This window comes from Streptomyces sp. WMMB 322, assembly GCF_900090145.1.
Taxonomy (GTDB): Bacteria; Actinomycetota; Actinomycetes; order Streptomycetales; family Streptomycetaceae; genus Streptomyces.
The window spans coordinates 1-112465 of record NZ_FMHI01000017.1 but is presented as its reverse complement, the minus strand read 5'-3'; the positions used below and the strand labels follow the sequence as shown (position 1 = coordinate 112465).

General features: G+C 70.7%; 105 protein-coding genes and 2 pseudogenes (1 of these 107 cut by a window edge). 60 read left to right on the top strand and 47 right to left on the bottom strand.

Going from position 1 to position 112465, the window contains the following annotated elements:
• A protein-coding gene (ccsB, locus tag H180DRAFT_RS23170; RefSeq protein WP_055488054.1) for a c-type cytochrome biogenesis protein CcsB crosses the window boundary here: on the top strand, positions 1-1020 show its 3' portion. 150 nt of this gene lie to the left of the window's left edge; 1020 of the gene's 1170 nt are visible here — the last part of the coding sequence; the start codon falls outside the window, past its left edge; its stop codon occupies positions 1018-1020.
• A gap of 163 nt (positions 1021-1183) precedes the next feature.
• On the opposite strand, the gene H180DRAFT_RS23165 is transcribed toward ccsB, so the two are convergent.
• On the bottom strand, positions 1184-1735 hold the full coding sequence (locus H180DRAFT_RS23165) for a PLD nuclease N-terminal domain-containing protein (RefSeq protein WP_074466948.1): 552 nt from the start codon (positions 1733-1735) through the stop codon (positions 1184-1186).
• Between the two features lie 248 nt (positions 1736-1983).
• Between H180DRAFT_RS23165 and H180DRAFT_RS23160 the strand changes: the two genes are divergently transcribed.
• Complete coding sequence (locus tag H180DRAFT_RS23160; RefSeq protein WP_055488053.1) at positions 1984-3435, top strand: menaquinone biosynthesis decarboxylase; 1452 nt, start codon at positions 1984-1986, stop codon at positions 3433-3435.
• Positions 3436-3473: 38 nt separating this feature from the next.
• Positions 3474-4358, top strand: a complete 885-nt coding sequence (gene mqnP / locus H180DRAFT_RS23155; protein ID WP_055488104.1) for a menaquinone biosynthesis prenyltransferase MqnP — start codon at positions 3474-3476, stop codon at positions 4356-4358.
• A gap of 109 nt (positions 4359-4467) precedes the next feature.
• Here the strand turns inward: mqnP and H180DRAFT_RS23150 are convergent, their stop codons facing one another.
• The 3 genes from H180DRAFT_RS23150 to H180DRAFT_RS23140 all read right to left on the bottom strand — a co-directional run bounded on the left by H180DRAFT_RS23150 (position 4468) and on the right by H180DRAFT_RS23140 (position 7186).
• Positions 4468-5100 (bottom strand): rhomboid family intramembrane serine protease, encoded by a 633-nt coding sequence (locus tag H180DRAFT_RS23150; protein WP_079100336.1) that lies wholly within the window; start codon positions 5098-5100, stop codon positions 4468-4470.
• A gap of 117 nt (positions 5101-5217) precedes the next feature.
• Positions 5218-6453: a hypothetical protein gene (locus tag H180DRAFT_RS23145; RefSeq protein ID WP_079100335.1), complete on the bottom strand. Its 1236-nt coding sequence runs from the start codon at positions 6451-6453 to the stop codon at positions 5218-5220.
• 49 nt (positions 6454-6502) lie between these two features.
• Complete coding sequence (locus tag H180DRAFT_RS23140; protein WP_055488052.1) at positions 6503-7186, bottom strand: UbiX family flavin prenyltransferase; 684 nt, start codon at positions 7184-7186, stop codon at positions 6503-6505.
• Positions 7187-7426: 240 nt separating this feature from the next.
• Here H180DRAFT_RS23140 and H180DRAFT_RS23135 point away from each other — a divergent pair, with 240 nt between their 5' ends.
• Both H180DRAFT_RS23135 and mqnE read left to right on the top strand, forming a co-directional pair.
• The gene (locus H180DRAFT_RS23135; RefSeq protein ID WP_055488051.1) at positions 7427-7882 is read left to right on the top strand and encodes an Lrp/AsnC family transcriptional regulator; all 456 of its coding nucleotides are present in this window, start codon (positions 7427-7429) and stop codon (positions 7880-7882) included.
• Between the two features lie 116 nt (positions 7883-7998).
• Positions 7999-9165, top strand: coding sequence for an aminofutalosine synthase MqnE (gene mqnE, locus H180DRAFT_RS23130; RefSeq protein WP_055488050.1), 1167 nt, complete (start codon positions 7999-8001; stop codon positions 9163-9165).
• A gap of 175 nt (positions 9166-9340) precedes the next feature.
• Here mqnE and H180DRAFT_RS23125 read toward each other — a convergent pair whose 3' ends face one another.
• Positions 9341-10693: an NAD(P)-binding domain-containing protein gene (locus H180DRAFT_RS23125; protein WP_074466947.1), complete on the bottom strand. Its 1353-nt coding sequence runs from the start codon at positions 10691-10693 to the stop codon at positions 9341-9343.
• Entirely contained in the window at positions 10678-12099 is a 1422-nt protein-coding gene (locus H180DRAFT_RS23120; protein ID WP_074466946.1) for a carboxylate--amine ligase, read from the bottom strand. Before H180DRAFT_RS23120 ends, H180DRAFT_RS23125 begins: the two co-directional genes overlap by 16 nt.
• 143 nt (positions 12100-12242) lie before the next feature.
• Between H180DRAFT_RS23120 and H180DRAFT_RS23115 the strand changes: the two genes are divergently transcribed.
• Entirely contained in the window at positions 12243-13568 is a 1326-nt protein-coding gene (locus H180DRAFT_RS23115) for a glycoside hydrolase family 26 protein (protein ID WP_055488049.1), read from the top strand.
• A gap of 82 nt (positions 13569-13650) precedes the next feature.
• Here the strand turns inward: H180DRAFT_RS23115 and H180DRAFT_RS23110 are convergent, their stop codons facing one another.
• The 9 genes from H180DRAFT_RS23110 to H180DRAFT_RS23065 form a co-directional block, all read right to left on the bottom strand.
• A complete protein-coding gene (locus tag H180DRAFT_RS23110) occupies positions 13651-14808 on the bottom strand; it encodes a GNAT family N-acetyltransferase (protein WP_055488048.1) in 1158 nt (385 codons plus the stop codon).
• Complete coding sequence (locus tag H180DRAFT_RS23105; RefSeq protein ID WP_055488047.1) at positions 14805-16400, bottom strand: YveK family protein; 1596 nt, start codon at positions 16398-16400, stop codon at positions 14805-14807. The genes H180DRAFT_RS23110 and H180DRAFT_RS23105 overlap by 4 nt, the downstream gene beginning before the upstream one ends.
• A gap of 8 nt (positions 16401-16408) precedes the next feature.
• On the bottom strand, positions 16409-17602 hold the full coding sequence (locus H180DRAFT_RS23100) for a glycosyltransferase (protein ID WP_055488046.1): 1194 nt from the start codon (positions 17600-17602) through the stop codon (positions 16409-16411).
• A complete protein-coding gene (locus H180DRAFT_RS23095) occupies positions 17599-18372 on the bottom strand; it encodes a polysaccharide deacetylase family protein (RefSeq protein ID WP_079100348.1) in 774 nt (257 codons plus the stop codon). The genes H180DRAFT_RS23100 and H180DRAFT_RS23095 overlap by 4 nt, the downstream gene beginning before the upstream one ends.
• 139 nt (positions 18373-18511) lie before the next feature.
• Positions 18512-20407 carry a lipid II flippase MurJ gene (locus H180DRAFT_RS28745; protein ID WP_055488045.1) on the bottom strand — a complete coding sequence of 632 codons (1896 nt, stop codon included), beginning with the start codon at positions 20405-20407 and terminating at the stop codon, positions 18512-18514.
• Positions 20404-21750, bottom strand: coding sequence for an O-antigen ligase family protein (locus tag H180DRAFT_RS23080; protein ID WP_368073144.1), 1347 nt, complete (start codon positions 21748-21750; stop codon positions 20404-20406). Before H180DRAFT_RS23080 ends, H180DRAFT_RS28745 begins: the two co-directional genes overlap by 4 nt.
• A 224-nt stretch (positions 21751-21974) precedes the next feature.
• Positions 21975-23519: an exopolysaccharide biosynthesis polyprenyl glycosylphosphotransferase gene (locus H180DRAFT_RS23075; protein WP_079100346.1), complete on the bottom strand. Its 1545-nt coding sequence runs from the start codon at positions 23517-23519 to the stop codon at positions 21975-21977.
• Positions 23516-24634: a glycosyltransferase gene (locus tag H180DRAFT_RS23070; RefSeq protein WP_302622455.1), complete on the bottom strand. Its 1119-nt coding sequence runs from the start codon at positions 24632-24634 to the stop codon at positions 23516-23518. Before H180DRAFT_RS23070 ends, H180DRAFT_RS23075 begins: the two co-directional genes overlap by 4 nt.
• A 113-nt stretch (positions 24635-24747) precedes the next feature.
• Positions 24748-25572, bottom strand: coding sequence for a DUF3344 domain-containing protein (locus H180DRAFT_RS23065; protein WP_368073143.1), 825 nt, complete (start codon positions 25570-25572; stop codon positions 24748-24750).
• Between H180DRAFT_RS23065 and H180DRAFT_RS30980 the strand changes: the two genes are divergently transcribed.
• The 5 genes and pseudogenes from H180DRAFT_RS30980 to H180DRAFT_RS30605 form a co-directional block, all read left to right on the top strand.
• On the top strand, positions 25571-25702 hold the full coding sequence (locus H180DRAFT_RS30980) for a hypothetical protein (RefSeq protein WP_368073142.1): 132 nt from the start codon (positions 25571-25573) through the stop codon (positions 25700-25702). The two genes, H180DRAFT_RS23065 and H180DRAFT_RS30980, sit on opposite strands and share 2 nt — an antisense overlap.
• Before the next feature lie 310 nt (positions 25703-26012).
• The gene (locus H180DRAFT_RS23060; RefSeq protein WP_055488043.1) at positions 26013-26537 is read left to right on the top strand and encodes a GNAT family N-acetyltransferase; all 525 of its coding nucleotides are present in this window, start codon (positions 26013-26015) and stop codon (positions 26535-26537) included.
• Between the two features lie 212 nt (positions 26538-26749).
• Positions 26750-27040, top strand: coding sequence for a DUF4229 domain-containing protein (locus H180DRAFT_RS23055; RefSeq protein ID WP_254666154.1), 291 nt, complete (start codon positions 26750-26752; stop codon positions 27038-27040).
• A 314-nt stretch (positions 27041-27354) separates the two neighbouring features.
• Positions 27355-28635: a dicarboxylate/amino acid:cation symporter gene (locus H180DRAFT_RS23050; protein ID WP_055488097.1), complete on the top strand. Its 1281-nt coding sequence runs from the start codon at positions 27355-27357 to the stop codon at positions 28633-28635.
• Positions 28636-28770: 135 nt separating this feature from the next.
• Positions 28771-28931 (top strand): annotated as a pseudogene (locus H180DRAFT_RS30605) (transposase); the annotation flags it as partial.
• Positions 28932-29038: 107 nt separating this feature from the next.
• Here H180DRAFT_RS30605 and H180DRAFT_RS23045 read toward each other — a convergent pair.
• Positions 29039-29419, bottom strand: a complete 381-nt coding sequence (locus tag H180DRAFT_RS23045; RefSeq protein WP_055488042.1) for a winged helix-turn-helix transcriptional regulator — start codon at positions 29417-29419, stop codon at positions 29039-29041.
• 123 nt (positions 29420-29542) lie between these two features.
• On the opposite strand from H180DRAFT_RS23045, the gene H180DRAFT_RS23040 reads away from it, so the two are divergent.
• From H180DRAFT_RS23040 to H180DRAFT_RS30600, 4 genes and pseudogenes are all read left to right on the top strand, one after another.
• On the top strand, positions 29543-29950 hold the full coding sequence (locus H180DRAFT_RS23040; protein WP_055488041.1) for a RidA family protein: 408 nt from the start codon (positions 29543-29545) through the stop codon (positions 29948-29950).
• Positions 29951-30102: 152 nt separating this feature from the next.
• Positions 30103-30669, top strand: coding sequence for a hypothetical protein (locus tag H180DRAFT_RS29950; RefSeq protein WP_159033599.1), 567 nt, complete (start codon positions 30103-30105; stop codon positions 30667-30669).
• 215 nt (positions 30670-30884) lie between these two features.
• On the top strand, positions 30885-31247 hold the full coding sequence (locus H180DRAFT_RS23025) for a hypothetical protein (protein WP_055488038.1): 363 nt from the start codon (positions 30885-30887) through the stop codon (positions 31245-31247).
• A gap of 96 nt (positions 31248-31343) precedes the next feature.
• Positions 31344-31490, top strand: a pseudogene (locus H180DRAFT_RS30600) (dicarboxylate/amino acid:cation symporter); the annotation flags it as partial.
• A gap of 105 nt (positions 31491-31595) precedes the next feature.
• On the opposite strand, the gene H180DRAFT_RS23020 reads toward H180DRAFT_RS30600, so the two are convergent.
• Positions 31596-31850: a hypothetical protein gene (locus H180DRAFT_RS23020; protein ID WP_055488037.1), complete on the bottom strand. Its 255-nt coding sequence runs from the start codon at positions 31848-31850 to the stop codon at positions 31596-31598.
• Between the two features lie 985 nt (positions 31851-32835).
• On the opposite strand from H180DRAFT_RS23020, the gene H180DRAFT_RS23015 reads away from it, so the two are divergent.
• The gene (locus H180DRAFT_RS23015; RefSeq protein ID WP_079100345.1) at positions 32836-33060 is read left to right on the top strand and encodes an EF-hand domain-containing protein; all 225 of its coding nucleotides are present in this window, start codon (positions 32836-32838) and stop codon (positions 33058-33060) included.
• Positions 33061-33257: 197 nt separating this feature from the next.
• Here the strand turns inward: H180DRAFT_RS23015 and H180DRAFT_RS23010 are convergent, their stop codons facing one another.
• Entirely contained in the window at positions 33258-34238 is a 981-nt protein-coding gene (locus tag H180DRAFT_RS23010; RefSeq protein WP_055488036.1) for an alpha/beta fold hydrolase, read from the bottom strand.
• Positions 34239-34712: 474 nt separating this feature from the next.
• Positions 34713-35159 (bottom strand): SRPBCC family protein, encoded by a 447-nt coding sequence (locus tag H180DRAFT_RS23005; RefSeq protein ID WP_055488095.1) that lies wholly within the window; start codon positions 35157-35159, stop codon positions 34713-34715.
• 465 nt (positions 35160-35624) lie between these two features.
• Here H180DRAFT_RS23005 and H180DRAFT_RS23000 point away from each other — a divergent pair, with 465 nt between their 5' ends.
• The 5 genes from H180DRAFT_RS23000 to H180DRAFT_RS22980 all read left to right on the top strand — a co-directional run bounded on the left by H180DRAFT_RS23000 (position 35625) and on the right by H180DRAFT_RS22980 (position 40276).
• Positions 35625-36377, top strand: a complete 753-nt coding sequence (locus tag H180DRAFT_RS23000; RefSeq protein ID WP_055488035.1) for an alpha/beta fold hydrolase — start codon at positions 35625-35627, stop codon at positions 36375-36377.
• 74 nt (positions 36378-36451) lie between these two features.
• A complete protein-coding gene (locus H180DRAFT_RS22995) occupies positions 36452-37720 on the top strand; it encodes a cytochrome P450 (RefSeq protein WP_368073141.1) in 1269 nt (422 codons plus the stop codon).
• A gap of 53 nt (positions 37721-37773) precedes the next feature.
• On the top strand, positions 37774-39003 hold the full coding sequence (locus H180DRAFT_RS22990) for a Tm-1-like ATP-binding domain-containing protein (protein ID WP_055488033.1): 1230 nt from the start codon (positions 37774-37776) through the stop codon (positions 39001-39003).
• Entirely contained in the window at positions 38993-39823 is an 831-nt protein-coding gene (locus tag H180DRAFT_RS22985) for a phosphoenolpyruvate hydrolase family protein (protein WP_055488032.1), read from the top strand. Before H180DRAFT_RS22990 ends, H180DRAFT_RS22985 begins: the two co-directional genes overlap by 11 nt.
• A gap of 36 nt (positions 39824-39859) precedes the next feature.
• A complete protein-coding gene (locus H180DRAFT_RS22980) occupies positions 39860-40276 on the top strand; it encodes a cupin domain-containing protein (protein WP_055488031.1) in 417 nt (138 codons plus the stop codon).
• Positions 40277-40440: 164 nt separating this feature from the next.
• On the opposite strand, the gene H180DRAFT_RS22975 is transcribed toward H180DRAFT_RS22980, so the two are convergent.
• Entirely contained in the window at positions 40441-40788 is a 348-nt protein-coding gene (locus H180DRAFT_RS22975) for a putative quinol monooxygenase (protein ID WP_055488030.1), read from the bottom strand.
• Between the two features lie 229 nt (positions 40789-41017).
• Between H180DRAFT_RS22975 and H180DRAFT_RS22970 the strand changes: the two genes are divergently transcribed.
• The 3 genes from H180DRAFT_RS22970 (at position 41018) to H180DRAFT_RS22960 (ending at position 43073) form a co-directional block, all read left to right on the top strand.
• Positions 41018-41212 (top strand): hypothetical protein, encoded by a 195-nt coding sequence (locus H180DRAFT_RS22970; RefSeq protein WP_055488029.1) that lies wholly within the window; start codon positions 41018-41020, stop codon positions 41210-41212.
• A 331-nt stretch (positions 41213-41543) separates the two neighbouring features.
• Positions 41544-42182, top strand: a complete 639-nt coding sequence (locus H180DRAFT_RS22965; RefSeq protein WP_055488028.1) for a DUF4142 domain-containing protein — start codon at positions 41544-41546, stop codon at positions 42180-42182.
• 201 nt (positions 42183-42383) lie between these two features.
• Complete coding sequence (locus H180DRAFT_RS22960; protein ID WP_055488094.1) at positions 42384-43073, top strand: class I SAM-dependent methyltransferase; 690 nt, start codon at positions 42384-42386, stop codon at positions 43071-43073.
• 386 nt (positions 43074-43459) lie between these two features.
• Here H180DRAFT_RS22960 and H180DRAFT_RS22955 read toward each other — a convergent pair whose 3' ends face one another.
• Both H180DRAFT_RS22955 and H180DRAFT_RS22950 read right to left on the bottom strand, forming a co-directional pair.
• Complete coding sequence (locus tag H180DRAFT_RS22955) at positions 43460-43744, bottom strand: hypothetical protein (RefSeq protein WP_139151431.1); 285 nt, start codon at positions 43742-43744, stop codon at positions 43460-43462.
• A 10-nt stretch (positions 43745-43754) separates the two neighbouring features.
• Positions 43755-44840, bottom strand: coding sequence for a hypothetical protein (locus H180DRAFT_RS22950; RefSeq protein ID WP_139151430.1), 1086 nt, complete (start codon positions 44838-44840; stop codon positions 43755-43757).
• A gap of 633 nt (positions 44841-45473) precedes the next feature.
• Here H180DRAFT_RS22950 and H180DRAFT_RS22945 point away from each other — a divergent pair.
• Positions 45474-46970 carry an MFS transporter gene (locus H180DRAFT_RS22945; RefSeq protein WP_055488025.1) on the top strand — a complete coding sequence of 499 codons (1497 nt, stop codon included), beginning with the start codon at positions 45474-45476 and terminating at the stop codon, positions 46968-46970.
• Between the two features lie 111 nt (positions 46971-47081).
• Here the strand turns inward: H180DRAFT_RS22945 and H180DRAFT_RS22940 are convergent, their stop codons facing one another.
• On the bottom strand, positions 47082-47978 hold the full coding sequence (locus tag H180DRAFT_RS22940) for an MIP/aquaporin family protein (protein WP_055488024.1): 897 nt from the start codon (positions 47976-47978) through the stop codon (positions 47082-47084).
• Between the two features lie 103 nt (positions 47979-48081).
• Entirely contained in the window at positions 48082-48717 is a 636-nt protein-coding gene (locus tag H180DRAFT_RS22935) for a TMEM175 family protein (protein WP_074466943.1), read from the bottom strand.
• A gap of 331 nt (positions 48718-49048) precedes the next feature.
• On the opposite strand from H180DRAFT_RS22935, the gene H180DRAFT_RS22930 reads away from it, so the two are divergent.
• Positions 49049-49681, top strand: a complete 633-nt coding sequence (locus tag H180DRAFT_RS22930; RefSeq protein WP_055488023.1) for a TetR/AcrR family transcriptional regulator — start codon at positions 49049-49051, stop codon at positions 49679-49681.
• Here the strand turns inward: H180DRAFT_RS22930 and H180DRAFT_RS22925 are convergent.
• Positions 49650-50702: a MaoC family dehydratase gene (locus tag H180DRAFT_RS22925; protein WP_055488092.1), complete on the bottom strand. Its 1053-nt coding sequence runs from the start codon at positions 50700-50702 to the stop codon at positions 49650-49652. The genes H180DRAFT_RS22930 and H180DRAFT_RS22925 overlap by 32 nt on opposite strands.
• A 5-nt stretch (positions 50703-50707) precedes the next feature.
• On the bottom strand, positions 50708-52141 hold the full coding sequence (locus H180DRAFT_RS22920) for a 3-oxoacyl-ACP reductase (protein WP_055488022.1): 1434 nt from the start codon (positions 52139-52141) through the stop codon (positions 50708-50710).
• Positions 52142-52213: 72 nt separating this feature from the next.
• On the opposite strand from H180DRAFT_RS22920, the gene H180DRAFT_RS22915 reads away from it, so the two are divergent.
• From H180DRAFT_RS22915 to H180DRAFT_RS22905, 3 genes are all read left to right on the top strand, one after another.
• A complete protein-coding gene (locus tag H180DRAFT_RS22915; protein WP_055488021.1) occupies positions 52214-53518 on the top strand; it encodes an acetyl-CoA C-acetyltransferase in 1305 nt (434 codons plus the stop codon).
• 84 nt (positions 53519-53602) lie between these two features.
• The gene (locus H180DRAFT_RS22910; protein ID WP_055488020.1) at positions 53603-55525 is read left to right on the top strand and encodes an AMP-dependent synthetase/ligase; all 1923 of its coding nucleotides are present in this window, start codon (positions 53603-53605) and stop codon (positions 55523-55525) included.
• Between the two features lie 215 nt (positions 55526-55740).
• Entirely contained in the window at positions 55741-56208 is a 468-nt protein-coding gene (locus tag H180DRAFT_RS22905; RefSeq protein ID WP_055488019.1) for an ASCH domain-containing protein, read from the top strand.
• Between the two features lie 94 nt (positions 56209-56302).
• Here the strand turns inward: H180DRAFT_RS22905 and H180DRAFT_RS22900 are convergent, their stop codons facing one another.
• The 6 genes from H180DRAFT_RS22900 to H180DRAFT_RS22875 form a co-directional block, all read right to left on the bottom strand.
• A complete protein-coding gene (locus H180DRAFT_RS22900) occupies positions 56303-57547 on the bottom strand; it encodes a lipase family protein (protein WP_079100332.1) in 1245 nt (414 codons plus the stop codon).
• A gap of 211 nt (positions 57548-57758) precedes the next feature.
• Complete coding sequence (locus H180DRAFT_RS22895; RefSeq protein ID WP_055488018.1) at positions 57759-58694, bottom strand: TauD/TfdA dioxygenase family protein; 936 nt, start codon at positions 58692-58694, stop codon at positions 57759-57761.
• Between the two features lie 349 nt (positions 58695-59043).
• Complete coding sequence (locus H180DRAFT_RS29310) at positions 59044-59532, bottom strand: thioesterase family protein (RefSeq protein WP_055488090.1); 489 nt, start codon at positions 59530-59532, stop codon at positions 59044-59046.
• A 236-nt stretch (positions 59533-59768) separates the two neighbouring features.
• Entirely contained in the window at positions 59769-60758 is a 990-nt protein-coding gene (locus H180DRAFT_RS22885) for a 3-hydroxyacyl-CoA dehydrogenase NAD-binding domain-containing protein (RefSeq protein WP_055488017.1), read from the bottom strand.
• 244 nt (positions 60759-61002) lie between these two features.
• Entirely contained in the window at positions 61003-61890 is an 888-nt protein-coding gene (locus H180DRAFT_RS22880; protein WP_055488016.1) for a beta-keto acid cleavage family enzyme, read from the bottom strand.
• A gap of 139 nt (positions 61891-62029) precedes the next feature.
• The gene (locus H180DRAFT_RS22875; RefSeq protein WP_055488015.1) at positions 62030-62974 is read right to left on the bottom strand and encodes a TetR/AcrR family transcriptional regulator; all 945 of its coding nucleotides are present in this window, start codon (positions 62972-62974) and stop codon (positions 62030-62032) included.
• Positions 62975-63340: 366 nt separating this feature from the next.
• Here H180DRAFT_RS22875 and H180DRAFT_RS22870 point away from each other — a divergent pair, with 366 nt between their 5' ends.
• Positions 63341-63844: a hypothetical protein gene (locus H180DRAFT_RS22870; protein ID WP_055488014.1), complete on the top strand. Its 504-nt coding sequence runs from the start codon at positions 63341-63343 to the stop codon at positions 63842-63844.
• Between the two features lie 252 nt (positions 63845-64096).
• Here the strand turns inward: H180DRAFT_RS22870 and H180DRAFT_RS22865 are convergent, their stop codons facing one another.
• The gene (locus H180DRAFT_RS22865) at positions 64097-64801 is read right to left on the bottom strand and encodes a hypothetical protein (protein WP_055488013.1); all 705 of its coding nucleotides are present in this window, start codon (positions 64799-64801) and stop codon (positions 64097-64099) included.
• 644 nt (positions 64802-65445) lie between these two features.
• Positions 65446-65649 (bottom strand): cold-shock protein, encoded by a 204-nt coding sequence (locus tag H180DRAFT_RS22860; protein WP_028432886.1) that lies wholly within the window; start codon positions 65647-65649, stop codon positions 65446-65448.
• A 286-nt stretch (positions 65650-65935) separates the two neighbouring features.
• Here H180DRAFT_RS22860 and H180DRAFT_RS22855 point away from each other — a divergent pair, with 286 nt between their 5' ends.
• The 3 genes from H180DRAFT_RS22855 to H180DRAFT_RS22845 all read left to right on the top strand — a co-directional run bounded on the left by H180DRAFT_RS22855 (position 65936) and on the right by H180DRAFT_RS22845 (position 68870).
• The gene (locus H180DRAFT_RS22855) at positions 65936-66808 is read left to right on the top strand and encodes a menaquinone biosynthetic enzyme MqnA/MqnD family protein (RefSeq protein ID WP_055488012.1); all 873 of its coding nucleotides are present in this window, start codon (positions 65936-65938) and stop codon (positions 66806-66808) included.
• A gap of 93 nt (positions 66809-66901) precedes the next feature.
• Positions 66902-68098 (top strand): cyclic dehypoxanthinyl futalosine synthase, encoded by a 1197-nt coding sequence (gene mqnC / locus H180DRAFT_RS22850; protein ID WP_055488011.1) that lies wholly within the window; start codon positions 66902-66904, stop codon positions 68096-68098.
• Positions 68099-68177: 79 nt separating this feature from the next.
• Positions 68178-68870, top strand: coding sequence for a demethylmenaquinone methyltransferase (locus tag H180DRAFT_RS22845; protein ID WP_055488010.1), 693 nt, complete (start codon positions 68178-68180; stop codon positions 68868-68870).
• 85 nt (positions 68871-68955) lie between these two features.
• On the opposite strand, the gene H180DRAFT_RS22840 is transcribed toward H180DRAFT_RS22845, so the two are convergent.
• Positions 68956-69501, bottom strand: coding sequence for a putative immunity protein (locus H180DRAFT_RS22840; protein WP_175437812.1), 546 nt, complete (start codon positions 69499-69501; stop codon positions 68956-68958).
• Between the two features lie 218 nt (positions 69502-69719).
• Between H180DRAFT_RS22840 and H180DRAFT_RS22835 the strand changes: the two genes are divergently transcribed.
• Positions 69720-71003 carry a geranylgeranyl reductase family protein gene (locus H180DRAFT_RS22835; protein WP_055488008.1) on the top strand — a complete coding sequence of 428 codons (1284 nt, stop codon included), beginning with the start codon at positions 69720-69722 and terminating at the stop codon, positions 71001-71003.
• A gap of 299 nt (positions 71004-71302) precedes the next feature.
• On the opposite strand, the gene H180DRAFT_RS22830 is transcribed toward H180DRAFT_RS22835, so the two are convergent.
• A complete protein-coding gene (locus H180DRAFT_RS22830) occupies positions 71303-72070 on the bottom strand; it encodes a C40 family peptidase (protein WP_055488007.1) in 768 nt (255 codons plus the stop codon).
• Between the two features lie 880 nt (positions 72071-72950).
• Here H180DRAFT_RS22830 and H180DRAFT_RS22825 point away from each other — a divergent pair.
• The 14 genes from H180DRAFT_RS22825 (at position 72951) to nuoN (ending at position 89821) form a co-directional block, all read left to right on the top strand.
• Positions 72951-73310, top strand: a complete 360-nt coding sequence (locus tag H180DRAFT_RS22825) for an NADH-quinone oxidoreductase subunit A (RefSeq protein ID WP_055488006.1) — start codon at positions 72951-72953, stop codon at positions 73308-73310.
• A gap of 13 nt (positions 73311-73323) precedes the next feature.
• On the top strand, positions 73324-73878 hold the full coding sequence (locus H180DRAFT_RS22820) for a NuoB/complex I 20 kDa subunit family protein (RefSeq protein WP_055488005.1): 555 nt from the start codon (positions 73324-73326) through the stop codon (positions 73876-73878).
• Entirely contained in the window at positions 73875-74663 is a 789-nt protein-coding gene (locus H180DRAFT_RS22815; protein WP_055488004.1) for an NADH-quinone oxidoreductase subunit C, read from the top strand. Before H180DRAFT_RS22820 ends, H180DRAFT_RS22815 begins: the two co-directional genes overlap by 4 nt.
• The gene (locus H180DRAFT_RS22810; protein ID WP_055488003.1) at positions 74663-76000 is read left to right on the top strand and encodes an NADH-quinone oxidoreductase subunit D; all 1338 of its coding nucleotides are present in this window, start codon (positions 74663-74665) and stop codon (positions 75998-76000) included. Before H180DRAFT_RS22815 ends, H180DRAFT_RS22810 begins: the two co-directional genes overlap by 1 nt.
• Positions 75997-76893, top strand: coding sequence for an NADH-quinone oxidoreductase subunit NuoE (gene nuoE, locus H180DRAFT_RS22805; protein ID WP_055488002.1), 897 nt, complete (start codon positions 75997-75999; stop codon positions 76891-76893). Before H180DRAFT_RS22810 ends, nuoE begins: the two co-directional genes overlap by 4 nt.
• A complete protein-coding gene (gene nuoF / locus H180DRAFT_RS22800) occupies positions 76893-78242 on the top strand; it encodes an NADH-quinone oxidoreductase subunit NuoF (protein WP_055488001.1) in 1350 nt (449 codons plus the stop codon). Before nuoE ends, nuoF begins: the two co-directional genes overlap by 1 nt.
• On the top strand, positions 78239-80800 hold the full coding sequence (locus tag H180DRAFT_RS22795) for an NADH-quinone oxidoreductase subunit G (protein WP_055488000.1): 2562 nt from the start codon (positions 78239-78241) through the stop codon (positions 80798-80800). Before nuoF ends, H180DRAFT_RS22795 begins: the two co-directional genes overlap by 4 nt.
• 319 nt (positions 80801-81119) lie before the next feature.
• Positions 81120-82514 carry an NADH-quinone oxidoreductase subunit NuoH gene (gene nuoH, locus H180DRAFT_RS22790; RefSeq protein WP_055488089.1) on the top strand — a complete coding sequence of 465 codons (1395 nt, stop codon included), beginning with the start codon at positions 81120-81122 and terminating at the stop codon, positions 82512-82514.
• Positions 82507-83289: an NADH-quinone oxidoreductase subunit NuoI gene (nuoI, locus tag H180DRAFT_RS22785; RefSeq protein ID WP_302622454.1), complete on the top strand. Its 783-nt coding sequence runs from the start codon at positions 82507-82509 to the stop codon at positions 83287-83289. The genes nuoH and nuoI overlap by 8 nt, the downstream gene beginning before the upstream one ends.
• A gap of 2 nt (positions 83290-83291) precedes the next feature.
• Positions 83292-84251 (top strand): NADH-quinone oxidoreductase subunit J, encoded by a 960-nt coding sequence (locus H180DRAFT_RS22780; protein WP_055487999.1) that lies wholly within the window; start codon positions 83292-83294, stop codon positions 84249-84251.
• A complete protein-coding gene (gene nuoK / locus H180DRAFT_RS22775; RefSeq protein WP_028437880.1) occupies positions 84248-84547 on the top strand; it encodes an NADH-quinone oxidoreductase subunit NuoK in 300 nt (99 codons plus the stop codon). Before H180DRAFT_RS22780 ends, nuoK begins: the two co-directional genes overlap by 4 nt.
• A gap of 13 nt (positions 84548-84560) precedes the next feature.
• Positions 84561-86504 (top strand): NADH-quinone oxidoreductase subunit L, encoded by a 1944-nt coding sequence (gene nuoL, locus H180DRAFT_RS22770; protein WP_055487998.1) that lies wholly within the window; start codon positions 84561-84563, stop codon positions 86502-86504.
• 3 nt (positions 86505-86507) lie between these two features.
• Complete coding sequence (locus H180DRAFT_RS22765; protein ID WP_055487997.1) at positions 86508-88157, top strand: NADH-quinone oxidoreductase subunit M; 1650 nt, start codon at positions 86508-86510, stop codon at positions 88155-88157.
• Positions 88154-89821 carry an NADH-quinone oxidoreductase subunit NuoN gene (nuoN, locus tag H180DRAFT_RS22760; protein WP_055487996.1) on the top strand — a complete coding sequence of 556 codons (1668 nt, stop codon included), beginning with the start codon at positions 88154-88156 and terminating at the stop codon, positions 89819-89821. The genes H180DRAFT_RS22765 and nuoN overlap by 4 nt, the downstream gene beginning before the upstream one ends.
• A 79-nt stretch (positions 89822-89900) precedes the next feature.
• Here the strand turns inward: nuoN and H180DRAFT_RS22755 are convergent, their stop codons facing one another.
• Positions 89901-90191: a helix-turn-helix domain-containing protein gene (locus tag H180DRAFT_RS22755; protein WP_254666153.1), complete on the bottom strand. Its 291-nt coding sequence runs from the start codon at positions 90189-90191 to the stop codon at positions 89901-89903.
• Between the two features lie 13 nt (positions 90192-90204).
• A complete protein-coding gene (locus H180DRAFT_RS22750) occupies positions 90205-90603 on the bottom strand; it encodes a type II toxin-antitoxin system RelE/ParE family toxin (RefSeq protein ID WP_055487995.1) in 399 nt (132 codons plus the stop codon).
• 179 nt (positions 90604-90782) lie between these two features.
• Here H180DRAFT_RS22750 and H180DRAFT_RS22745 point away from each other — a divergent pair, with 179 nt between their 5' ends.
• The gene (locus H180DRAFT_RS22745) at positions 90783-91346 is read left to right on the top strand and encodes a hypothetical protein (RefSeq protein WP_139151429.1); all 564 of its coding nucleotides are present in this window, start codon (positions 90783-90785) and stop codon (positions 91344-91346) included.
• A 54-nt stretch (positions 91347-91400) separates the two neighbouring features.
• Here the strand turns inward: H180DRAFT_RS22745 and H180DRAFT_RS22740 are convergent, their stop codons facing one another.
• Positions 91401-91622, bottom strand: coding sequence for a DUF397 domain-containing protein (locus H180DRAFT_RS22740; RefSeq protein WP_055487993.1), 222 nt, complete (start codon positions 91620-91622; stop codon positions 91401-91403).
• A complete protein-coding gene (locus tag H180DRAFT_RS22735) occupies positions 91619-92449 on the bottom strand; it encodes a helix-turn-helix domain-containing protein (protein ID WP_055487992.1) in 831 nt (276 codons plus the stop codon). Before H180DRAFT_RS22735 ends, H180DRAFT_RS22740 begins: the two co-directional genes overlap by 4 nt.
• Before the next feature lie 138 nt (positions 92450-92587).
• Between H180DRAFT_RS22735 and H180DRAFT_RS22730 the strand changes: the two genes are divergently transcribed.
• The 3 genes from H180DRAFT_RS22730 to H180DRAFT_RS22720 are packed head-to-tail and all read left to right on the top strand — an operon-like array spanning position 92588 to position 93395.
• Positions 92588-92830, top strand: coding sequence for a hypothetical protein (locus H180DRAFT_RS22730; protein ID WP_055487991.1), 243 nt, complete (start codon positions 92588-92590; stop codon positions 92828-92830).
• The gene (locus tag H180DRAFT_RS22725) at positions 92827-93096 is read left to right on the top strand and encodes a DUF7848 domain-containing protein (protein WP_055487990.1); all 270 of its coding nucleotides are present in this window, start codon (positions 92827-92829) and stop codon (positions 93094-93096) included. The genes H180DRAFT_RS22730 and H180DRAFT_RS22725 overlap by 4 nt, the downstream gene beginning before the upstream one ends.
• Positions 93093-93395, top strand: a complete 303-nt coding sequence (locus tag H180DRAFT_RS22720) for a hypothetical protein (RefSeq protein ID WP_055487989.1) — start codon at positions 93093-93095, stop codon at positions 93393-93395. The genes H180DRAFT_RS22725 and H180DRAFT_RS22720 overlap by 4 nt, the downstream gene beginning before the upstream one ends.
• Before the next feature lie 177 nt (positions 93396-93572).
• Here the strand turns inward: H180DRAFT_RS22720 and H180DRAFT_RS22715 are convergent, their stop codons facing one another.
• Positions 93573-94034 (bottom strand): NUDIX hydrolase, encoded by a 462-nt coding sequence (locus tag H180DRAFT_RS22715; RefSeq protein WP_055487988.1) that lies wholly within the window; start codon positions 94032-94034, stop codon positions 93573-93575.
• Between the two features lie 98 nt (positions 94035-94132).
• On the opposite strand from H180DRAFT_RS22715, the gene H180DRAFT_RS22710 reads away from it, so the two are divergent.
• Together H180DRAFT_RS22710 and H180DRAFT_RS22705 are read left to right on the top strand one after the other, a co-directional pair.
• Positions 94133-95566 (top strand): hypothetical protein, encoded by a 1434-nt coding sequence (locus H180DRAFT_RS22710; protein WP_055487987.1) that lies wholly within the window; start codon positions 94133-94135, stop codon positions 95564-95566.
• Between the two features lie 279 nt (positions 95567-95845).
• Positions 95846-96532 (top strand): cytidylate kinase family protein, encoded by a 687-nt coding sequence (locus H180DRAFT_RS22705; protein WP_055487986.1) that lies wholly within the window; start codon positions 95846-95848, stop codon positions 96530-96532.
• Between the two features lie 60 nt (positions 96533-96592).
• Here the strand turns inward: H180DRAFT_RS22705 and H180DRAFT_RS22700 are convergent, their stop codons facing one another.
• A complete protein-coding gene (locus H180DRAFT_RS22700; protein ID WP_055487985.1) occupies positions 96593-97519 on the bottom strand; it encodes a fumarylacetoacetate hydrolase family protein in 927 nt (308 codons plus the stop codon).
• Positions 97520-97850: 331 nt separating this feature from the next.
• Here H180DRAFT_RS22700 and H180DRAFT_RS22695 point away from each other — a divergent pair, with 331 nt between their 5' ends.
• Positions 97851-99200: an enolase C-terminal domain-like protein gene (locus tag H180DRAFT_RS22695; RefSeq protein WP_055487984.1), complete on the top strand. Its 1350-nt coding sequence runs from the start codon at positions 97851-97853 to the stop codon at positions 99198-99200.
• Positions 99201-99205: 5 nt separating this feature from the next.
• Positions 99206-99982 (top strand): FadR/GntR family transcriptional regulator, encoded by a 777-nt coding sequence (locus H180DRAFT_RS22690; RefSeq protein WP_079100343.1) that lies wholly within the window; start codon positions 99206-99208, stop codon positions 99980-99982.
• 478 nt (positions 99983-100460) lie between these two features.
• Here the strand turns inward: H180DRAFT_RS22690 and fahA are convergent, their stop codons facing one another.
• Positions 100461-101687, bottom strand: coding sequence for a fumarylacetoacetase (gene fahA / locus H180DRAFT_RS22685; protein WP_055487983.1), 1227 nt, complete (start codon positions 101685-101687; stop codon positions 100461-100463).
• A gap of 332 nt (positions 101688-102019) precedes the next feature.
• Here fahA and H180DRAFT_RS22680 point away from each other — a divergent pair, with 332 nt between their 5' ends.
• The 4 genes from H180DRAFT_RS22680 (at position 102020) to H180DRAFT_RS22665 (ending at position 106846) form a co-directional block, all read left to right on the top strand.
• Positions 102020-103033 carry a polyprenyl synthetase family protein gene (locus H180DRAFT_RS22680; RefSeq protein ID WP_055487982.1) on the top strand — a complete coding sequence of 338 codons (1014 nt, stop codon included), beginning with the start codon at positions 102020-102022 and terminating at the stop codon, positions 103031-103033.
• A 428-nt stretch (positions 103034-103461) separates the two neighbouring features.
• A complete protein-coding gene (locus H180DRAFT_RS22675) occupies positions 103462-104835 on the top strand; it encodes a LolA family protein (protein WP_055487981.1) in 1374 nt (457 codons plus the stop codon).
• A 108-nt stretch (positions 104836-104943) separates the two neighbouring features.
• The gene (locus tag H180DRAFT_RS22670; protein WP_055487980.1) at positions 104944-105936 is read left to right on the top strand and encodes an ABC transporter ATP-binding protein; all 993 of its coding nucleotides are present in this window, start codon (positions 104944-104946) and stop codon (positions 105934-105936) included.
• Entirely contained in the window at positions 105923-106846 is a 924-nt protein-coding gene (locus H180DRAFT_RS22665; RefSeq protein WP_055487979.1) for an ABC transporter permease, read from the top strand. The genes H180DRAFT_RS22670 and H180DRAFT_RS22665 overlap by 14 nt, the downstream gene beginning before the upstream one ends.
• On the opposite strand, the gene rarD is transcribed toward H180DRAFT_RS22665, so the two are convergent.
• The 4 genes from rarD to H180DRAFT_RS22645 all read right to left on the bottom strand — a co-directional run bounded on the left by rarD (position 106836) and on the right by H180DRAFT_RS22645 (position 112104).
• The gene (rarD, locus tag H180DRAFT_RS22660; protein WP_079100328.1) at positions 106836-107918 is read right to left on the bottom strand and encodes an EamA family transporter RarD; all 1083 of its coding nucleotides are present in this window, start codon (positions 107916-107918) and stop codon (positions 106836-106838) included. The two genes, H180DRAFT_RS22665 and rarD, sit on opposite strands and share 11 nt — an antisense overlap.
• Before the next feature lie 212 nt (positions 107919-108130).
• Positions 108131-109222 carry a 2-oxoacid:ferredoxin oxidoreductase subunit beta gene (locus H180DRAFT_RS22655; RefSeq protein WP_055487977.1) on the bottom strand — a complete coding sequence of 364 codons (1092 nt, stop codon included), beginning with the start codon at positions 109220-109222 and terminating at the stop codon, positions 108131-108133.
• On the bottom strand, positions 109215-111209 hold the full coding sequence (locus H180DRAFT_RS22650) for a 2-oxoacid:acceptor oxidoreductase subunit alpha (protein WP_055487976.1): 1995 nt from the start codon (positions 111207-111209) through the stop codon (positions 109215-109217). Before H180DRAFT_RS22650 ends, H180DRAFT_RS22655 begins: the two co-directional genes overlap by 8 nt.
• A 235-nt stretch (positions 111210-111444) precedes the next feature.
• Positions 111445-112104: a response regulator transcription factor gene (locus tag H180DRAFT_RS22645; protein ID WP_055488086.1), complete on the bottom strand. Its 660-nt coding sequence runs from the start codon at positions 112102-112104 to the stop codon at positions 111445-111447.
• Between the last annotated feature and the right edge of the window lie 361 nt (positions 112105-112465).

The window sequence follows — 112465 nt, the reverse complement described above, 5'->3', positions numbered from 1 at the left end:
GCCGCGCTGAGCCCCGGGCGTGAGAAGGGCCGCGAGGCGGCCGAGGACGCCCGCGACGGTTCGGAGGCGGGCGCGGACTCCGGCGCGGCCGCGGCCGCGCCCGCGAAGGGCGCCGCGGCCGGCGGCAAGGCGTCGGGAACCTCCGTGCTGGAGCGCCCGCGCCCCAAGGTCGTCGTCCGCTCCTCCGCGGGCCGCCGAGGCGAACTGCCGGACGGCCCTGGCGCCGCCGCCGGTGACGAACAGGGCGATCTGTACGGCCGGATCGCGGTGTCGCTGACGACGCTCGCGTTCCTCCTGCACTCCGCGGGCGTGCTCGCACGCTCGCTCTCGGTGCAGCGTGCCCCCTGGGGCAACATGTACGAGTTCTCGACCGCCTTCTCCATGGTGGCCGTCGGCGCCTATCTCGCCTTCCTCGTCGCGAAGAAGAACGTCAGCTGGATCGGGCTGCCGCTGGTGACGACCGTGCTGCTCGACCTCGGCCTGGCCGTGACGGTGCTCTACACCGAGAGCGCCCAGCTCGTACCGGCGCTGCACTCGTACTGGCTGTGGATCCACGTCTCGCTGGCCATCGTCTGCGGCGCGCTGTTCTACCTCGGCTTCGTCTCCACGGCGCTGTACCTCTTCCGGGACCGGTACGAGACCAAGCTGCTGGACGGCGGCACACCGGGCGGCTTCGCCACGTCGGTCATGGAGCGGCTGCCCTCGTCGGCCTCGCTCGACAAGTTCGCCTACCGCATCAACGCGGCCGTCTTCCCCTTCTGGACCTTCACCATCGTGGCCGGGGCGATCTGGGCGGGCGACGCGTGGGGCCGCTACTGGGGCTGGGACCCCAAGGAGGTCTGGTCGTTCATCACGTGGGTCGCCTACGCCTGCTACCTGCACGCCCGGGCGACCGTCGGATGGAAGGGGCGCAAGGCCGCCTACCTGGCCCTGATCGCCTTCGCGTGCTTCCTGTTCAACTACTACGGCGTGAACATCTTCTTCAACGGCAAGCACTCGTACGCGGGCGTCGACGGCTGACGCTCGTATGCGGGGGCGCCGGCCGAGCCGCTCCGCCCGCCCCCGCCGCCTCCGGGCCCGACCGAGATCAGGTCACCGGGCCCGGCGGAGCCGTCCTCGGGGCCCGGCGGAGATCCGTCCTCCGAGCCCGGCGATCCGTCTCCCGCCGCGCCCGGCGCTGGGCTCAGCTCTTCGGCGGTGTCTCGTCCGGGCCGCCCTTGCCGTCCTCACGCCGCCCCGACTCCTCGTCGCGGCGGTGCAGTTCGGCCTCCTGCGGCTCGGCGCCGGGACGCGGCTCACGCCCGGCCGCCCCGGTGTCCTCGTCCGTGACGCGGCCCTTGCCGGCGTCCGGGCGGTCACCCTTGCCGGCGTCCGGGCCGGCGTCCGCGCCGTCCTTGCCGCCCGCTGCGTTCCGCTCGTCGCCCGGCGTCCCGTCGTCCTGCGAACCGTCGGGCTGTGCACCGCCCTTGATGGACTTGAGGAACTCCGGGTTGTCGTCCGGGGCGACCCAGCGGCGCTCGTCGGGCCGTGTGGCGCCGTAGGGCGCGTTCTTGCGGGGCCGCCCGACGGCGAACCACGCGACGGGGCCCAGCAGCACCTGCCCGAAGAGCAGGACGATGATGATCCACACGACCTTCGGCAGCTTCCGTACTTCCTTTTCAGGAGTATTGAGGCAGTCGATGAAGGCGTAGATCCACACCGCCAGGACGAGAATGAACGGCAGATACCTGAGCATGCGGGACGCCCCCTAAGCGAGCAGACTCGGCACGGTGGGCCGGAAGTGCGATCGGTGCGGTGCTTCTTGCAGCGTTTTGGCTGCTTCTTGCTGGTATGTCGCTTGTGCGTTACGTGTTCGTGTTCGCGTTCGTTCCGGAGGGTGCATCGCGGCATTCCGCCGTACGTACGTAAGCCAGCGTAACGGTGTCCGGAAGGGGCCGGGGGCGGCCGGTCGGGGCCGGGAGCCCATGCCGGATACTGGGGCGCATGGCATACGACGATCTCCGCTCGCTGCTGCGGGCGCTGGAGCGTGACCGGGACCTGAAGCGGATCAAGGCGGAGGTCGATCCGCACCTCGAGATCGGTGAGATCGTCGACCGGGTGCAGAAGGCCGGCGGGCCGGCGCTGCTGTTCGAGAACGTGAAGGGCTCCTCCCTTCCCCTCGCGATGAACGTCTTCGGCACGGACCGCCGACTGCTGAAGGCCCTCGGCCTCGAGTCGTACGACGAGATCAGCGAGAAGATCGGCGGGCTGCTCAAGCCCGAACTGCCGCAGGGTTTCGTCGGGATGCGGGAGGCCTTCGGCAAGCTCGGCGCGATGACGCACGTACCGCCGAAGAAGGTGAAGGGCGCCCCCGTCCAGGAAGTCGTCCTCGAGGGCGACGAGGTGGACCTGGACGCGCTCCCCGCGCTGTTCACCTGGCCCGAGGACGGCGGATCCTTCTTCAACCTCGGTCTGACGCACACCAAGCACCCCGAGACGGGCGTGCGCAACCTCGGCCTCTACCGCCTCCAGCGGCACGACCGCCGCACCATCGGCATGCACTGGCAGATCCACAAGGACAGCCGGAACCACTATCAGGTCGCCGCGCGGCGCGGCGAGAAGCTGCCGGTCGCCATCGCCTTCGGCTGCCCGCCCGCTGTGACGTACGCCTCGACGGCGCCGCTTCCGGGCGACATCGACGAATACCTCTTCGCGGGCTTCACCCAGGGCAAGCGTGTCGAGATGACCGACTGCAGGACGGTGCCGCTCCAGGTGCCCGCCCACGCGGAAGTGGTGCTGGAGGGCTGGCTGGAGCCCGGAAAGACGCTGCCGGAGGGGCCGTTCGGCGATCACACCGGCTTCTACACGCCGCAGGAGGACTTCCCCGCGCTGACGATCGACTGCGTGACGATGCGCAAGCGCCCGGTCTTCCAGTCGATCGTCGTGGGCCGGCCGCCGACGGAGGACGGACCGCTGGGGCGCGCCACGGAGCGGTTCTTCCTGCCGCTGCTGAAGATCATCGTCCCGGACATCGTGGACTACCACCTGCCCGAGGCCGGCGGCTTCCACAACTGCATGATCGTCTCGATCGAGAAGAAGTACCCGAAGCACGCCCAGAAGGTCATGCACGCCATCTGGGGTGCGCACATGCTCTCCCTGGAGAAGCTGATCGTCGTCGTCGACGCCGAGTGCGACGTGCGCGACCTGCACGAAGTGGCCTGGCGGGCCCTGGGCAACGTCGACTACTCCCGTGACCTGAGCGTCGTCGAGGGCCCGGTCGACCACCTCGACCACGCCTCGTACCAGCAGTTCTGGGGCGGCAAGGCCGGCGTCGACGCGACGGCGAAGCTGCCGGAGGAGGGCTACACGCGCGACGGGGGCTGGCCGCACGCCATCGAGTCCGACCCCGATGTCGCGCGGCTCGTCACCGAACGCTGGAAGGAGTACGGCCTTTGAGCGGCGACGCCGTGACCGGGGACGGCGCACGGGCCGGCATGGACCGGCCGCGCGGAGGCGTGCGCGCCTTCCTGCGCCTGGTGATGATCGAGCACTCCGTCTTCGCGCTGCCGTTCGCCTACACCGCGGCGCTCACGGCGATGTTCCGCGCGAGCGGCACCGTCCAGTGGCGTGAGCTGCTGCTCATCACCGTCGCCATGGTGGGGATGCGCACCTTCGCCATGGCCGCGAACCGCATCATCGACCGCGAGATCGACGCCCGCAATCCCCGTACCGCCGGGCGCGAACTCGTCACCGGTGCGCTCTCCGTGCGGTCTGCGTGGACGGGTGCGCTGGTCGCCGTCGCCGTCTTCATGGGCGCGTGCGCCCTGCTCAACCCGCTCTGCCTGGCGCTGGCGCCCGTCGCCGTGGTGCCGATGGTGGTCTATCCGTACGGGAAGCGCTTCACGGACTTTCCGCACGCCATCCTCGGCCTCGCTCAGGCGATCGGGCCGATCGGCGCCTGGATCGCGGTGACCGGAGCCTGGTCGTGGGAGGCCGTGGTGCTGGGTCTCGCCGTCGGCGTGTGGATCGGCGGCTTCGACCTGATCTTCGGCTGCCAGGACGTCGCGGCGGACCGTGCGCACGGGGTGCGTTCCGTGCCGGCGCGGTTCGGTATCGCGGCGGCGCTCCACGGGGCGCGCGGCAGTCACGTCGTCACGGTGGCGCTGCTGGCGTGGTTCGGAGTGCTCACCGGTGCGGGCGTCTTCTGGTGGCTGGGCCTGGTGATCGTCGCGGTGGCCTTCGTGTACGAGCACTCCATCGTCAGGCCGGGGGACCTGTCCCGGCTCAACAGGGCCTTCTTCACGGTCAACGGGTTCATCGGCATCGCGCTGTTCGTGTGCGCGCTGCTGGACCTGACGGCGCGGGGCCTGAGCGTCTGACGGCGCGGGGCTTGAGCGTCTGCCGGTCCGGGGCCTGAGCGTCCATCTGTGCGGGGCAGGGCCGGGGGTCCCGCGGGTGCGGTCCCGTGCCGGCCCTGGCGAGCCTCCCTCAGTGCCAGGCCGGCTTGCCGCCTCCCGGCGTACGGGCGGTCGAGGTCATGAAGGCGGCCACGACGCCGCCGATCAGGCCGAAGAGGTGGCCCTGCCAGGAGACCCCGGCCTCCGTGGGCAGCACGCCCCACAGGATCGAGCCGTAGAACACGGCGACGACACCGCCGAGCGCGACGTCGGTGATCCGCCTGTCCACGAAGCCGCGTACGAGCAGGTAGCCGAAGAGCCCGAAGATCAGCCCGGAGGCCCCTGCCGTGTTGCTGGCGTCAGGTGCGACCAGCCACACGCCGAACCCGCTCACCACGATGATCGTGAGGGCGACGGCCAGGAAGCGCCCGGTGCCCCGCAGCGCAGCGAGAAACCCGAGGACGAGCAGCGGCACCGTGTTCGCGATGAGGTGGCCGAATCCGAAGTGCATGAAGGCGGCGGGAATCACGTCGACGAGCTCGCTCTGCCGGCGCGGGATGATGCCGAAGGTGTCCAGAGCGTTGCCCGTCGCCTGGTCGACGAATTCGAGGAGCCACAGCAGCCCCGTCCAGAGCAGGATCAGCTTCGCGGCGGGCTTGGCGCCCTGCCGCGGAGATCTGTCGCTGTTCGTGCTGTTGATGCCGGACCCTGATCCGTACGCCATCGAGTCTCCCCCTGAGGGACGGTCGCGGAGCCGATGCCTGTGACCTTGAGAACGTGGCAGAGGGCCCGCGAAGTTCCGCGGTCCAGGATGCGGCAGGCCAGGCCCTCCAGGATGGCGTCAGAACTTCTCCGTGCCCAGGGCGCCGTACATCGCGGTCGCCACCAGATCCTGCGGCATGAGCTCCTTGGCGCCGCCGGGAGCGGTCACGGAGACGGCGTCGCCACCGCTGAACTCCAGCCGCAGCGGCAGGTGCGCCTCCCCCCGCGTGAACTGGCCCAGGTCGAGGGTGAGCGAGGTGAGCTGCCCGCGCCGGATCGCCAGGTCCGCCACGATGTCGCTCCCGGGCACCCGTGCGGGGTCGATCTCCGCGCCCAGCGGCCGCAGCGCGGCGACGAGATCCCGTGCGGCCTTGCGCCCGGGCAGCGTCATCCGTACGCGCTCCGCGCCCCTGAACTCGCCGGTGGCCTCGAACTCGGCGTGCTCGCGAAGCAGGTCCTGCACGCCGCTGATGAACTCGCGCTGGGACTGGCCGTCGAGCGCCGAGCCGATGGTCACCGCGTCCCGGATCTCGCGGCTCCGCCTCGCCTCCTCGCTCTCCTCCGTCCTCTTGTGTGTACTCTTGTCCTCTTTGCCTCTTGCGTCTGCTTTGTCGCCCTCTGCGTCTTCCTGGTCTTCCCGGCTCCGCTGGTCGCTCTTGTTCTGCCGCCGCTCCGCCAGCGTCTCGGCCACGCGCGCGAAGTCGTCGAAAGCCTCGGGGTCCGCGCGCACCCACTTGCCCTTCAGTGCGTCCCTGGCGGCCCCCATGGTGTGCGGAAGCTCGTCCGCGAGATCGACGATCTCCGACGCCGCCTCACGCGTTTCCTCCGAGTCCGCGGTGTACTTGGCCAGCGTCCGCAGGTTCACCCGCAGATACAGCTCGTCCTTCACGGACTTGACCGCCGCGACGTCGTTGCCGCCGAAGTTCAGCGCGGCCGCCACGTTCGCGGCGTCGGACTCCGGCATCTCCTTCAGCGGGGTCTCCTCGTCGTCCGTCCCCGCCGAAACGGTCAGCTCGGCTCGCGAGAGCATGCGCGCCGCCTGCATCGAGGCGTGCCGCTTCCCGCCTCCTGCCCGCGCCGTGAGGAACTCGCGGGCCTGGCGCGGTGATCCGTCCACGGACACGACGACGGTGGAGGCGGGCTGGTCACCGAGCTTCACGACGGAGTTGCGAACCTTCAAGCCGGTCGTGAGGCGCTGGGCCGAGCTGCACGCCGACACGGAGGTGGCCACCAGCAGCGCGCAGCTCAGTACGGCGGTGGCGCGCAGCGGAGTACGGAAAGCGTGCTGCCCGGACGGCGGGCGGAAGAACTGCATCCCCCGAGCCAATCGCACAACAGGCCCGCGGCGCCAGTTGCCGCCGGACCTACGATCCGGCGGTGCGGCCCCCCAACTCGCCCTCCCAGCGCCGGTAGAGCTTGTGCGGAACACCGGCCGCGTCCAGCGCACGGCCCGCGACGAAGTCGACGAGGTGCTGCGCGGTACTGCCGCCCGCGTAGAAGGCGGGCGACGCCGGCAGCACCACCGCTCCCGCGTCGTCCAGCGAGACGAGGTGCCGGAGCGTCTGCCCGTGCAGCGGCGTCTCCCGTACAGCGACGACGAGCGGCCGCCGTTCCTTGAGGGTCACGGAGGCGGCCCGCTGGAGCAGGTCCTTCGACAGCCCCAGCGCGACACCGGCCACGCACGCGGTGCTCGCCGGAACGATGAGCATGCCCCGCGCCGGATACGACCCCGACGAGGGCCCCGCGGCGAGGTCTCCGGCGGGCCAGTGCCGTACCGCCGAGACGTCCGGGTCGAAGGCGCCGGGGGTGCCGTCGGCGCCGAACGCGAGCCAGCGGCGCAGATCCTCCCGGGCGTGCGCGTCGCGGAACGGGTGCCCCGTCTCGTCGAGGATCGTCAGCCGCGCGGCACGGCTCACGACGAGGTCCACGGCCTCGCCTGCGTGCAGCAGCGCACGCAGGACGGCGGCCGCGTACGGCGTGCCGGAAGCGCCGGAGACACCGACGATCCACGGCGTACGAGGCGTGCTGGTTCCGGTCGTGGAAGTCACGCGACCGAGCCTACGCGCGGCCCGCGGGGACGCGTCCGCGGGTGATCCGCGGGCGATCGGCGGCCACGGACGGCCCTCGGGGCGGCCTGAGGAGAGGTGTCTGAGGGCGAGCCGCCCCCATGCCTTAGATTCGTTACCGGAGATTTCGCGGAGCCCACGGTTCCCCTGCCCCGGGGCGGGGGAACCCTTCCCCTGCCCCGGCGGGGAGACCTCGATTCGGCAACGGAGGCACCAGGACCCATGGACGCGGTGGACAGGCAGCTCATTCAGGCGCTGCGGGAGAACGGCAGGGCCTCCTACGCCGAGCTGGGCCGGCTCGTCGGTCTCTCCGGCCCCAGCGTCACCGACCGGATCAACCGCCTGGAGACCGCGGGCGTGATCACCGGTTACCGCGCGACGGTGGACGCGCCTTCGCTGGGCCTCGGGGTCACGGCCCTCATCGGCATCCAGCTCACCGACGCGACCGACCACGAGGACGTGGCGGGGCGGCTGCACGAGCTGAGCGAGGTCGAGGACTGCTGGTTCATCGCCGGCGACGACTCCTTCATGCTCAAGGCCCGTGCCTCGGACGTGGACGCGCTGGAGTCCCTCATCCGTCGGCTGTCCGGCACCAAGGGCGTCTCCCGTACGCGCACGACGGTCGTGCTCTCGACCAAGTGGGAGAACCGGGTCACCGATCTGCCCCAGGAGGCCTGACACCCGGCCGCCGCACGGCCGCGCCGACGGTGCGGGACCGGCCGGTCCAGTGGGCCCCGGGAGCGGGGAGTACGCTCAAAAGGGCGCGCGAAGCACAAATCCTAGGAGGGCGACGCATGGACTCTGGGCTCAAACGCGAGCTGGAGGAGAAGGTCCGCGCAGGTGTACGGCTGACGCGTGAGGACGGCATCGCCCTGTACGACTGCGATGACCTCGCCTGGCTCGGCGGCCTCGCCCACGAGGTGCGAACGCGCAAGAACGGCAACGTCGTTCACTTCAACATCAACCGTCACCTCAACATGACGAACGTGTGCACCGCCTCCTGCGCGTACTGCTCCTTCCAGCGCAAGCCGGGGGAGAAGGACGCGTACACGATGCGCATCGAGGAGGCGGTGAAGCTCGCCAAGGCGATGGAGGGCGACAACCTCACCGAACTGCACATCGTCAACGGCCTCCACCCGACGCTGCCTTGGCGCTACTACCCGCGTTCGCTCAGCGCCCTCAAGGAAGCACTGCCCGAGACCGTCTCCCTGAAGGCGTTCACCGCCACCGAGATCCAGCACTTCGAGACGATCTCCGGGATGGACGCGAGCGAGATCCTCGACATCCTCATCGAATCCGGCCTGGAGTCCCTGACGGGCGGCGGCGCCGAGATCTTCGACTGGGAGGTCCGCCAGCACATCGTCGACCACGACACCCACTGGGAGGACTGGTCGCGCATCCACCGCCTCGCCCACGAGAAGGGCCTCAAGACGCCCTGCACGATGCTCTACGGGCACATCGAGGAGCGCCGTCACCGCGTCGACCACGTGCTGCGCCTGCGTGAACTGCAGGACGAGACAGGCGGATTCCAGGTCTTCATCCCGCTGCGCTACCAGCACGACTTCGTCGACATGCAGGACGGAAAGGTCCGCAACCGGCTCCAGGCGCGCACCACGATGGCGTCGGGCGCCGAGGCGCTGAAGACCTTCGCGGTCTCCCGCCTGCTGTTCGACAACGTGCCGCACGTGAAGGTCTTCTGGGTCATGCACGGTGTCCAGACCGCTCAGCTCGCGCTTCAGCACGGCGCCGACGACATGGACGGCTCCGTCGTCGAGTACAAGATCACTCATGACGCGGACAACTACGGCACGCCCGACAAGCTGACCCGTGAGGACCTGCTCGACCTGATCCGCGACGCCGGCTTCCAGCCCGTCGAGCGCAACACCCGCTACGAGGTCATCCGCGAGTATGAGGGGCCGGACCCGGAGCGCCGCGAGTCGCCGCAGCCGATGAGGATCTGAGGTCCCGCGGCGCGGTTCCGGCGCCCCGGCCCGGAAGCGGGCCGGGGCCCTGCGTCCGGGCCCGCTCGGCCGCCGGTACGGGCCGGTCGCCGGTACGGGGCCGGTCGCGTCGCGCGACGGCCCCGTACCGGACGCTCACCGGCTCAACAGCTCGCTGGCTCACCGGCTCAACAGCTCAGCGGCGCACGGCCGTCGGCCCGCGCCCTCCCTGTGCACGCCGCGGACGCTGTCCGCGGCCCTGGCTCTGCGCCGTCGGTCCGGTCAACTGATCGTCCGTGCGGTGCTGTTCGATCGTGCGGGAGCGGGCGGCGTGCGGCACGGTGGGCAGCCGCGGCTCGGCCAGCCGCCGTTGCACGCCCTGCACCACACGGTTCGCCGCGAAGGTCGCCCCGTACACGAAGCGCATGGACGGGCCGAAGGACGGCGTCGCCAGCAGCCCCGCGAAGAACAGCCCGGGGTGCGAGGACTCGAACCGTGCGTTCAGCTCGGGTGCGTCGCTCGTGCCGACGCGGTGCAGAATGCTGCGGATCGACTCGTCGAGCATCGACAGGCGCGCCAGCCGCGGCGAGAAGCCGGTCGCCGCGACGACGTGGTCGGTCTCGACGGTGCGCACGGCGCCGTCGACGGACTCCAGACGCAGCCGCACCTGGTCGCCCATCTGCTCCGCCGCACTGAGGCGGCTGCTCAGCAGCACCGGCACCGCGAACTCGAAGCGGTCGCGCAGCCACCAGGCACCGGCGGGGCCGAGCGCGGTGCGGGCGATGTGCTGCCGCAGCGCACCCGGCAGCTTCCGCACCGCCCACGGGATCTCGGAGTAGACCCAGCTCGGCCAGCCGGTGCCGAGTCCGCAGTGCGGATCGCGCAGCGACTTGAGCAGCGAGCGCTGAAGCGGCTGCGGCGGCGAGTTCCAGTTGATGCGGTCGGTTCGCGCCACGACCCGTACGTGGGCACCGCCCTCGGCGAGCAGCGCCGCCGTCTCCAGAGCCGCCTGCCCGGCGCCGACGACGGTCACGTCCTTGTCCTTGAAGCGGCTCAGATCGCGGTGGCGGCTGCTGTGCGAGACGAGCGCGGGCGGGAGTTTCCGCAGTGGACCCGGCTTGTGCATGAACGGCATGACACCGACGGCGACGACGACGGTGCGCGTCACCAGCACATCCCCCTCCGCCGTCTCGACGCGGAAGCCGCGGGCGCACGGGACGATCGACGTCACCGTCTGCTCCTCCGCCGGTGGCGCCGCCCGGCTGCCGAACCACTGCCCGTACTCGGTGAACGTGCCGATCGGCAGTGGTCTTCCGTGCTCCACCGTGATGCCGCGAGCGGAGCAGTACGCGGCGAGCGTGTGCGTACCGGCCGGGTCGGAGAGGTTGGAGGACCAGGGCTCGGACTTGAGGAACATGCCCTTGGGCATGTGGTCCCGCCACGAGGCCATGGGACGGCCCAGGACGCGCAGGTTGAGTCCGGCGGCCGCGGCGTGCGAGGCGATGGAGAGGCCGTAGGGGCCTGCGCCCACCACTACGAGGTCGTACATGCGTTTCCTTCTCTCTGATCTTTCACTGACCGCTCATCACGGGTGGAGCGGAAATGCGGTGCCGACGGCAGACCCGGTGTGGACGCCGGAAGCGCCGCCCTGACGGACCTGACGCGGTGCCAGATCTTGAGTGCGCCGCGGGCGAGCCATGCCCCGGCCATGGCGAAGAACGGGCGAGGGTCGTCGGCCGCGAACCAGGCGCGCTCCACGGCGCGGCCGGGGCCACGGGCGTACCGCCCCCGCGGCCGGAAACCGCGGTGGTCTCCCAGCTCGTCCCGCGCACCCCGGCCGCCTCGCCCGCCACGCGCTCCGGGCCCCTGCGGTTCTTCCTTCCGCAGCATCCCGAGGGAGACGACCGTGACCATCGCCGACAGCAGCGCGTAGTTCTCGGCGACGAACACCCGCCCCGGCCCGCCGCGCTGCGCGGGCACCTCGCGCCCCGTCAGGTGCAGATGCTGCGCGCGGACGACGTCGAGTCCGCCGTCGTCGGTGAAGAGCCGGAACTGTGCGCCGGGCCGCGGGTTGAAGTCGAGCAGGTTGTATGTGCCCGTCGCGGGGTCGAACCGGAAGTCGAGGTCGAGGATGCCGCGGTAGCCGACCCGCGCCGCGAGGCGTGCCGCTTCCTCCTCCACCTCATGGTTCGCGATCCAGGTGCCGACCGCCGTCAGGCCCGTGCGCGGGGGCCAGGAGCGTTCCTTGCGTCCCGAACCGCCCACGAGGAAGCCCCGGTCGCCGTCCGCGTAGCCGTGGAAGAACCAGTCCGTTCCGCGGCCGCCGGGCAGTCGCTGCTGAAGCAGGAGCCGGCTGCCCGCGTGAGCGCTCATCTCGTACAACTCGCCGGCCTCGGCGGGCGTCCGCACGAGCGTGGTGCTGCGCATGCCCTTCGGCAGCAGCCACGGGCGGCTCCACTTGGCGACGACGGGCAGCCCCAGCAGCGCTGCCTCGCGCGCCGCTGCGGCAGCGCTGTCCGGCGCCACCGTGACCGGATGGGCGATGCCGAGATCGCGGCAGAGTCCGGCCAGTTCGGCCTTGTCGGCGACGCGGGCGGGCAGGCCCGGCGCGGTGTCCGGGAGCAGGAAGCCGCGGCTGCGCAGCCGGTCGGCGAGGGCTGCCACGGCGATCGCGCCACGGTCGTCCAGTGCGATGAGCACGGCCGGCCTGCCGATGGCGTCCGACACGCGGGAGAGCGCCAGTTCGAGTTCGGCGTCCGAAGTGCCGTCCGGCGGAAGCGAATACATCCGGTGGACGAACCGGGAGCGGTCCACCGGGCCCGGCGTCCCCTGTGCGAGGTGGACCTCGATCCCCGTGCGCCCGAGGGACCTGACGGCTCCGAGTGTTCCGTGGTGGAACGGGTTGGGGTCGAGCCGGAGCAGGAGGACGGGGACTTCCGTGTCGAACGGCGGCATGGGTATGTCCTTGCGTCATGAATAGTGCGAACAGGGAGAAAATATCCCCATTGGGCTATCAGACCGCACCGAGTCGTCTTGAACGGTTAGGTATGAAATGCGTGTTTCGTGGCCTGAGAGGCCACCGGTGGACAGGAGGATGGATGCGGAGCCCTGAACGCCGCGGATACAAGGGGGTTTGCGGTCTCGTCGTCGCCGCCGGGCTTCTCGCTTCCTGCACCGTCCTGCCGATGAATCTGCCCCACTTCGAGAAGGAATCGTTCATCCGGAGCGTCATGCCGAGCGATTCCGGGGCTGCGGGATCCCGCGCCGAACAGGGGAGCGCCGGCTTCCCCGCGCGCCCCGCCTCGCTGACCGGCGTTCAGGCGGCCAACGCTCCGCTCGCCCCCCTCGGCACGTTCGTGCGGGCCGACCCGGGCGGCCTGATGCACATTCCGGAGCTGCAACACTGGCTCGGCGGCACGGAAGTGAAGGTGGGCCACACGTATCTCCCCGGCGACCGCTGGTCCAACATCGAGGGCAGGCCGGGCTTTCTCGAACCGTGGACGCGGTGGCGGCGGGCTCAGCAGGACCGGATGTTCGTGCTGAACGTGCCGATGACGCCACGCAACGAGGACGGCCTGCGGGACCGTCAGGTGCGCAAGCTGCTGCGCGCCGGTGCGGCAGGGCGTTTCGACGGCCACTTCCGCACCCTCGCCGAACGCCTCGTCCAGCAGGAGGCACCGGACACCGTGATCGTGCTCGGCTGGGAGATGAACGGCTCGACGTACTCGCACCGTTGCGGGCCCGCCCCCGGGGCCTGGAAGCAGTACTGGCGGAACATCGTCGCAGCCATGCGCTCGGTGCCAGGACAGAAGTTCCGCTTCGACTTCGCTCCCAGCCGCGGCCGGGACGCCTACCCGTGGACGAAGTGCTACCCGGGCGACGACGTCGTCGACATCGTCGGCATGGACGCCTACGACCAGCCCGAGGGCCACTCCTTCGAGTCCCAGGTGAACGAGCCGTACGGCCTCCAGGACCAGGTCGACTTCGCCAGAAGGCACGGCAAGGCCATCTCGTACCCCGAGTGGGGACTCTTCCGCAACGGCGACAACCCGGAGTACGTCCGCCGGATGCTCGACTGGTTCGACCGTCACAAGCCGCTGTACCAGACGCTCACCGACTACTGCCCGCACGGTGTGTGGCAGTGCACCGGCAATCCGGATTCCGCCGAGGCGTTCCGTGCCGCGGTCTTCGGCCGGTCCGGCAGGACGTCCGCCCCGTCATCCGGCGCGGGCTCGTCCGGTGAGCCCGGGGCCCGGTCGCCCGCGCCGGTGCCGTCGCCCTCGCGCACCGCGATCCCCGTGCCGACGCAACCCGGCTCGCGGATCCCGTGGTACGAGGACTGCTTCGCCGTCGGCAAGTACTGCGTGAGGTTCGACAAGCTCATGCACGGTTCGTGGGTGCCCGGGGCCGGAATGCACAAGTAGCGGCGGCCGCGCGGAGGCCGGGGCCGGCTCGCTCATCCGTCGCCGGGCTCCTCCGCCCCCCGAGGGCGGAGGAGCCCCACGCTCAGGACCGTGCGCCCCCGGCCTCCGCGGCCGTGTCCGTTCCGCCCTTCCCGGGACCGCCCGCACGCAAGTGCCGCAACCACCCGGCATCCCGGGCGTGGCGCACAGCTCCGGCGGCCAGTTCGCGTCCCTTGACCTGCGCGAGGTGCACACCCAGTGCGGGCGTCATTTCCCGGCGCGCCATCACAAGACGCCCGCTGGCCACGGCTTCGGCCTGCCATCGCAGCTTGTGCGGCTCGGCACCGCGCAGCAGATTGAGCGTGCCCGCCCCCACCGCGTCGGCGTGCGCCGCGGCGTGCCGCAGCAGCATCGTGGTGATGTCGACCCGCTGGGACCGCAGCTTCGGGTGTGCGCCGTAGAGGTAGCCGCAGACCATCTCCCGGCTGGTGAAGGTGATGTCCGAGGCCACGGTCTCGTCGTCGACGCGGTACTCGGTGATGGTTGCGTCGCCGCTCTCCGCCATGCGCTCGACCGTGCGTTCCAGGTGGGCGCGGAAGCGCGGCCGCAGATGCTCTGGTGTCACACCGCGGCCCTCCCACTGCATCGCGTGCAGCTTCAGCAGAGTACGTACGGCCCCGGCGGCCTCCGACGGCAGCACGTCGTGCTCCTTGACCCCCAACTTGTCGATCTTGCGCAGCTTCTGGCGGGTGCGCTTGGCGCTCGCGGCCGGCAGCCGCTCCAGCAGCTTCTCCATGGGGAGACCGGGCAGTTCGAGACACACGGAGTCCGCGAGCCTGCGGCGGGGGCCGGGCCATGCGTCGTACACCTGCTCCGCCGCGGCACCGCGGCGCACCTCGCGCAGATCGATCAGTGCTCCGCGCGACGCATGGTGCAACGCCATCGCCAGACACGGGGCGGCGGCGGGGAATCCGCCGTCCAGCAGTACGTCGCAGAAGTCGGTGATGCCGCCCCCGAGGGCGACCAGCGTCGGCAGGGGCCGGTGGGTGAGCATCATCGGCGCCGCGGCGACGAGCCGTCCGTTGTCGCGGACGAGTACGACGCGGAGCCGGCCCCGCCCTCCGTACGACCGCCACCACGATTGCAGCCAGGCGTGGGACTGGAAGGGAGTGGACCCGGGGCTGCGCCGGCGCAGCCCGTCCCACTCCGCGGCGAGGCCGGCGAACGCCGCAGGATCCCGGCACACACTGGCGCTGGTCATCGTCCTGCCTCGGTCAGGGAGTCGGCGCTCGTGGGCTCGGCCGCGACGCCCGCGCCGGGGGCCGCGTCGGGCACCCGGCCGTCGCCGGCCGTCACGGGCACGCCGGTGTACTCCGGGCGTCGACGGGACTGCGGACGGACGAGCAGCACGAACCCGCCGATCAGCCCGCCCGCGCACGCACCCACGGCGACCGCGACCTCCCGGGACGGTGAGACGGGCGTCGCGGGTGCCACGGCCTCGGAGAGGAGGGTCAGGCGTGCGCCGGTCCGCTTCACCGAGGCCTTGGCCGTCTTGGTGAGGGCTTTCGCGACGGCGTCGGCGTTCTTCGCCGCCTGCGATGCGCTGGACGAGGTCGCGGTGATCTGCACCATCGGGGCGTCGGGCGACGTGCTCGCCTGGATGCCGTCGCTGATCGTGCCCCGGCGGAGGCCCGCCCGCTTCTCCGCGTCGGCGAGGATCATCGGATCCGTCGCGATCTTGCCGAACGCCTGCGCGTAGCCGAGCGCGCCGCCCACCTCCGACCGGCCGGACGGCGAGACGACGACGTAGCTGACGGCCGAGTACTGCGGCGGTGTCATCACCGAGTACCCGGCGCCGCCCCCGGCGCCCAGGAGGAGGCAGACGGGCAGGGGCCACCATCGGGGCGTGCGGCGCAGCAACGCCCTGAACCGGACGGACAGCCGCCGCGCCGGGGACACGGAGGACTTCGGGGTGCGCGTGCGGCTGCGGGACCGGGCGGAAGAGCCCTCGGTCACAACGGCGTTGCTGCGGAGCGGAGTTGTTCTGGTGAGGGCGGAGGTCTTGCTGCTGCCGCCGTTCGCCGGGGGTGCCGCGGACCCGTTCGCCGGGGGGGCCGCGGATCCGGCCGGAGCCGCCGCCTCCGGCTTCCCGGTTCCCTTCCTGGACTTCCGGCTCCGGATCCTGAGCCTCCCGGCTTTTGCGGCGCCGGCCTCCTTGGCGGGTCCGGTGCCGGTGCCCGTGCTGGTTCCGGAACCGGTCCTGGCCGGACGGGCCCCGGGCTTGGCTGCGGTGCCGGTGCCGGTGGCGGTGCCCGCGCCGGACCGGGACTTGGCGACGTCCTCGGTCTTCGGCTTCGCGCCGGTCTCCGGTTTCGCCCCGGCCTCTGGTTTCGCGCCGGGCTTTGGTTTCGCCCCGGCCTCTGGTTTCGCGCCGGGCTCCGGTTTCGCCCCGGTCGCGGCCTTCGTGACCGGCTGCGTCTTCGTGTCCGTCGTGCCGTCCGTCCTGGATTCGGGCCCGGTGTCGCTCCTGGCGCCGGATCCGGTCCCGGCTTTGCTCCGGGCGTCGGTCCCGGCGCCGGCCGCCTCGGACTCCACAGGCACCTCGGACTTCACAGCGGCTTCGGACTTCACCGTGGCCTCCGTCTTCACGGCCGCCTCGGACTTCACCGCGTCGCTCTCGGACGTGCCGGCCGGGCTCTTCTCCCCGGCGCTCTCCGCGCCCTCGGGGGTTGCGGCCCCCGCTCCGTCGCCGTTGCCGGGCTTTTGCGGGCGGGCTTCGTTCCGGGACTGCGCCGTGCGCGCCGAGCCGTCCGCGGTGGGGTTTTGGGACGATCCCTGTGCGGCTTTGGGCATGGCAGGACTCACCTCGTTGTCAGGGGTAGCGATGTCGGCGCCGGTACGGGCGTGGCCGGGGCCGGTGCCGTTGCGGGCAGTTGCGGTGCGCCTGTCACGGCGCGGTAGACGGCCATCAGCCGCTCGGCGCTGCGGACGATGTCGTAGCGCTCCACGACGGGCGGTACGGGCAGCCGTACGGGCTCCGCGTTCCGGTACTCGCAGAGGAGCGCGGTGAGTTCGGGCACGCCGGTTCCGATGCGCCGGGCGCCGGGTGCCTCCTCGGGCGGCAGGTCGTCGATGGCCGGGCACGTCACGTGCAGCGCCGGCAGCCCGGCCGCGAGGGCTTCCAGCACGGCGAGCCCGAAGGACTCCTCGGACGACGGCGAGACGAACACGTCCATCGCTGCGAGCAGGTCCGGGATCTCCCACGAGCCGGCATCGGCCGAGGCGACCGTCCCGTCGCACTCGCCGAGCATGTGGACGCGGTCGAGCGAGCCGAGTGCCGTCGCGATGCCGCGGAGCGTCTCGCGCTCGGGACCGTCGCCCACCAACACCAGTTGCGCGTCCGGCAGTACGGACACCGCCCGCACGAGCGTCTCGAAGTGCTTGCCCGGCACCAGCCTCCCCACGCCGCCCACGACGAACGCGTCCTGGGGAATGCCCAGCCGCCCGCGTGTGGTGACGCGGGCCAGGGGGTCGAAGCGGAAGCGGCGGGCGTCGATGCCGTTGGGCACGGTGTGCAGCCGGGAAGCGGGCACGCCCCAGCGCCGCAGCCGCTGCGCGACGGTGTCGGACACCGCGACGGTTGCGCAGCCCAGCCGCTCGGAGGCCAGATACAGCGCGCGGATGCCCGGACCGAGCCGCCTCCCTTCGATCGTGTCGTCGCCGAGGGAGTGCTCCGTGGCCACGACGGCACGCACTCCGGCGAGCCGTGCCGCGAGGCGCCCGTACAGGCAGGCCCGGTAGAGGTGGGTGTGGACGAGGTCGTAGCGCCCTTCGCGGAGCAGGTGGACCAGCAGCGGCATGATCGTCGCGTCGAGGTTCCCGGTCATGCCCAGGTGCGTGACGCGGTGACCGTCGGCGAGGATACCGTCGGCCACGACACCCGGTGCGGTGAGGGTGAACACGTCGCAGCGGACGGGCAAGTGGCGCAGCATCAGCCGCAGTTGCTGCTCGGCTCCGCCCACGCCGAGCCCGGTGATGACGTGCGCGACCTTCATCGGGCGCCTCCGGTCCCGCTGCCGACCGCGCCCTCGTCCTCGTCCTCTCCGGCCGCCGCGCCGGTGTCCTCCGGCTGCCCCTGCTCGGGGGGAAGCGGCTTGCGGCGGAGCGGATTCAGCGTCCGCTTCAGGAACAGCCGCACGGAGTTGTCGGCGGAGTCGATGTGCACCCTCGGCAGGGCGTGCATGCAGGTGAGCGCCCCCGGGTCGATGGCGCAGGCATAGCCGTAACCGGCGTCGCGCACCGCCTCGACGGCGCGGGGATCGACCGTCCCGTACGGGTAGCAGAAGCCCTCCGGGGCGGTGCCGGTGATCTCCGCGACGAGCGCGCGGCTCTGCTTGGTCTCCTGTTCGACGGTGGCGTCGTCGGCCTTGGTCAGGTCGGTGTGCATCAGGCCGTGCGAGCCGATCTCCATGCCTTCGGCCGCTGCGGTCCGGATGCCCTCGGCGTCCAGGAGGGGCTTGCGCGGGCCGAGTTCGTCCCAGGCGTTGATGCCGCCGAGCCGGCCGGGCAGCACGAAGACGGTGGCCGTGCATCCGTGCCTGTGCAGCAGGGGCAGGGCGCTGTCGACGAAGTCGGCGTAACCGTCGTCGAAAGTCAGCCCGACCAGTCCGGCGTCGCGTCCTGCCGCCCGCGCCCGCATCAGCTCGCCCACGCTCACGCCGGACAGGCCGCGGTCGCGCAGCCAGCGCAGCTGCCGGTCGAGCCGGTACGGAGAGACCGTGATCCGGTACGGGTCGTCCGTGCAGCCGGAGACCGAGTGGTACATCAGCACCCACGGGGGTCTCCGCCGCCGCGTGCCTGTGCGGGCGGTCGCGGGTGCGGCCGCGGGCTCGCGTGCGGACGCCGGTACGGGCACACGTCGCTGGGGCGAGGGCAGCGGCAGGGCGGGGATGCGGGCACGGAACTCAGCGGACATGAGCGAACCTTCGTTTGACGACGGCGAACAGCTGAGGCACCTCCGGGGCCCTCACGAGGCGGGCCACGGACGCGAAGACGACGAGGACGGTCACTCCGCCGGCCGCCGCACCGGCCAGCGGACCGCCGGCGAGCAGGCCCGCACCCCAGCCCGCGGCGGAGGCGACGGCAGCCGCCAGCAGCAACCGGGCCAGCCCGGCGGCGACCCGGCGAACGTCGATGGCGACCACGCGCGCACCGAGGCCGTGCAGGAGGAGCAGCGCGGCGGTGAGGATCCCGGCCGCGTTGGCCGCGGCGATGCCGTGAACTCCCCACGGGCGCACGGCGATCGCCCCCGCCACGACCGTGACGAGAAGCCCCAGGGCCATCACCGTGGCCGGGTACCAGGTGGGCCGCGCGCCGGAGAAGAACGGACGTACCAGCGCGCCGGCCAGGCTGTGACCGAGCAGGCCGCAGCTGTAGACCCGCATCACCGAGGCGGTGCCGTCGGTGTCCTCGGCGTCGAACGCACCCCGCTCGAAGAGGAGCTGGATGAGCTGCGGCGCGCAGGCGACGACGTACGCGGCACCCAGCAGCACGACGATGGCCACCAGCGCCAGGTCACGCTCCACACGCAGCCGCGCCCGCAGCTTGTCGCCGTCCGCCATGGCGCGCGCCACGACGGGGAACGTGACGGTGCACACCATGAGCGAGAGCACCATCGGCATCTGCGCGACCTTCTGCGCGTAGTTGAGGTGCGAGATGGCGCCCGCCGGCAGGGGCGAGGCGAGGTAGCGCTCGAAGAGCACCTGTGCCTGGCGGCTGACGGCGAAGGTCGCGACCGGTGCCAGCACACCGAGGCCGATCATCGCGACGCGACCGGAGTTCGCGGCCGGGCCCGCAGCCGGAGCGGGTGGGGCGGCGGGTGTGGCGTCCTGGCCGGAGACCGCCGGCGCGAGTGCCGGGACCGCCGGACCGGCCGGACCGGACGGCTCCGTCGAGCCCGCCGGCCCTGCCGGGACCGCGGCTCTGGAGCGGGCGTTCCGTACAGGGGCGTCCGTCCCGCGGAGCGCGGCCGGTGTCCTGCGTTTCCCGCGTGAGGGCAACTGCCTGATGAACGAGGGAAGTTGGACCAGCACCATCAGGCCGCCGCCGACCGCGACCCCCACGGCGGCCGACCGCACCCCCCACAGGGAGTGGCCGGCGAGCATGACCGCGATGATCGCGACGTTGTACGCGACGTAGATTGCTGCGGGCGCTACGAAGCGCCGGTGGGCGCGCAGCGCGGCACTGAAGTAGCCGGCCAGCCCGAAGGTCACCACGGTCAGCGACGTCAGGCGCATGCAGTCCACCGCCGTACGCGCGTCCTGCAGACCGGGTGCCAGCAGTCGCACCAGCAGCGGGGCGGCGAGCAGCATCAGCCCGGCGGTCGCGGTGAGGCCCAGCAGCAGCCGTGGCAGGGTCCGCCGTACGACACCCAGCACCGGGTCGTCTGCGGCGTCCGCGCCGAGCAGGGCGCCGCCGTCCCCGGAGCCGGAGCGGGCGCCGCGCCGCGAGAGGGCGAGGCTGAATGCGGGGACGAGGATCAGCGCCATCGCGTCCTCGATGAGCAGCGTCGCGGCCAGTTCCGGGACGGTCCATGCGACGAGGAAGGCGTCGGTGTCGGCGTCGGCGCCGAAGAGGCCGGCGATCGCCTGGTCGCGGAGCAGACCGAAGAGCGCGCCGGCCGCCGTGAGCGCGGCAGTGATCACGGCGGCACGGGCGAGGAACCTGCCCAGCGGCGGGGTGCTTCCGTCGCCCTTCCCGCCGCTGATGCCGTTCCGGCCGGGGCCGTCGCTTCCTGTGCCGGGCCCCGTCGACGTCGCCGCGTCCTGGGTGGTGGTGCGGGAGGCGTGCGTTTCCGTCATCGGGCGGGTGCCTCTGCCTTGCCGTCGGCGGTGGGCACGGACGAGTCCGGGCGGGGGGCGGCGGCCGGGGCCGCGGGGGAGGAGACCAGGGCCCACCAGGTGATGGCACCCAGGAGGACCGCGGTCATCACGGTCGAGGGGCCGCCGATGTCCGCGTAGAGGAAGTCGACGCCCTGCCACACGAAAAGCCCGACGGCAGCCAGTCCGCAGTCGGCGGTGCCGGGGGCGTCCGTGGGTCCGCCGGGCCGGGCCCGGCGGGCGGCGTACAGGCGCCGCAGCCCGCACAGGAGAAGTACGCCGCCTCCGCCGACGAACGCCACGGCGCCGATGAGGCCCTGCTCGCTGAGGACGAGCAGATACATGTTGTGCGGGGAGAGCAGCGGTTCCTTCTGGAACTGCATGCCGGCTCCCGCGGTGTCGCTGCCCGAGGAGAGCCCCACCGAGGCGTGCCCGTCGCGGTGCGCGGGGAAGTTCTTCGGGCCGACGCCCGTCAGGGGATCGTCCTGCCACATCGAGGTGGCCGCCGACCAGAGGCTGTAGCGGTCGGTGACGGACCGGTCCGGGGCGGAACCGATGTGGGTGATGCTGGTCAGCCGCTCCTCGACCATCGACGAGCCGACCCCGAAGCCGCCCACCAGCACCACCGACGCGGCGGCCAGCGCGAGGAGGACGGCCACGGCCCGGCGCGCACCAGCCAGCAGCAGTACCGCCAGGCACGCGACCGCCGTGGCGATCCACGCGCCGCGGCTGTAGGAGAGGACCAGCGGAGGCACGAGCGCGGCGGCGCACGCCATCGCGGTGACGCGCTGCCGCCGTGAACTCTCGCGCGGGTCCGCGAGGCAGAGCGCGAACGCGGCCACCAGCCCGAGCGATACGACGGTGGACATCCCCATGACGTCCAGCGGCCCGAACGTGCCCACGGCGCGCACGTCCTTGCCCATGTACGAGGCACCGGTGAGCGTCACGCTCTGCACGACACCGACCGCGCCCTGCACCAGGGCCAGCACGACCATCGCCCAGCACAGCAGCCGGAAGTCCCTGGTGCCGCGCACCAGGAGCAGCAGCGCACCCGGGATCAGCACGAAGATCTGCATGTACCGCACGAAGCCCGGCACGCTCGCCGAGGGATCGGCGGACGCGGCGGTCGCCACCGCGAAGGCGACAGCCGGTGCCCCGAGCACCGAAGCCGCCATGGGTGTCAACCGACCGCCGCGTCCGCGCAGCAGCCTCACCAGGCACCACACCACAAGCACCAGGGAAGCCGCGTCTGCGGGGGTGGCCTTTCCGGACATGGTCACGTCGCCGGTCTGCACCGGCATGCACAGGACCAGAACGGTGGCCACGGCGGGCGCCATCGGCGCCCATCGGCGCCAGAACGCCGCACTCGTCACGCGTGGCCGCCGCCGTGCGCAGCGGTCGCCGCCCGTGGCGCCTGTTCGGTCCGGGTCCCCGGGTCCGCCCGGGGCGCTCGTCCGTCGCTTCCCCTCCGGGTCATGCGCCGGGACGTTCCGGCCGCCGTCGCCGAGCGGCGGACGCCGGCTCTCCGGCAGTGCGACCGTCACCCCGATCACCGTCCTTCGAGGCGGAAGAACGAGGTCACGGTGCGGAACATGATCCGTACGTCCTGCCACAGAGACCACGTCTCGATGTAGTGGTTGTCGAAGCGCGCCCGGTCCTCGATGGAGGTGTTGCCGCGCAGCCCGTACACCTGGGCGAGGCCGGTGATGCCGACGGGCGAACGGTGCCGGTCGGCGTAGCCCGGGTGGTCCTTGCTGAACTGCTCCACGAAATAGGGGCGTTCGGGACGCGGCCCGACCAGGCTCATGTCGCCGCGCAGCACGTTCCACAGCTGCGGCAGCTCGTCCAGCGACGTGCGGCGCAGCAGCCGGCCCACCGTGCTCATCCGCTCGTCTCCGGCGACGCTCCACCGCGTCGCCGACTCCGTCTCGTTCGCGGGTCGCAGCGTGCGGAACTTCAGCAGCGTGAACGGGCCGCCCCCGAGGCCCACGCGCTCCTGCCGGAAGACGACCCCGGGCCCGTCCGAGATCCGCACGGCAAGCGCGCAGGCGGCCAGCAGCGGAGCGGCGACGACCAGCGCCGGAACGACCAGCGCCAGGTCGAGGAGCCGCTTGCGCCAGCTCCAGCCGGAACCGGGGCACTCCAGGGACAGGCGCCTGCACGAGAACCCCCACACGTGAGCGGGGCCGGCGTCGTGCGTGCCGTGCACTCCGACCGCGCAGCCGGGCCGCACCAGCCAGCCGGCCACGCCGCGTTCGCCCAACGCCTTCGCCAGCAGGGCGTTCTGCGGCTCCTCCCAGGGAGAGCGCAGGAACACCACGTCCCGGACGGTGTTCTGGATGACCGCTCTCGTCACGTCCTCCAGCACCACGACCACGGGAAGCGGCGCGTCACCGTCCTCGGCGTCGCTTTCGCCGCCGTCGCCGTCCGCTGCGCCGACGAGGTCGACGAATCCGACCGGCCGCAGCCCGTAGCGGGGGTGCTCTGCGAAGACGTCCGCGACCGTACGGGCCAGGCGCCCGCTGCCGACGATGAGCGCAGGGCGCGGCCGGCGCCGTGCCCTGATCCTCCGGAAGCCGTGCACCAGGGCGCGTCCGGTGCCCGCGAGAGCGGCGTTCGCCGCGACGGCTGCGAGCAGGACCACCCAGCTCAGGGCCGACGGGCTGTCGAACGACGCGAGGAGTGCGGCGGCCACGCACCAGGCCAGCGCCGCCCGGGCGGTCAGCGCGGGAAACTCGTCGAGCGCGTACGTCCGCAGCCCCGGCCGGTACAGGCCGGCCTGGGCGTTGAGGGCGAGCGTCCCGAGGACGACGGGCCCGAGCAGCAGGATGTCCGCCTCCGTCCCGCCGCCGACCGCCGCTACGACCGACGCGGAGGCGGCCGCGTCGGCTGCGGCGATCGCCGCGCTGCCCCGGTGGCGCAGGCGCAGCAGGTTCCGCCGCTTGCGCAGGCCGCCCACGGGCGTGGGTACGGTCCGGTCGCCCGCCGGCTGAGGGGGCTTCACCGCGGTGCTTCCGTCCGGGGAGCCTCCCGGCTCCGGACGGGTCGCGATGCGTGCGCTGCCGGCTCTCTCTTCCGTGCGGTCCGTCGTCATCGTGCGGCCCACCAACGGCTCGCCGGGGCGTGCGCGTCGAGCACGTCGCGGTACAGGCCCAGCACGGACTCCGCGGTGCGGCGCACGTCGAAGTCGGCCCGTACGTGCTTGCGTGCGGCCTCGCCCATGAAGTCCCGCAGTTCCGGCTCGCCCAGCAGGCGTGCGACCGCGTCGGCCAGGGCCCGCGCGTCGCCGGGGGGCACCAGGCACTGGTCCTGCTGTCCCGGCGGCAGACACTCCCGCGCGCCCCCGACATCGGTGAGGACGACGGGCCGCCCGCAGGCCATCGCCTCGAGCGGAGTCAGCGCCATGCCCTCCCACAGCGACGGCAGCACGACCAGATCGGCCGCCGCGTACCAGCGGCCCACCTCGTCGCTCGCGCCCGCGAACAGCACCCTGTCCGGGGCGGCCGCCGTCAGTTCCTCCCGGTCGGGTCCGTCGCCGACGAGTACGAGCCAGGCATCGGGCACGCGCCCGGCGACGCCGGCCCACGCGTCGAGGAGGATCCGCTGCCCCTTCTGCGGGCACAGCCGGCCCACGCAGACCACGATCGGGGCCTGCGCCGGTACTTCGTTCAGGAGGGGCGCAGCGGCACGTGCCGCTGTGCGGTCCTCGGTGTCGGCCTCCGGCACACCGTTGTGCACGACGGCCCAGCGCGCCGCGACGCCGGCCCGCTCACCGGTGCGGCGCTCCGCCTCGCTGACGCACAGCACGCGGTCCGTCCAGTGCGCGGCGCGGCGCTCCCAGGCGCGCGCGAGCCGCGCCGTGAGCCCTCCGACCGCTTCGAACGACCAGGCGTGCGGCTGGTACACGGTGGGGAGACCGCCCCGCAGGGCGAGCCGGGCGGCCAGCCCGGCCTTCGCGCTGTGCGCGTGGACGAGGTCGGGTGCCACGCGCCGGATCAGCCGGTGCGCCCGCCGGGTCTCGGCGGCGACGCGGAGGCCGGGCTCCCGTCCGGCCTCCCACACTTCCACCTGCGCACCCGCCGCCGCGGCCTGCCGGGAGAGGCTTCCGCCCTCCGGGCAGCCCACGACGGCGCGTACGCCTTCCTTGATCTGGGCCCCGACCAGATCGGTCACGACCCTTGCCACCCCGCCGTCCGCCGGTTGTGCCAGATGAAGGACCGTGAGCCGGTCTCTTCGTTCTCTGCGCTGCGAAAGCACCCGAACGTCTCCTCAACGTCACTGCCGGACAGACTTCTTGGCGGAAAATGGGGGATCGCCGGATCTCAGCGGCGGGCGCTCACCTGCGTGTAGAGGGCGCCGAGCAGGTAGTCGTCCCTTCCGGAGGTGAAGCGGACGAGAAGGCTGTTCCCGCCGGAGAGCAGCGCCTTCTGTGCGTCGAACCGGTCGGAGTCGTATCCGAGGGTGTTGCGGTGCGCGGGAACGCGGCCCGGAACCTCGCGGCCAAGATTGGTGATCGAGGAGTTGAAGGCGTCACTCCCGGGGTTCGCCGAATTCGAAAGCGGCGTTCCCTTGCGCTTGTTGGCGGAGAGGGAAATCGAGTCTCCGCCGGAACCGCGGTCGCCGTCGTAACCGACGACGCCGACGGAACCCTTGGCGCCCGCGGGGAAACTCATCGGCCGCGTCGCGAGGGAGAAGCCGTTCGTGTGGCGGTCGGTCGCCGCGAGTCCGTCCCAGACGCTGAGGTGCCGCCGCGGCGACTTCTTGTTCTCGTACGCCACCACGAGCGTCCAGCCGCCCCAGGCACCTGCCGTGGACCGGCCCTTGGCGACGTTGAGCTGCGCCACCGTGTAGGCGCCGGGCCCGCTGCTTCTCACCAGGGACGTCACGTTCGCGGAGGCGTGGTAGGCGTCCGCCCCGTCCGAGCGGCGGTGCGTGCGGATCGTGTCCGCCTTCAGCGCTCGGTACGACCCGCGGGGCTCGGCCACCAGGACCCGTCCGTTGTCCTTGGCGGGCTTGACCTCTCCGACGCGCAGATTGCCGCCCCAGTACAGGCGGGCGTACTTCACCTGCGAGTTCGCCGGCATGCGCAGCGCGGCCCGTGTGGAGTTGTACGTGTTCTTGTCACGGTCGACATCGGAGTAGAACATGTCGTACTCGCTGTTCCGGCCGGGCCCGCCCTTCTGCACCGAGCTGCACGACGCGGCGTTCGCCACGGGTTTGAGGCATGTGATCGACGAGTTCGCGGCTGTGGCGATCCCGCCGTTGAGTGTTGCGTGATAGCGCTCCTTGAGCGCCTGACGCGGTTCGGGTGCCGACGCGGATGACGCCGGCGGCGCCAGTGACACCGTCGTGGCCGCGCAGAACACAGCGCAGCACAGTCCGCGAACCGCTGATTTTCTCTTTTCCATCATGGATGACTCCGTCTCCCGTCACGAAACAGAGAGACCTTTACAAAGGCGATCGCGAAGCGTCAGACGGCACGCCGGTCATCTTTACCTTTTCACTGACTAGCCGATACTTGGAGGCCGGTATGGGGCCGGACGGGTCACTGAAAATCGCCGGTGAATGCTCGGATAAGGTCGGCCCCATGTCGCTCACGTTCGAAATGGATCCGCCTGTCGACGCTCAACTGCGAGACGGTCTGTGCACGTTGTGGGCCGACGTGACCAACGCCGGAGGCGCCATCGGCTTCGTGCCGCCGGTGACACCGGACGCGATACGCCAGGACCTGCTGACCCACCTCGTATCCGTCGACGCCGGACGCACGCGCATGCTGATCGGCCGCGACGAACACGGCGCCATCGCCGCCGGTGCCTTCCTCGTCCTCAACACCCACAGACTCAAGCGCCACTGGTGCTCGGTCTACACGGTGATGGTCCACCCCTCACTCCAGGGGAGAGGGCACGGCCGGGACCTGATGTCCGCGACCGAGAAGGCGGCCAGAGGCATGGAAGGCATCACCGCACTGCGACTGACCTGCCGCGGCGGCCTCGGACTGGAGCAGTTCTACGCGTCCTGCGGCTACCGCGAAGTCGGACGCCTCCCGGGCGCGATCAAGGTCGCGGACGGCGAGCTCCGCGACGACGTCACACTCTGGATGGACCTCGCATAGATCCGCGGACAGATCACGGACCGCCGGCGGAGCGCCACGCCCCGACGGCCCTGCCGCGGGGGCACCGGCCGTGGGAAGGGGCCGGAGTGATCGTCCACGGCGCTGTGTTTGACTGGACGGAGCCGCCCGGCGCCCGGCAGCGCCGCGCCGAGCGGCCGGCGCCGCACAAGGAGCGGCGCACGTATCACCCCAGAAGTCCGGAGAAGACCTTCGTGAGCAGCAAGTCGCACGCAACGCTCCGCTACACCGCCATGCGGGCCGGCGTCTTCGCCGGCTGTCTCCTCGTCGTCGCCGTCCTCGCGTACACCGGGATCATCCCCGAGGGCATCGGCCGGTCCAACCCGCTGTGGATCGTGCTGCTCGCTCTCGTGGTCTCGGCCCCGCTCAGCTTCGTACTGCTGCGCAAGCAGCGCGACGCCATGTCGGAACAGCTCGTCGACGGGGTGGGCCGGGCCAAGGAACGGCTCTCGGCGAACCAGAGCCAGGAGGACGGCGTCGCCTGACGCCGCCCCGCTCCTTCCCCCGCGCCGGCCCCGCAGGGCCGCCCGCCGCACGTAAGGCTTGTCACACGCTCGCGGCAGCCGCTGGGAATGGCAGCCCCGCCCGGGGGCGTTGTGCGTGCTCGTAACGCCCCGGCGGAGTTCTTTCCGGGGACCGAAGCCCACCCTCCAGCGGGAGTCCGACCGTGCCCTCGTCCTCAGAATCCTCCGGGCCTTCAGAAGCAACCACTCCGGACACACCGCCCGGAGGCTCCGCTCCGCCCGCCTCCCCGTCCTCGTCTCCGTCCTCGCAGTCCTCGCCGTCCCCGCGCGGACGGATACCCAGGGTCCCGTTCTGGGCCCAGATCCTGCTCGGGCTCCTCCTGGGTGTCCTGCTCGGCTGGGTCGCCCGCAGCGGCGACATCTCCTGGCTCGGGACGGCACTCACGAAGACCGGCGAGATATTCGTCCAGCTGCTGAAGCTGGCGGTCGCTCCGCTCGTCTTCTTCGCGATCATGGTTTCGATCACGAACCTGCGCAACGTCCACAACGCGGCACGGCTCGCCACCCGCACGCTGCTGTGGTTCATGGCCACCTCGCTGATCGCCGTGGCCATCGGCCTCCTCATCGGCCTGGTCACCAACCCCGGCGCAGGCACCGGCCTCTCGGCCGGCGACGCAGGGAAGCCCGAGGAATCCGGATCGTGGCTGGACTTCCTCACCGGGATCATCCCGACCGACATCATCACGCCCTTCACCGAACTCCAGGTGCTGCAGATCGTGTTCATGGCCGCGGTCGTCGGCGTCGCCGCCCTCAAGCTCGGCGAGAAGGCCGCACCCCTGCTCTCACTGGGCGAGGCCGTGCTGGCGCTGCTGCAGAAGGCGCTGTGGTGGATCATCCGGCTCGCCCCGATCGGCACCGTCGGTCTCATCGGCACCGCCATCAAGGACTACGGCTGGGACCTCATCGGCAAGTACGCCACCTTCACCGCCGACATCTACATCGGCTGCGCCCTCGTCCTCTTCGGCGTCTACCCGCTGCTGCTCGCCACCGTCGCGAAGGTCAACCCGCTGCAGTTCTTCCGCGGTGCGTGGCCGGCGATCCAACTGGCCTTCGTCTCCCGCTCGTCCGTGGGCACCATGCCCCTCACGCAGAAGGTGACCGAACGACTCGGCGTCCCCCGCGAGTACGCCTCCTTCGCGGTGCCCTTCGGCTCGACGACGAAAATGGACGGCTGCGCCTCGGTCTACCCGGCCATCGCCGCCATCTTCATCGGCGAGTTCTACGGCATCGACCTGGGCCTGCGCGAATATCTGCTGATCGTCTTCGTCTCCGTCATCGGCTCCGCCGCCACCGCCGGCCTCACGGGCGCCACGGTCATGCTCACCCTGACCCTCTCCACGCTGGGCCTTCCCCTCGCGGGCGTCGGCCTGCTGCTGGCGATCGACCCGATCCTGGACATGATGCGGACGGCGACGAACGTTGCCGGACAATCAGTGATTCCGGTGCTGGTCTCGGCGCGGGAGGGGATCCTCGACCGCGACAAGTACGCCCGGGCCCGCAGCATCGACCTGGACGGCTTCGAGCCGGAGGTGCGGACGGCGACGGCAGCGGCGTAGGGCGGTCCTGCCGTATCGGTTGCCAACTCCCCTGGCTTCTCCGGAGGCCGGGGGAGTTTCGCCGGAAGGGTCGGAGCTCCCGTCGTTCACCGTCTTCGGCCGGACCGATCCGCGCATCGAGAAGGTCACCGGAGTTTCATGAAGAAGGGACGGGCTTCGGCCGGCGTGCAGCGCCGGTTCATCGACGCACCGCCGGGCGTATCGAGGACAGCCAGGCCGGCGTGCTCCCCGCCTACGCCACCAGCCGGGGACGGGCGTTGATCGACCGCCCGCTCTGTCTGCCCGCCCACTCCTGGTGGCAGCCGCCGTCGGCCCCTCCAGCAGGGGAGCTCGCCGGAGGGTAGCCATCGCGGAAGGACGGCGACCTGCGAGAAGAACGGCGACCTGCGAGTGGTCGATCTCGTCAGTCGTCGAAGTTGTGGCGGGAGGCCTCGATGTGGCCGAGGTACCGGTGAGTCCAGTCGCACAGGCCGTCGATCGTCACTCGCAGGGCCTGGCCCGGCTCGGTGAGGGTGTATTCGACCCGCGGCGGCACGACCGGGTGCACCGTGCGCTCGACCAGGCCGTTTCGCTCCAGCATGCGCAGGTTCTGGGTGAGCATCTTGTGGCTGATGCCCTCGATCTCGTCCCGCAACTCACCGAAGCGCAGCATGCCCTCCCCCAGAGCCTCGATGATCAGGAGTGCCCACTTGTTGGCGACGTCCGAGAAGATCTCCCGAGCCAGAGTGTCGGCGCGCCTCACATCTGCTTCGTCGAGCGAGCCTGTGAACTGCTTGGTCACCATGAGGTTCCCCAGTCACTGAAAAGTGCGTTCTTCCATGTCAGCGACCACTCTCTTACAGTTTCGAAGTAACCACAAGAGAGCGAGTGCGCGCGGAAGCGCCCTTCACGACAAGGAGGCAGCAGCATGCCCATCACATTGGCGAACCCCAGCGGACTTCCGGAGATCGACGTCTACCGGCAGGTGTCCGTTGCGACGGGCTCGAAGCTGGTCCACGTTGCAGGCCAGGTCGCCTGGGATGCCGACGGTGTCACCGTCGGCGAGGGTGACCTCGCCACTCAGGTCGAGCAGTGCTATCTCAACATCGGTACCGCTCTGGCCGGAGTGGGTGCCTCATTCGAGGATGTGGCGAAACTGACCGTCTACGTCGTCGACTGGACCCCTGACAAGATGCCCCTGCTCCTGGAAGGGATCGACCGGGCGGTCACGAAACTGGGCTTCACCCCAGCGCCCCCGGCCAGCTTGCTGGGCGTTGCGGCGCTGGACGTACCCGAGCACCTGGTCGAGATCGAGGCCACGGCAGTCATCGACTGAACAGGGCCCCGGCCGTATCGCAGACGTAGCCGTCGTCGGTGCGTGGCGCTCCTGGTCGCGGCGGCGTAGTCGGCTTCGGCGTTGTAGGCCCGCAGCATGAGCTTGGAGAAGTCGCGCACCATCTTCCTGCCCTCGGTCAGGGATCCGTTGACGTGCCAGTCCGTGGCCGCGAGCACCGCGCGATTGTCTCTGGCCAGCGTCTTGACCTGGTCCTTGAGGTCACTCAGCGCGGACTTGTACGCGACGGCGTCCGCCAACGGATGCCGGTATTCGTAGATCCCGGCTTCCTGAAGCATGGCTGCTTCTTCGGTGTGCACGACCTGGCCGCGGAGTTGATCCAGGCGGTGCTGTGTCCTCGCTGTCTCGGCCTGAATGTCGGCGGATCGCCGCATCAGATCGTCGTAGGTCTGCCGTTCGCGGGCGAGTGCCTGATGCAGCTGATCGGAAGCTCGGTCGATCTTGGCGAGCAGCAGCTCGTCCGCCTCCTGATAGGAAGCGCGAAGCCGTTCGGTGTCGACGACCAGGGTGGCCGCCTCTTCGCCCTGTACGCGCGAGAGCTGCTGATACAGGGCGTTCTTCTCAGCGCCCTGTCTGGCGTGCTCGGCCTGCAGGCGCTGCAGCTCTCCCGTGAGTCGCTCCACTTCGGCCTCCGCCTGCTTGCGTCTTCTGCCGAAGACCCCCGGGCCGCCGCCGTTGGACCTTGCCGGAGTAACAGGTAATCCGCCGTACGGAGAGGCAGAGGCAGTAGGGGTCTGATGTGGGACCGCCGGGGGAGGGCCGGTGGAAGGGTCGACTGGTACCCATAGCTGCCAGCCCTCAGGCGGCGCAGGCCAGGAGGGGTCAGGCTGCCAATCGGCCGACGCCTCCCAGCCCTGCGGGGGTTGAGGCCAGGAAGGTGGCGGGTTGAAGCGGAATGACAGGACTTGGCCGCACGATGGCGGACGGGCACAGTCACGAGACGCGATGGCGAACGGGCGACGTTGACAGGCAGGTGGAGTTGATTGAAGAGGGCGCCGTCGGCCGCAAGATCCGCCCAGCGTGCGAAGCCCTGGTCCAGGTGGTGGAGATCACCGATGACGCTGAGGCAGCCGCACACCGCGTTGCCCAGCGACTCGGCAGCACCGAGCGGGACGTGCTGTCCGCCCCGTACGTCTGGATCGGCACCGAGGAGGAGATTCTTGATGCGATGGCCGGCCACGAGCGTCGCTGGGGCATCACCCGGTATGTGCTCCGTGAGCCCGCCTTGGATGCCGCTGAACGGCTGGTGACACTCATCGGTGGTCCCCATGGCACTTGAGTAGATGCGAACCGGCGACCTCTGTTTACAACCTGTGGATAGCTCGGACATCTACGATCGGAGCGGTCTCGTGAGCGACGGCAACGAGGGCCTCCGGCTACCAACGGTGCCGGACAATCAGTGATTCCGGTGCTGGTCTCGGCGCGTGAGGGAATCCTGGATCGCGACAAGTACGCGAGCGCGCGGGGCGCTGACCTGGACGGCTTCGAGCCGGAGGTGCGGACGGCGACGGCGGCGGCTTAGGGCAGCAACCCGGCGCCGCACTTCTCGCTGAGGGCCTCCGCAGGGAATTTCGCAATCCGCGACTGAATTCTGCTGCCGTCGGGCCGGTGCTTCTCGCCGGTGGATTCACCGAGTGCGCCGGATCCTGGCGGCGATTGCGTGCCCGACGAGGAGATAGACGAGAGCAGGCAGGGCGTAGTTGAGGACGAGACGCAGGCCTTCGCTCTCCACTGTGAAGATGTTCTCGGACCAGCCGGCGAGCCAGTACGCCATGTCCTGAACGTACTGGACGAACAAGTTGGTCCGGTCGGCACCGAGCAGGTGGAAGACGATCCACAGGCCCACGTAAGCAGCTGCGATGTCGGCGACCGTGTGGACCACGAAGGCTCTCCATCGTGATCGCGATTCGTCACGGGGCCCGCCCTGGCGATGGCTCGTGGGGGCGGGTTGGTGGGCGTGACTCATAGCGTCCGATCTCTTGGGTGCATGTGTCTCAGGAGGGCCGGAGGAAACCGGCCTGAGTTTCCCTCCACCGGCCTGCGGCCGGCACGAACTCACCGCCTTCGACGTTGCGAATCATTTGATTCCGTCTGTGTGCCGGAGCGCTCTTTCGGCGGGTGAACCTCGGCGCCGGTCGTCTGTCGATACCCGCGGCGCCGACGGGGCCGGGTGCAGGCCAGGCCCTTGAGCCCTGAACCGTCGCGCGCCGCGGGGCGCGGAATGAGGGGACAGAGAATGTCCTCTCGTTCCGCATGCGGCCGGGACCAGCCAGCCGCACAACCCTCTGCGCCGTAGGAGGTCGTAACTGTCACACCGGTCTTGTGGATGCGTGTGGATTCTTCGTGACGGACGCGTTCCGGCAGGCTTTCCAAACTGGCGTAACGAGTTCACTGCACGCTGCGCAGAGGATCGTGAGCCGGACGCCGGGCTCACATGAACAATCACGGAGATGCGGCCTGAAGTCCGCGGCGCGGCACAGAGATTCGCCCTGCCTGATTCCTCGTCAATTGCTTTCTGTGTGTCTGCAGACGGGAACCCGCAATGACGGCAACAGCTACGAGCCCGCTCGGCCGAGCCGTCGCAGCACGGAAGTCGACGCCGAGCCGGCATCGAGTGCGCACAACCGGTGAATATGGAGCAAACGAATCTCCACCCCGTATCCACCCCAAAAGGTTGTCGGCCCGCCTTCGGAGCAGCTGCCATGCGGTGCATCACGTGCAACACCTGGGGGTTCCTGCTGTCCCTGGTCATCGGCGTCCTGGCAGGCGTCCGGCAGGCCCGGCGCCCGTCCCGCTTCGGTGTGCTGCAGGGGATCGTCGCGCAGTACCATCGCGCAGCATCCAACAACGAGGAAGGGCGAACTCACGTGGTGGACATGAAAGCGGCCGCGCGCAAGGTCTTCGATTCATACGACCTCGACGGCGACGGGAAGATAACTGCCAAGGAGTACCAGCAGGTCGTCGCCGAGCTGCGTGGTGAGCACCTCACCGACGAGCAGGCGCAGCAATTCATCGACGTACTCGACACGGACGGCGACGGCTCGATGTCGTTCGAGGAGTTCTGGGCCCCGATGCAGGGCGGCGCGGACTGACCACCACGGGCGCGGTCACCCCGCGCGCGGCGCCGGGGCGGTGGCGGAGGCGGGCCCACAGCAACTTTGCCGGCGTTGCCGGGACTTCTTGACCCGGTCGACGAGGGATGCCAGGCGGTGCGGGCGCACGGTCCGAACCGCGTTTTGGCTGTGTGTGGACCTTTCATGTTCACCGTTCCGGTCGGAGGCGGTGCGCGTCAGAGGGCGGACGAGAGCCAGTCGGTGAGGATTCGGTTGGTCTCCTGGGGGCGTTCCTGCTGGATGAAGTGGCCGCAGCCGTCGAGGATGTGCGAGGCACGGAGGCCGGGCAAGGTGGTGGGGTGGGCCGCGATGGCGTCGGCCAGCCAGGTGGTGGAGGCGTCCAGGCCGCCGCTCACGAACAGCGAGGGCTGGGTGATGGGGGCGCCGGCGAACCGTGCGAGGTCCTCCCAGTCCCGGTCCATGTTCCGGTAGCGGTTGAGGGCTCCGGTCAGGCCGGTGCGCTCGAACTCCCCGGCGTAGAAGTCAAGTTCGTGTTCGCTGAGCCAGGCCGGAAGCCGACCGGCAGGGAAGCGGTCGCGCAGCGTGCCGCCCCGGCTGACGAAGTGCGGGTCCTGGGCGTCGGGGGCGGGCATGGTGTCGGCGGACAGGGCCGCGTAGAAGCCCGCGAGCCATCCGCGCACGTCGGGTTCGATCTCCGCTTCGGCACGGCCCGGTTGCTGGAAGTAGGAGACGTAGAACTCATCCGTGCCGCCCATCTGCGCGAAGACGTCGCTGGGCCTGGGGCCGCCGGGTGGCGTGTAGGGCACGCTCAGCAGCCCGACCGCACGGAATACTTCGGGCCGGACGAGGGCGGAGTTCGCGGCGATGGTCGCTCCCCAGTCGTGGCCGACGACGACCGCGGACTGCTCGCCCAGGGCCTCCACCACAGCGACGTTGTCCTCGATGAGGTCGAGCGTCCGGTAGGCGTCCACAGCCTCGGGCTTGGAGGAGCGTCCGTAGCCGCGGACGTCGATGGCCGCCGCCCGGTAGCCGGCGGCGGCCAGTACGGGCAGCTGGTGGCGCCAGGCATACCAGGACTCGGGAAACCCGTGCAGGAGCAGGACGAGCGGCCCACTGCCCTGCTCCACCAGGTGTGTTCGGCCGGCCGGCGAGGACACCAGGCGGTGGGCGCGGTCAGAGGCGGGTGTCCGGGGCATGGATCGTCACTCCTGGTCGCGGTGCGGAAGAGCCCGGTACGCACCAGCAGTCCGGACTCGGCTGACGTCTCTGCCACCAAGGGCGGCACCGGCATCATCCGGGGACCATCGGGATGTACGCGAATCCCTTTGCCGCTTCGGCAACACGCGGCGGATCGTCGCCGCGTCGCCGCGTCGCCGCGTGGGCCTCGTCGGCCGCGGTCGACGCGTCGCCGTGGCCGGGGGAGGCGGGCAGGCCGTCGGCCAACGGCCATCGGCTCCCGGGCCTCACCACGTTGGCGGGACCACCGAGCGCGCGCTCCCGCACTGCCCGGCGGGTGCGCGCCGGGGATGCGGCTTGCAGGGGGCTCGGTGGCGGCCGGCTGCCAGGTCGATGCGGGTGGGTCGGTGGATGAGCTCCTGGACGCGGCTGTCGGGCGTCCGGTTCCCGGCCACGCGCGAACAACCGGGCTGGTGACGCGGGTATGCCGGTCCTCAACGGGCGGACTCCACCGCGGCCTTGATGCGCCTGCCGAAGTCGTCCGCCTCCTTGCGGGCCGCCTTCAGCGCGGCGCCGACGATCAGCTTGCCGGGCCCGTGTCCCGTCAGGGTGTTGAACAACCGCACACGCGTCCTGCGGTCGTCGACCGGCTCCAGGTCGTAACCGCCCTCGCCCGTGACCAGGTTCTTCGACGTCTCCGTCCAGCGGATGCTGCGGGGCGGGTCGAATTCGGTGATCCGGAACTCTCTGCGGGTCTTGATCCCGGCGTCCTTGACGGTGCTCCGGTAGACGGTGCCGACGCCCGCCGGACCGTCAGTTGTCTTCGCGATCTCCAGGACCCGGGGGGAGAACTTCGGATCGTTCTCACCGTCCGCGAGGAAGGCGAAGACCTCCTCGACCGGCCGGTCGATCTCCGTGATCACATCGAACTGTCCTGCCATCGGATCCTCCACTCGTCGAGTCCTGGAAAGGGGCGAGGGGTCGGCCGGTTCATTGACCGGTTCATCAGCCGCGCCGGGGTTCCGCGTCTCCGGCCGGCACCCTGCCCGGGCAGGCTAGCCGCGGGGTGTGACAACGCCCGTGCCTCGGGGCGGACTTGTGCTCATGCCCGTCTTCGGTCCTCGGCCTGCCGCCGACACCCCTGGTCGGGGGCCCGGGGCCGTACATGGAGGACAGAGGAGTTGCCCCGTTCCGGTGCCCGTGGAGCGCCCGCCCGATGGGTACTTGCCGGGTCCGGCACATGCCGCCGTCCACCCGGCGAGCCCCGGCAAGCAGGGCGTTACGGGCGTCGGCGCGCCGTGCCGGGACGACGCCCGGTTCGTCGTGGCGGCGAAGTGCCGTGTTCCCTGACCCCGGCCTTCGCCCTAGCATCGCCGGAGTCCCAACTCGGTGGCGGAGGGCGGAAGATGAGCATCAAGCGTGTCGGCACCGGAGGGCACACCGTGCTCGTTCTGCACGGCTGGTTCGGCTCGTCGCGGTCGTGGCAGGCCCTGCTGCCGCACCTGGACCGGGACGCGTTCAGCTATGTGTTCCTGGACTGCCGCGGTTACGGCGACCGCCGCGGCGAGACGGGCCGGTACTCCATCGCCGAGGCGGCGGGCGACGTGCTGGCCGCGGCCGACGACCTCGGCGCCGACCGGTTCTCGCTGCTCGGGCACTCGATGGGCGGATCGGTCATGCAGCGGGTCTACGCCGATGCGCCGGACCGGGTGAGGGCTCTCGTCGGGGTGTCTCCGGTGCCAGCGAGCGGTGTGCCGTTCGACGAGCAGGGCTGGCAGTTGTTCGACGGCGCCGCGGACAGCCCCGGCAACCGCCGCGCGATCATCGACTTCACCACCGGGAACCGGCTCACCGGCACCTGGCTGAACGCCGTGGTGCGGCGTTCGCTGGAGAACTCGGACCGTGACGCGTTCGCCGCCTACCTGGCCGCGTGGGCGCGTACCGATTTCCACACCGAGGTCGAGGGCAGCGATGTGCCGATCAAGGTGATCGTCGGGCGGCACGATCCCGCGCTGGGCGCCGAGACCGTGCAGGCCACCTTCGGAGCCTGGTATCCGAACCTCGAGCTCGAAGTCTTCCCGGACGCCGGGCACTACGCGATGGACGAGTCTCCGGTGGCCCTCGCCACCTGCGTCGAACGCTTCCTCGCGAGGCACTGATGACCGCACCCGAGGCGAGACCCGATGCGGGATCCGATGCGAGACCCGACGTGGGACCCGACGGAAGACCCGACGTGTTCGACCCGGGCGTGTTCGCACGCGGCATCCCGCACGAGAGTTTCCGCCGCCTCCGCGACGAGGCGCCCGTCTGCCGGCAGGACGAGCACGAGGTCGACGACTGGCCGGCAGGCCCCGGTTACTGGGCCGTCACCCGCTACCGGGACGTCCGTGCCGTGCTGCGCGACCCCGCCGTGTACTCGTCCTGGCTCGGTGCCACCCAGATCCGCGACCCCGCCCCCGACGACCTCGACTTCATCCGGCGGATGATCCTCAACATGGACCCGCCCGAGCACAGCCGGATCCGGCGCCTGGCCGCCGCCCTCTTCACCCGGCGACGGCTGGAGCAGTTCACGGGGCAGATCACGGCACGCGCCACCGCACTGCTGGACGCGGTCGCCGAGCGCGGGAGCTTCGACCTGCCCGCCGAGGTCACCGACGACTTCCCGCTCGCCAACCTCGCCGAGCTGCTCGGCGTCCCCGCCTGCGACCGCGGCCTGCTGCTGAAGTGGACCAACCGGGTCATCGGCTACCAGGACCCCGAACACGCCGACGTCGTACGCGACGCCGACGGACGACCCGTCAACCCCCGCTCGCCCGCGATGCTGCGCGACATGTTCGACTACGCGCACGAACTCGCCCGGCACAAGCGCAGCCACCCCGCGGACGACCTGATGACCGCGCTGGCCACCGCCACCGTGGAGGACGGCCGTCCGCTCACCGGGGAAGAACTGGCGATGTTCTTCTTCCTCGTGGTGATCGCCGGCAACGACACCGTGCGCAGCGCCCTGCCCGGCGGCGTCCTGGCCCTCCTGGAACATCCCGACGCCTACCGGCGGCTGCGCGCCGACCCCGGTCTCGTGCCGTCGGCCGTCGAGGAGATGCTGCGCTGGCACCCGCCGGTGCTCAGCTTCCGCCGCACAGCCGCCCGGGACACCGAACTTGCCGGGCAGCGGATCGCGCGAGGGGACAAGGTCGTCGTCTACCACGCCTCCGCGCACTTCGACGAGCGTGCCTTTCCCGACCCGTACCGGTTCGACATCACGCGCACGCCCAACGATCACCTGGCCTTCGGTCAGGGGCCTCACATGTGCCTCGGCGCGCACTTCGGCCGCATGCAGATGCGGATCTTCTTCACGCAGCTGCTCGCCCGCGTGCCGGACCTGGAACTCGACGGGCCGCCGGTCCGTCTGCGTTCCAACTTCATCAACGGCATCACGCACCTGCCGGTGCGTCGGCCCCCCACCCCGACCCCGATCCCGGCTCAGGCACCGGACCACCGCTGACCGGGGGAGCGCGAGCACGGCGGCAAGTGAGGAGGAGCAGCAGCGTGGCAGTGATGTTGTTCGGGTCCCTGGACACCAAGGACCGGGAGTACGCATTCGTCCGCGACCTCGTCGTCGAGCGGGGGCTCGAAGTGGTCCTCGTCGACACGGGGGTGCTGGGGCCCCCGGGCCCCGCGGCAGACGTGACGGCAGCCGCGGTCGCCGAGGCGGCGGGGACGGACCTCGAGACGCTGAGGGCCGGGCGCGACCGGGGGCACGCGCTGGCGGCGATGGCCGACGGCGCCAGGGCCGTTGCGGAGGAGCTGCATGCTCGCGGCCGGCTGAGCGGTGTGCTCGCCCTCGGAGGCAGCGGCGGCTCCTCGGTCGCCGCGACCGTCATGCAGGCGTTGCCCGTGGGTCTGCCGAAGCTGCTCGTCTCGACGATGGCCGCCGGAGACGTCTCCGCCTACGTCGGGACGTCCGACGTCACGCTGATGTACAGCGTCGTCGACATCGCCGGCGTCAACTCGGTCTCCCGGCAGGTCCTCGCCAACGCGGCGGCAGCGATCGCCGGGATGGCATCCGCATACGACGCCCGGCGAAGTGCGGGGACCGCGCCGCAGGACAAGCCGCTCGTCGCGGCGACGATGTTCGGCGTCACCACACCCGCCGTGGACACGGCGCGGCGACGGCTCGAAGAACTGGGCTACGAGGTCCTGGTGTTCCACGCGACCGGCTCGGGTGGCCGCACGATGGAGGCCCTCGCGGCCGACGGCCACCTCGCGGGAGTGCTCGACCTGACCACCACCGAGATCGCCGACGAGGCCGTCGGCGGCGTGCTGTCCGCCGGCCCGGACCGGCTCACCGCGGCAGCCACGGCCGGCGTGCCGCAGGTGGTCAGTCTCGGTGCGCTCGACATGGTGAACTTCGGTCCGCGGAGCACCGTCCCGGAACAGTTCGAGAACCGCACGCTGCTGGTCCACAACGAGGCGGTGACGCTGATGCGGACGAGCACGGCCGAGTCCGCCGGGATCGGCGGTGTGCTGGGTGCGAAGCTCGCCGCGTCGGCCGGACCGGCCGCGTTGTTCGTACCGCGCGGCGGATTCTCCGCACTCGACGCCCCGGGCGGGCCGTTCCGGGATGCGCAGGCGGACGCCGCGTGCGTCGGCGCCGCGCTCGATGCCCTCGACGGCAGCGCCGTCGAGGTCGTCGACACCGAACTGCACGTCAACGACGCGGAGTTCGCGCAATCGGCCGCCGATCACCTGCACCGGCTCATCCAGAGGGAGCGCCATGGATCGTGATCAGGCACTCGCCGCCTTCCGCAGCCGTCTCGACGAAGGACAGCTGATCATCGGTGCCGGTGCGGGCACGGGGCTGTCCGCCAAGGCGGCCGAGGCAGGTGGCGCCGACCTGCTCATCGTCTACAACTCCGGGCGGTTCCGGATGGCCGGACGCGGCTCGCTGGCCGGGCTGATGCCGTACGGCGACGCCAACGCGATCGTGCTGGACATGGCGGGCGAGGTGCTGCCCGTCGTGGAATCCACACCCGTCCTCGCAGGCGTCTGCGGCACCGATCCGTTCCGCCGGATGCCGTGGTTCCTCGACCAGCTGCGCGCCATCGGGTTCGCCGGCGTGCAGAACTTCCCGACGGTGGGTCTCATCGACGGTCTCTTCCGGACCAATCTGGAAGAGACCGGCATGGGCTTCCACCTCGAGATCGAGATGATCAGGCTCGCCGCCGAGCGCGAACTCCTCACCGCGCCCTACGTGTTCGACGCGGAGCAGGCCGCAGCCATGGCGCAGGCGGGCGCCGACGTCATCGTTCCGCACCTCGGCCTGACGACGAAGGGCAGCATCGGCGCCAGGACGGCGATCACCCTCGACCAGGCCGTCGAACGCATCCAGGAGATGCGCGACGCCGCCGTCGCCGTGGCACCCCGCGTCCACGTGCTGTGCCATGGCGGGCCGCTCGCGGAGCCGGACGACGTGCGCTACGTCCTGGACCGGACGCAGGGCATCTCGGGCTTCTTCGGCGCCTCATCGGTGGAACGGCTGCCCACGGAACGCGCCGTCGCCGGCCGGCTGAGTGCGTTCAAGCAGCTTCCCGGCCCCGGCCGGTGACGTGCGCAACCAACCCTTACGAGAGGAGAGTTCCCCATGCGCCGAGAGCCGAGCACGATCCCGACGATGGTCTTCGACTGGGGCTCGATCAAGTGGCACGTGACGCCGGATGCGGTTCAGGGCGCGTCATCGACTCTGGGAGAGGTCGTCATCAACCCCAACAAGGGCCATGACAGGCACGAACACCCGGACGCCGACGAGATCCTCTACGTCATCGAGGGCGAGGGGAGGCAGACGGTCGGCGACGACCCCGAGTTCACGGTGCGTACGGGCGACGCCGTGTGGATCCCGAAGGGGACGCTGCACTCCACGTTCAACACCGGCTGGCGCCCGTTGCGGCTGGTGGCGACGTACACGCCCGGTGGCGCCGAGAACGCCCTGCGCGGGCTGCCCGGCTTCGTCGAGCTGGCACCGGGGGAGGCGCCCACGTGGGCGGTGGCGTCCCGTGAGTGAGCACAAGTGCCGCCGCGGCGGCCACGTGGCACCCGTGGCCGGGCGGTGGTCGCCGTCCGGCGGCGGACGTGCCGGGGCGACCGGTGATACCCCGGCAGCGGGCGCCACGCGCACGACGGTGCTCTGGGTCACCGCGGCGCCCCCGGCCGGCGTGACCGCCGAACTCAGCTCCCGCTTCCGGAACCTGCCTGGTCGACGGACATCTCGCCGAGCTCCGACCAGCCGTCCTGGTCGATGTTCGCGTTGATGATCAGGGGAGTCGCGGCGAGATGCGGAGGCAGTTCGCGCCGCGCGGCCCTGAAGTGCTCGGAACCGACGTGTGCGGCGCCGGCTTCGTCGTCACGGAAGGCCTCGACCAGGACGTACTCCGTCGGGTCGTCGATGCTGCGGGACCAGTCGAACCACATGCAGCCCGGCTCCGCGCGGGTCGCCTCGGTGAAGTCGCGTGCGATGTCGGGCCAGCGGTCCGCGTGCTCGGGCAGTACCCGGAACTTCGCAGTGATGAAGATCATGCTGCTCTCTCTCCCCGGCCCGCAGGTGCCTGTGGGGCGCTCCATGGGGCCGGTGCCGGCAGTCGGTGAACTGAAAGCGGTTCCTCAGTCGGTCAACCGTACGGCCAACATACATAGTTGATGTGCGGCGGCGGACGTGGCGGGCCGGGAGTCGCCGCGTTCCGAGACCGACGTACGAGGGACCGAGGGACCGACCTCGTACGACCCACCAGCACCGAGGAGAAACCAAGTGACCTCCGACGGCAGTCCCGACCGCCGGGAGCGGTATGCGATGGCGCTGTACGCGACGCTCGGTTTCTCCGCCGAGCGTCACCCCTGGGCGACTCTTGCCCCTGCCCGCCGTGAGGTCTGGTACCGGCGGGCCGACGCGGCCATCGCCCTGGCGGACGAGGAGATCGCGGAGGCCGTGCGCGCTACGGAGTGAACCTCCCCCGGGGTCCGAGGCCCGCAGCGCCGGCCCGAGGCCCGGGGTCCGGGGCCCGGGGCGTGCCGGGCTGCGGTTCCGCAGCCCGGCCTGGACGCTTTCCGCGCGGGAAGCCGCAGCCGGCCACGGTGCGGAGGTGGTCCGCGAGCGTGCACGGGCCGCCAACTCACCCCGCCGCCGCGCAGGTTGGGGAGCGGCGCCCCGACGGGCCGGACGATGCACCCGGGAGGGCTTTGTCGGATCGGTATGAAGCCCCGGGCGCGGCCTCACGCGCACCGTTAACGTCCGTTGTCGTTCGCGCGTTTCGAAGACCGTGTGGAGAGGGAGACAGATGCGTTCCACCGAGCCGTCGGGGCGGGCAGCCGGGACTGCGCTGGTCATTCTCGGTCTGGTCGTGACGCTGCTCTCGCTGCTGGTGCCCGTCCACTTCTTCGACGGCAACCGCTCGGCCGCGCTTGCCAGATCCGGCTGGCACGACGACGGCAAGGGGACCTGGCGGACCCAGTACGGGCCGCTCACCTCGCTCGACCGCGACTTCATGCGCAACGTGCGGGCCGCGGGTCTGTGGGAACTGCCTGCCGGCCGCGCCGCACGGGAGCGCAGCGCGGAGCGGTCGGTACGTCTCGTGGGGGACCATGTCGTCGACGGGGACGCCGAGTTGGACAAGCGGGTCATCCAGGTGGCCCGCACGCTGCGCGTGACGCTGCCGAACCGGTCGGCGGCGGCCCAGCAGAAGTACCTGGAGGACATCGAGAAGGCCAGGGGCAAGGAGTTCGACCGCGTCCTCGTCAACCGCATGCGCAAGCAGGACGGCACGACCTTGAACCTGCTGAGCCTGGTACGCGACCAGACCCGCAACTCGATGGTGCGCTCCCTGGCGACCAGGACCAACACCATCGTCCTCGACCACATCGCCGTGGAGGAGGAGACCGGGCTGGTGGATTACGACGCCCTGGCGCAGGTGAAATGAACGGTGGCACCGGTGCGCCGCCCGGCCCCGGCCCACGGCCCCGGCCCGTCGACGCGGTCGCCGGAGATCTGCTCACCATGTCTTCCCCGGAGCGCCCGTGGACGGACGGGAGCCCCCGGCCACGCCTCGGGCTAGCGTGAGGGTGTGACGCTGTTCATCTCCCCGGAGGGACCGGGCCTCCTCGAGCTGGCCCGGCAGGCGATGTCCTCCACGCAGCGCGGCTACGACCTGCTCGCGCCGAAGTTCCGCAGCACGCCGTTCCGGACCCCGGACGAGGTGCTGGACGCCACCGCTCGCGCGCTGCGTCCGCTCGGCCCGTTCGAGGCGGGGCTCGACCTCTGCTGCGGCACCGGGCTGGGCGTGGACCGGGTGCTGCGGCGGGTGTGCACCGGTCCCGTCACCGGTGTCGACTTCAGCGAGGGCATGCTCGACGAGGCCCGCCGGACGGTGCCCGGTGCGGAGTGGGTGCGCGCCGACGCACGCGCGCTGCCGGCCCGCGACGCCTTCGGCCTGGTGGTCAGTTTCGGGGCGTTCGGCCACTTCTACCCGCATGAGCGGCCCGCGCTGTTCGCGCAGGTCCACGCCGCGCTGCGCCCCGGCGGCCTGTTCGCCTTCCCCGTCGCGGCGCCGCCGCGTGTGGGGTCGGGCCAGTACTGGGCGCTGTGGGGATTCGACACCGCGATGCGGGTGCGCAACGCGCTCTGGCGCCCCCGATTCGTCATGTACTACCGGAGGTTCCGCCTCCCCGAAGTGCGTCGCGATCTGACGGACGCCGGCTTCACGGTCACGACCCTCGCCCTGGAGACTCTCGGCCGCCTGCCGGACGGCAGCCCTCGCTGCCGCCTGGTCCTTGCCCGGCGCCCGGACCGGGGTCGGTCCTCGGATTCCTAGGCCCTGTCTGACAAATCCCGTCTGGGCTGCGATGCCTGGCACGCACGTTCGCTGCGTTGTCGATCGTCGGCGCAGCCCGCTGCGCTCTCCTCCTCCGCCTTGCGACCGCACGCACCAGACACCGCAACCCACGTCCTGACGGACGTACGACGCTATTTGTCAGACAGGGCCTAGGAGCCTCAGCCGTACTTTTGCGCCCGCCGGGGGGCATGGATGATCACTCGTCGGCAATAAGCCCGTCACGCCGTTCGTACGCCCGGGCGTGCGGAACGCGAGGCCACCCTGGTTCGGAACCGTGAGCCAGGGTGGCCGCCCTCGTTGCGAGCGCCGTACACGTCGCGTGCGCAGCCCGTCGGCCGGCCGGCGCCTCTGCGGGCTGCCGGTGATCAGGTGCCGGCCGGGAGCCGGCCCTTGGTGATGAACCACTCGCGGGTCACGGGCGGAAAGTTGATCTGCTTCGACGGACGGTTGCCGATGATCACGAACGGCAGTTGCACGTAGAGGGAGCTCTCCAGGGTCAGGCCCCCGTGCAGCTGCCACTCGCCGCTTCCCTGAACGGTGGTCCCGGGGAGCTGTTCCGAGTACTGGGCGGTCGCCCGCAGGTACGGGCCGAAGAACGCGGTCACGCCCACCGTGTCGTACAGGCCGACGTTCGCTTCGGGGCCGAGCATCGTGCGCAGTTCACCCTGCCCGGAGACTTCCGCCCTGCCGCCCGGAAGCGTCGTGCCGTCGGCGTCCGCGTCCGACTCCCAGCCCGTCGCCTTGGAGTACTCCGTGCCGACCTGCACCGTTCCGCTCACGTCCTTCTGGACGTCCACCTGTATCCGGCCGTTCGCCTGCGCCTTCAGCACCAGCGTCAGCTTCACGGAGACGACGACCGGCACAGGGCCGACCATGATCACGGGATGTGCGGTGACCTCGGCGAGGGGGATGCGGCGTGCGGAACCGGATTCGGCGACGGTGCCCTTGACGTGCCAGCCGGCCTTTGTACGCTCCTGCGACTTTGAGGGAGGCGGTCGCGTCGCGGGGGTCGGCCGAGCCGTGCCCGTCGTAGGAGAAGTCCACCTTCGGCGCGATGTCGAGGTAGCCGTCCACTTCGGTCGGTTGTTCCTGCCCCGCCTCGTCGCCGCCGGGCAGTCCGGTGCCGAAGTCGAGGTGCAGGTTCTTGCCGTTTGCCTCGCGTCCGGCTCCCGCCGCGCCCCGGGCCACGTCGAGTTCCTCGACCAGCGGGTCGACCTTCCACTCGGAGGGGGAGACCGGGATCTTCCCGTCGGCCTTCGCACCGCCGAAGACCTCCGTGAGGGCGGCCCGGGAGGTGGTGATCCCGGCCTTCCCGCCGTCCTCGGACGTCACGTCCTCGACCTTGACCAGCGCGCCCTCGGGAGCCGCCTCGGTGGGCGGGCTGGCGATCACATCGCCTTTGCGGACGTCGATGCCGTCGTCCCCTCCGGCCCGGTCACTCCGGCCGAGAACGGCCCGGCCGGCTTCGGCGTCGTAGGAGGTGAGCTTGACGTCGGTGTCCTTCAGGGTGTTGGGCCCGATTCTGTCCGAGGGGCGGCTGATCCTCGCGGATTCGGAGCGGCCCCGCTTGACGGAGAGTTCGGCGCCGCGTCTTCGGCCGTCGTCCGCGGAGGGGCCGTCCGGCCCGGCGGCTTCGCTTGCCGGTTTCGTCGTGGTGCCGAACGCGTGGGGCATCGCGGTGCCCGCGATCAGCAGGCCGGATATGCAGGCCACGGTGATCATGGCGCGGCTGGTAACACGCTTCACGTGGAACCTCTTCGCTCGCGCGGGCACGGAGCCCGTGGGGGGATTGGAGCGGAGAACCTACTACTGGGTCGGCCCGGGCCGGGGTTTCTTGTGCAACACGGCCAATGGGCCGTCGTATGTGCTCTGTGCGTGCCGTGCGCACGACGGCTCAGGGCCGCCGCCGCGGGGCACGACGGCTCAGGGCCACCGCCGTGCGTGTCGGCGCAGAGGTACACGGGTTCGACGCGAGTGTTCCGTGCGCATGCGGTGCGCGCAGGGCGGACAGGCCCGTGGAGGGTCTCTTCCGCCGGCGGCCCGGAGCCCCGCGTTCAGCGCGCCTGTTCATGTCCGCAGAACCGGCGGCGAGGGCGGGGCATATGACATTTCACTGTCTCTCCGCCGAATGGTTTCAATCTTATTTCGAAGGGTTCTTGAAGTAATTCGCCGTCCGGGATGTTCGGCCATGGGTGAAGTGCGGTCCATTGCCCGCCACTCGGCCGGAAACCGTACGGGCCGGTGTTTCGATACGGCACTTCCACGGGTGATCGAGGGTGTTAACTGTGCGGCCAGGAAGGCCCGTTGAGCTCGTCTTCCGACACCAGGGGACGAGTGGGCACGACTTGAAGACAGCGAACAATTCAGACGGAGTATGCAATGGCAGTTGAAGGTGGAAGCAGCGCGCTTTCATCGGGCACAGGCACGGGCGCCGTCACCGTAAGAACCGCAGTACCGGCGCGCCTGGACAGGCTGCCCTGGTCGCGCTGGCACTGGATGATCGTGATCGGCCTCGGGACGGTCTGGATCCTCGACGGGATGGAGGTCACCCTCGTCGGCAACATCGCGGGGCGGCTGTCCGAGTCCGGAAGCGGACTCGACATCACCTCGGCGCAGGTCACGGGACTGGGGGCCGCCCTGTACGTGGCGGGGGCGTGTCTCGGCGCGCTGTACTTCGGGTGGCTGACCGACCGTTTCGGACGCAAGAAGCTCTTCCTGATCACGCTCGCCGTCTATCTGGCGGCGACGGCCCTGACGGCGCTGTCGTTCGACAGCTGGTGGTTCTTCCTGTGCCGTTTCATCACGGGATTCGGTATCGGGGGCGAGTACGCGGCCATCAACTCCGCGATCGACGAGCTCATTCCCTCGTACTACCGCGGCCGCGTCGACCTCGCGATCAACGGCAGCTTCTGGCTCGGAGCCGCGGCCGGTGCGATGCTCTCGATCCCCATGCTCGACACGAGCATCTTCGCGAAGGACGTCGGCTGGCGCCTGACCTTCGCGTTCGGCGTCGTCCTCGGCCTGGTCATCCTGCTGGTGCGCAGAAACGTACCGGAGAGTCCACGGTGGTTGTTCATCCACGGCCGCGGCGACGAGGCCGAAGCCATCGTGCAGGACGCCGAGGCGCGCTGCATCGCCCAGTACGGCGAGGGCAGCCTGCCCGAGCCCGCCGGGGAGATGGTCATCAACCAGCGCGAGGCCGTCGGCTTCGGACTGATCGCGCGGACGGTCTTCTCCAAGTACCGTTCCCGCGCATTTCTGGGGCTTTCCCTCTTCGTCGGCCAGGCGTTTCTGTACAACGCCGTGACTTTCGGATTCGGCGCCATTCTGGCGGCCTTCTACGATGTGCCGCCCGGTTCCACGGGTTACTACTTCGTGGCCATCGCGATCGGCAATCTCCTCGGCCCGATTCTTCTCGGTCCGCTCTTCGACACGGTGGGGCGCCGAATAATGATCTCCGGCACCTATATCGGTTCCGGAGTGCTGCTGTTCGGCACCGCGGCCCTCTTCTCCGGTGGTCACCTGTCGGCGACGACACTGACCGTCTGCTGGAGCGTCGTGCTGTTCTTCGCGTCCGCGGGCGCCAGTTCGGCCTACCTCACGGTCAGTGAGATCTTCCCCATGGAGACCCGGGCGATGGCCATCGCGTTCTTCTACGCGCTCGGCACGGCGGTCGGAGGCATCACCGGTCCGCTGATCTTCGCCGAGCTCACGGAGAACGGCGTCCTCGGCGACACGACCCTCGCCTTCCAGATCGGCGCGGGACTGATGTGCCTCGCCGGTGTGGTCGCGGCGTTCCTGGCGGTACCGGCGGAGCGGCGTTCCCTCGAGGACATCGCCGCGCCGCTCTCCGCGCGGGAGCCCTCGGCGTCCTGATCCGGCCGGGCGCCGGAGACGACGAAGACCCCCGCTGCCGGAGCCGTGCGGGGCTTCCGGTTGCGGAGGTCTTCGTCGTTCTCCCGGTGGTCGCGGAGGGGATGCGACTCGCTACTCTGCCTCGCCGGCCTCTCCTGCGGGGTGCATCTCGCCGCGGGCGACGATGACCCTGCTGATCAGGTGCTCGTAGACCAACGCCCCGATGACGCCGCCGATGAGCGGTCCGATGATGGGGATCCACCAATAACTGCTGAACCAGTCGAAGCTGCCCGGGAAGGCGATGGAACCCCATCCCTCGAAGAAGGCGAACAGGCGGGGGCCGAAGTCGCGCGCGGGGTTGATCGCGTAGCCGGCGTTCGTCCCGTAGGTCAGGCCGATCGCGACGACGACGAGACCGATGAGGAACGGGCCCATGTTCGACATCGGGGCCGTGTTGCGCATGTCGATGAGTGCGCAGACGAGCAGCAGCAGGAAACCGGTGCCGACGATCTGGTCGAGGAGGGGGCCCCACCACGAATCACCGAAGTATTCGGCGGGGAACGTCGCGAAGATGGAGAAGGTCGGCAGCGACTTCTCCCGTCCGATGCCTTCCTTGGCGTTGAACGCGTCGATCGCCCAGTGGTACGTGGCGTACACCATCGCGGCGCCGATGAACGCGCCGACGATCTGTGCCCCCCAGTAGGGGAGGACCTTCTTCCAGGGGAAGTGGCCGCGCGCCGCGAAGCCGAGCGTCACGGCCGGATTGATGTGGGCGCCGCTGATGCCTCCCGCGACGTACACACCGAAGACGACGCCCAGACCCCATCCCCAGGAGATGATGAGCCAGTTCGCGGGGCCGAAGTCCCCGGCCTGCCGGCCCGAACCGGAGAGGCCGACGACGGCGACGGCGACCGATCCGCAGCCGATCAGAAGGAGGACGAAGGTGCCGAGGAACTCGGCGAGGAGTTCGCCTCCCAGCCCGGTCCTGTAACCGCGGCGTCGACTGATCCTCGCGTCTTGCTCAGCCATCGGCTCTCCTTGGTCGTTCGGAACGGCCCTGCCTGCCCCTTTTCGAAACCGTAAGCAGGGGGGCATGCGACGAGGCGGGGCTGAGCGCGCGTCACCGTGTATCTCAACCCGATGGCCTACGTGCGCGCTCCTGCATGCGTCCGATCAGGACTTTGGCCGGAATGAGGGCGAGCCAGACCCACTTGGCCGCCGAGGGGGAGGCGAAGGCGAGGGGAACCGTGACACCGAAGACGAGGACGGTGCTGGCCAGGTCGATGGAGTCGAGACGGCGGCGCCGGACCTCGGCGGCGTCGGTCGTGCCTCCGAGGCGCCGGTGCGAGCTGAGCAGCAGCGACAGATGGACGGCGTTCAGCGTGGCGACGTTCATGCCGTAGACGGCGACGGCCTGCGGCTGGCTGCTGTACTCGGCGAGCAGAGCGGTGGGGAAGGGGACCAGCGCGGTCAGTCCGAGCCCGAGCAGGGTCATCCCGGTGATCTTCGAGTCCACCACCGGGAAGGCCGCCAGGATGCGGCGGTGGTCGAGCCAGAACTCGGCGATGACCGCGAAGCTCAGCGCGTACGCGGCGATGTGGGGCAGCGTCAGGCGCAGGGCCTCGCGGAAGTCTTCGGTGCTGAGCCCGCGCCGCACGGTGATGTCGAGCACCAGCAGCGTCATGGCGATGGAGAAGACGTTGTCCGAGAGGTTCTCCAGGCGTTCCAGTCCTCCGCGTTCCCGGCCGGGGGCCGCTTCGTGATCCACGCCGGGGATGTTAGGGCGTGTCCGTATGCGGGGTTCCGTCCCGCGCCAGTGCCCGGCGAATCGCACACGAGTGCTGCGCTGCCGCCTGCGGGGCACGCGACGGAGGGCCGGTGCGGTGGCGGGCCGGGCGGTGGCGGGCCGGTGCGGTGGCGGGCCGGGCGGTGGAGGTGCCGGCCCCGCTTGTGAAGCGGGGCAGTCGGGCGCTCGCCACGTGAGTCGACGCAGGGTCCGCGTACTCTGACATCCGGGAATTCCGTGGGGAGACGGGGGAACGGCGCGGAGGGGCGTACAGGTGGGGACCAACAGCACGAGAACCGGGGGACGGCGGCGGATGCCGCGGGAGGTGCGCGAGCGGCAGATGCTCGACGCGGCTGTCGCGGGTTTCGCGCGGCACGGCTATCAGGCGGCGTCGATGGACGACATCGCCGAGCAGGCGGGAGTGTCCAAACCGCTGGTCTATCTGTATCTGAAGTCGAAGGAAGACCTGTTCACGGCGTGCATACGCAGGGAGCGGGCTGCTCTCGTCGAGGCCGTGCGGGGCGTCACGGGCCGGGACGAGGTCCCCGGCGCACGTGCCGAACAGCAGCTGTGGAACGGGCTGTGCGCCTTCTTCGCGCACACCGCGGCGCGGCCCGACGGCTGGTCGGTGCTGCACCGGGCCGACACCCAGGGCGAGCCGTTCGCCCGTGAAGTCGCCGCGATGCGGGCGGAGATCACCGAGCTGGTGACGCTGCTGCTGGCCCGTGCAGCCGTCGACGCCGGCTGCGACGAGAAGTTCGCCGAGCGGGAGGTCTCCGGGCTCGCGCACGCCATGGTCGGCGCGGCCGAATCGCTGGCGGTGTGGGCCAACGCCCGTACGGAAGCGGTCCCTTCACCGAAGGAGACCGCGGCCACACTGATGAACTTCTGCTGGACGGGCCTGGAGCAGATGATCAAGGGCGTTCGCTGGTCACCTCACCGGTGAGGTGCAGCCGCTGCCGTTCCCCATCGCCGCTGCGCAGTTCGAAGCGGTGTACGCGTACGGGAGCGCGGTAGCCGCCCGCCGAGGCCGTCGGCTCGTCCGCGTGGTGGGTGACGGCCGAGGGGAGCGGCACCGGCGCCTTGAACTCCGCGCGGGCGGTGAGCTGTTCACCGCCCGCGGCGGCGCCCGTCGCGGCGAGTGACCGGGCGAAGGTCCACATGCCGTGCGCGATGTGCCGGGGGAAGCCGAAGAGCTTCGCGGTGAGCGGGTGCAGGTGGATCGGGTTGCGGTCGCCGGACGCGCGTCCGTAGCGGCGTCCGAGGCCGGAGGGCAGGTCCCACTGCTCGCGCAGGGGCAGCGGCGCGGCCGCCGCTTCCGCCTCGTCGTCCCGGCGCGTGCCGCCCCGGCTGCCCGGCCCCTCGCCGGAGGTGTCGGCGGTGCGGTGCCGGCACAGGTAGGTGCTGCGTGAATGCCACACCAGCCGGCCGCCCAGCCGTGCCTCCGTCACCACGTCGAAGGTGCTGCCGCGGCGGTGCGGTGCCGGGCCCTCGGCGTACACGGAGATCTCGGGGCGGTCCTCCGGGCGCAGCGCGCGGTGCTGGGTGAGTTCGATGCCGGTGTGGACGAGGCCGAGCATCGGGAAGGGGAAGTCGGGCCGCGCCATCAGCTGCATCGCGAGGGGGAAGCTGAGGATGTGCGGGTAGGTGGGCGGCACCGGGGAGGCGGCCGGTGTGCCGGATCCCCCGGCGGGCCCCCCACCTTGCGGTCCGCCGGGCGGCCCGCCGGAAACCGTGCCGGGCCCTTCGTCCGGACGCTGCGCCCCCGGCCCGGTGCCGCCGTCGAACCCGCAGACGCGGGCGTACGCGCGCAGTCTCCCGGCGTCGATGCGCGCGTCCGGCAGCACCAGCCGCTCGCCGGGCAGCCGTGCCTGTTCGTACGGGCCGCGCTTCGAACGCGAGGCGAGGGCTCCCCGGGCGAGGACGAGGGGCAGCCGGGGCGGGGCGGTGAGACGGCGGACTGTCATGGTGCTCACGCCCCCAGCAGGCTCTGGCCGCAGACCCGGACTACCTGGCCGTTGACTGCGTAGGACGATGGGCACGCCAGCCATGCGGTGGTCTCGGCGACGTCGACGGGAAGGCCGCCCTGGGAGTGGGAGTTCATGCGCCGGCCGGCCTCCCGGATGAAGAAGGGCACGGCGGCCGTCATCTTCGTCTCGATGAATCCGGGTGCCACGGCGTTGACGGTGACGCCGTGCTCCGCCGCGGCGCGCGGCGCGAGGGAGCGCACGAGACCGATGATTCCGGCCTTGCTCGCCGCGTAGTTGGTCTGGCCGACGTTGCCCGCGATGCCGGCGATCGAAGCGGTGGCGACGACCCGTCCCGTCCCGCTGCGCAGCGCGCCCGCCGCCAGCAGATGGTCGGTGGTGCGCAGCACTGAGGCCAGGTTGACCTCCATCACCTGATCCCACCGCTCGGCCTTCATGTTGACGAGCCTGCGGTCGCGGGTGATGCCCGCGTTGTGCACGAGCACGTCCAGACCGCCGCCCGGCAGGGCCTCGGCGATGCGGGCGCCCGCATCGCCGGCGGTGATGTCGAGCGGCAGGGCCGTGCCGCCCAGGGCCTCGGCGACTCGGTTCAAGTCGGCCTCCGCCTGGGGGACGTCGAGGCAGACGACGTGCGCGCCGTCGCGTGCCAGCGTCGCCGCGACGGACTCCCCGATGCCGCGTGCGGAGCCGGTGACAAGGGCCGTGCGCCCTTCGAGGGGGCGGTTCCAGTCCGCCGGCGCGGTCTCTGCCCCGGCCGCCCCGGCCGCCCCGGCCGCCCCGGACGCGTGCCCGCCGATCTCGACGACCTGGCCGCTGACGTAGGCCGACTTGGGCGAGAGCAGGAAGCGCAGCGTCGACTCGGCGTCGGCCGCCGTGGCCGACGCTGCGAGCCGGACCAGCTGCGCCGTGCGTCCGCCGCCGGTCTCCTTCGCCAGTGAGCGTACGAAGCCCTCCAGTGCCTGCTGCGCCGCGGCCTGGTGGTGGTCGCCGTCGTCGGGGCGCGCGGCGAGGACCACGATGCGGCCGCACGGGAGGAGGGACCGCAGGACCGGGTGGAGGCATTCGTGCACCCGTCGCAGTTCCGGGACGCCGCGTATGCCCGTAGCGTCGACGACGACGGCGGCATGGCGTTCGCCCGGTTCCGCGCCCCCGGTTTCCGTACGGACGGGGAGACCGGTGCCGGCGAGCGCCGCCGCGAGTTCCTTCGTGTGCGCGTCTGCGTCCGTGTGCGTGCCTGCGTCGTTCCCGCTGCCGCGGGGCGGCACGGGCGTCAGGTGCAGCACGGGGGAGGAGCCGTCGCCGAGCAGCGGCCGCTCCGCCGACCAGCGGTGCAGCGGTACCGGGCGGGGGAGGCCGAGACGGCGGGTGAGGAGGCGGCCGGGCGTTGTGTTGGTCCAATGCAGATACCGGTCAGCCATTCCCCGAATCCTCCAGCTCGCGTAGATTTACTTCCGAGTAAGGTTACTTACAGGTCAGGAGTTTGGTCGAGGATGAGTTCCAGCGGCCTCATACATGCCGGCACCCCACGCCGCGTCGCAGTCATCGGCGGCAGCCGCATCCCCTTCGCGCGTTCGGACGGACCGTACGCGACCTGCTCGAACCAGGAAATGCTCTCGGCCGCGCTCGACGGGCTGATCGAGCGGTTCGGGCTGACCGGCGAACGCCGGGTCGGGGAGTTCGTGGCCGGCGCGGTGCTCAAACACAGCCGTGACTTCAACCTCGCCCGGGAGACCGTCCTCGGCTCCCGGCTGGACCCGCGCACGCCCGCCTACGACATCCAGCAGGCGTGCGGCACCGGCCTGCAGGCGGTCATCGCCGTGGCCAACAAGATCGCCCTCGGCCAGACCGACGCAGGCATCGCCGGCGGCGCGGACACCGCCTCCGACGCCCCGCTCGGCGTCAACGACGAGCTGCGGCGCATCCTCCTCGCGACGCGCAGGGCCAAGTCGGTCAAGGAGCGGGCGAGGGAACTCGCCCGCGTGCGCCCGCGTCACCTCGTACCGGAGATCCCGCGCAACGCCGAGCCGCGCACCGGCCTGTCCATGGGGGAGCACGCAGCCCGCACCGCACGCGACTGGGGCATCTCGCGGCACGACCAGGACGCGCTCGCCGCCGCCAGCCACCGCAACCTCGCCACCGCCTACGACAGCGGCTTCCTGCACGACCTCGTCGTCCCCTTCAAGGGACTGGCACGGGACCAGAACCTGCGTCCCGGCACCTCCGTGCACAAACTCGGCGAGCTGAAGCCGGTCTTCGGCACCTCCGAACCGGACGCGACGATGACGCCCGGCAACTCCACACCGCTCACCGACGGCGCCGCGACGGTGCTGCTCGCCAGTGAGGAGTGGGCCGAGAGGCACGGGCTCGCGCCGCTGGCGTACCTGACCGCCTACGAGACGGGAGCCGTCAGCTTCTACGACGAGGACGGCGGGCCCGGCGAGGACGGGCTGCTGATGGCGCCCGCGTACGCCGTGCCCCGCATGCTGGAGCGCGCCGGACTCGGCATCGAGGACTTCGAACTCTTCGAGATCCACGAGGCGTTCGCGTCGCAGGTGCTTGCGACCCTCGCCGCCTGGGAGAAGCGCGGGCTCGCGCCCCTGGACCGCGAACGCCTCAATGTCGCCGGCTCCTCGCTGGCCACCGGACACCCCTTTGCCGCCACCGGCGCCCGCATCGTCGCCACCCTCGCCAAGCTCCTCGCGGAACGCGACGGCGCCGAGGCGGGGGCACGGGGACTGATCTCCGTCTGCGCGGCGGGCGGCCAGGGGGTGACCGCCGTACTGGAGAGGGCCTGAGGGTCCGCCCCCCCGAATCCTTCGGCGCCACCGGTCAACAGGTTCAACCGCATCGACGAGGTACCGCACGAACAGGAGCCGCTCGTGACGACCCAGCCCGCCAGCCCAGTCCCGGCGCCCGCATCCGCGGGCCCCACGCTCGTCGAGCCGGAGAAGGAGGTGGTGGACGGCGTCGTACGGCAGGTCGTCATGCCGCCCTTCGCACCCGCGGTCACGAGCGGCTCACTCGGCGACATCCCCTTCAACAACGCCGTCGAGGCGCCCTTCGAAGCAGTGCTCAGCCGGAAGCAGCCCGACGGAACCTGGCGGGACGTGACCGCCTCCGAGTTCGCACAGGAGGTCCTGAACCTCGCGAAGGGCCTCATCGGTCTCGGCTTCGAAGCAGGGGACCGCATCGGCATCATGGCCCGCACCACCTACGAATGGACCCTGCTCGACTTCGCCGGCTGGGCCGCGGGGCTCGTCACCGTGCCGATCTACCCGACGTCCTCCGCCGCGCAGGCCCGCTACATCCTCCAGCACTCCGGGGCGCGCGGCTGCGCGGTGGAGAACGTCGAGCAGTCGCGGCTGCTCGCCGCCGAGCGGGAGGCCATGCCCGCCCTCGAACACCTCTGGCAGCTCGACACCGGTGCGCTCTCCCAGATCACGGGAGAGGGCCGGCACCTGAACGACGAAGCCGTCGCCGAGCGGCGCGGACTCATCGGACCGGGGCACATCGCGACCCTCATCTACACCTCGGGCACGACGGGCCAGCCCAAGGGCTGCGTCCTGACCCACGGCAACTTCTTCGCCGAGATCGACAACGACATCGAACTGCTGCACCCCGTCTTCAAGTCCGTCAGCAAGGACCCGGCCTCGACGCTGCTGTTCCTGCCGCTCTCGCACGTCTTCGGGCGGATGGTCGCCGTCGCGTGCATGCGGGCGCGCGTACGGCTCGGGCACGCGCCGAGCATCCAGACCGAGGAACTCCTCGCCGATCTCGCGGGCTTCAGGCCGACGTTCCTGCTCGGCATCCCCTACGTGCTGGAGAAGGTCTTCAACACCGGACGCGCCACGGCCGAGAAGATGGGCCGCGCCTCCTCCTTCGACCGCGCCGCGCGCATCGCCCGCCGCTACGGCGAGGCCGTCGAGGAACAGGAACACGGACGCGGAAGCGGTCCCCGTCCCGCTCTGAAGGCGGCGCGCGGCCTGTACGACCTGCTGGTCTACCGCCGCATCCGCGCTGCCCTCGGCGGGCGCTGCCGCTACGTCATCAGCGGTGGCTCGCCTCTCGGTTCGCGTCTCGCCGCGTTCTACGAGGGCGCCGGGATCTCGGTGTTCGAGGGCTACGGGCTGACGGAGACCACCGGCGCCTCCACCTGCACCCCGCCGCTCAAGCCCCGCCTCGGCACGGTCGGCTGGCCCGTACCGGGTACGGCCGTGCGGATCGCCGACGACGGGGAGGTGCTGCTGAAGGGGGCACACGTCTTCGGCGGCTACTGGGACCCGCGGCGGAACGCCGCCGTCCCGGACACCGGGGACGACGGATGGTTCGCGACGGGGGACATCGGCACCCTCGACGACGAGGGCTATCTGACGATCACCGGCCGCAAGAAGGACCTCATCATCACCTCCGGCGGCAAGAACATCGCCCCGGCACCCCTGGAGGACTGGCTGCGCGCGCATCCGCTCGTCAGCCAGTGCCTCGTCGTCGGCGACGACCGTCCGTACATCACCGCGCTGATCACCCTCGAACCGGACGGCCTCGCGCACTGGCAGCAGATGCACAAGAAGCAGGACCTCACTCCCGAACAGCTCGTCGAGGACGGCGATCTGCTCGCCAACCTCCAGCAGGCGGTCGACGAGGCGAACCGGATGGTCTCGCGCGCCGAGTCGATCCGCCGCTTCGCGGTCCTCCCGCACGACTTCACGGAGGAGGGCGGGCATCTGACGCCGTCGCTGAAGCTGAAACGGGCGGCGATCGTGCGGGACTTCGAGCGGGAGATCGCGCAGCTCTACGACCGGTGACGCGGGCCGGCGCCGGCACTCGGCCCGGCCGCGTACCCGCGTTCGTACGGACGGGTCCCTGCGTTCGTACGGACGGGTCCCCGCGTTCGTACGGACGGGGCCTCGCGTTCGTACGGACGGGGCCGCACCCGCGGCACTGCGGTGCGGCGCCTGAGGCCGCTCCCGTCGCCCGCGCCCGTCGCCGACGTGCCGAACAGCACACCTAGGGTGAGTGCATGACCTCCTCATCGGAATCCGCGCTCTCCCAGGAGCACGCCTCGCTGCCGCGCGTCGAATTCGGCTTCCCGGGGCCGCTGCGTGAAGAACTCGTCGCCGCCGTACTCCAGGGCCGCAAGACCGCGACCACGAGCCTGCTGCGCGAGTACCGGCACGACGGCGAGCCGCTGCCCGAGGCCGGCTCCCGGGCCGTCGTGATCGACTCGGCCGCGACTCCCGTCGGCGTCGTCGAGATCACGGATGTCCGCGTCGTCGCGCTGTCGGAGGTGGACCTCGCGCACGCACGCGACGAGGGGGAGGGCCACGAGTCCCTGGCCTCCTGGCGTTCGGCCCACGAGGAGTTCTGGCACAGCCCCGAGATGCGCACGGCGCTCGGCGACCCGGAGTTCACCGTCGACGACGCGACCGAGGTCGTCCTGGAGCGCTTCCGCCTCATCGAGGGAATCCCCGGCTACCGGCCCCGCTGACGTGCGCTCGCGCGCAGGCCGGCGGGGCCGGAGATCCCTCCCGGGCGGTGCTCCGCGTCGGCGGCGATCCCTGCCCGGAGGGCTTGGGGCGGGCTCAGCCGCCGCAGTCGCCCTGCGTGGGCTCGTCCTTGAAGCGGTCGGAGAGCCAGTTCATCGCCGGGATCGAGGCGAGGACCGCCGTGGCCGCGTGCGGGGACAGCGGGAAGCTCGTCCACTCGACGGTGTTGCCCTCGGCGCACCAGTCGGCGCGCAGCTGTTTCCCGACGTCGTACGGAATGATCTCGTCGGCCTCACCGTGGTAGAGGTACACGGGCGCACCCGGTGCCTTCGTGCCCAGCTTGTCCTCGGCGAGGCGCTGCTGCCAGTCCGGTTCCTGATTGGGGTCCTTGGTGGTGACGTCCTCCACCGACTTGTTCGCGCCGGCCTCCTGCGCCTCGGCGAGACAGCCCTCCTTCATGATCCCGGTGATCCGCCTGCCCTCGTCGTTGAGGTAGCCGTCCAGACCGAGTTCGGGGTACGCGGCGTCGTGGCCGATGGCCGACATCAGCACCAGCCCGGCGTCCTCGTCGCCGTCGTTGTACTCAGCGACCTTCGGCAGATCCGCCGGGACGCCGCCGCTCGCGGTGCCCTTGACCTTCAGCTCGGGGGCGTAGGAGGAGGCGAGTTCCGCCGCCCAGCCGCTGGCCTGCCCGCCCTGCGAGTAGCCCATGATGCCGACGGGCGAGTCCTGCGTGACGCCCTTCTCCTGTGCCTCGGGCAGCCGCTGCGCCGCGCGTGCCGCGTCCAGCACCGCGGTGCCGGCGGCCCGGCCGACGGTGTAGGTGTGCGTGCCCGGTGTGCCCAGCCCCTCGTAGTCGGTGACGGCGACGGCCCAGCCGCGCAGCAACGCCCCCTCGATCAGCGGGGCTTCCTTGGTCTTGCCCACCGGGAAGTTCACGGACGGCGCGCACTGGTCGGCGATCCCGACGGTGCCCACCGCGTAGGTCAGCAGGGGACGCGGGCCCTCCCGGTTGTCCTTGGGGATCAGGACGGTGCCGGAGACGGTGTTGGACTTCCCTTTCGCGTCGGTCGAGTTGTACTGGATCGTCCAGGCGTGCGTGGGGACCGGTACGCCCGGGAAGACCTGGAACTCGCTCGGTTCGGCGCTGACGACGTCACCGGGCTGTCCGGCCGCCGCGGCGCCGTGCGGTGCGGCGGCTGACGCGTCACCCGTCGCCGCGGCGGCGGGAGCGGCGGCGCCGCCCGAAACGCACAGAGCGGTCACCGCCGTTGCCGCGATGACCGCTCTGATTCTGGCTCCTCCGGTACGAGGGCCTCTTCTTCGGATGGGGATCTGCATGGGGGGTCTCCCAACGATTCGAAGAGCTGGGCTCGTTGGGATGGAACGTACTGACCCGTCAGTATCTCGGGAAGGGGTCGCGTAGTAAGTGCGCACGCATGAGACAACGTTGTACTCCCGCGGGCGGTCACGTCACGGGAGGACGAAGCGGCAGGAGTGTCCCGAAGTGCCGTCCAGCCGCAGGCCGGACGGCACTTCGAGGCCCCGGCGGTCAGAACGGCCGGTCGCCGGCGATCGCGACGCGTTCCGCGACCCTGCGGTGCGGCGCGTAGTCGTCGACCGCGTAGTGCTGCGTCGCGCGGTTGTCCCAGAAGGCGATGTCGCCCGCCTGCCAGCGGAAGCGCACCTGGTACTCCGGCACGTGCGCCTGCCGGACGAGGAAGCTGAGCAGACGGTCGCTCTCGTCGCGGTCCATGCCCACGATGTGTGTCGTAAACGAGGTGTTGACGAAGAGCATCCGGCGGCCGGTCTCGGGGTGCCTGCGCACAACGGGGTGTTCGACGGGCGGGAACTGCTCCTGCATCGGGACCAGCTTCTCCGGGCCGTAGAAGCGGGCGAATCCCGGGATGAAGTCGTGCACGGCAGTCGCACCGTCGATGCGTGCCTTCACCGTGTCGGGGAGGTTGTCGTACGCGGCGGCCATGTCCGCCCACATGGTGTCGCCGCCGACGGGCGGCACCTCGTGGAGCTGCAGCACGGCGCCGAGAGCGGGCCGTTCGCGGAAGGTGACGTCCGCGTGCCAGACGTTCTCGAAGGTCGGCGCGCCGTTGCCGCCCTTCTCGAACCGGACGACCTCGGCGGAGGAGCCGCGCGCCAGCAGCGGGTTGGTCTCCAGTTCGCCCCAGTTCGCGGCGAACTCGCGCTGCTGCTGTGAACTGAGGCCCTGGCCGCGGAAGAAGAGCACCTTCCACTCCAGGAGAGCCCTGTTCAGCTCCTTGCGCAGCTCGGGCGTGAGCGGCAGGGAAAGGTCGACGCCCCGGACCTCGGCGCCGATGATGCGGCCCTGCGGCACGAGTTCGAAGAGCTCGTAGGGCAGGTCGTCAGTGCCCTCCGGCAGACGGTGCAGCGTGCGGCGGCCCTCGTACATGCCGTCGGCGGGGACGCGGGCGTCACGCAGGACAGGGGTGGGTGAGGAGGTGACGGTCATGGGTGGTGATCCTTCGAAGTCGGCGGTCCGCGGGGGAAGTCGGCGTGCGCACGCCCGCTTGTGCCACGCGTGCATGCGCTGCCACGCGTGCGTGCGCGAGGCGGAAGCGCTATCGACCGGACCGCTCACACCCGCGCCGCCACGGCACGCAGAAGCGTCCGAGGGCGGCGGTACGGGTGCGGAGGATCATGACCGTATTCTGTGTGCGGCGGCTCGGTGACGTCAACGCACGCCCGCGATGCGGACGCACATGTGGGACGCCGTGCAGCGACGCACCTGCCCCGTGGGCAGGGGACCGCCGCGCCCTGCCCCGAGGCGGGGCGCCGGAGTCGTGACCGGCGCCCAGGAGCTACGACTTGGGCCCGGGTTGGGCCTTGCGCCCGGGTTGAGTCCTGGGCACGGGGCCGATGGAGCGTCCGGCCCACTCCGGCTCCTTCTCCGTCAGCGACTCGAAGCGTTCACGTACCGCGTCGGGGAAGGGCGCGGCGCGGCCCGCCGCCTGGTCGACGTGGATCATCAGCAGCTCGGAGGTCGCCACGGGTTCCGCCCGGTCCGCGGCGCGCATCTCCAGCACGAGCCGCACCTTCTTCGCGTCGACGCCCAGAATCCGTGTCCGCACGGTGAGTTCGGTGCCCTCGGTGACCTCGCGCAGATAGCGGACGTGGGCCTCCGCGGTGTACAGGGAGCATCCGCTCTCCCCGCGGTACTGCTGGCCCATGCCGGTCTCGATCATCATGGCGTCCGTGGCGTGCCCGAAGACGAGCACGTAGAACGCCTCGTTCATGTGGCCGTTGTAGTCGATCCACTCCGGACGCACCGTCGCCGTGTGATCCGGGATCGGTCCGCCGTGTACGGAACCGAAGCCGGAATCGGTATCGGGACCGGAACCGGAATCGGTATCGGAACCGGAACCGGAACCGAAGCCGGAATCGGCGCCCGGAACCGGTGCGGTCGCGGCCCCCTCGTCCGGCTGCCCGGCCGGCGGCCCGCTCCGGGCCGCTGCCTGCGCCTCCGTCGTCTCGCCCTGATCGGTGCTCACGTGCTCTCTCCCTCGGCTGTCGCTTCTCCTCGGTCCTAGTGCCCGCCGTTGCCCTGCGGCAGGCGGCCCGTCGCCCGGAGCACGTCGATGACTCCCTGGTCGCGCTCTGCGACGAGCTGGGCGATGGAGCGGCCTTCGGCCGCCTCCTCGCAGCCCTCGACCATGGCATCACGCAGCGGCGCGTCGAGCTCCGGTGCCTCCAGCCTCGTCCATGGCGACTTCAGCGACGGACCGAAGTGGTCCAGCATGTGGGCCATCCCGCCCTCACCGCCCGCGAGCGCGAACGTGAGGCAGGGCCCCATGAACGCCCAGCGCAGCCCTGGGCCTTCGGTGATCGAGGCGTCGATGTCGCGCACGGACGCCTCGCCGTTGGCGACCATGTGCAGCGCCTCGCGCCACAGCGCCTCCTGGAGGCGGTTGGCGATGAAGCCCGGCAGTTCGCGGTCCATCGTGATGACGGACTTGCCCGCCAGCTCGTAGAAACGCGACGCCCACTCGACGGCGCCCGGGTCGGTCGACTCGCCGCCGACGACCTCGACGAGCGGGATGAGATACGGCGGATTGAAGGGGTGGCCGACCAGCAGCCGCCCCGGGTCCGCGGCCTCGCCCTGCATGTCGGTCATGGGATAGCCGGAGGTGGAGGAGGCGATGACGACGCCCGGCCGGGCGGCGGCGTCCAGTTCCGCCAGCAGCGAGCGCTTGAGCTCCAGCTTCTCCGGTGCGCTCTCCTGCACGAAATCGGCGTCGGCGACGGCGTCCCGGAGTCCGGGCACGACGGTCAGCCGTGCCGGGGACGCGCATTCGGAGAGGCCGAGCTGCTCCAGGGCGGGCCAGGCGGCGTCGACGAGGCGGCGGAGCTTCTCTCCGGCGTCGGGCGCCGGATCCCAGGCGGTGACGTCGTAGCCACGGGCCAGGAAGTGCGCCGCCCAGCCGCCGCCGATCACGCCGGCACCGACGCAGGCGACGCGGCGCACGGCCTCGGGCGGGCAGGCGGCGGCGAACGCGCCGGGGGAGGGTGCGGTCATGGTGGTGGTGTCCTCACGGTCTCTGCTGCGGGAAGTCCGCTGTGGGAAGGGGGGAGAGGAGGCTTGGGGACGGAGCAGCCGGCGCCGACGGGGCCGAACGCCGGTCCCGGGAACGGGGGTTGGCTTGGTGCTCCGGGAGCCGAACGGCGGTACTGGGCCCGGAAGTTGCTCCGGTCGGTCGAACGTCCGTCCTGAAACCGGGAGTTGTGCTCCCGGCGCGGCAGCCGCGCGTCGCCGGGGCAGCTCAGGCGCGGGGCTTCAGCCCGAGCCGTTCGCGGGCCTGGTCCGGCGTGGCGACCTGCGCGCCCAGCAGCTCGGTGATCTGCACCGCACGCTCGACGAGTTGGCCGTTGGTCGCCTTGACTCCCCTGCTGAGGTAGAGGTTGTCCTCCAGGCCGACACGTACGTTGCCGCCGAACAGGATCGACTGCGCCGCCCACGGCATCTGCATCCGCCCGAGCGCGAAGCTGGCCCACTGCGCGCCCTCCGGCAGCATGTCGACCATCGACTTCAGCACGCCGGGCTCCGCCGGTGCGCCCCACGGGATGCCCATGCACAGCTGGAAGACGGTCGGGTCGTCCAGCAGTCCCTCCGCCAGAAGCTGCTTGGCGAACCACAGCTGGCCCGTGTCGAAGATCTCCAGCTCCGGCCGCACGCCCAGCTCCTGGATGCGCTTGGCGCCCGCGCGCAGCATGTCCGGCGTGGAGACGTAGAGGTTGCTGCCCTCGCCGAAGTTGAGCGAGCCGCAGTCGAGGGTGCAGATGTCGGGGAGCAGGTCCTCGACGTGCGGCAGCCGTTCGACGCCGCTGACGAGGTCGGTGCCGGGCAGGTGTGTCAGCGGGTTCTCGGGGTCGATGACGAGGTCGCCGCCCATGCCCGCCGTCAGGTTGATGACGACGTCGGTGCCGGTCTCCTTGATCCGCTCCACGACCTCCCGGTAGAGGCGGGGGTCGCGGGCGCCCGCGCCGGTCTCGGGGTCGCGCACGTGGATGTGCACCACCGCGGCGCCCGCCTCCGCGGCCTCGACGGCGGAGCGTGCGATCTGCTCGGGAGTCACGGGGACGTGCGGACTGCGGCCGACGGTGTCGCCGGCGCCGGTGAGCGCGCACGTGATGATGACGGAGTCGTTCATGGGCATGGTCTTCCTCCGCTGCTGGGACCTGACGGGACTGGGACTCTGTACGGGGGCTCGGTACGGGGACTGGGGACCGGGACTCGGTATTCGGTATGGGGGCTCGTTACGGACGCTCGTTGCGGGTGCGGTGCCCCGGCTACGGGGCGGGCTTCGCGGCGAGCTCCGTCCCGACGTGGGCGAGGAGTACGGCCCGCATGGTCTCGACGCCGTTCCCCTGGCCGGAGGCCACGCCGTCGCTCTGGCCGGAATCCCCCGGGGAAGGGGCCGTGGCCAGTGCCTGGGCGGCGAGACCGTCGATGAGCGCGGTGAGGTGCAGGGCTGCGGACTCCGGGTCCACTTCGCGGAACACGCCCTGCGCGATGCCGCGTCGGATCACGTCGGCGACGGTCGTGCGCCACTGCCGGTAGTAGTCGACGTGCAGCTGCCCCACGGCGGTCGAACGGGCCGCCTCCGCCCACAGGTCGAGCCAGACCAGCCACTGCCGGCGCTGCTGCGCGCTGGAGGGGATCTGCAGTTCGATCAACTGGCGGAGTTCGTCCGCCGCGTCGCCGGCTTCGGCGGTGCGGGCGGCACGGCGAGCCGTGTCCTCGTCCATGCACCAGCGGATGGCGGCCTCGAGCAGATCGGCACGGCCGGGGAAGTGGTAGTGGATGGCTGCGGTGCTCGTCTCACAGGCCTCGGCGATGTCGGAGACGCGGACGGCGTGGAAGCCGGATTCGGCGACGAGACGCACCGTCTCGCGGACGATCTGCAGCGGCCTGCCACCTGCGGGCGCCGCGTGGACGGTGCTGTCGCCCCCGTGGCCGTCGCTCCGCCCCGAGCCGGTGCGTGCTCCTGCACCGCCCGCACCCGAACCCAGCAGCCACGCGGCGTCCACGTTGCCCGCGTCGGCGATGCGTGCCAGTTCCGCGACGGTGAAGCGGCGGCTGCCGCCCAGGGAGCGGGAGAGCTTCGAGGGGTCCATGACGATCCGCCGCGCGAACTCCCGCTGGCTGCAACCGGCTTGGCCGATCACCTGCCGTACGCGTGCCGAGACGTCGCCGACGGCGTCCGCGACCCTGCCGGCCGGTTCCTGCTGCATGTGCGTCACAGTACGAGTGCGTTGAGAAAAACGCAACTATACTTCTTCGATTTCCTGGAAAAGTGCAGGCAGATAGGTGTTGTGATGCTGACTGGTGTGCCGGTCAGTAGCGCAACACCTACTCGCGGTGCCATCGGCACCACCGAAGATGTGCCGGACAGGCCCCACGCCCGCCGGTCCGCCCGGGATACGTCCGCCGGTCAGTCCGGGATCGGTGTACAACCCCCGCACCGCCTGACAGGTCTCCCTGGGTGGACTGCGGACGCCGCTGATCCCGATCGACCGAAACGATCGACCGACCATCGACCGAAACGATCGACGACCAACGACCGGGCAAGACCAACGACCATGACTGGGGGAACAGTTATGCGTTCCAAGAGTGCAGCCCTGGCAGCCGTCACCCTGTTCGTCGCGGGCACCGGCCTGCTGGCGACCGCGGGCGCCGCCTCCGCGGCGACGACGGCCACCGGCGCGACGCCGGGTGCGGCCACGGCGGGTGCAACCGCCGGTGCCGCGAGCCCCGCACCGAAGGCGGCCTACAACGGGGCGTGCGGCGCCGGGTACTCGGTGGTGAACTCCGCCGGTATCGCCGACCTGGGCACCGTCTTCCTGACGTACAACTCCAGGACCGGCAAGAACTGCGTCGTCACGGTGCGCAACGCGAAGGACGATCCGATTCACATGGCGGCATCCGTTCGCGTGCTCCTCGACGACGAGGAGACCCGACCGGTCGTCGACGAGGGCGAGTTCACTTCGTACGCGGGCCCGGTGTACGTGGCGGAGGGGGCCGGGCACTGCATCGAGTGGAGCGGTGTCATCGGTGACGAGGAGTACTACAACAGCGGCTCGAACTGCGGCGTTCTGAAGTAGCGCGCGGACGCCCGTCCGCCGCCGGGCCGGGCCCCCGCGCCGCCGCCGGCCGGGCGCTCGCGCGAGCGGTGTGAGGCTGAGGCCCCGCGAGGCGCTCGCACGGTGCTGAGACGTCAGGGGCGGTTGACCTGGGGGAATGGTCAACCGCCCCTGACCGTGAGGGACTTGGAACCTGCTCCCTTCGGCCGGCCGTCGTGCCCTCACCCGTTCTCGCTGTTCCCGTCGCTCTCCAGGGCTGTCGCCAGGTGTTCGCTAAGGCTGCTTCCAGGTGTCGAGGGCCGTGCTGAAGACCTTTTCCTTCTCGGAGTCCCAGAGGCGGTGCCTGGCTTCGAAGTAGATCGTGTACTCGGTGCCCTCGTCGTCGATGTACGCCTGCTGGACGACGTGCATCGTCTCGCCGGAGTCCGGCGTGTAGACGAACTCCCAGCGCGCGCCCGCGTGTCCCTGGAACGTGACGTGCTGAAGGCTGATCCGCTCGTAGCCGTTGGTCCCCTGCATCGCCTTCTCCATCTCCAGGAAGTTGATGAAAGAGGCTCTCGGTGCGCTGGGCAACTCGCTGACGTGGAGGTACTCGTCACCGGTCGGCGGCAGATAGCCGATCTGGTTGGGGCTCAGTTCCCTGCGCTCCCAACCGTCCATCACGGCAAGGGAGAAGCCCTTCTCGTCGACGACGGTGTGGAATCCGTCCGGCAGGCCGTCACCGGGGGTTTCCTTGGGAGGCTTGGGCTTCGGGGGTGTGCTGGTGGCCGGCTTGCTGGTGGTGGGGCTGGGCGACTCGGTCTTTTTCTTCTTGGGCTTCGGCGACGGGGCGTCGGACGTCACCGAAGGCTCGGGGGAGGCCCCCGTGTCGACCATCTTGTACTGAGAGACCTGATTGTCCGCCGCGCGGTTGTCCCGGGCGTCCTCGCGGTTCATCAGAATCCCGGAGGACGTGCCCGCTCCGACCAGGAGAGCCATGACGCCCAGGGTGATACCCAGCCGGACATAGTTCGTCCTGGTGCGGAATTTGAACGGTGGTGGCGGCGGTGGCGCCGTGAGTGGATACAGGGCGCGGTCGCATCCCGCGCAAGCGTCGGCCGTGGCCGGCGATCTGGTGCCGCAGTGCGGGCATGTGGTCAGCATGAGCAGCTCCCGTGCTCCGAGCGTTCCCGATGGTCCCCTTAACCCGGTGCCTGACTGACGGTACTGCGGCGGCCACAATTTGCCCCCGGGGCGGATGCACTTTTAGCACACACGTACAGAGCCTGAGCAGGGCAACTTCCGTACATGCGGGGGTATTCGGTGGCAATCGCGGCGACCGCGCGAGGGGTTCGCCCGGGGACTGTGAGGGGGCGGACGGCACGGCAGCCGGCCCGGGCCCGCCCTTCTCTCCCCGGCTGCGCACGGCCCCCCGCCGCCCTTCCGGGGTCACCGGGGTCCAGGACCCGCGGGCCGCCCCTGAGCGGAGGACGGGGACGGGGAGGACGGGGGAGCGCGGGGACGCGGAGGACGGGGAGGACGCGGGCAACAAGGGGACGGCGCCGCACAGCCGCAGCCGCACCGCACGGCAGGAGCCCCTGCCGGCAAGTCCGGCAGGGGCTCCTTGGGTGTTACGACTCAGGTCACTGAGGGGTGACGTTCTCCGCCTGCGGCCCCTTCGGACCCTGGGTCACGTCGAAGCTCACGAGCTGGTTCTCCTCCAGGGAGCGGAAGCCAGTCGCGTTGATCGCGGAGTAGTGGACGAAGACATCGGGACCGCCGCCGTCCTGGGCGATGAAGCCAAAGCCCTTTTCAGCGTTGAACCACTTGACGGTTCCGGTAGCCATAAGCCCTCCTTGGGCCTATAAGGGTCGCCCTGCTCCCAGAACCCCGCTAAGAAGTCTCTGAAAACGACGAGAGCCCGCGGTCACATGCTCCGCAGGCTCTGTACTGCAAGGAAACCAAACTGCAACTTGCTGCGAGCCTAGCACGGTGCCGCGTGGCGCGGAAGGGCGGACGATCTCGGCCGTGCGCTGCGGCGTTTCCCCCGCGCCCGCCTGCTGGGGGTCGGGCCCGTGCCCCCGGGCCGGGGCTGTGCGGGCCCGTCCCGGGCTGCGGCGTACGCTCCGGAGTGTGACTGAGTTCCCGACTGTTGCCAGATCCCGCCCGCGTGTGGGGCACATCCAGTTCCTCAACTGCCTCCCGCTGTACTGGGGCCTTGTTCACACCGGCTCCCTGCTCGATCTGGACCTCACCAGAGACACCCCCGAAAAGCTGAGCGACCAGCTGGTGAACGGGGATCTGGACATCGGCCCCGTCACACTCGTCGAATTCCTCAGGAACGCCGATCAGCTCGTCGCGCTTCCGGACATCGCGGTGGGCTGCGACGGTCCGGTGATGTCGTGCGAGATCGTCTCGCGGGTGCCGCTGGAGCGGCTGGACGGAGCGAAGGTCGCGCTGGGCTCCACCTCGCGCACGTCCGTACGGCTGGCCCGGCTGCTGCTCTCCGAGCGCTTCGGTGTGCGGCCCGACTACTTCACGTGCGAGCCGGACCTGGAGCGGATGATGGGCGAGGCCGACGCCGCCGTCGTCATCGGCGACCTGGGGCTCCGCGCGTATCTGCGCAACCTTCCGGAGCCCGGCCTCGAGGTCCACGACCTGGGGCAGCTGTGGAAGGAATGGACGGGCCTGCCGTTCGTCATGGCGGTGTGGGCCGTTCGCCGGGACTACCTCGCGAGGCACCCGGAGACGGTGGAGGAGGTCCACCGCGGCTTCCTCTCCTCCCGCGACCTGGCGCTGGAGGAGGTCGCCAAGGTCGCCGAGCACGCCGCGCGCTGGGAGGTCTTCGAACCACCGGTGCTGGAGCGGTACTTCACCACCCTCGATTTCCGCCTCGCGGACCGGCAGCTGCAGGGCGTCGCCGAGTTCGTGCGCCGCACCGCCGCCACCGGCGACTATCCCGCGGACGTGCGCGTCGACCTGCTGCACGAGCCGGCCGGGCGCTGAGGCCCGGGGGCGCTGGCCGAAGCCGCCACACGCCCCTGGCGTACGCTGGCCTGGCAAAGGAATGCCGCCAGCCACCCCCGGAGGGACGCCCCGGTGCCCGAAACCGCCGACCGTCAGGCCGTTCTCGACCGCGCCGCCGAGGGCGGCCGTATCACCCCCGAGGAAGCGCTCGACCTCTACCGATCGGCGCCGCTGCACGCCCTGGGCGCGGCGGCCGACGCCGCCCGGCGCAAGCGCTACGCGGGCACCGAGCACATCGCGACGTACATCATCGAGCGGAACATCAACTACACCAACTCGTGTGTGACCGCTTGCAAGTTCTGCGCCTTCTACGCCTCGCCGAAGAGCGACGACGTCTGGACGCGCGACCTCGACGACATCCTGCGCCGCTGCGCCGAGACGGTCGAACTGGGCGGCACCCAGATCATGTTCCAGGGCGGCCACCACCCGGACTACGGGGTGGAGTACTACGAGGAGCACTTCGCCGCCATCAAGGAGCGCTTCCCGCAGCTCGTGATCCACTCGCTCGGCGCCTCCGAGGTGGAGCACATGGCGAAGATCTCCGGCGTCACCCCGGAGGAGGCGATCCGCCGCATCAGCGCCGCGGGCCTCGACTCCTTCGCGGGCGCCGGAGCCGAGCTGCTTCCGGCGCGGGCGCGCAAGGCCATCGCGCCGCTGAAGGAGTCGGGCGAGCGGTGGCTGGAGATCATGGAGACCGCCCACAACCTCGGCGTGGAGTCGACCTCGACGATGCTGATGGGCACCGGCGAGACCAACGCCGAGCGGATCGAGCACCTGCGGATGATCCGCGACGTGCAGGACCGCACGGGAGGCTTCCGCGCCTTCATCCCGTACACGTACCAGCCGGAGAACAACCACCTGAAGGGCCGGACGCAGGCCACGCTCTTCGAGTACCTGCGGATGATCGCCGTCGCGCGGCTCTTCTTCGACAACGTGGCGCACATCCAGGGCTCCTGGCTCACGACGGGCAAGGAGGTCGGTCAGCTCTCCCTGCACTACGGCGCCGACGACCTCGGCTCGGTGATGCTGGAGGAGAACGTGGTCTCCTCCGCGGGCGCCAGGCACCGCTCGAACCGGATGGAGCTGCTCGAACTGATCCGTTCCGCGGACCGGGTCCCCGCGCAGCGCAGCACGACGTACGAGCATCTGGTCGTCCACGAGGACCCGGCGGACGACCCCTCCGACGACCGCGTCGTCTCCCACTTCTCCTCGACGGCGATCGAGGGCGGCAGCGCGCATCCCGAACTCAACCTGATCGAGGCGAAGTAGTCCCCGCCGGAGCGGTCCCCGGCCGCCGCTGCGCGCCCCCGGCGGCGCGTGGCCGTGCGGTACGGGCCACAATGGGGACGTGACCCGCGCATCCCTGGACAAGCAGCCGCACGAAGTCGCCGCGATGTTCGACGACGTCGCCGCGCGGTACGACATCACCAACGACGTGCTCTCCCTCGGGCAGACACGGCTGTGGCGGCGGGCCGTCGCCGGTGCCGTCGACGCGCGGCCGGGTGAGCGCGTGCTGGACCTGGCCGCCGGGACGGGCACCTCGTCGCAGCCGTTCGCGGCGGCGGGCGCGTACACGGTGCCCTGCGACTTCAGCCTCGGGATGCTGAAGGAGGGCAAGAAGCGGCTCCCCTGGATGCCGTTCACCGCCGGCGACGCGACCCGACTGCCCTTCCGCGACGGCGTGTTCGACGCCGTGACGATCTCCTTCGGGCTGCGCAACGTGCACGACACCGACGGCGCCCTGCGGGAGCTGCACCGCGTCACCGCCCCGGGCGGCCGCGTGGTCATCTGCGAGTTCAGCCACCCCACCTGGGCGCCGTTCCGCACCGTCTACAGCGAGTACCTGATGCGGGCCCTGCCTCCGGTGGCCAGGGCCGTCTCCTCCAGCCCCGACGCGTACGTCTATCTCGCCGAGTCGATCCGCGCCTGGCCCGACCAGCCCGCGCTCGCGCGCCAACTCCAGCAGGCGGGCTGGGAGAAGGTGGCCTGGAGGGATCTGACGGGCGGTGTGGTGGCCCTGCACCGCGGCGTACGTCCCTAGGAGCGCCCGTCAGGGCCACCTGACGCTCCTGCCCGCCGGGTGCACGCAGGGGCGGGCGCACGGCGGCGCGGCGCGGAGTCCCGCACTACGGCCTTCGCAGTGAGCTGTCCAGGGACTTCATCAGGTGTGCGACGCGGCTCCTTCCCGTGGGGGCGAGGGGGTAGCGGCCGAGGACGTCGATGAGGACGGGCGTGGCGCGCTGCCGGGCTCGCCGGATCACCGCGTCCCCCACGGCGGGGTCGTCGCCGGCGTGCAACTCGGCTGCCCGCGCCGCGCTTGCGGCCGCCCGCAGGATGTGGCCGACCTGGGTCGCTTTCGCAAGAGGATGCAGGTACGCAGCGGCCGCCGCGTCGCCCGCAGCACGCGCGGCATGGACGGCGGCTTCGCCGGTGGCGTCTCTCGCCGAACGGTGCGCGTCCAGCGAGGCGACGCGCTGAAGCCTTGTCCGTGGAGCGCCGTTCGCGAAGGTCCATGCGGCCTCGACGGCGGCGCGGGGCCGCGCGTCCTCGGGTTGAGCGTCCTCGTAGAGGTGGAGGACTTCCTGCGCGCTCGCGGCTGCGTAGCGGGCCACGGCCCGCAGTTCGTCCATCGTCAGCTCGAAGTCGCCCGGTCCGGTCGGCACGTGCGACATTCTTGCCGGTGTGCCGGTGTGCCGGTGTGCCGGTGTGCCGGTGTGCCGGGGCCGCTGCCGGGGCCGGAGCCGGGGCCACACAGTGCCGGCGGGGCGGAAGCGCCGGTGAGGTGTCCGTGCGGCGCCGGCGGGGAGCCCGTTCGAAGGGGCGTGCAGGACGTCCCGGCACGGCCTCATAGACTGCGACTGCCCAGTACCCAGCCTTTGCGGGAGTCCTTGTGACTGACACCGTCACCTCCGAGCGGACCGCCGATGTGATCGTCGTAGGTGCCGGCCCCGCCGGGGCCACCACCGCCTACCATCTGGCCCGCAGCGGCCTGGACGTGCTGCTCCTCGAGAAGACCGCCTTCCCCCGGGAGAAGGTGTGCGGCGACGGCCTCACGCCGCGGGCCGCGAAGCAGCTCGTCGCCATGGGCATCGACATCTCCGAGGAGGCCGGCTGGCTGCGCAACAAGGGTCTGCGCATCATCGGCGGCGGACAGCGCCTCGAACTCGACTGGCCGGAGCTGGCCACCTACCCCGACTACGGACTCGTGCGCAAGCGGGACGACTTCGACGAGCAGCTCGCCCGGCAGGCCGAGAAGGCCGGCGCCCGCATGTACGAGCGCTGCAACGTGGGCGAGCCGATCCTGGACTCCGCGGGCCGCATCACCGGTGTCCACGCCAAGCTGGGCGAGGAGAAGACCCCGGTCACCTTCCACGCGCCCCTCGTCGTCGCCGCGGACGGCAACTCCACGCGCCTCTCCCTCAAGATGGGCCTGCACAGGCGCGAGGACCGTCCGATGGGCGTCGCCGTCCGCACGTACTTCACCTCGCCGCGCCACGACGACGACTACCTGGAGTCCTGGCTGGAGCTGTGGGACCGGCGCGGGGCCCAGGACCGCCTGCTGCCCGGCTACGGCTGGGTGTTCGGCATGGGCGACGGCACGAGCAACGTCGGCCTCGGCGTCCTCAACACCTCGGAGGACTTCAAGGAGCTGGACTGGCGGGAGATCCTCAAGGCGTGGACGGCGTCCATGCCGGAGGAGTGGGGCTACACCCCGGAGAACATGACGGGCCCCATCCGCGGTGCCGCGCTCCCCATGGCCTTCAACCGGCAGCCGCACTACACGCGCGGTCTGCTGCTCGTCGGCGACGCGGGCGGCCTGGTGAACCCGTTCAACGGCGAAGGCATCGCGTACGCCATGGAGTCGGGCGTCATCGCCGCGGAGACGATCGTCCAGGCGCACGCGCGTGCCACGCCCGCGCAGCGCGAACTGGCCCTGCGCCGCTACCCGAAGATCCTCAAGGAGACCTACGGGGGCTACTACACGCTGGGCCGCGCGTTCGTGAAGCTGATCGGCAACCCGAAGGTGATGAAGGTGGCCACCGAACGCGGCCTCTCCCATCCGCTGCTGATGCGCTTCGCGCTGAAGATGCTGGCGAATCTGACGGACCCGTCGGGCGGCGACGCGATGGACCGGGTCATCAACGGCCTCAGCAAGGTCGCTCCGCGCGCGTAGCGCGACCGCTGCGGCCCTCCCGCGGCGGTCCGGCGCCCCCGCGCCCCCGGGGCCGCCTCCGTCCGGTGCCGGGCGCGTACGGGGCGCCGAGAGCCGAATCAGGCTGCCGGGCCCGCGGAGGCGCCCCGTCCTCGCCGCCCGGCAGGTCGTCCGACCGGGGCACGACGAACACGCAGCCGTGCGTCCGCACGCCGGGCACACCGTGTGGACGCGCTCCGGACATACCGGGCCGACGCACGAAGAAGGGGCCCGCCTCAACGGGCGGGCCCCTTCTTCGTGCCGTGTGGGACGGGGAGTTGTCAGAGCAGGCGGACGGCCCCTGTGGGCGGGTCGTAGTCCAGGGGCTTCTCGACGACGCCCGTGGAGGAGTTCTGCGCGCCGATGAACTTGCCGTCGCCGACGTAGACGCCCACGTGGTACGCGCTGCCGGCGCCGCCCCAGTAGAGGAGGTCGCCCTTCTGCAGCGAGTCCAGGGAGACGGAGGTGCCCTCGGTGGACTGCGCCTGTGAGGTGCGCGGCAGGCTGACACCGAGCTGCTTGAAGGCGACCTGGGTCAGACCGGAGCAGTCGTAGGAGGAAGGCCCGCTGGCGCCCAGCACATAGGACTTGCCGACCTGGGCCTTGAGGAAGCTGATGAGTCCGGCGACGTTGCCGCTGGGGGCCGAGAGTGCGGTGCGCTCGGTGCTGCGCGAAGCGCGTTCCTCGGCGGCCTTCTTGCGCGCGGCCTCCGCCTTGCGTTCGGCGGCCTGCTTGGCCTTGTGCGCGGTGGTCTGTGCGCTCTTGGCCGCCTTGGTCTCGGCCTGAGTCACCTCGCGCTGGAGGGCGTTGGTCTTGAGCGAGTCGGCTGCCCTGGTGGTGGACCCCTCTACGGAGTGGCTGACCAGAGCCATCTCGGCGGTGTCGGCGGCCTTGTCGTGCTTCTCGGCTGCCGAGGAGGCCGGCGAAATCGCCGTGGTCAGGGCGACCGTGCCCATGACGCCGCCCGTCGCACCCGCACGCAGCGCCTTGTTCAAGCCGCTGGTCGTGCGCGGTTTGCGGTGTCTGGGTATGTGAGCGTTCCGGGACATGAGGCATGGATAGCAGGGCCGGGATGATCCGTTCAAAGAAGGTGCGATGCGCCACAGTGAGTCCGTATTCGCCCAGTTGGGAACGAGTTGATCTTCAAAGGTCTCGGTCCGGTCACGACGGGACGCCCAACTACGGGCCCGTGACCACGCAGTTGTCCGGATTGCGCGCATTGATCTGGCGCATATCACCTCTTGTGCCCGCCGCGCAAAGGTGGCAGGAGCTGCCAGCCGAGCCTGTGGTGCAGGTCACATCGCCACCGTCAATTCTGTTCATGAATGGGCGATTGAACCCCTGTCATGCCTTTTGGGTGTCGAGGAGGTGGTGTGTGGAGCGTGAAGAAAGCGGCCGGACCGGGGGCTTTGTTCCGGTGTTCACAAGCGGTCCGCCGACGGAATCCCGCCGAGGGGTGCCGGCCGGACCGGGGAGTGCCTTCCGGGCGCCGCCCGGAGGTCTCGCTCACGCTGCGCAGGGGTCTCTTTCGTGTATCGGTCCTGCCGGTCCGGGCGTTGTCGGGACGGATCCGCCGGCTGTGCCCGCAGCCCGGCGACGGGGCGTGTGCGCTGCCCGTTCGGCCGCTTTCCCGGCCGTGCGGCGAAGGGCTGCGCGGGCCCTCGCACTTGGAGATCCACACCCCCTCTGACGTGCGGTTTCGGCCCCGGGTGGTGGAGATCACAAACTCCTGACGGGACCCCGTGTCGCAGATCACAGGGCCCGGGCATAGGATGCCTCCCGCAGGGGCTTGTGAACTGCCTCACATAGAAGCGATCTTCGTGGGGGCAGGACATTCGCCCGGCGGACAGCCGGCAGTCAGCGTCGACGGTCCCACTGGGCCCACCGGTCCGGGAGGGTCCCAGGGTCGACTGGAAGGAGCGGGGAGCGGTGAACGCCTACACGCCAATCCTTGTACTGGGAGCCATCGCGGCGGCCTTCGCGATCTTCTCGGTGGTCGCGGCATCGGTCATCGGCCCCAAGCGCTACAACAGGGCCAAGCTGGAGGCGTACGAGTGCGGCATCGAGCCGACTCCGCAGCCGGCCGGCGGCGGGCGATTCCCGGTCAAGTACTACCTGACGGCGATGCTCTTCATCGTCTTCGACATCGAAATCGTCTTTCTCTACCCGTGGGCGGTCCACTTCGACTCCCTCGGGATCTTCGGCCTTGCCGAAATGCTGGTCTTCGTCGCCCTCATCGGCGTCGCGTACGCCTACGACTGGCGGCGCGGCGGCCTGGAATGGGATTAGGGGCAGGTACTCAATGGGACTCGAAGAGAAGCTGCCGAGCGGCTTCCTGCTGACCACCGTCGAGCAGGCCGCGGGCTGGGTGCGCAAGTCGTCCATGTTCCCGGCGACCTTCGGACTCGCCTGCTGTGCCATCGAGATGATGACGACGGGCGCCGGGCGGTACGACCTCGCACGGTTCGGCATGGAGGTCTTCCGCGGGTCGCCGCGCCAGGCCGACCTGATGATCGTGGCCGGGCGCGTCAGCCAGAAGATGGCCCCGGTGCTGCGGCAGGTCTACGACCAGATGCCGAACCCCAAGTGGGTCATCTCCATGGGCGTCTGCGCCTCGTCGGGCGGGATGTTCAACAACTACGCGATCGTGCAGGGCGTCGACCACATCGTTCCGGTCGACATCTACCTGCCCGGCTGCCCGCCGCGGCCCGAGATGCTCCTGGACTCGATCCTCAAGCTGCACGAGCACGTGCAGGGCGAGAAGCTCGGCGTCAACCGCGAACAGGCCGCCCGTGAGGCGGAGGAGGCGGCGCGCAAGGCGCTCCCGACGATCGAGATGAAGGGGCTCCTTCGTTGACTGGTGAGAACAACAACGACAGCGACGTGAACGGGGAGAACGCGAACGGCTCCGTGCCCGCGCCCCGTCAGGACGCCGGCGAGGTCATCGGAGTCCGCCGCGGCATGTTCGGCGCCAGCACCGGTGGCGACACCTCGGGTTACGGCGGACTGGTCCGTACGATCCGGCTGCCCGGCGCGAGCACCCGCCCCTACGGGGGCCCACGCGGCGAAGAGGGGTACGGGCCACGCGGCGGAACCGCATACGGATCCTTCGACGAGATCGCGGACGAACTCGAAGGCGCCCTGGAGGAGCAGGGACTGGCCCCCGGCGAGGCGATCGAGAAGACCGTCGTCGACCGCGGCGAGCTCACCTTCCACATCGCGCGCGAGCACCTGGTCCAGGTCGTACGGACGCTGCGCGACGACCCGGCGCTGCGCTTCGAGCTGTGCACCGGGGTCACCGGCGTGCACTTCCCCGGCGACAAGGGCCGCGAGCTGCACGCCGTCAACCACCTGCGCTCGATCACTCACAACCGGGTGATCCGGATCGAGGTCAGCGCACCGGACAGCGACCCGCACATCCCCTCGATCGTCGAGGTCTATCCGACCAACGACTGGCACGAGCGCGAGACGTACGACTTCTTCGGCATCGTCTTCGACGGCCACCCCGCGCTGACGCGGATCATGATGCCCGACGACTGGCAGGGCCACCCGCAGCGCAAGGACTACCCGCTCGGCGGCATCCCCGTCGAGTACAAGGGCGCCCAGATCCCGGCTCCCGACCAGCGGAGGTCGTACAGCTGATGAGCACGCCAACATCTGCCCACGCACCCGCGGGCATCCGCGAGACCACCGAGGGCACCGTCTACGACGTCACCGGAGGCGACTGGGACGAGGTCGCAGCCGCTGCCGCCAGGAGTGACGACGAGCGGATCATCGTCAACATGGGCCCGCAGCACCCCTCCACGCACGGCGTGCTGCGGCTGATCCTGGAGATCGACGGCGAGACCGTCACCGAGGCCCGCTGCGGCATCGGCTACCTGCACACCGGCATCGAGAAGAACCTCGAGTACCGGACGTGGACGCAGGGCACGACGTTCGTGACGCGCATGGACTACCTCACGCCGTTCTTCAACGAGACGGCGTACTGCATGGCGGTCGAGAAGCTGCTCGGCATCGAGGACGACGTCCCGGACCGCGCCAACGTCATCCGCGTCCTGCTGATGGAGCTGAACCGTCTCTCCTCGCACCTGGTGGCCATCGCCACCGGCGGCATGGAGCTGGGCGCCACGACCGTCATGATCTTCGGCTTCCGCGACCGCGAACTGGTCCTGGACCTGTTCGAGTTGATCACCGGTCTGCGGATGAACCACGCGTACGTCCGCCCCGGCGGACTCTCGCAGGACCTTCCGCCCGGCACGGTCGACGCGCTGCGCGAATTCCTGAAGAAGATGAAGAAGAACCTGCCCGAGTACGACGCGCTGTGCTCCGGCAACCCCGTCTTCAAGGCCCGCCTCCAGGACGTCGGCTACCTCGACCTGGCCGGATGCATGGCGCTCGGTGCCACCGGCCCGATCCTGCGCTCCGCCGGACTCCCGCACGACCTGCGCAAGTCGCAGCCGTACTGCGGCTACGAGACGTACGACTTCGAGGTGCCGACGGTCGACACCTGCGACTCCTACGGGCGTTTCCTGCTGCGCCTGGAGGAGATGCGCCAGTCGCTGCGCATCATCGAGCAGTGCATCGACCGCCTGGAGCCCGGGCCGGTCATGGTCGGCGACAAGAAGATCGCCTGGCCCGCGCAGCTCGCGCTCGGCCCGGACGGTCTCGGCAACTCCCTGGACCACATCAGGAACATCATGGGCACCTCCATGGAAGCCCTGATCCACCACTTCAAGCTCGTCACCGAGGGATTCCGCGTCCCGCCGGGGCAGGCGTACGCGGCGGTGGAGTCCCCGAAGGGCGAACTCGGCGTGCACGCCGTGAGCGACGGCGGCACCCGCCCGTACCGCGTGCACTTCCGCGACCCCTCCTTCACCAACCTCGAAGCCATGGCGGCGATGTGCGAAGGCGGCCAGGTCGCCGACGTCATCGTGGCCGTGGCGTCCATCGACCCCGTGATGGGAGGCGTCGACCGATGACCACCGCGCCCGACCGGGGCAACAGCCCCGAAGCACCGATGCTCGGCATCCCCGCGATGCCGGCGCCGGACTATCCGGCCGACGTGCGCGAGCGGCTGGAGCCGGACGCGCGGGAGATCATCGCCCGCTATCCCGACAGCCGTTCGGCGCTGCTGCCCCTGCTGCACCTCGTGCAGTCCGAGGAGGGCCACGTCACGCCCACCGGGCAGCGCTTCTGCGCCGAGATGCTGGACCTGACGACGGCGGAGGTGAACGCCGTCGCGACGTTCTACTCCATGTACCGGCGCAAGCCCTCCGGCGACTACCAGGTCGGCGTGTGCACCAACACGCTGTGCGCGGTGATGGGCGGCGACGCCATCTTCGACGACCTCAAGCAGCACCTGGGCGTCGGCAACAACGAGACCACCGAGGACGGCAAGGTCACGCTGGAGCACATCGAGTGCAACGCGGCCTGCGACTACGCGCCCGTCGTCATGGTCAACTGGGAGTTCTTCGACAACCAGACGCCCGAGTCCGCGCGGCGCATCGTCGACGACCTGCGCGCCGGACGCGAGGTCACCCCCACCCGCGGTGCCCCGATGTGCACCTTCAAGGAGACGGCGCGCATCCTCGCCGGTTTCCCCGACCAGCGCCCCGGCGCCGTCGAGGCCACCGGCGGCGGAGGCGCACCGTCCATCGCGGGGCTGCGGCTGTCCAGGGGCGAGGCGCCCGAGGGCAGGCGCGCACACCCGCGGGGCCCGGCCGGTCCCGCGGACCAGCCCATGCCGCGCCCCGGCGAAGAGGCGCCCGCGACCCACCCCAGTTCGCACGACATGCCCCAGCCGACGGCCGCGTCCGACCCGGCCAGCGACTCCGGCCCGGTGCGGCCGGAGTCGGGGGAGGAGAGCGAGTGATGGCGACCGAATCCCCGGAGAACCTGCTCACCCCGGTCCTCTCCGCGCACTGGGACGCCCCCGAGGCGTGGACGCTGGAGACGTACAAGCGCCGCCACGACGGATACGAGGGTCTGAAGAAGGCTCTCGCCATGCCGCCGGACGACGTGATCGCCTACGTGAAGGACGCCGGTCTGCGCGGCCGCGGCGGCGCGGGCTTCCCCACGGGCATGAAGTGGCAGTTCATCCCGCAGGGCGACGACAAGCCGCACTACCTCGTGGTCAACGCCGACGAGTCGGAGCCGGGCACCTGCAAGGACATCCCGCTGATGTTCGCCAACCCGCACTCCCTCATCGAGGGCATCATCATCGCCTGCCACGCGATCCGCTCCTCCCACGCGTTCATCTATCTGCGCGGCGAGGTCGTCCCCGTACTGCGGCGGCTGCACCTGGCCGTCCGCGAGGCGTACGAGGCGGGCCTCCTCGGCAGGAACGCGCTCGGCGAGGGCAAGCACCTCGAACTCACCGTGCACGCCGGGGCCGGCGCGTACATCTGCGGTGAGGAGACGGCGCTGCTGGACTCCCTGGAGGGGCGTCGCGGGCAGCCCAGGCTGCGGCCGCCGTTCCCGGCCGTCGCCGGTCTCTACGCGTGCCCGACCGTCGTGAACAACGTCGAGTCGATCGCCTCGGTGCCCGCCCTGATGAACAAGGGCAAGGAGTGGTTCCGCTCCATGGGCAGCGAGAAGTCCCCGGGCTTCACGCTCTACTCGCTCAGCGGCCACGTGGCGGGCCCCGGCCAGTACGAGGCGCCGCTCGGCATCACGCTCCGCCAGCTGCTGGAGATGAGCGGCGGCATGCGTCCCGGCCACCGGCTGAAGTTCTGGACGCCCGGCGGCTCCTCGACGCCGCTCCTCACCGACGAGCACCTCGATGTGCCGCTGGACTACGAGGGCGTGGGTGCCGCCGGCTCCATGCTCGGCACCAAGGCGCTCCAGTGCTTCGACGAGACGACCTGCGTCGTGCGGGCCGTCACGCGCTGGACCGAGTTCTACGCCCACGAGTCCTGCGGAAAGTGCACGCCCTGCCGCGAAGGCACGTACTGGCTCGTCCAGTTGCTGCGCGACTTCGAGGCCGGCAAGGCCACCAAGGCCGACATCGACAAGATCGACGACATCCAGGACAACATCAACGGCAAGTCGTTCTGCGCACTGGGCGACGGCGCGGCCTCCCCGATCTACTCGTCGCTGAAGTACTTCCGGGAGGAGTACGAGCAGCACATCGAGGAGGGCGGCTGCCCCTTCGACCCGGCCAGGTCGGTCATCTGGGCCGACGACCACCACCACAGCGCTCACCCGGAGGTGAAGGCGTGACAGTCACCACAGACGCGAAGACCTCCTCGGGGGGCGAGGGACGTCCGCCTGGAGACGCCGAGAACATGGTTTCGCTCACCATCGACGGCGCCGAGATCTCCGTGCCCAAGGGCACCCTGGTCATCCGTGCCGCCGAGCAGCTCGGCATCGAGATCCCGCGCTTCTGCGACCACCCGCTCCTCGACCCCGTCGGCGCCTGCCGGCAGTGCATCGTCGAGGTCGAGGGCCAGCGCAAGCCGATGGCGTCCTGCACGATCACCTGCACCGACGGCATGGTCGTCAAGACGCAGCTGTCGTCGCCGGTCGCCGAGAAGGCGCAGCGCGGCGTGATGGAGCTGCTGCTCATCAACCACCCGCTGGACTGCCCCGTCTGCGACAAGGGCGGCGAGTGCCCCCTGCAGAACCAGGCGATGTCCACGGGGTCGGCCGACTCCCGCTTCGAGGGCGCCAAGCGCACCTTCGCAAAGCCGGTGCCGATCTCCGACCAGGTGCTGCTGGACCGCGAGCGCTGCGTCCTGTGCGCGCGCTGCACCCGCTTCTCCAACCAGATCGCCGGCGACCCGATGATCGAGATGCTGGAGCGCGGCGCTCTCCAGCAGATCGGCACGGGCGAGGGCGAACCCTTCCAGTCGTACTTCTCCGGCAACACGATCCAGATCTGCCCCGTCGGCGCCCTGACTTCGGCGGCGTACCGCTTCCGTTCGCGCCCGTTCGACCTGGTCTCCTCGCCGTCCGTGTGCGAGCACTGCTCGGGCGGCTGCGCGACGCGCACGGACCACAGGCGAGGCAAGGTCATGCGGCGCATGGCCGGTCACGACCCGGAGGTCAACGAGGAGTGGATCTGCGACAAGGGCCGCTTCGCGTTCCGCTACGCGCAGCGCCCCGACCGCCTCACCACGCCGCTGGTGCGCGGCGAGGACGGTGAACTGGCCCCGGCGAGCTGGCCGGAGGCGCTGGAGGCCGCCGCCCGCGGACTGGCCGGTGCGCGTGGACGAGCGGGTGTGCTGACCGGTGGCCGCGTCACCGTCGAGGACGCCTACGCCTACGCGAAGTTCGCCCGTCTCGCCCTGGGCACGAACGACATCGATTTCCGCGCACGCGTCCACTCCCGCGAGGAGGCCGAGTTCCTGGCCTCCCACGTCGCCGGGCACGGACGCGATCTGGACGGCGCGGGCATCACCAACAGCGCGCTGGAGGCGGCACCGGCCGTGCTGCTCGTCGGCTTCGAGGCCGAGGAGGAGGCGCCCGGCGTCTTCCTGCGGCTGCGCAAGGCCATGCGCAAGCACGGCCAGCGCACCTTCTCCCTCGCCTCGTACGCGACCCGCGGTCTGGAGAAGGCCGGCGGCACGCTGCTGCCGGCCGCCCCCGGCACCGAGACCGAGTGGCTGGACGCCCTGTCCGGACGGGTCGGCCTCGACGAGGCCGGCGAGGGAGCGGCCGACGCGCTGCGCGCCGAGGGCTCGCTGATCATCGTCGGCGAGCGGCTGGCGGCGGTGCCCGGCGCCCTGACCGCGGCGGTGCGCACGAGTGCCGCGACCGGCGCCCGGCTGGTGTGGATCCCGCGCCGCGCCGGGGAGCGCGGCGCCATCGAGGCGGGTGCGCTGCCGACGCTGCTTCCCGGTGCCCGTCCCGCCTCCGACGCCCGCGCCCGCGACGAGGTCGCGCGCGCCTGGGGCCTGGCCGAACTGCCCTCGGGCGCCGGCCGGGACACGGCGGGCATCATCGATGCCGCGGTGGACGGGGAGCTGGCCGCACTGCTGGTCGGCGGCGTCGAACTCGCCGACCTGCCCGACCCGGCGCGTGCCGCGCAGGCCCTGGACGAGGTGGGCTTCCTCGTCAGCCTGGAGCTGCGTCCCAGTGACGTGACCTCACGGGCGGACGTGGTCCTTCCCGTCTCCGCCGTCGCGGAGAAGTCCGGCACCTTCCTCAACTGGGAAGGCCGGGCACGGCCGTTCGAGGCGTCGCTCAAGGCCGACCAGATGACGCGCCGCCACGTACAGCCCGACGCGCGCGTCCTCCACATGCTCGCGGACGCCCTCGATGTGCACCTGGGCCTGCCGGACGTGAGGACGATCCGCGGCGAGATCGACCGGCTGGGCCAGTGGGACCGGCGGGAGTCGGACTCGCGCGGCGTTCCCGGGCAGTCCGTTCCCGAGGCGCCCCCGGCCGGGTCCTCGGCGGGGTCCTCGACTCCGCAGGCCGGCAAGGGCGAGGCGGTGCTCGCGGGGCACCGGCTGCTGCTCGACCAGGGCCGGCTCCAGGACGGCGACGAGGCGCTGGCCGGCACCAGGCACCCGGCCCGCGCGCGGCTCTCCAGGGCCACCGCGGCCGAGGCGGGCGTCGCCGACGGAGGGATGCTGGCGGTCTCCGGTCCGCTGGGCAGCGTCCGGCTCCCGCTCGAGATCACGCAGATGCCGGACCGCGTCGTGTGGCTTCCGCTGAACTCGGTGGGCGGCGGCGTACAGGCCGACACCGGTGCCCTCCCGGGCGAGCTGGTCCGCATCGCGCCGGCACCGGCAGCGCGCGATCGCGCCGTGAACGAGGAGGTGGGCGCGTGAGCGCGCGTCACGCGCACTGCGCTCCGTGCGGCAGTGTGACCGCCGTTGCGGCCGCGCGCAGTGAAGGCGCCCGTTCCGAGCGTGGGTTCGCGGGCCGCGGAGCCCTGGCGTCCGCACCCGTGGATCGGCGACCGCAGGCGAGCCCTGGCACAGGCCCTTGCGCGCCGACTTCGCGACGTACAGGAGGAGGTGAGCGCGTGACCGCGCTCCTACAGGTCCGGCAGCGGTCCGCGGCCGCCGCCGGGGACCCGCGCATCGTGCGCAGCGCGCGCACCCGCACCGGGGAGGTGGCCGCGTGAACGCCACGCGCACAGGCGGCATGTTGCTGGCCGAGGAGGACCTGTCCTTCTTCGGCAACGACCCGTTCTGGCTGATCGCGCTCAAGGCCGTCTTCTGCTTCGCGTTCCTGATGGTGACCGTGCTGATCTCCATCGTCATGGAGCGCAAGGTCGTCGCGTGGATGCAGCTGCGCGTCGGTCCGAACAGGCACGGCCCGTGGGGCATGCTGCAGTCGCTCGCCGACGGCATCAAGCTGATGCTCAAGGAAGACGTCGTCGTCAAGGGCGCCGACAAGGTCGTGTACCTGCTCGCGCCCGTCCTCGCGGCCATCCCCGCCTTCCTGGCGATCGCCGTGATCCCCTTCGGGCCTCCCGGCAACGAGGTGTCGATCTTCGGCACCCGCACGGCGATGCAGCTCACCGACCTTCCGGTGGCCGCGCTGTACATCCTGGCCACCGCCTCCATCGGTGCGTACGGCGTCGTCCTGGCGGGCTGGTCGTCGAACTCGACGTACCCGCTGCTCGGAGCGGTCCGCGCCACGGCGCAGGTGATCAGCTACGAGATCGCGATGGGCCTGAGCTTCGCGGCCGTCTTCCTCTACTCCGGCTCGATGTCGACCTCGGCGATCGTGGACGCCCAGCAGGACACCTGGTTCGCGGCGTTGCTGCCGGTGTCGTTCCTGATCTACATGGTCTCGATGGTCGGCGAGGCGCACCGCGCCCCGTTCGACATGCCGGAGTCCGAGGGCGACCTGGTCGCCGGCTACCAGACCGAGTACAGCTCGATCAAGTTCGCGCTGTTCATGATGGCCGAGTACGTGCACATCGTGACGCTCTCCGCTCTCGCGGCCACCCTGTTCCTGGGCGGCTGGCGGGCTCCGGCGCCGATCTCCACGTACTGGGAGGGCGCCAACCACGGCTGGTGGCCGCTGCTCTGGTTCTTCCTCAAGGTCTGCGTCCTGATCTTCTTCTTCGTCTGGATCCGCGGCACGCTCCCGCGTGTGCGCTACGACCAGTTCATGAAGCTGGGCTGGAAGGTCCTCATCCCCGTCTCCCTGGTGTGGCTGATGCTCGTCGCGACCGTGCGGGCCATGCGCAACGAGGGTTACGACTTCGCGGGGATCGTCTACTGGGTCGCCGGCACCGCCCTCGCGATCCTGCTGATCTCCTTCGTCGTCGACGTCGTCCGCGGACGCAAGGAGGAGGCCGAGGAAGCGGCCGAGGATAAGGCGGACCCAGGGGTCTTCGACCCGATGGCGGGCGGCTTCCCCGTACCGCCGCTGCCCGGGCAGACCCTGCCGCCCGTGCCGCGCCGGCGCTCGCGCCACGACCGTGAACTGGTCGGACCGTCCGGTGCCTCGGAGTCCGCGGACGGCGGGGACCGGGACGGGCAGGCAGCCCAGAACACTGACGGAAAGGAGGCCGACGGTGCCTGACAACGACGCCCAGGGGCTGCACCCCGAGACTCCCCGCAGCTCCGTGGCCGGCTTCGGCTTGACCTTCAAGGACATGTTCAAGAAGCGGCTGACCGAGCAGTACCCGGAGTACAAGAAGCCGACGGCACCGCGCTTCCACGGCCGCCACCAGCTCAACCGGCACCCCGACGGGCTCGAGAAGTGCGTCGGCTGCGAACTGTGCGCGTGGGCCTGCCCCGCGGACGCCATCTACGTCGAGGGCGCGGACAACACCGACGAGGAGCGCTACTCGCCGGGCGAACGCTACGGCCGCGTCTACCAGATCAACTATCTGCGCTGCATCCTGTGCGGCCTGTGCGTCGAGGCATGCCCCACGCGTGCGCTGACGATGACGAACGAGTACGAACTCGCCGACTCCTCCCGCGAATCGCTCATCTACACCAAGAAGGAGCTGCTCGCGGGCCTGGAGGAGGGCATGGTCGACTCGCCGCACGCCATCTACCCGGGCATGACGGAGAAGGACTACTACCGCGGCCTCGTCACCGAGGCGGCCCCGGGAACCGAACAGCAGCGGGCCACCGACACCGGCGACCCGCAGGAGTCGGCACGGGACTTCGGCGCCGCCGAGCCCGCGGCCCAGCCGGTCGTCACCGACGCCCCCGCGGAGGCCGCCGCCGACGCCGACGGCGTCGACCCGTCCGCGCAGGGCGCCGACGAGGAGGACGTCGCCCTTCAGGGCGCCGCCGCGCGGGCCGAGGGCAACCGCTCCGGGAACGACTCGAAGGAGGGCCGGTGACCATGGCCGCACTGTCCGCCACGACGGCCCTGCCGCAGACCGCCGGCGCGTTCGACCTCGCCGCCACGTCCACCTCCGCGGGTGAGACGGCAGCGTTCTGGGTTCTGGGCACCGTGGCCGTGATCGGCGCCCTCGGCACCGTTCTGCTGCGCCGCGCCGTGCACTCGGCGCTGTGCCTCGCGGGCACCATGGTGATCCTGGCGCTGTTCTACCTCGCCAACGGCGCGTACTTCCTCGGCATCGTCCAGATCGTCGTCTACACCGGCGCCGTGATGATGCTCTTCCTCTTCGTGCTGATGCTGGTGGGTGTGAGCGCCGCCGACTCGCTCAAGGAGACGCTCAAGGGCCAGCGCTGGCTCGCGGCCGCCTGCGGCCTCGGCCTGGGCATCCTGCTCGTCGCGGGCATCGGCCAGGCCTCGGTGCGCTCCTTCGAGGGGCTCGCCCGTGCCAACGCGGGCGGGAACGTACCGGCGCTGGCGACGCTGCTGTTCACCAAGTACGTCGTGGCCTTCGAGGTGGTGGGCGCCCTGCTCACCGTCGCCGCCGTCGGCGCGACGCTGCTGACGCACCGCGAGCGCATCGAGAAGACCAAGTCGCAGCGGGAGCAGGCCGAGGAGCGCGTCAGGCGGGGCACGCAGCTTCCGCCGCTGCCCGCGCCCGGCGTGTACGCGCGACACAACGCCGTCGACCGTCCCGGCCTGCTTCCCGACGGCACGCCGTCCGAGCTGACCGTCAGCGAGACGCTGCGCCGGCGGGGCCAGGTCCGCGAGGTCGGCAAGGAGGCGCTGCACCGGGTGGCCGCGCTCGAACAGCGCACGGCCGACAGCCACGGCCAGACCGAGCACACCGGACGGATGTACGGCGAACCGCACGACCCGGAGCGGGACGTGGAGGACGCCGACGACGCGGGAGAAGGCGGCCGTGAGGCCCGCAAGGCCCGGGAAGGGGAGGCCGCCAAGTGAGTCCCGTCAACTACGTCTATCTCGCTGCGGTGCTGTTCACCATCGGTGCCGCCGGAGTGCTGATCAGGCGGAACGCGATCGTGGTGTTCATGTGCATCGAACTGATGCTGAACGCGGCGAACTTGACCCTGGTCGCCTTCTCCCGCATCCACGGCAATCTCGACGGCCAGATCATGGCGTTCTTCGTCATGGTCGTCGCGGCGGCCGAGGTAGTGGTCGGGCTGGCGATCATCGTGATGATGTACCGCTCCCGTCACTCGGCCTCGGTCGACGACGCCAGCCTGATGAAGCTGTAAGGGGTACGAACCAGTGGAGTCATTGATCGGACTGCTCGTCGGCTTCCCGCTGCTGGGCGCGGCGGTGCTGCTGTGCGGCGGCAGGAAACTCGACCGGAGCGGGCACTGGCTGGGCGTGCTGCTCTCCGGGGCCTCGTTCGTGACCGGCGTCGTGCTCTTCGCCGGGATGCTGGGCAGGCCCACCGACGAACGCGCCCTGCACCAGCACCTGTTCAGCTGGGTGCCGGTGGAGAGCTTCCAGGCGGACGTCGCCTTCCAGCTCGACCAGCTCGCCATGACGTTCGTGCTGCTGATCACCGGTGTGGGCACGCTGATCCACATCTACTCGGTCGGCTACATGGAGCACGACGTCGGCCGCCGCCGGTTCTTCGGGTATCTCAACCTGTTCCTCGCGGCGATGCTGCTGCTCGTCCTCGCCGACAACTACCTGCTGCTGTACGTCGGCTGGGAGGGCGTCGGCCTCGCCTCGTACCTGCTCATCGGATTCTGGCAGTTCAAGCCGAGCGCGGCGGTGGCGGCGAAGAAGGCGTTCCTGGTCAACCGCGTCGGTGACGCGGGCCTGGCCATCGCGATCTTCCTGATGTTCACCACCTTCGGCACCTTCACCTTCGCGCCCGTACTGGAGAACGCGACGGACGCGGGCGAGGGCAAACTGACGGCGATCGGGCTGATGCTGCTGCTCGCGGCGTGCGGCAAGTCCGCACAGGTGCCGCTGCAGTCCTGGCTGGGTGACGCGATGGAGGGCCCGACGCCGGTCTCCGCCCTCATCCACGCCGCGACGATGGTGACCGCGGGCGTCTACCTCATCACCCGCTCCGGCGCGATCTTCAACGGAGCGCCGGACGCGCAGACGGTGGTCGTCGTGGTCGGCGCGGTCACGCTCCTCTACGGTGCGATCGTCGGTTGCGCGAAGGACGACATCAAGAAGGCACTGGCCGGTTCGACGATGTCGCAGATCGGCTACATGGTGCTGGCGGCCGGACTCGGCCCGATCGGCTACGCGTTCGCCATCATGCACCTCGTCACGCACGGCTTCTTCAAGGCGGGCCTCTTCCTCGGCGCCGGCAGCGTTATGCACGGGATGAACGACGAGGTCGACATGCGCAGGTACGGCGGCCTGCGCAAGTACATGCCGGTCACGTTCGTGACGTTCGGCCTGGGCTACCTCGCCATCATCGGCTTCCCGGGGCTCTCCGGCTTCTTCTCCAAGGACCTCATCATCGAGGCGGCCTTCGCCAAGGGCGGCACGCAGGGCCTGATCCTCGGCACGGTCACGCTGGTCGGCGCCGCCATCACCGCGTACTACATGACGCGCGTGATGCTGATGACCTTCTTCGGCGAGGAGCGCTGGCGCAGCACCACCCCGTCGGCCGACGAGCCCGACGTGGAGCCCGCAGCCGAGGTGCACGGCGAGCACGGGGGCCCGCACCCCCACGAGTCGCCGAAGGTCATGACGATCCCGATGATCGTGCTCGCCGTCGGATCGGTCTTCGCGGGCGGCCTGTTCAGCATCGGCGAGTCCTTCGTGCACTGGTTGGAGCCCGTCACGCAGTTCGAGCACGGGCACTCGCCGTTCTCCGCGGCCGTGGTGACGGGCATGACCGTCGTGGCCCTCCTCCTCGGCGTCGCCGCGGCCTGGCTGCAGTACGGGCGCCGGCCCGTGCCGTCGGTCGCGCCGCGCGCCAGCCTGCTGACCCGTGCGGCGCGCCGCGACCTGCTCCAGGACGACATCAACCACGTCGTCCTGGTCAAGCCCGGCGAGTACCTGACGCGCGGGCTGGTCTACGCCGACAACAAGGTGGTCGACGGCGCCGTCAACGGCACCGCCGCCGCCTTCGGCGGGCTCTCCGGCCGTGCGCGCCGGGTCCAGAACGGTTTCGTCCGCTCGTACGCGGTCTCGATGTTCGGCGGCGCGGCGGTTCTGGTCGCCGCGACCCTGCTGATGAGGGCGGTCTGAGTCATGTCATTTCCCCTGCTGACGGTCACGGCCGCGCTTCCCGCGGTCGGCGCGATCGCCACGGCGGCCGTGCCCGCCGCCAAGAGGAACGCCGCGAAGTGGGTGGCGCTGCTCTTCTCCGTGGCGACGCTGGTGTTCTCGCTGATCGTGCTGGCCCGCTTCCAGCCGGGCGGTGCGCGGTACCAGCTCACCGAATCGCACGCGTGGATCCCGGACTTCGGCGTGCGCTACGAGCTGGGCGTGGACGGCATCGCTGCCGTACTGATCGCGCTCACCGCGCTGCTGCTGCCGTTCATCATCGGAGCGGCCTGGCACGACGCGGACGAGCTGGAGCCCGCACGTCCCAACCGGCGGTGGCGTCCCACTCAGGGCTTCTTCGCGCTGATGCTCGCCACCGAGGCGATGGTGATCATCTCCTTCGCCGCGACGGACGTCTTCCTCTTCTACGTCTTCTTCGAAGCGATGCTCATCCCGATGTACTTCCTCATCGGAGGCTTCGGGGACCGTGCGCACGCGGCGGGCGAGGAGGAGGCCGCGAAGCAGCGCTCGTACGCGGCCGTGAAGTTCCTGCTCTACAACCTCGCCGGCGGTCTGATCATGCTGGCCGCGGTGATCGGCCTCTTCGTCGTCACCTCCGACCAGCTCGGCGGGGGTACCTTCTCGCTGCAGCGGATCCTGGAGGCCCGTGCCGAAGGCGGCTTCCAGCTCGACACGAACATCGAGCGGCTGCTCTTCCTCGGCTTCTTCTTCGCCTTCGCGGTGAAGGCGCCGCTGTGGCCGCTGCACACCTGGCTGCCCAACGCCATGGGCGAGTCGACGGCGCCGGTGGCCGTACTGATCACCGCCGTCGTCGACAAGGTCGGCACCTTCGCGATGCTCCGCTTCTGCCTCGGCCTCTTCCCGGAGGCGAGCAAGTGGGCGACGCCGGTGGTGCTGGTGCTGGCGCTGGTGAGCATCATCTACGGTGCGCTGCTGGCCGTGGGCCAGCGGGACATCAAGCGGCTGATCGCCTACGCGTCCATCTCCCACTTCGGCTTCATCATCCTCGGCGTCTTCGCGATGACCAGCCAGGGCCAGAGCGGCGCCACGCTCTACATGGTCTTCCACGGCGTCTCCACCGCCGCGCTGATGCTGGTGGCCGGCTTCCTCATCAGCCGCCGCGGCTCGCGTCTCATCGCGGACTACGGCGGGGTGCAGAAGGTCGCGCCCGTGCTGGCGGGGACGTTCCTCGTGGGCGGTCTGGCGACGCTGTCGCTCCCGGGTCTCGCCCCGTTCGTCAGCGAATTCCTGGTGCTCGTCGGCACGTTCAGCCGTTACCCGGTGGCGGGCGTCGTCGCGACGGTGGGCATCGTCCTCGCCGCGCTGTACGTCCTGCTGATGTACCAGCGCACCATGACGGGGCCGGTGGAGAAGCCCGAGGTGCGGGCGATGCCGGACCTGCGGGCGCGTGAACTGGCCGTGGCGGCACCGCTCGTCGCGCTGTTGATCTTCCTCGGGGTCTTCCCGAAGCCCCTGACGGAGATCGTCAATCCGGCCGTCGAGCACACGCTCTCGGACGTGCAGAAGAAGGACCCGAAACCGGACCACCAAGTCGCAGAGACGGGCCGGTCCGACAACAAGCCGGCTGAGCACGCCGGAGGTGACCACGAGTGAGCGCGGTGGCAACGGCGGGGACGGCAGCGGCTGTCCCCAGCCTGTGGACACTGGGGGCCGAGCAACTCCAGGCCCCGAAGATCGAGTACGGGGCGCTGTCCCCGACGCTGATCGTGCTGGGGGCGGCCGTCATCGGCATCGTCCTGGAGGCGTTCCTGCCGCGGAAGCTGCGCTACGGCGCGCAGTTGATCCTCGCCGGGCTCGGGCTCACCGCAGCCTTCGCGGCGGTGCTGGGCCTCGCGGTCACGGGGCACGGGACGAGCAAGGCCGCGGTCGCGGGCATGGGCGCCATCGCCGTCGACGGGCCGGCGCTCTTCCTGCAGGGCACGATCCTGCTGGTCGGGCTCGTCTCGGTGTTCGTCTTCGCCGAGCGCCGGCTGGAGCCGCGGGCGCACCAGAACCGGGCCCACGTCGACTCCTTCGCCGCGCAGCCCGCGTCGGTGCCGGGCGGTGAGGGCGAGAAGGAGGCCACGAAGGCCGGCTGGACGACCACAGAGGTCTATCCGCTGCTGATGTTCGCCGTCGGCGGCATGCTCATCTTCCCCGCCGCCAACGACCTGCTGACGCTCTTCATTGCGCTCGAGGTCTTCTCCCTGCCGCTGTACCTGCTGTGCGCGCTGGCCCGCCGTCGGCGGCTGCTCTCGCAGGAGGCGGCGGTCAAGTACTTCCTGCTGGGCGCCTTCTCCTCGGCGTTCCTGCTCTTCGGCGCGGCCCTCCTGTACGGGTACGCGGGCACCTTCGGCTACTCGGGCATCGCCCGCGCCATCGGCAACGCCGACCGGGCCACGAGCGCCGTCCTCGCCGAGACCACCGGCAACGACGCGTTGCTGCTGATCGGCGGTGCCCTGGTCGTCATGGGCCTGCTGTTCAAGGTCGGTGCGGTGCCGTTCCACATGTGGACGCCCGACGTCTACCAGGGCGCCCCGACGCCGGTCACCGGCTTCATGGCGGCCGCGACGAAGGTCGCCGCGTTCGGTGCGCTGCTGCGTCTGCTGTACGTGGTGCTGCCGGGCCTGCGCTGGGACTGGCGTCCGGTGATGTGGGGCGTCGCGATCCTGACGATGCTGGCGGGCGCGGTCATCGCGATCACGCAGACCGACATAAAGCGGCTGCTGGCCTACTCCTCGATCGCGCACGCGGGCTTCCTGCTCGCCGGCGTCATCGCCACCTCGCGCGACGGCGTCTCCTCGGTGCTCTTCTACCTGGGCGCCTACTCGTTTGTGACGCTCGGCGCGTTCGCGGTGGTGACGCTCGTACGGGACGCCGGCGGCGAGGCCACGCACCTGTCCAAGTGGGCGGGGCTGGGGCGCCGTTCACCACTGCTGGCCACCGTCTTCGGGGTGTTCCTGCTGGCGTTCGCGGGCATTCCGATGACGTCCGGCTTCTCGGGCAAGTTCGCCGTGTTCAAGGCGGCCGCGGAGGGCGGTGCGGGCGCGCTCGTCGTCGTCGGTGTGATCGCCTCGGCGATCGCGGCGTTCTTCTACATCCGCGTGATCGTGCTGATGTTCCTCAGCGAGCCGAAGGCGGACGGGCCGACGGTCGCCGTTCCCAGCGTGTGGACGACGTCCGCCATCACGGCCGGTGTGGTGGTGACGATCGGGCTGGGCGTCGCCCCGCAGTACTTCCTGGACCTCGCGAGCCAGGCGGGTGTCTTCGTCCGCTAGCACGCGGCTCCGTCACGCCGCACGACGCCGCTGCCCGGCACCCTCCAACGGGGGCCGGGCAGCGGCGTTTTCAGCGGGTTCAGAGCCGGACGGACACGTTGCCGATGGTGGCCAGTATCGTCAGCTCGCCTCCGATAGCGTGCAGAAAGGCGGCCATGGTGGCGGTGTCGAGACCGGCCTGGCCACGTTCAATCTGACTCACACGTCCTTGCGTCACTCCCATGGCCTCGGCCACATCCGTCTGGGACAGTCCCTGTGCCTTGCGGAGCGAGGCCAGCTCATGGCCGCGCTCGGCGTCGAGCATTTCCCGCTTGAGCTCGTCGACCCGTTCACGGTCCGCAGGGCCGAGATCTGCGGTGACGTCTGCCATTGTTCCGAGTTCTTCAGCGCGAGCCATCATTCCCGTCCTCTTCCTTCAGAGCCTCCAGATAGGCCGTGTACTTGTCGTCGGCCTCCCTGATCGCCTTGGGGTACCAGGAGTTCCACCGGCGTCCGGTGGCTTTGTCCCCTGCGACAAGGAAGATCGCTTTCCGTGTCGGATCGAAGACGAAGAGCAACCGGATGCTGACGGCTCCGCCGCTGCGTGGACGCAGTTCCCGCATGTTCCGGTACCGGCTTCCGTCGATCGCACCGACGCTGGGGCGACGGAGTGCGGGGCCGGCTTCTTGCAGCCGTTCCAGCGCGGCGATCACATGAAGGTAGCTCTCCCGGTCCTGCTTGGCGAGGTCGTTGATCCATTGCAGAACATCTTCGAAGAATCTGAGCTCGTATGGCCCTTCCACCTGTCGATATTAGCACGAACTAATATCCCGCGCTCCCGGGATGGACTGCCACGCACGCCGCTGCCCGGCACCCTCCAACGGGGGCCGGGCAGCGGCGTTTTCAGCGGGCCGGGCGCCTGCTAACTTGACGTGGCCCTGCAAACTGCGGGCCGGAGCCGGAGAACTGCGAAGGAGTTCGGGTGCGCACGACAGCGCGGAGGGCAGCGGGGTCGGTGGCCGTGATCGCGGCCGGTGCGCTGCTGGTGAGCGGTTGCGGAAGCGGCGGCGACGACGCCAAGGGCGGCAAGGGAGAGGGCGGGGACGGCAAGCCGGAGACATCCGCGTCCGCGTCCGAGCCCGCGGAGAAGCCGGACCAGTCGTCCGGCGACGACTCCGGGGACGCGTCCGACGAGGCGGGCGGCGGCGCACACGACGACGGCGAGGGCAGCGGATCCGGTGAGTCCGGCAAGGCCGGCAAGCTGACGGGCATCTGGAAGGCGAAGGGCAAGCAGTACGTGCTGACCTTCGTCGGCGACAAGGTGACGCTGCTGCGCGAGCGCGGCCGGAACTGCACGGGCACCCTCGGCAAGGCGGGCGGGACGAGCCTGGCGCTCAAGTGCCCCGACGGCGGCGACCAGAGCCGGACGAACGGCAAGGTCGGCTCTCTCCAGACCAAGTCGTTCAAGGTGGCCTGGAAGGGCGGCCCGACGGAGGTCTACGCCCGTGTCTCCGACGTCCCGGTGAAGTTGCCCGAGAACTCGTAGGCGCCGCAGCACGGTGGTTGACGGCGGACGCGCGTCGGCGGGCGGGGGCCAGGGTCAGACCGCCGGGACTTCGTCCTGCTGAACGCTGGCGATGAACGACGTCCAGGCGGAGAGCCCGAAGGTGAGGGCCGGGCCGTCCGGGTTCTTGCTGTCGCGGACGGGGACGGCGCCTGAGTTGACGTGTGTGGGTGCCCACTCGACGCAACTCTCGCCTCCGTTGCCGCTGTAGCTCGACTTGACCCAACCGGCGTGGGAGAGGTCGGGGTTGATGGTCATGTCGGTAGCGCCTCCATTACGGACGTGATGAACGCCGCCGAGTCGCGCGGCGACAGGGCGCATGCCCTCAGCAGATCGTATGCCCGCTGCCGCTCCGCGACGATCCCAATGTCCTCCAGCAAAGTCCCGGTGGAGATGCTCTCCTCGTAGGCCACCCGCGCGCCATCGTCCATGGTCATCAGCCTGAGCAGGCCTCCTACCAGGCCATGTCCCCCTTGGTCGAAGGGGAGAACCTGCACCACGGTCGTCGGTGTGTACGCCAGCTCGGCGAGACGGGTCAACTGGGCCCGCATGACAGCCGGTCCGCCGAAGGCGCGCCGGAGCACCGCCTCGTCGAGGATCAGGGAGAGGTCAGGCGGTGGGTCGGCCCGCAGCACCGCCTGACGGCTCATACGGGCCGTGACCAGCTCCTCGATCTCGTCCGGGCCTGCCTTGGGGCTGGACAGGACGAATTGAGCGCGGGCGTAGTCCTCCGTCTGCACCACGCCAGGCACGATCTGAGGGCTGTACTGCTCAATGAGCCTGGCTCGCGCCTCCAGCTCCATCTGGCGCCGGAACTGATCAGGGTGGATTTCCCTGCTCGCCAGCCGGTACAGCTCCTCGAAGATCCCGTCCGTTCCGAATGCCGCGTCCAGCCGCGCCGGCAGTGACGGCGGGGGCATCGCTTCGGCTGTCTCGATCCGGGCGAGGTGGCTGCGGCTGACGTTCACGACGTCCGACAGGCCCTCAAGACTCATGTCCGCGCGCTCCCGGTGGGCGCGCATCTTCGCTCCGAACAGATGGCGGGCACTTCGGTCGGGGGTCAGTTGGCGGGGACGTGCTGGCACCGGGCAACTCCCGTCTCCCCAAAGGCGGCTGGGGACATGAACACCTGGTCATCGCCCGTCATGCAGGGCAACGCTATGACTACGCAACGTAGTACATCCCCGGTCGGGGCTGCAGGCAAATGTGTGGATTGGGTAGTTATGACGACGGAGAAACAAGGAATTCCGGGGAAACTCAAGGAAGCGGAAGAGGCGCGTGGCGAGTTGAGTGACGCCCTGAGTGACGCAGGGGTGCGGTTGCCGTCGCTGTCGCTCGACGCGGTCTCGTGCACCGGGCCGGGGCCGGGCGCGCTCATCGACTTGGGACGCTGCAACGTGGAGACGGCCCGCGCCCTCGCCACCGCTCTCCGCCACAGCAACTGTCCGCAGAAAACGACGCGGTGACCCGGCGCAAGTTCCGCTACGTCCCGTTCACCATCGAGCAGGACGAGACGTCGGAACCCGTCTACGAAGCCGAGTGCGTCTCGGGCGAGGCCACCGAATGCCGTGCCGAGTCCGGACCGCAGCACGACCCGGAACCGGTCGAGGAGTGGATGCGCAAGCACACCCAAGGCACCGGTCACCGCCGCTACTTGCGCGCCTTCTCCGACTACGCGGTCATGCGGCCCAAGGGCGAGCAGCCGGCCTGGGCGAACGGGGGCAGGCCGTGACCTTCACCGTGGCAGCCGAACGGCCCCCGGGCCGAACGTGGCCGCTGGTCGCACAGACCGATGACGGCAACCCGTGGGAGACGGGCCTGTGCATGCTCTACTGCCGCCGCGCCGGGGTGCGGGTGCTGTGGCTCGGGCCGGTGCACGCATCCGGCGCCACCGGCGAGATGTACGGCTGCGGGCAGTGCATAGCGGAGCTGGACTACATGGTCCACCGCCAGTTGCGCCACCAGGACCGCCCCAACGCGCCTGAGACAGCGGGCAGTTCGGAGCGCAGTTGGTGGAGGTGGAGGCGATGACCTCACCGCCCGGCCCGCATCGGGACGACCCGCAACGCGACGATCCGCCACGGCGAAGTTCGAAACCCCAACCCGTCCGATGCGTCCATCCCGGCATCAAGAAGATCAACGGCAAGACCTGCTGCGCGAATTGCCGCGTGCAGCTCTACCTGTGACGACTGCGGGCGGGCGGATTCATCACGCGGTGTCCTCTCGCCAGGTTGCAAGGACGGACCGTACGGCGCTGGAGACCTGCTCCTGCTCCGTACGGTCGGCCCACAGATGTGCATCGTGTTCCGTGAGCTTGATCGCGTCGTTCTCGCGGGCGGTCGTGGCGGTGAAGTTGAGCTGGCGGGTCTTCTTGCCGCTCTTGGAGAGGTAGTCGAAGTGTCCGAGGTAGGTCCCGATCGCCGTGATCGTGAGTCCGGTCTCCTCGGCAACTTCCCGGTGCAGGGCCTCGGTCAGGGTCTCGCCCGAGTCGACGCCGCCGGAGGGCAGCTCCCACAGGCCGCCGAGGTAGTCGTCGGCGGCGCGGTGCAGCAGCAATACCTTGCCTTCTGCGTCCGAGATGACGGCGCCGACGACGTGCTTGGCTATGCCGTCGGCGTCGGCGGCGTGGATGAGGGCGTCCAGCAGGGCGGCGTCGACGGGTGCGTTCACTTCACGAGTTCCTTGGGGTGCTCGGCGACCTTGATTATGACCGCGTTGACGGGCGCGCAGCACAAGAGCGCGCAGGACAGGATGAGGGACGACTTCGGGTGATCCAACGCGACTGGAGGCTCCGGACGGCCACCGTGGTGGGCCGGCTGGGCGTGCTCGCCTTCGCCGCATGCCTGCTGGTGCGGACGGTGGCGCCGTATCCCCGCTGGGACTTGCTGGCCTGCCTGCTGGTGGTGGCCGCCGCTTCCGGGTACTGGCTGGTCCGGGTACGTGGGGCTGCTGCCGGTGGCGGGGGCGGTGGTGAGCGGGCGCGGTACTGGTGGCCGCGACGACGGGTCATCGGTGCGTGTATCGCTGTGCCGGTGCTCTTCGCGACGTCCGTGCTGGCCGGTACGTCCACGGAGTCGGCCACGGAACAGCTCCTGCGCATCCGCGCGGGCGACCCCGCCGTCGCTCCCGTCGAAATCACGGAGGTCCACGACGTCCGGAAGTACGAGGACCGGAGCAAGGTCCGGTTTCGCTCGCATGTCTCCGTCACACCTGCTGAAGGGGACACCGAGCGCGGCGAACAGCCGCGGATGCAGGGTGAGGTGGAGCTGCGGCAGCCCGCCGAGGCAGGTGATCTGGTGTGGGGTCTCTATTCCCCGGACGCCCCACAGCACGGCGCCGTCCTGGGGCCGGAGCAGGACCTGAAGGCGCTCGTCGAGGGAGGCCCGTCCACGCTCGGCTACGTCGCGCTGGTCATCATCGGTCTGTCCGTGCTCGGGTACGCCGCCGTCGGCCTGTTCACCAGGAACTCCCAGCCGCTGGCCGCCTCCTTCCAGGGCGCGCGGGACCGCGTGCGGCGTGCCCGCGTGCGGGTGGCCGAGGTCACCGCCGGGCGGAATCTGCGGCGCAACTCAAGGGTCAAGGGGGGCTGGGACCGCAGCAGTCTCCGCCCCGCACTGCGCCTCACCTCGGGCGAGGGAATGCGGGATCTCTTCGTGGACCGTTGTTTCGAACCGCAGGCGCTGGCAGCGGAGTTGGAGGGACGGACGGGACACCTGTACTGGCAGACCCCTGACCCGGGCGAGGCCGCCGTCCCGGACGATCCCGCGCGCGTGAGCAGCGCGGTGCTGGTTCTGGACGACCGCCCGGACGACCTCCGTTACGTGTACGGCGAGGTCTCCGGCGGAACCCAAGGCCCCGGCCTGCCCTCGGAGGCCGCCCCCGAGAGCCCCTACGAGGCAGCCCGGCCCGTGCACGCGGTTGGCCCCTACGCCATCTGGCATCCCGGCAGCTTCCGCCCCGTGACCGCCGGACTCGCCGTGGCTTTCCTCGCTGCCTTGCTGCTCGCCACGGGCGCGGGCGCGGAGACCGGCTACGGCGGCTCCGGGCTGCTGTGGGTGCTCGTCCCACTCTTCGTCGGCGCCCCCATCCTCGGGCTCATGCTCACCGCCCGCCGCGTGACCGTGCGGCTACGGGAACGGCAACGCGGCACGGGTGGCCTGGAGGCCCAGGACCCGCACGCCGAGTGCGAGGCAGCAAGCTAATGCCCCTCCTGGCAAGGTTCGCCCCGTCGCGACCCCACCCCGGACTTCGTCCGGGGTGGGGTCTCCGGCACAGCCAGGGGAGGTGTCCCAGGCACGCGCGCTCTCCCCGCTTCGCGGGCGGTGCCCGAGCGATCACCGGTGCCCACCTCGTCACCCTCGTCCGCTCCGGCGGCAGGTTCGAGAACGGCGCCCTCGTCGAATGTGAGGAGTCGGCAGCAGCCTGACACGTGACCGGCCATAGGGTGGGCTCGTATCACGACACAGGGACGGTGGCACACCGTGGACGACGGTACCCGCGGCGAACTCCTGGGCCGCCTGGCCGAAACGATCGAGTCCGTCGCGGTCGGGCACCCGGTGCGCGTCGCCATCGACGGGCCGCCGGCCGCCGGCAAGACGACACTGGCCGACGAACTTGCCGTTGTTCTGCGCGCACAGGGGCGCCACGTCATCCGCGCGACGATCGAGGGTTTCCTGTTCCCCAAGGCACAGCGCTATCGGCGCGGCGAGTACTCGCCCGAGGGCTGCTACTTCGACAGCCACGATCACGACACGATGTGCCAGGTCCTGCTCGACCCACTGGGCCCGGCCGGTGACCGAAAGTTCCAGCAGGCGGTCTACGACCGGGGCACCGACACCGCACTGTGTCTTCCTGTCACCGAAGCACCCGCGGACTCCGTGCTTCTCTTCGACGGCGTCTTCCTCCTACGCCCGGAGCTGGCCGACCGTTGGGACCTCAGCATCTTCCTGTCTGTCACGTTCGAACGGACGCTGAATCGCGCCAGAACCCGAGGCGAGGCGCTGGCCGGATCCGCGGCCGGCACAGCCGAGATCGAGCGGGCCTGGCGCGACCGTTACATCCCCTCCCAGCAGCTTTACTTCGCCACTGCCCGCCCAACAGACCGCGCCGACATCATCATCCACAACGATGAGCTCCAGCGGCCGGCCTGGGAAATCCGATCACGCTGATCAGATCCGCGGAACTCGACGCAGGCGGCGACCGTCGGCCGCGAGGCATCAGACCAGGGGCTACCGCACCCGCCGCTCGCGGCGGATGAGCGGCCGCTCCGCCGCCTCCACCAGCCAGTCAAGCTTCGCCTGGTCGCCGACGACCGGGTTGGACAGCACGCCCACGCCCTCGATCTCGATGCGAGCCGTGTCGCCGTCCTGCAGCGTGAAGTCCATGCCGGGGACGATGCCGGTGCCCGTCGCCAGGACCGCACCGTCGGGGAACGGCTGGGCGTGCCAGAGGTGTTCGGCGAGGCCGTGCGGGTCGCGGTGGAAGGCGGCCGTGGAGGTCTCGCCCTCGAAGGCGGCGGCGCCGTCGCGGCTGACGGTGAGGGTGATCCGCAGTGCGGAGACGTCGTCGAGCTCCCAGGCGGGCACGATGCCGGAGGAGACCGCGGCGCTTCCGCCGTAGATCTTCGCCTGCGGAAGGTACAGCGGGTTCTCGCCCTCGATGGAGCGGGAGCTGACGTCGTCGGTGACGACGTAACCCACGGTCCGGCCTTGGCTGTTGAGGACGATTCCCAGTTCGGGCTCGGGCACGTTCAGCTCGGAGTCGTCCCGTACGGCGATCGGTTCGCCGTCGGTGACGATCCGCCACGGCTGCGCCTTGAAGAAGAGTTCGGGGCGTTCGGCGTCGTAGACGCGCTCGTAGACGGACTGTTCGGTGCTCTCGGCGACGCGTGCCTCACGGGAGCGCTCGTAGGTGACGCCGGCCGCCCACAGCTCCATCATCCCGTCCAGCGGCGGCAGCAGCACCACGTCGTCCTCGGTGAAGACGGCCGGCCCGCCCGCGGTGCTCCCGGCGAGGGAGCGCAGTTCGTCCACGGGGAGCCGCAGCAGGTCGGCGATGCGCCGTGTGCCGTCGAACGCGCGGATGGCTCCGGTGCCGTCCGCGATGCCTGTCCGTACGGTGCCGCCCTCGTCGGCGAAGCGCACTATGCGTGTCATCGGTGCTCCTCTCTGCCCGGGGGCCGCTCCCGCAGCGTCCGCGGCCGGGTGGTGCTCGGCTTCTGCGCTTCGTCTCCGTCCGCGCCCTGCCGACGGCAAGACATCTGACCGGTGGAACGTAAACCCCTCTCCATATCGCTGACAAGGGGTCGTCCGTCCCTGGCCGTACACGTCAGGATCTGGCGTTACATGGCTCTGTGGCGTGAGTTGAGGGTCTGGCGGGTGGGCGAGACATCTGACATCTTGGCCAGCGGGGTTCGTTGTGCCCCGCAGCGTGTCCCACGCGGCGCACCCTTCGCCGCCCTCTCGCACGTATCAGGAGTGAGTGCCGATGACCGCCCGCATCGTCGACATCGAGACGATCGACGTCCGCTTCCCCACCTCGCAGGCCCTCGACGGCTCCGACGCCATGAACGAGGCGCCCGACTACTCCGCCGCCTACGTGATCCTGCACGTCGGCGACGACGGCGACGGAACGGCAGGCGACGGGGAGCAGGTCTCCGAGGGGCACGGCTTCACGTTCACCATCGGCCGGGGAACCGAACTGGCCGTCGCCGCCGCCGAGGCGATCGGCCGCCGCGCGGTCGGCATGTCCGTCGACGAGATCACCGGTGACCTCGGCGGCTTCTCCCGGCATCTCCTCGGCGACAGCCAACTGCGCTGGCTCGGCCCCGACAAGGGCGCGATCCACCTCGGGGCGGCCGCCGTCATCAACGCCGGCTGGGACCTGGCCGCCAAGCGTGCGGGCAAGCCCGTGTGGAAGCTGCTCGCCGACTTCACCCCGCGCCAGATCGTCGACATCGTCGACTGGCGCTACCTCAAGGACGCGCTCACACCCGAAGCAGCCCTGGAACTGCTGGAGTCGCGGGTTCCGGGCCGGGCCGAGCGCGAGGCGTACGTCCGCGAGCACGGCTACCCCGCCTACACCACCAGCGCCGGCTGGCTCGGCTACGACGACGAGAAGCTGGCCCGTCTGTGCCGCGAGGCCGTGGAGCAGGGCTGGGACTCGGTCAAGCTGAAGGTCGGCGCGAACCTCGACGACGACGTGCGCCGCTGCCGCATCGCCCGCGAGATCATCGGTCCCGACCGCCGGCTGATGATCGACGCGAACCAGACGCTCGGCGTCGACGAGGCCATCGAATGGGCAGACGCGCTCAAGGAGTTCGGCATCTGGTGGTTCGAGGAGCCGACCAGCCCGGACGACGTGCTCGGGCACGCGGCCATCCAGCGCCGCATCGCCCCGATCAACGTCGCCACCGGAGAACACGCCCACAACGCCGTGATGTTCAAACAGTTCCTCCAGGCGGAGGCGATCGGCATCTGCCAGATCGACGCCTGCCGGCTCGGCGGCGTCAACGAGGCGGTCGCCTCCCTGCTGCTCGCCGCCGCGCACGGCGTACCGGTGTGCCCGCACGCCGGCGGCGTCGGACTGTGCGAACTGGTGCAGCACCTCTCGGTCTTCGACTACGTGGCGGTCAGCGGCTCCATGGAGGACCGCGTCGTCGAGTACGTCGACCACCTGCACGAGCACTTCCACGACCCCGTGCGCGTCGAGGGCTCCCGCTACCGCGTGCCCGAAGCCCCGGGCTACAGCGCGCAGATCCGCCGCGAGACGCTTCAGGCCCACCGCTTCCCCGACGGACCGGTGTGGAGCGACGCGGCTGCCACGGTGACATCCTGACCGCCATGGTTTCCGACAGAGCCGGCGAGGACGGCGGCACAGGCGGCGTCCCCCGTCCGCGTGCGAATGACGCCGTCAGCGTCGTGGACGTGGCGATCGGCCGCCTGAAACGGCGCATCGAGAGCGGCGAGTTCGCCCCCGGGCACCGGCTGCCTCCCGAGGCGGCGCTCGCCGGTGAACTGGAGCTGTCCCGTCCCTCGCTGCGCGAGGCGGTGCGGGCGCTCGCCATGGCCGGAGTCCTCGAAGTGCGGCGCGGCGACGGCACGTTCGTCACCGATCTGCGTCCCGAGCGGCTCATGAGCGCCATCGGCAGCTTTCTCGACCTCGCCCACGACACCGCACTGGACGAGATGCTCGAATGCCGCAAAGTGCTGGAGCCGGGAGCGACCGCGCTCGCCGCGACCCGCATCGGCGACGCCGAACTCGACGGGCTGCTGGAGCGCATCGAGCGGATGCGGACGGTGCAGGACCCGGGCGAACTCGTCCGCGAGGACCTGGCGTTCCACGCCGACATCGTCGCGGCGACGGGCAACCGCACGCTCCAGTCCCTGGTCTCGTCGGTGAGCAACCGGACGGCCAGGGCCCGCATGTGGCGGGCCCTGGTCAAGTCCGACGTCCTCGCCTGGACGCATCAGCAGCACATGGACATCCACGGTGCGCTGCGCGCCCGCGACAGCCTCGGCGCCTTCGCGGCGGCGAGCCGCCACGTCAACGACGTGGAGCGGTGGGTGCGCGAGCGCCTGGACGCGGTGCGGGAGCGCCCTGGCGGGCCCGGGGAGTGACGCCGGGCGGCCCGGGCGGCCGGCGCGCCCCGCGGGCCGTCGGCCCGGTCCGGCCGGCCTGCCCGGCCTGCGGCGGGCGGCCGTGCCGCGACGGATCGCAGCGGTCTTCGGACCGCAGTGCACGATGGCCCCGCGGCGGGGCGGTGCGTGGTCCGCCGTTGCGGCGGCGAGCCGGCTGCTGTCGCGGTGTGCCGACACCGGTGTGCGGGTGGGGCGTTGTGGTGCGGTGGCCGCGTCCGTACGTTCCATGGCCGGGTCCGTGGGGGCCCGGTCCGGGGTCGGTCGCGGGGTGGTGCTGGTGCCGCCCCGGGCTCGGGAGTCGGGGCGGTGCGGTGCCCCCGCCGTGCCCCCGCGGTGCTCCCGTGGCGGGCAAGGCGTGGTCCGCTGTTGCGGCGGACCACGGCCGGCGCAGCGCCACCGGGGACCGGCGCAGCGACCCGGAGCAGCGGTCCCCGATGGCGCTGCGCGCCCCGCGCCCCTACCGCGCGGGCAGTACCTTTCCGGTGACCTCGCCCAGGCCGATGCGCCCGCCGCCGGGGCCGGGCGCCCATGCGGAGAGGGTCACTTCGTCCCCGTCCTCCAGGAACCCCCGGCTGCCGTGCGGCAGTTCGAGAGGTTCCTTGCCGCCCCACGTCAGCTCCAGCAGGCAGCCGCGCTGCGAGCGCTCCGGCCCGCTCACCGTGCCGGACGCGTAGAGGTCGCCCGTGCGCAGCGAGGCGCCGTTGACCGTCATGTGCGCGAGCTGCTGTGCGGCGGTCCAGTACATCGCGGAGAACGGCGGCTCGGAGACGGCGTGACCGTTGATGCTCACCGTCAGCCTCAGATCGATGCCGCCGGGCTCCGGCTCCGCCGAGTCGTCGAGATAGGGCAGCAGCGGCACGTCGCGCTCCGGCGGTGCGGTACGGGCGGAGTCGAGGGCGTCGAGCGGAGTGATCCAGGCGGAGACGGACGTCGCGAAGGACTTGCCGAGGAACGGGCCGAGCGGCACGTACTCCCAGCCCTGGATGTCGCGCGCCGACCAGTCGTTGAGGAGCGTCACGCCGAAGACGTGGTCGCGGAAGGCGGAGAGCGGGACGCTGTCGCCGTGTGCGGTCGGGGTGCCGACGACGAATCCGACCTCGGCCTCGATGTCGAGCCGCCGCGAGGCGCCGAAGACCGGCGAGTCCTCGGTGGGCGGCTTGCGCTGGCCCTTGGGCCGCAGCACGGGGGTGCCGGAGACGACGACGGTGCCCGCGCGGCCGTGGTAACCGATGGGCAGATGCTTCCAGTTGGCGGGCAGCGCGGCGCTGTCGGGCCGGAAGATCTTTCCGACGTTCGTGGCGTGATGCTCGCTGGCGTAGAAGTCGACATAGTCGGAGACCTCGAAGGGCAGGCGCATCGTCACCTCCGCCAGCGGCCGCAGGAACCGGCCCGCGGTCTCCCGGTGCTGCGGTGCGGTGAGCCACTCGCGCAGCTCCCCGCGCACCGCCTGCCACACGGGACGTCCCGCGGCCATCAGGGGCCCCAGCAGGGGCTGCCGCAGGAGCTCCGCGTACGACGAGCCGAAGGCCTCCGCCGCCCCGCCCGCGTCCAGGACGTGGTCGCCGTAGCGCACGACGATGTGCGGCCGGGCGGGGTCCTCGGGGGTGGTGCACACGCCGTAGGGGAGGTTGTCCGGGCCGAAGGGGTCGCCCTCGGGCAGTGGGGGAGGGGTCGCGTCTGTCACGGTGCCTGTCCTTCGAGATCGTCGCCGGTCACGGGCGAGTTCAGCGTACGGGCACCGCCCCGCCGCCGTTCCCGGAAGGGTTCGTCTGCCGCCGAGGCGCGGGGAGGACCGTGCGCCGCCCGCCGGAGCGCGGCGGGCGGACCAGGGGGAACGAGCCGGCGGCGGGGCCGCGGACCCTCGGCGGCGGGGTCCGCATACGTCAGGGCATACGCGCCCACGGAGATCCACTCGGGACCGGATACGCTGCCCGTGATGGCGACGACCTGAAAGTGAAAGCAGTGAGCGTTCCCCGTGTTCGCTCCCTCGTCGTATGCAGACAGGAGAACCCCCTCGTGACCGAAGTCGGGCCCTTCGGACTGATCTTGCGGGACAAGGCTCTCGAAGCCGATGTCCGGGCGGGGTTGGCTGCTGTCGAAGAAGGCCTCTTCGAGGCCACGAAAAGCGACGTCCCGTTCATAACGGGCGCCGCGCAGCACCTTGTACGCGCCGGCGGGAAACGCTTCCGCCCACTGCTGGTGATGCTCGGCGCACAGTTCGGCGACCCGCACGCGCCGGGGGTGGTGCCCTCGGCCGTCGTCGTGGAGCTGACCCATCTGGCGACGCTGTACCACGACGACGTGATGGACGAGGCGGACGTGAGACGCGGCGTCCCCAGCGCCAACGCCAACTGGACCAACTCGGTCGCGGTGCTCACCGGCGACTATCTCTTCGCCCGCGCCTCCCACATCCTCGCCGACCTCGGGCCCGAGGCCGTCCGCATCCAGGCGGAGGCGTTCGAGCGGCTGGTGACCGGCCAGATCCTGGAGACCGCCGGCCCCGGGGAGGGCCGCGACCCGGTGCATCACTATCTGGACGTCATCGCGGGCAAGACGGGGTCGCTGATCGCGGTCGCCGGGCGCTTCGGGGCGCTGATGTCCGGGGCCGACGAGAGCGTCGTCTCCATCCTCACCCAGTACGGGGAACGTGTCGGCACCGCGTTCCAACTCGCCGACGACGTACTGGACATCGCCAGCGACTCCACCGAGTCCGGCAAGACGCCCGGCACCGACCTGCGCGAGGGCATCCCCACTCTTCCCGTGCTCCGTCTCCGTGCCCGTGCCGCCTCCCCGGAGGCCACGGCCGAGGACCGGGCGCTGCTCGAACTGCTCGACGGCGACCTGACCGACGACGCCCGTCACGCCGAGGCCCTGTCGGGGCTGCGGGCACACCCCGCCCTGGAGCAGGCCCGCCAGGACACCATCCGTTACGCGAACGAGGCGCGCGAGACGCTCATGCCGCTGCCCGACTGCGCGGCCAAGGCGGCCCTTTCGCAGTTGTGCGACGCCGTCGTGCACCGCGCCGCCTGAGGGTTCGCCCATCCCGGGTACCACTCCGCGTCACCCCTTGGGCAAGGCCGCTCACCTGCGGCGTCGCTGCCGGGAAAGGGTCACGGAGCGGTCCGCGCCGCCCGGCGGCTTCAGGGACGACCACTGTCGGCGGCCTCCGCACGGGGGACTTTTCCCCGGCCTCTCTCCACCCGCAGGAGTAGGCGGACTTGCCTCCTCCGGCGGACGCCAACGGCTCACCGGTTTGGTGCCATTGAGACTCCACCCCGCACGTCCCCGTGGAATTCGGGGACAATGGCCGAGCGGGGCGGAGCCTCCCCGCCCGAGGCAGTGCGGGTCTCCCGCGAGGGTCTCCCCGCCGAAGGCAGGAGTGGGGTCTCCCCGCCGAAGGCAGGGGAAGGACGAGTGCACGTACAGGACCGGCCACCGACCCGGAGGTAGGGCACGACATGGCACAGATCCAACCGAGGACCACCGGCAGGAAGGCCGTCCGTTACGGGATACCGGCCGGCGTCGCCGGAGTCGCCGCATTGACCATCGGACTCGTCCCTGCGCTGGCGGACGTGGGTGCCCCGGACCTGCCGAAGATCTCGGCGGAAGAGCTCGTGGCGAAGCTGGCCGCGTCCGACACCCAGCACATGTCCGGCACCGTGAAGGTCAGCACCGACCTGGGCCTGCCCGAACTGCCCGGCGCGGGCGGCGGCAGCGGCAAGCAGGGCGGAGGCCTCTTCGGCGGCGGACCGCACGGTGACGGCGGGCATCAGAAGGACGGCCCGCGCGGCGGTGGCAAGGACGGGGTGGCCGAGCCCCAGGAGAAGCTGATGGAGCTGGCCTCCGGTGAGCACACCCTCCGCGTGGCCGCGGACGGCCCGGACAAGCAGCGGGTCTCCGTCGTGGAGGAGACCTCCGAGTACAGCCTCATCCACAACGGCGACGAGATGTGGGTGTACGACAGCGGTTCCGACTCCGCCCTCCACGCGAAGGCACCGAAGGGCGCCGGAAAGCACGACAAGGACGACAAGCACGGAAAGCACGACAAGGGCCACTTCGGGATGCCGGGCGCCGGCGGGGTCGGCGACATCACTCCGCAGAAGGCGGCCGAGCAGGCGCTGAAGGCGGCGGAAGACTCCACGTCCGTGACCGTGGACGGCACGGCGCAGGTCGCCGGCCGTGACGCCTACCAGCTGGTGATCAAGCCGAAGGGTGCCCCGCACTCGACCGTCGACTCCGTACGGATCGCGGTCGACGCGGACACCGGCACACCCCTGACGTTCACCCTCGCCCCGAAGGGCGGCGGCGAGCCGGCCGTCGACGTGCGCTACACCAAGGTCGACTTCGGCAAGCCGGATGCAGGGACCTTCGACTTCAAGCCCCCGAAGGGCACCGACGTCACCGAGTTGCCGCGCGGCGGGGCCCACCGTGAGCACCACGGCATGCCGCCGGGTGCCGCAGAGAAGTTCGACAAGTTCCGGAAGCACGACAAGGGCGAGAAGTTCAAGGACCTCGAGAAGGGCGAGGGCCCGGGGCTGTCCGGGCTGAAGACGCTCGGCAAGGGCTGGGGTTCGGTCGCCGAGTTCGACATGGGGAAGGGCGGAGCGAGCGGAATGCCCGGCCTCCCCGCACCCGGCGGTGAGGACAGCAAGTCGCCGCAGGCCGGGAAGTTCCTCGACAGTTTCACCGACAAGGCCAAGGGCGACTTCGGAACCGGCCGGATCTTCCACACCCGGCTGGTCAATGCTCTGATGACGGACGACGGAAAGATCTATGTGGGCGCCGTGACGAAGGAGGGCCTGATCAAGGCCGCCGACGCCGCCGCCAGGTGACCTTCCCTTCGGGAGGTCGTGACCGGCCCGTACCGTCCCCATCGCCCGCCGCGGGCGGTGGGGACGGACGTGACGGAGGCAGATCGAGCGAGAGACCACGGGAGCGCCATGGCTGAGCCGTCCCACGCAGCGGTCATCGAGACGCGCGGACTCAGCAAGCGCTACCGGGGCGGCCAACTCGCCGTCGACGGGCTCGATCTGGCCGTGCCGCGCGGCAGTGTCTTCGGCTTCCTCGGGCCCAACGGCTCGGGCAAGACCACCACGATCCGCATGCTGCTCGGCCTCATCGACGCCACCGAGGGGGAGGCCCGCCTGCTGGGCGAGCCCATGCCGTCCGCGGCGCGGCGGGTGCTGCCGCGCGTCGGCGCCCTCATCGAGGGGCCCGCGCTGTACGGCTTCCTCTCGGGGCGCGCCAATCTCCACCGCTTCGACGCCGCGGACCCCACCGCCGATCCGCGTACCCGCAGGACGAGGGTCGAGGACGCGCTGGAGCGGGTCGGGCTCTCGGCGGCAGCGGGCAAGAAGGCCAAGGCCTACTCGCTGGGCATGAAGCAGCGCCTGGGGATCGCCGCGGCCCTGCTCAAGCCGCGCGAACTGCTGGTGCTGGACGAGCCGACCAATGGCCTGGACCCGCAGGGCATGCGCGAAATCCGTTCACTCGTACGGGCGTTGGCGCAGGAGGGCACCACCGTCTTTCTCTCCTCGCACCTCCTGGACGAGATCGAGCAGGTCTGCACCCACACGGCCGTGATGAACCGCGGGCGGCTCGTCACCCAGGGCACCGTCGCCGAGATGTCGGCGGGCGTCCGCGGCCGGCTCACCGTCACGACACCGGACGGCGCGGAGGCCGCGCGTGTACTGAAGGAGCACGGCGTGGGCGACCTGACGGTGACCGGCGACGAGGTCACGGGTGAACTTCCGCCGCCGGAGGCGGCTCGGGGGCCCGAGTCGCCGGATGCGGCGGGGGAGCCCGATCTCGCCGGCCTGAACGCCGCGCTCGTACGGTCCGGGGTCCGCGTGCGGGGCTTCGGCGTGACGCGTGCGTCGCTGGAGGACGTTTTCGTCACGCTCACCGGGGAGGGCTTCGATGTCGCGGGCTGAGGCGGCAGCCGCGACGAGCGGTGCCGGCGGAACCGCCGGCCCGCCGTGGGCGGTGGCGCCCCGGGGGGAGAAGGGCCGTCTGCGCACGTCCGGTCTGCTGCGCAGCGAACTGCTCACCATGTTCCGGCGGTGGCGCACCGTGGCGCTGCTGGGCGTGCTCGCGGTGATCCCGGTGCTGGTGGGTATCGCGGTCAAGATCGAGACGGCGGACGGTGGTTCGGGCGGAGGCGACGGCGGCGGACCGGCGTTCATCTCGCAGATCACCAACAACGGCCTCTTCCTCGTCTTCACCTCGCTCGCGGCCACGCTGCCGTTCTTCCTGCCGATGACGGTCGGCGTCGTCGCGGGCGACTCGGTGGCGGGCGAGGCCAACGCGGGAACGCTGCGCTACCTCCTGGTCGCTCCGTCGGGGCGCACACGGCTGCTGCTCGTGAAGTACGCGGGCACGGTGGTCTTCTGCTTCGCCGCCACCCTCGTCGTCACGGCCGCGGCCCTGGCGACCGGCGCCGTTCTCTTCCCGCTCGGGGAGGTCACCCTGCTGTCGGGGACCACGGTCCCCCTCTCGGAGGGCTTGCTGCGGGCCGTGGCGATCGCGGTGGCCGTCTCGGTCTCACTGACGGGAGTGGCCGCTCTCGGACTGTTCATCTCGACCCTCACGAACAGCGGGATCGCCGCGATGGCCGCAACCGTGGGGCTGCTGCTCATGGTTCAGATCGTGGACACCGTCCCGCAGCTGCATGCCGTGCAGCCCTACCTCTTCCCGCACTACTGGCTGAGCTTCGCCGACGTGCTGCGCGACCCCGTCTACTGGGACGAGCTGGTGAAGAACTTCGGCCTGCAGGCCCTGTACACGGCCGTGTTCGGCTCCGCGGCCTGGGCCCGGTTCACCACCCGGGACGTCACTGCTTAGGGCAGGGGTGCGAGGACGGGGACGCCTCCGCGGACGCGGGGGAGGCGGCCGTCGAAGAAGCCGGAGAGGACGAAGGCGCGGGGGAGGACGCAGGAGCCGGAGAGGACGCAGCGGCCGTGGCCCGCCCCCGCGTCGCGGCCGTCGCCGACTCCTCCGCGCGCGCGGCGGCCCTGCGCAGCTCCTCGCGGGCGCGGCGCCTGGTGCGCAGGGCGTCCCAGGTGAGCACGCACAGAGCGATCCACACCAGTACGAAGCCGGCCCAGCGTTCCGGCGGCATCTCCTCGTGGAAGACCAGCAGCCCGAGGATGAACATCAGCGCCGGCGCCACGTACTGGAGCAGGCCGATGGTGGACAGCGGCAGCCGCACGGCCGCGCTCCCGAAGAAGATCAGCGGAACCGCCGTGACCAGACCGGAGACCGCGAGCAGCAGCGCGTGGCCCGGGCCGCCGGAGACGAACGAGCCCTCACCCGTGGCGCCGAGGTAGAGCAGGAACCCCATGGCCGGCACGAACTGGACGGCGGTCTCGGCGCTGAAGCTGTCGACACCGTCCAGCAGGATGCGCTTCTTGACGAGCCCGTATGTGGCGAAGCAGAGGGCCAGCGCGATCGAGAGCCACGGCACCTGCCCGTAGCCGATGCTCAGCACGGCCACCGCGACGGTGCCGATGCCGACCGCCGCCCACTGCGCGGGCCGCAGCCGCTCGCGCAGCAGCAGCACGCCGAAGGCGATGGAGACCAGCGGGTTGATGAAGTAGCCCAGCGAGGACTCCAGGACCCTGCCGACGCTCACCGACCAGATGAACAGTCCCCAGTTCATGGAGATCGCCGTCGCGGCGACGGCGACGAGGCCGAGCCGCTTGGGCTGCCGCAGCAGCGGACGGATCCACGCCCAGCGCCGCAGCACGGCGAGCAGCACGAGGGCCGTCGGCAGGGACCACACCATCCGGTGCGCGAGGACCTCGGCGGGGTTGGTGGATTCGAGCAGGTGCCAGTAGAGGGGGAGGATTCCCCAGAGGCCGTAGGCGGCGAAGCCGTAGAGCAGGCCGGTTCGCTCGTCGCTTCGGGATCCCACGAACCGTCCTCCTCGGGGCTCGGCAGTCAGCCGTCGATACCGCATCGACGGTAACCGCCGCGGAAACCCGCTGTCATCTCCGTTTCACATGACGGTACTGACAGCGCGGAGGGGCGGCTCCGAGGACCCCGGCGGACTGCCGGCCGGCACAAGGGCGGCCCCGCCGGAAGGAATCCGGCGGGGCCGCACCCGAGTTGTGCCGTCGCGTCGCGTCAGCCGGCGACCGTCCAGGTGTCGTTGCCCGCGAGCAGCGCCCCGAGGTCCCCCTTGCCCTGGTTCTCCACGGCGGCTTCGAGCTGTGTGTTCATGTCCGCGTCGTACACGGGCCGGTTGACGTCCCTGAGCACACCGATCGGCGTGTGGTGCAGGGTCTCCGGGTCGGCCAGCCGCGAGAGCGCGAACGCGGTGGTCGGGGACTCCGCGTGCGCGTCGTGCACGAGCACACCGTCGCTGCCTTCCTCCGTGACGTCGATGATGCGCAGGTCACCGGTGGCCTGGTCGCGGACGACGCCCTTCGAACCCAGTCCGTCCTCGCCGGGGGCGCCGAAGCGGACCGGCTCCCCGTGCTCCAGGCGGATCACGGCCTCCTGCGCCTGCTGTTTGTCCTTGAGGGCTTCGAAGGCGCCGTCGTTGAAGATGTTGCAGTTCTGGTAGATCTCGACGAGCGCCGTGCCGTGGTGATCCGCCGCGGCGCGGAGGGTGCTGGTGAGGTGCTTGCGGTCCGAGTCGACCGTACGGGCGACGAACGACGCCTCCGCACCCAGCGCCAGCGAGACGGGATTGAAGGGGGAGTCCAGCGAGCCCATCGGCGTCGACTTCGTGATCTTGCCCGTCTCCGAAGTGGGGCTGTACTGGCCCTTGGTGAGCCCGTAGATCCGGTTGTTGAACAGCAGGATCTTCAAGTTCACGTTGCGGCGCAGCGCGTGGATGAGGTGGTTGCCGCCGATGGACAGCGCGTCGCCGTCACCCGTGACGACCCACACCGACAGGTCGCGCCGCGTGCTCGCCAGGCCCGTGGCGATGGCGGGCGCACGCCCGTGGATGGAGTGCATCCCGTAGGTGTTCATGTAGTACGGGAAGCGGGAGGAGCAGCCGATCCCGGAGACGAAGACGATGTTCTCCCTGGCCAGGCCGAGTTGGGGCATGAAGCCCTGCACGGCGGCCAGCACCGCGTAGTCGCCGCAGCCGGGGCACCAGCGCACTTCCTGGTCGGACTTGAAGTCCTTCATGCTCTGCGCGGCTTCGGCCTTGGGCACGAGCGAGAGAGCCTCGCTCTCCCGGGGCGTCCCGGTCGTCTCAGTCATCGAGGGATGCCTCCTTCAGTGCGGTCGCGAGCTGCTCTGCCTTGAAGGGCATGCCGTTGACCTGGGTGTAGGAGTGGGCGTCGACGAGGAACTCGGCGCGGATGAGGGTGGCCAGCTGTCCCAGGTTCATCTCGGGGATGATCACCTTCTCGTAACGCCTCAGCACAGCGCCGAGGTTGGACGGGAACGGGTTGAGATGCCGCAGGTGCGCCTGCGCGATGTGCTGCCCGTCCCTGCGCAGCCGGCGTACGGCCGCGGTGACCGGCCCGTACGTCGAACCCCAGCCCAGCACGAGCGTGGTGGCCAGGCCGTCCGGGTCGTCGGCCACGACGTCGGGGACGTCGATGCCGTCGATCTTGGCCTGCCGGGTGCGCACCATCAGGTCGTGGTTGGCCGGGTCGTAGGAGATGTTGCCGGTGCCGTCCTGCTTCTCGATGCCGCCGATGCGGTGCTCCAGGCCGGGCGTTCCGGGGACGGCCCAGGGCCGCGCCAGGGTCTGCGGGTCGCGCTTGTACGGCCAGAACGCCTCGGTGCCGTCCTCCAGGCGGTGGTTGGGCACCTGGGTGAACTGCACGTGCAGGTCCGGCAGTTCGCCCAGCTCCGGTACGCGCCACGGTTCGGAGCCGTTGGCGAGGTAGCCGTCGGAGAGCAGGAAGACCGGAGTGCGGTAGGTCAGCGCGATGCGCGCCGCCTCCAGGGCGGCGGTGAAGCAGTCGGCGGGCGTGGACGGCGCGACGACCGGCACGGGCGCCTCGCCGTTGCGTCCGTACATCGCCTGAAGCAGGTCGGCCTGCTCGGTCTTGGTGGGCAGCCCGGTGGAGGGGCCTCCGCGCTGGATGTCGACGATCAGCAGCGGCAGTTCCAGCGAGACCGCGAGGCCGATGGTCTCCGACTTCAGCGCCACACCCGGCCCGGAGGTCGTCGTCACGCCGAGCGCGCCGCCGAAGGCTGCGCCGAGCGCTGCGCCGATGCCGGCGATCTCGTCCTCCGCCTGGAAGGTGCGCACCCCGAAGTTCTTGTGCCTGGACAGCTCGTGCAGCACGTCCGAGGCCGGGGTGATGGGGTACGAGCCGAGGAACAGGGGCAGCCCGGACTGCTGGGAGGCGGCGATCAGCCCGTAGGCGAGGGCGAGGTTGCCGGAGATGTTCCGGTACGTCCCGGGCGGGAACGCGGTGGTGGCCGGAGCCACCTCGTAGGAGACGGCGAAGTCCTCGGTGGTCTCGCCGAAGTTCCAGCCGGCCCGGTAGGCGGCGATGTTCGCCTGGGCGACCTGCGGCTTCTTCGCGAACTTGGTGCGCAGGAAGTGCTCGGTCTGCTCGGTGGGGCGGTTGTACATCCACGACAGCAGACCCAGAGCGAACATGTTCTTCGAGCGGCCGGCGTCCTTGCGGCCGACGTCGAACTCCTTGAGTGCCTCCACGGTCAGCGTGGTCAGCGGCACCTGGTGCACGCGGTAGCCGTCGAGCGAGCCGTCCTCGAGCGGGCTGGCGTCGTAGCCGACCTTGGCCATGGCGCGCTTGGTGAACTCGTCGGTGTTGACGATGATCTCCGCGCCGCGCGGCACGTCGCCGATGTTCGCCTTCAGCGCCGCCGGGTTCATCGCGACGAGGACGTTGGGTGCGTCACCCGGCGTGAGGATGTCGTGGTCGGCGAAGTGCAGCTGGAAGGAGGAGACGCCGGGGAGCGTGCCCGCGGGGGCACGGATCTCCGCCGGGAAGTTCGGCAGCGTCGAGAGGTCGTTGCCGAACGAGGCGGTCTCGGAGGTGAAGCGGTCTCCGGTCAGCTGCATGCCGTCGCCGGAGTCGCCCGCGAAGCGGATGATCACCCGTTCCAGGCGGCGTACCTCTTTGCCGGAGGCGGGACGGGCGCCCGCCTCACCGCCGGGGCCGTCGACGTCGTCGACACTTCCGGTGCCGTTCGTCCCGCCCGCGGCGGGTTCGTCGGCGCCAGGGCGCTGCCCGGCCGGGCTGTTGACCTGGTTGGTCACGGTGGATCGGACCTCCTCGAGGCTGCGGGCTCGCCTGACATCGTACGTCGGTAAGGGTTGCCTTCCCTGGACTGACCACATCGCGGACGGGCTCCTGAGACACCGGCCATGTCCGGATCCGTGCCCCGTGTGGCCCTTCCTCCTGCTGTGCGCCGGCCGCTGGACACCTGCTCAGGGCGTCGTCGGCCGGATGCCGGACCCACCGCCGGCCGCCCGCGGCCGGCAGTGGGAGCGGCTAGGAGCTGATGTACGTCAGCACCGCCAGCACCCGGCGGTGATCAGCGTCACTCTGCGACAGACCCAGCTTCATGAAGATGTTGCTCACGTGCTTCTCGACGGCGCCGTGGCTGACCACGAGCTGCTGCGCGATCGCGGAGTTCGTGCGTCCCTCCGCCATCAGCCCCAGCACCTCCCGCTCGCGCGGGGTCAGCGCCGCCAGTACGTCCTGCTTGCGGCTGCGGCCCAGAAGCTGTGCGACCACCTCCGGATCGAGCGCCGTACCGCCCCGGGCGACACGGACCACAGCGTCCACGAACTCCCGCACCTCCGCCACGCGGTCCTTGAGCAGGTAGCCCACGCCGCTGCTGGAGCCGGCCAGCAGCTCCGTCGCGTACTGCTCCTCCACGTACTGCGAGAGCACCAGGACGCCCAGGTCGGGGTGGGCCCGGCGGAGCGCGATCGCCGCCCGCACACCCTCGTCGGTGTGGGTCGGCGGCATCCGTACGTCGGCGACCACCACGTCCGGGACCGAGCCCGCGGCGGCGAGGTCGGCGACCGTCTTCACCAGCGCGTCGCCGTCCCCGACGCCCGCCACGACCTCGTGGCCCCGGTCGGTCAGCAGCCGGGTCAGGCCCTCCCGCAGCAACACCGAGTCCTCGGCGATGACCACCCGCACCCTGTCGCGCGTGTCCTGTGAGCCTGCGTCCTGCGCGTCCTGTCCGTTCTGTCCGTCCTGCGCACTGCTCGCACCGTTCGCGCCGTTCGCGTTCTGCGCCATTCCGTTCCCCCGGCTTCTCGCTGCGGACTGCTCATAAGGACGTCTGCGACGCGCTCAGCATTCCAGAAGCGGGCCGCCGGGTCGGGGGGACGCAGCAGCGCGGTCACGGGTTGCCACGGCCCGGCCGGGTCCGGCCCGGCCCGGGCGGGGGCGCGGATCAGTCCCGCCAGGGGAGTTCGGCGGTGATGGTGGTGGGGCCGCCGGTGGGGGAGTTGATGACGAGGAGTCCGTCGACGGCGGTGAGGCGTTCGGTGAGGCC

Bases quoted from the DNA above. Each gene is read 5' to 3' on its own strand.
- H180DRAFT_RS23000 (WP_055488035.1), top strand. From the start codon at position 35,625: ATGAGCATCAAGCGTGTCGGCACCGGAGGGCACACCGTGCTCGTTCTG.
- H180DRAFT_RS23165 (WP_074466948.1), bottom strand. From the start codon at position 1,735: ATGCTCAGGTATCTGCCGTTCATTCTCGTCCTGGCGGTGTGGATCTAC.
- H180DRAFT_RS22695 (WP_055487984.1), top strand. From the start codon at position 97,851: ATGACCGCCCGCATCGTCGACATCGAGACGATCGACGTCCGCTTCCCC.
- H180DRAFT_RS22905 (WP_055488019.1), top strand. From the start codon at position 55,741: ATGACCTCCTCATCGGAATCCGCGCTCTCCCAGGAGCACGCCTCGCTG.
- H180DRAFT_RS22985 (WP_055488032.1), top strand. From the start codon at position 38,993: ATGGATCGTGATCAGGCACTCGCCGCCTTCCGCAGCCGTCTCGACGAA.
- H180DRAFT_RS22865 (WP_055488013.1), bottom strand. From the start codon at position 64,801: ATGGCTCTCCTGGTCGGAGCGGGCACGTCCTCCGGGATTCTGATGAAC.
- H180DRAFT_RS22925 (WP_055488092.1), bottom strand. From the start codon at position 50,702: ATGACAGTCCGCCGTCTCACCGCCCCGCCCCGGCTGCCCCTCGTCCTC.
- H180DRAFT_RS22830 (WP_055488007.1), bottom strand. From the start codon at position 72,070: ATGTCCCGGAACGCTCACATACCCAGACACCGCAAACCGCGCACGACC.
- H180DRAFT_RS22870 (WP_055488014.1), top strand. From the start codon at position 63,341: ATGCGTTCCAAGAGTGCAGCCCTGGCAGCCGTCACCCTGTTCGTCGCG.
- H180DRAFT_RS23065 (WP_368073143.1), bottom strand. From the start codon at position 25,572: ATGTTCTACTCCGATGTCGACCGTGACAAGAACACGTACAACTCCACA.
- H180DRAFT_RS22955 (WP_139151431.1), bottom strand. From the start codon at position 43,744: ATGCTCGGCCCCGAAGCGAACGTCGGCCTGTACGACACGGTGGGCGTG.
- H180DRAFT_RS23115 (WP_055488049.1), top strand. From the start codon at position 12,243: ATGCGGAGCCCTGAACGCCGCGGATACAAGGGGGTTTGCGGTCTCGTC.
- H180DRAFT_RS23005 (WP_055488095.1), bottom strand. From the start codon at position 35,159: ATGGCAGGACAGTTCGATGTGATCACGGAGATCGACCGGCCGGTCGAG.
- H180DRAFT_RS22980 (WP_055488031.1), top strand. From the start codon at position 39,860: ATGCGCCGAGAGCCGAGCACGATCCCGACGATGGTCTTCGACTGGGGC.
- H180DRAFT_RS23160 (WP_055488053.1), top strand. From the start codon at position 1,984: ATGGCATACGACGATCTCCGCTCGCTGCTGCGGGCGCTGGAGCGTGAC.
- H180DRAFT_RS22740 (WP_055487993.1), bottom strand. From the start codon at position 91,622: ATGACCATCAACCCCGACCTCTCCCACGCCGGTTGGGTCAAGTCGAGC.
- H180DRAFT_RS22810 (WP_055488003.1), top strand. From the start codon at position 74,663: ATGAGCACGCCAACATCTGCCCACGCACCCGCGGGCATCCGCGAGACC.
- H180DRAFT_RS22875 (WP_055488015.1), bottom strand. From the start codon at position 62,974: ATGCAGCAGGAACCGGCCGGCAGGGTCGCGGACGCCGTCGGCGACGTC.
- nuoE (WP_055488002.1), top strand. From the start codon at position 75,997: ATGACCACCGCGCCCGACCGGGGCAACAGCCCCGAAGCACCGATGCTC.
- H180DRAFT_RS22860 (WP_028432886.1), bottom strand. From the start codon at position 65,649: ATGGCTACCGGAACCGTCAAGTGGTTCAACGCTGAAAAGGGCTTTGGC.
- H180DRAFT_RS23145 (WP_079100335.1), bottom strand. From the start codon at position 6,453: ATGCAGTTCTTCCGCCCGCCGTCCGGGCAGCACGCTTTCCGTACTCCG.
- H180DRAFT_RS22965 (WP_055488028.1), top strand. From the start codon at position 41,544: ATGCGTTCCACCGAGCCGTCGGGGCGGGCAGCCGGGACTGCGCTGGTC.
- H180DRAFT_RS22895 (WP_055488018.1), bottom strand. From the start codon at position 58,694: ATGACCGTCACCTCCTCACCCACCCCTGTCCTGCGTGACGCCCGCGTC.
- H180DRAFT_RS22920 (WP_055488022.1), bottom strand. From the start codon at position 52,141: ATGGCTGACCGGTATCTGCATTGGACCAACACAACGCCCGGCCGCCTC.
- H180DRAFT_RS22945 (WP_055488025.1), top strand. From the start codon at position 45,474: ATGGCAGTTGAAGGTGGAAGCAGCGCGCTTTCATCGGGCACAGGCACG.
- H180DRAFT_RS22885 (WP_055488017.1), bottom strand. From the start codon at position 60,758: ATGACCGCACCCTCCCCCGGCGCGTTCGCCGCCGCCTGCCCGCCCGAG.
- H180DRAFT_RS23120 (WP_074466946.1), bottom strand. From the start codon at position 12,099: ATGCCGCCGTTCGACACGGAAGTCCCCGTCCTCCTGCTCCGGCTCGAC.
- H180DRAFT_RS22915 (WP_055488021.1), top strand. From the start codon at position 52,214: ATGAGTTCCAGCGGCCTCATACATGCCGGCACCCCACGCCGCGTCGCA.
- H180DRAFT_RS23075 (WP_079100346.1), bottom strand. From the start codon at position 23,519: ATGACGACGGACCGCACGGAAGAGAGAGCCGGCAGCGCACGCATCGCG.
- H180DRAFT_RS22960 (WP_055488094.1), top strand. From the start codon at position 42,384: ATGTCCTCCACGCAGCGCGGCTACGACCTGCTCGCGCCGAAGTTCCGC.
- H180DRAFT_RS22700 (WP_055487985.1), bottom strand. From the start codon at position 97,519: ATGACACGCATAGTGCGCTTCGCCGACGAGGGCGGCACCGTACGGACA.
- H180DRAFT_RS22665 (WP_055487979.1), top strand. From the start codon at position 105,923: ATGTCGCGGGCTGAGGCGGCAGCCGCGACGAGCGGTGCCGGCGGAACC.
- H180DRAFT_RS22990 (WP_055488033.1), top strand. From the start codon at position 37,774: ATGTTGTTCGGGTCCCTGGACACCAAGGACCGGGAGTACGCATTCGTC.
- H180DRAFT_RS22675 (WP_055487981.1), top strand. From the start codon at position 103,462: ATGGCACAGATCCAACCGAGGACCACCGGCAGGAAGGCCGTCCGTTAC.
- H180DRAFT_RS22780 (WP_055487999.1), top strand. From the start codon at position 83,292: ATGGCCGCACTGTCCGCCACGACGGCCCTGCCGCAGACCGCCGGCGCG.
- H180DRAFT_RS23100 (WP_055488046.1), bottom strand. From the start codon at position 17,602: ATGAAGGTCGCGCACGTCATCACCGGGCTCGGCGTGGGCGGAGCCGAG.
- H180DRAFT_RS22765 (WP_055487997.1), top strand. From the start codon at position 86,508: ATGTCATTTCCCCTGCTGACGGTCACGGCCGCGCTTCCCGCGGTCGGC.
- H180DRAFT_RS23135 (WP_055488051.1), top strand. From the start codon at position 7,427: ATGGACGCGGTGGACAGGCAGCTCATTCAGGCGCTGCGGGAGAACGGC.
- H180DRAFT_RS22755 (WP_254666153.1), bottom strand. From the start codon at position 90,191: ATGGCAGACGTCACCGCAGATCTCGGCCCTGCGGACCGTGAACGGGTC.
- H180DRAFT_RS22820 (WP_055488005.1), top strand. From the start codon at position 73,324: ATGGGACTCGAAGAGAAGCTGCCGAGCGGCTTCCTGCTGACCACCGTC.
- H180DRAFT_RS22730 (WP_055487991.1), top strand. From the start codon at position 92,588: ATGACGACGGAGAAACAAGGAATTCCGGGGAAACTCAAGGAAGCGGAA.
- H180DRAFT_RS22900 (WP_079100332.1), bottom strand. From the start codon at position 57,547: ATGCAGATCCCCATCCGAAGAAGAGGCCCTCGTACCGGAGGAGCCAGA.
- H180DRAFT_RS22975 (WP_055488030.1), bottom strand. From the start codon at position 40,788: ATGATCTTCATCACTGCGAAGTTCCGGGTACTGCCCGAGCACGCGGAC.
- H180DRAFT_RS22940 (WP_055488024.1), bottom strand. From the start codon at position 47,978: ATGGCTGAGCAAGACGCGAGGATCAGTCGACGCCGCGGTTACAGGACC.
- H180DRAFT_RS22930 (WP_055488023.1), top strand. From the start codon at position 49,049: ATGCCGCGGGAGGTGCGCGAGCGGCAGATGCTCGACGCGGCTGTCGCG.
- nuoF (WP_055488001.1), top strand. From the start codon at position 76,893: ATGGCGACCGAATCCCCGGAGAACCTGCTCACCCCGGTCCTCTCCGCG.
- H180DRAFT_RS23095 (WP_079100348.1), bottom strand. From the start codon at position 18,372: ATGTACCACTCGGTCTCCGGCTGCACGGACGACCCGTACCGGATCACG.
- H180DRAFT_RS22880 (WP_055488016.1), bottom strand. From the start codon at position 61,890: ATGAACGACTCCGTCATCATCACGTGCGCGCTCACCGGCGCCGGCGAC.
- H180DRAFT_RS23045 (WP_055488042.1), bottom strand. From the start codon at position 29,419: ATGGTGACCAAGCAGTTCACAGGCTCGCTCGACGAAGCAGATGTGAGG.
- H180DRAFT_RS23010 (WP_055488036.1), bottom strand. From the start codon at position 34,238: ATGCCCCGGACACCCGCCTCTGACCGCGCCCACCGCCTGGTGTCCTCG.
- H180DRAFT_RS22670 (WP_055487980.1), top strand. From the start codon at position 104,944: ATGGCTGAGCCGTCCCACGCAGCGGTCATCGAGACGCGCGGACTCAGC.
- H180DRAFT_RS23125 (WP_074466947.1), bottom strand. From the start codon at position 10,693: ATGTACGACCTCGTAGTGGTGGGCGCAGGCCCCTACGGCCTCTCCATC.
- H180DRAFT_RS23110 (WP_055488048.1), bottom strand. From the start codon at position 14,808: ATGACCAGCGCCAGTGTGTGCCGGGATCCTGCGGCGTTCGCCGGCCTC.
- H180DRAFT_RS23040 (WP_055488041.1), top strand. From the start codon at position 29,543: ATGCCCATCACATTGGCGAACCCCAGCGGACTTCCGGAGATCGACGTC.
- nuoH (WP_055488089.1), top strand. From the start codon at position 81,120: ATGTTGCTGGCCGAGGAGGACCTGTCCTTCTTCGGCAACGACCCGTTC.
- H180DRAFT_RS28745 (WP_055488045.1), bottom strand. From the start codon at position 20,407: ATGACGGAAACGCACGCCTCCCGCACCACCACCCAGGACGCGGCGACG.
- H180DRAFT_RS22840 (WP_175437812.1), bottom strand. From the start codon at position 69,501: ATGTCGCACGTGCCGACCGGACCGGGCGACTTCGAGCTGACGATGGAC.
- H180DRAFT_RS23150 (WP_079100336.1), bottom strand. From the start codon at position 5,100: ATGGCGTACGGATCAGGGTCCGGCATCAACAGCACGAACAGCGACAGA.
- H180DRAFT_RS23105 (WP_055488047.1), bottom strand. From the start codon at position 16,400: ATGCCCAAAGCCGCACAGGGATCGTCCCAAAACCCCACCGCGGACGGC.
- mqnP (WP_055488104.1), top strand. From the start codon at position 3,474: ATGGACCGGCCGCGCGGAGGCGTGCGCGCCTTCCTGCGCCTGGTGATG.
- H180DRAFT_RS22655 (WP_055487977.1), bottom strand. From the start codon at position 109,222: ATGACTGAGACGACCGGGACGCCCCGGGAGAGCGAGGCTCTCTCGCTC.
- H180DRAFT_RS30980 (WP_368073142.1), top strand. From the start codon at position 25,571: ATGTCGTACTCGCTGTTCCGGCCGGGCCCGCCCTTCTGCACCGAGCTG.
- H180DRAFT_RS22690 (WP_079100343.1), top strand. From the start codon at position 99,206: ATGGTTTCCGACAGAGCCGGCGAGGACGGCGGCACAGGCGGCGTCCCC.
- mqnE (WP_055488050.1), top strand. From the start codon at position 7,999: ATGGACTCTGGGCTCAAACGCGAGCTGGAGGAGAAGGTCCGCGCAGGT.
- H180DRAFT_RS23060 (WP_055488043.1), top strand. From the start codon at position 26,013: ATGTCGCTCACGTTCGAAATGGATCCGCCTGTCGACGCTCAACTGCGA.
- H180DRAFT_RS23025 (WP_055488038.1), top strand. From the start codon at position 30,885: ATGGCGGACGGGCACAGTCACGAGACGCGATGGCGAACGGGCGACGTT.